Raw genomic sequence first — 84,425 nt, 5'->3', positions numbered from 1 at the left:
GTGCGCATCCTCGCCCGCGCCTGGCTACGCGTCCTCTGGCGCTGCTGGACCAACCACGACACCTACCGGCCCGACCTCCACCGAGGGCTGCAACAACAGCTCGCAGCAGCGGCGGCTTGACACAGGGCTCTCAGCCGGCCGACCACTCGAGATCGCGCCGCACCGCCGTGCGGATGGCCTCCTCGAGCTCGTCCCGCTCGGCCGCGACCTTCTCGTACCGCTCGCGGAGCGCCACCATCTCGTCGAGGAGGCCGTACCGGTCGGGAGCGCTGGAGTACGCCAGCGCCGAGGTGCGCGAGGCGCACCGGTAGGGCGTGCTCACGTCGTCGGTCAGGCCCACCGCCACCGTCCGGCACACGAGGTCCGGTGACGTCGTGCTCGGCGGAGTACTGGAACCCGCACGACGTGATGAGGTCGACGATCGCACCGGGCAGCGCGAGCTCGGGGTTCTCGACCCGTCGCCGCTGATCGGCCGACTGAAGAGCGCGGATCTCCTCCCCGACAGCCCGGCGGTTGTTCACAGCGCCCATCGTGCACACACGCCGTCCAGTCGTCCGCGGGCGTCGTGTCGAACGCCTCCACCGCCTCGCGGGCGTCCTGCAGGAACGCATTGTCCGGCCGACGTGCACAGGCGATCGCGATGAGACGACGCACGTTGTCGGCGGCCCGCGTGATCTGTTCCTGGAGCGGTGCGCCGTCCATCGGCACGATCTCGCCGCCGAAGCGACGCTCGGCCATGAGCACCCAGGTGGCGACGCCCTCGGCCGAAACCGCCGTCAGCGGGCAACGGGCGTGCAGGAGGTCCGGGTCGTCCCGATCCGCCACGCGCCGATCGTGACGGCCCAGCCAGGCATCGAGCGCCGTGACACGCTGGACGTCATGGACGAAGCGGTGGCTCGCGTCGCGTCACTCACCGTCTTCCCGATCAAGGGCTGCGCCGGGATGGCGGTCGACCGCCGAGAGGTCACGACGACGGGGCTCGCCGGCGACCGGCGGTTCATGGTCGTCGCGCCCGACGGGCGGTTCAAGACGCAGCGGCGCCATCCCCTCCTGGCGACGGTCCGGCCGCACCTCGACGGCTCCTCCCTGACGCTGTCAGCGGACGGCCGCTCGACCTGCGCGTTCGACGTGCTCGACGACGGGCCGCGGCGTCAGGTCGAAATCTTCAGCAGGCCGCACCCGGCGGTGGACCAGGGCGACGAGGCCGCCGCCTGGTTCTCCGATGTGCTCGGCGCGGAGAGCCGGCTCGTCGGCGTCACCCCCGAGCACCATCGCCCGACCGACGGCCTCGTGCCCGGCCTGTCGGACTGGGCCGACAGCGGCTCGCTCCTGCTGCTCTCCCGCGCCGCGGCGGAGGACCTCTCCGACCGCGCCGCGGAACGCACTGGCGAGCCCGTCCCGCTCGAGCGCTTCCGCGCCAACGTCGTGCTCACCGGCTGCGCGGCCCACGCCGAGGACGACTTGGACCGCGTGGTGCTCGGCACCGCCGGGTTGGCCTTCTCGAAGCAGGCGGTGCGCTGCGCCGTCGTCACCGTCGACCAGCGGACCGGCGCGCGGGTCGGCCCCGAACCGCTGGAGACCCTCGCGACCTACCGCCTCACCGACAAGGGCGTCGTCTTCGGGGCGAAGTACACCGTCCTGACGCCCGGCGAGGTCGCGGTGGGCGACGAGTTGCGGGTGGTACGCAGGGCCGAGCTCGTGCCCTGACTTTCGTCGTTCGCCTGCGCAACCGCGCGCTGGATTGCCACGCTTCCGGGATGAGCGACGGCTACCAGGTCGACCTGACCGCGCTGCGTGCTGCGGCCGACGGCATCACTCGCACGGTCGGCCAGGTCGGCGCGCACCCGGTCACGTCGCTGTCCACCGGCGCCGGCGCGATGGGACATCCACGGCTCGCCGCGAGCCTCGTCGGGTTCTGCGAGCGCTGGCAGGCGGGCGTCACGCACCTCGTCGAGGACGGTCGTGCCGCCGGGGATCACCTCGGCGTGGCGGCCGCGGCCTATCAGCGAGCGGAGGACGCGACGGCCGGCGACCTCGAGGAGACGCTCCACCGGCCCGGACCGGACCCGGCGCCACGCTGATGGCCGAGCTGGGCGAGACCGCCGATCCGCGCCTCCTCGTGCCCGGCGACCCGGAGGCGGCCCGCGCGGTGGCCCGCTCGATGATCGCGTTCGCCGGCAACCTCACCCAGGCCGGCGACGGGCTCGCGCGCATCAGCACTCCGGACGGCTGGAGCGGCGAGGCCGCCGCCGCCTTCCGCGACCGGTTCGCGCTCCAACCGCCCGCGTGGCAGGGCGCGGGCGACGCGTTCACCGTCGCGAGCCGGGCGCTCGACATCTACGCCGAGACCCTCGAGTGGGCGCAGCGCCAGGCCTCCGAGGCCGCTCGAGTGTTCGGCGAAGCGCAGACGGCCGCTCTCCACGATGCCGTGCAGGTGCAGGCCCGTGGTCTGCTCGACCACGCCCGCATGCAGCTCGCCGCAGCCGGGGACGACGCCGCCCGCGCGCTCGACGAGGCGGCAGCAGGCGCCCCCACGAGCCGCGGCTTCTGGGACGACGTCGGCGACCTCCTCGGCGACGTCGGCCGGGACCTCGTCAACACGTCGGCATCGCTCGGGAACGCCGCGCTCAACAACCCCGCCGATGTGGCGGCGATGGCCGGCGGCGCGGGCCTGATGCTGCTGGGCGGGACGGGTGCGATCGGTGGCGGCGCGCTCACGGTGACCGGCGCCGGCGCCCCGGCCGGCGTCCCTCTGACCGTCGCCTCGGCCGGCCTCGTCGCCACGGGGGCCGGCATCGCCGGGGCGGGTGCGATCTCGCTGGCTATCAACGCGTCGGGCGACGACCAGGTCCAGCCGCTCGGTGGCGGACGCCCGCCGCCAGGGCCACCGGTCAAGCCAGCGGCGCAACAACCCCCTACACAAGCGCGGACGCTCACGAACATGATGGACGACCTCTACCGGGGCGCGCGGTCGTCGAACCGCATCGGCGACGGACACACCGCGGATGCCGCGCTCCTGGAGCGAACGTCGGGCGGGCTGGTGAAGGGGAAAGACCACATCAAGAAGGCGAACATCTACATCCGAGGCCTGCGGAATTGGCTTCGCCGTAACCCGGACGCATCCCCCACTGATCGCGCCATCGCCACCAACGAGATGAATCGCCTTCTCCACGCAGTCGGAAGGACCCCACCACCGTGAACGACGACGAGGACCCTCCGGTCGATCAGAAGGTGGCGAGCACGATCGCCGATTCGCTGATCAGGTCATCTGCTCGCGGAGCTGCCCTCGTGGGTCAGCACATTGCCGACTACGGCGAGGTGTTACCCCACATCCTCGCTGCCGACGTGGCTCGCTGGTACTCGGACGTCGGGCGTCGAACGGATCGCAGCGAGGTGAGCGACGCAGCAGCGGCCGTCGAGGCGCTCGCTGATCTCTTCGGCCAGGAGAACGATGACATCGACAACGTCGTTGCGACTGGCTTCCTCGAGGCTCTACCGCAGCCGGGAGAGGACGGCCGGGAGGTCGTCGAACGTCTGCCGGCAGCGCTGCGCGAGGAGCTAGGGCGGATCGAGAACTGGACGCCGGGTTGACGCGCAGCGAGCGGTGGCCTGGTCCAGGTAACTCACCGTCGTTGCGACGTTCGGAGTTGCGCGGCGAGCGCGTCACCGGTCTCGCGAACGAATTGCTAGATCATCGCCGGCGGCGTGGGACGTCGAGGCAAGGAGCCGCGCGCTGCGGCGAACGGTGCGTACCGCTCCGACATCGCACTTCCTTAGGAGCCCGGGCCGTACTTGACGTCGTACCGCACCGTTGGTGGCTGCGGTGTGCACTCGCCACTACCTGCTGCTGCCCGCGCACGCGGACGAGCTGGCCGACCTCCGGGCGTCAGCCGGTCTCGAGGCCGTCATCGTCCCCGCTGTTCCGTTGCGACCTACGATCATGCCTGATCGAGATGTCCACGGGCGGTCGGGGGCACGCTGGTCGAAGCTTTCTCACATGATCAGGTGCACCTCCCGCGCTTCGGCTCCGCACGGCAGGTCACGATCAGCCACAGCCTCGCCGCCTCACCAGCTCGCGGGACGCGAAGCAGACTGTTGTGGCCCATCAGCCCGCAGAGAGGAACTCCTCGTAGCGCTCCTCCACCCGCTCACGGTCCGGATGCTGCGCCCGCTGCTTCGGCAGGGTCAGTGACACGCCGGCCATGGCCTGTAACCCGTGCTCAAGCATCGGGCCGTCGATCTCGTCGAGGATGTCGCGGCGAACCGCGACCGTGTAGTCCGGGCGCACGCCGAGGACGTTGGCGTCGAACGCGCGGTGGTGGATCGAGCATAGAGACAGCCCGTTGGGCACGATCGGCGTCCCGCGCTCCTTGCCGTCCGGGATGATGTGCGCGGCGTCGAGGAGCTCGACATGCCGGAGTCGGCACATAGCGCACGAGCGCTCGTAGGCCCCGAGAACCTGAGCTCGGAACACCGGCTGGTGCAGGCGGAGCTTGGTCAGTCGCTCCACCGTGCGGCGGCGATCCGTCTCCTCCGGCCTCGGGACACCGAGCCAGCGTTGCTGGTTCCCGAGGGCCAGGGCCACCCGGAGGTTCTCCGGCTCGTCGGCGACGACGTAGACGGGGTACTGAGCCAGGTACACGCCCTGCGCGACGGCCACGAACCAGATCAGCGGCAGCTGCTGCTCGAACGCTCGGCGCAGCGCCCGGTTGTCGGGGAAGTCCGGGTCGGTACCACGGTAGGCGTAGCGCACCAACCCGTCCGGACCCTCGACGTCCTCGTACGGCGGCTTCCCGCCCGGCGGCGTCCAGGTCGTGCGGATCGCCAGCGCAGCGTCGAGCTGGCGTGGCTTGCAGATTCCCTGCTGCCGCAGGAGGAGCGCGACCGACTCGCCATGGAACGGAAAGCTGGCGACCTCCGGCTGCGTGACTGTCTGCGTGCCGAGCTGTGTCCGCTCGTCAAGCCATGCCATCGCCGCTTCGCGCGCCGCCAACTCGTCGAGGAGCGCCACGGTCAGAGATCGTGCCACGCCGACATCGCCTCGGACGGCACTGCACGCTTGGCGTGCTGGACATCGGACTCGGACGGCCGTTGATCGATGAGGAATGCCTCGGCAACGGCGGCCGCGGCGTTCGACGATCTCGTCCCGCTCGGCCGGCACGCCACGCCGGAAGAGATCGCGAAGACGGTCGTCTACCTGGCGTCGGACGACAGTGCCTGCATGACCGGCGCGACGGTCCCGGGCGGCGAGGTCGCCGGATCGCGACCGCGATGTCGGACGGGCTCGCTACCGTCGTCGTCATGACCGCTCCGACGCCGAGAGAGCACCCGGATGACCGCTCGCTCGCGCCCGGGGCCTCGCCGGCCGCGATCCGTGCCGCCCTCTTCCCCGAGGACCGCGAGGCGTTCCTCGCGGCCTACGACATCGCACTCGAGCATGCGCGGCCGACGTTGCACCTCGCCCCGGTGCGCGACCTCCTCGACGAGTGGCGACGACGCGCCGTCCTCCAGGCCGATCCCGAGGCGTTCCGACGCCCCCTGCGCCATGCCGCCGAGGTCTTCACCGGCGACGCCGTGCTCCACGGCGAGCCCTTCGAGGCCACCCGCGCGCACGCGGGCATGGAGGCCGGTGTACCGGGTCGAGACCCGTCGGGGACGACGTCGAGGCCGGCGATGCTCGCGAACCGCCGAACGCTGTCGGCCCATACCGCTCGTCGGTCCATGAGTAGCGCGAGGCCGGAGGTACCGCCGCGAGAGGAGCTCCCGCCGCCCCCCGTGCCGACGCCACGCCGCGCGCGGTGCACGACGCGCTTCATCCTGAGCACCGGGAGGACTTCGACCGGGCGTTTCGGGCCGCCCTCGACGATGCAGCGCGCGACCTCAATCTGACAGTCGTGCACCAGACCGTCGAGTTCTGGCGACGTCGGGCGTGGATCACCCGCGACCGCGAGGCGCACCGCCGCGTCGTGCGCGAGGCCGTCACGGAGCTGACCGGCGAGGCACCGCCGGACGACGAACCGACCGACGTGTCCGAGCGCCGGCTCTGAGCCGGAATCACCAGCGGGTGGACCTGCTCCTCGTCCAGTGGGCCTGACCGACGCGTGACGCGGGCCCTCACCGGGGTACTGGCGCGACGAGAGGACACGTCCATCAAGGAGGCCACGACCGTGTCGCACCAGCCGCCCGACCCCTACGAGTTCCTGCCCGACGTCGCCACGTTCACCGTCACCAGCACCGACGTCGCCGACGGGCAGACACTCCCGAATGCGCAGGTCAGCGGGATCATGGGCGCCGGGGGTGAGGACGTCACCCCGCAGCTGTCGTGGTCGGGCGCCCCCGAGGGCACCAAGAGCTACGCCGTCACCTGCTTCGACCCCGACGCCCCCACCGCCAGCGGTTTCTGGCACTGGGCGGTCACCGGCATCCCCGCCTCCACCACCAGCCTGCCCGCCGACGCGGGCGACCCCGACAAGGGTCTCCTGCCGGAACAAGCGATCACCCTCGCCAACGATGCCGGCGCCAAGCGCTACATCGGTGCCGCGCCGCCGCCCGGGCACGGCGCGCACCGCTACTTCTTCGTCGTCCATGCCGTCGACGTCGAGGACCTCGGGGTCGGCGCCGACGCCACGCCGGCGTTCCTCGGGTTCAACCTGTTCTTCCACTCGATCGGCCGTGCCACGATCACGCCGACCTACGAGATCAGGGGCTGAGCACGACCGGGGGGCGCGGTGGAGGGTGACGACGGCCGGCCGCTGCCCTCCCTCGAGCGCGTCTCGGCGTTCAGCGACGGCATCTTCGCCATCGCGATCACGATCCTGATCCTGCCCCTGACCGACGTGCAGGTCCGGGACGGGCAGGTCGTGACCGACCTGCTCGCCCTGGGCCACCAGTTCCTCGCCCTCGTGCTGAGCTTCGCGGTCATCGGGGGCTTATGGGTCCTGCACCACGACGACCTCAAGGCCCTGCGCGGCGCGAGCCGTCGGCTGCTGGTCGCGAACCTCGTGTTCCTGTTCTTCGTCGTGATGCTCCCGTTCCCCACGGCGCTGCTGGGCGACGGCGACAGTGTGGCCGCGACGATCATCTACGCCGGCTCGATCATGGCGACGTCGCTGAGCTCGCTGGCGCTGTGGCGGATCGCGGAGCAGGACGGCCTGGTCGGCGAGGGATGGGCCCGCCGCTGGGGGCACGGGAAGTACTGGGGCACCGCCGCCGTCGTCGCCGGGTTCCTGCCGTCCATCCCGATCGCGTTCGTGTCGCCGACGTGGGCCCGGATCAGCTGGGCACTGGCGATCCCGCTGAGCATGATCGCCGACCGGCTCGAGGCACGGACGGCCTCCGCATGAGCGACCAGGTCCACCCCGACGACGTCGACGCCTGGCGGGCGTGGCTCGCCGAGCACCACGACCGCGGCACCGGCGTGTGGCTCGTGACCTGGAAGGCCCGCACCGGGCGTCCGACCGTCGGCTACGAGGAGTCCGTCGAGCAGGCGCTGTGCTTCGGCTGGATCGACAGCACCACCCGCTCGCTCGACGACGAGCGCACCGCGATGTGGTTCAGCCCGCGGCAGCGGCTGGGCCCGGTCGCCGAGCGCGCGGCGGCCGGCGAGAAGGCCCACCCGAAGACCTGAACGCGCCAGGATGGCAGGGTGTCCGCACCCTGGGTCCTCGACGAGGACGACGCGCTCGCACTGCTCGCCTACCTCGTCACATCGGCGCGCACGCAGGTCGACGAGGCCGCCGAGTACGGCCCGATGCGCCTGCTCACCGCCGCCCACCGGCTCGCCGAGGCGATGGGCCCGCGCGCGAGCGAGCACACCGCCGAGGCGCTCACCGGCCCGCTGGCCGACATGCCCCTGCTCGCCGTCCCCCGCGGTGACCGCGAGCAGTACGTCGAGCAGCTCGACGAGGTCTGCCGGTCCCTGGCCGCGCACCTGAAGACCAGGTACACGCCATGACCGACCCCGTCCTCGACGCCATCCACCGCCGCCGGGTCACGCGGGCGATGACCGACGAGCCCGTCCGGCGCGAGCAGGTCGAGACGATCCTCGACGCCGCGCGGTGGGCGCCGACCGCGGGCAACCGGCACCTCCAGCGCTTCGTCGCCACCACCGACCCGGGCACGCTGCGGGTGCTGCGCATGGTCTCCCCCGGGATGATCGCCCGGCCGTCCGCGGCGATCGCCATCTGCATCGACCACGACCTCGTCGCGCAGTACGGCTTCCCGCCGGAGAACCGCGGCCCGTGGATCGACGTCGGCACCGCGACGGCGACGATCCTGCTCGCCGCTCAGGCGGTCGGGGTCGGCGCGGGCCCGGTGAGCTCGCTCAGCCGCGCCGCCGTGGGCGTCGTCCTCGACCTGCCCGCGGGCTGGACCGCCGAGCTGATCATCTGCCTCGGCCACCCGGCGCCCGACCAGCCGCGACCCATCAAGCCCGCGCGCCTGACCTGGCGCGACCTCACCCAGTGGGTGCCGGCGGAGAAGCCTCAGAGCTCGGAGTGACGCGACGCGATGGTCGTCGCGACGTCGCGGAGCTTCACGTTGAGGTCCTGCGAGGCGCGCCGCAGGACGTCGAAGGCCTCCTCGGCGGTGGCGTTGCGCCGCTGCATGAGGATGCCCTTGGCCTGGCCGATGACGTCACGGGACTCGAGCGCCTCGGTGAGCTGGGCGCTGCGCAGCTGCTCGAACTCCAGGTTCCGGGCGGACTGCAGCGCGACGGCGGCGTAGGACGCGAGGATCAGCATGGAATCGCGGTCGACGTCGTCCAGGCCGGCGGCGTCGCGGAAGTAGTAGTTCAGGGCGCCGAGCCGGGGCGGGTCGCCGCCGGGGAACATGCCGGAGGCGCACAGGGCCGTCACGCCCAGCTCGACGACCCGGGGTCCGAAGGTCCGGTAGTGCGGGTCCTGGCCGAGGTCCCGGCTGTGCGTGAACCCCGAGCTCGAGGTCGCCGTGGCCTCGACGCACGGCCCCTCGCCGGTCTCGTACTGGATGTGGTCGGCGCGGGTGGCCAGCGGATCGGTCTCGACCGGGGTGTGGAAGCCGCCGTCGTTCTCGCGCAGTGTCACCGAGATCATGTCCGCGGACGGCACGAGGGCATGGGCGCGCTGCACCACCCGCTCGAGCACGCCGATCACCCCGGACTCGGACGCGACGTTCAGCTCCTGGCCCAGCGTCACGAACTGCTCGGCCAGCGGCCCGAGGTCGGCATCCCCCGTGGCCGGCGTCGGCCCGCCCTCGCGGTCGATGAACCGCTGACGCGCCGCCTGCCAGTCCCGCTCCGATGCCATCACCCGGTTCTACCGGTCGTGGCCTGCACGTTCCACATCGCGGTCGGGTGTCAGGTGTGAGGCCTCGGTGCTGACGGTTACCCGTCGGCCAGCATCGTTCGGCGGCCCGGGCCACCGGTCGGTGTGAGGTCCTGACCGGTGCAGACGTGGTTGCCGCCAGGGCCGCCGGACCCTCATCCGACCTCGACCCGTCGCGACACGATCACCCGGTCGCTCTCGTTGCCCCGTGCCTGCCGCAGGTCGGGCGGCCGCGGGCGGAAGTCCGGGACGGTCGTGAGCCCCAGGCTCTGGTCGTCGACGCGCAGGGTCACGGGGCCCTCGATCTGCAGGTCCACGAGGGCGCCCTCGCGCGGGACGTCGTCGAGCTGGAGCCGCACCGGCCCGCCGGCGAGCGGCACCGTGACCGGCGGGCGGCCGGGATACGACACGGTGACCGACGAGGCGGGAACCTCCGACCGCACCGTGATCGTCGGCGCCCCGCGCGGCGACGACACCTGCAGGCGCACACCGTCGGGACCGCGGCCGAGGACGTCGGCGACGGGACCCGGTGCCGGGAGAGACGGCGCCGGTCCGCTGCCGACGGGCTCCTCGCCGGGCCAGGACTCGACGACGGCCGCCGGAGCCGACGCGTACCCCCGCGTCCAGTCCGCCGGCGCCGTGTCGCTCGTGACCCACCGCGCGACGCCCGTGTCGGCGTCGAGCACGTAGTCGAGGCTCGCGCCCTGCGGGGTCCGGGCGTCGGGGCGGTCGAGGAACAGCCCGCCGGCCGCGAGGATCAGCACCCAGACGAACGCCATGATCGGCAGCGCGTAGCCCCGTACCTGACCGGGACGCGGCAGCGCCGACAGCCCGGCGGCGATCGGTATTCCGACCAGCGTGAACAGCGCCACCGGCAGCCCGTCGGACACCCCGGCGACGTCGTACGAGGCCACCGCGAACGGGATGAGCAGCGCCACCGCGGGCACGGCGCCGAGCACGAAGAACGGCACCGCGAGCCACGGCCGCTCCCCGGCGACAGCCACCACCAGAAGGCCGACAGCCAGCCCCACCACCGGCCACGCCAGCAGGAACACCGAGCCGGGCGCGACGACCGCCAGCCCGATCGCGAGCAGCGCGAGCACCAGCAGCGACCCGGCCGCGAACGCCATCCCGCCCGGCCGGCGTCGCAGCAGGCTCACCATCAGCGTCACGACGACGAACGCCGCGAGCCCGGCCGCGATCTCGTACATCAGCGGGCGCCCGACGAAGGGTCCGGTGTCGGCGTACGACGGGCGGATCGCGACGAGCGCCCGCCAGAACCCGATACCGACGACGCCGGCGAGCACCAGCGCGAGCAGGTAGCCGAGGAAGCCGGCCACGACTCCCCCCACCGTGGCCTGACGGCGGGCCCGCGCCACCACCGCCAGCACGACCGCGAGCAGCAGCGCGACCCCGGCGAGCGGCCCGGCCCACCAGCTGTCGTAGGTCACGGTGCGCCCGAGGACCGTGAAGTAGGTCGCGTCGCCGGTCGGGGGCAGGCCGGACGCGATCGGGTCGAGCGGCGCCAGATCCGCGGCGCCGAGGGTGCGCGTCAGCGCCAGCGCGTTCCCGCCGTGGTTCTGCACCGAGGCCCGGCTGAGGTTCGGCGGGACGTCGCCGGGCGTGTGGTACTGCTCCGCGCCGCCGATGAACGCCGAGTTCATCCCGGGCCGCCCGGCGTCGAGCACGGGCGAGAGGTCGGTGTCGTTGGGCAGGAACCGGTAGATCTCGACCATCGTCGAGTCACCCCGGGGGTACGGGACCGAGCGTGCCCAGGCGTCGACCAGCCCGGCGTTTCCCGGCGAGGTCTCGAACAGCATCGAGGGCCCGTCGACGCCGCGGGCCTCCCAGTTGAGGACGACGGTCGGGCGGTCGCGCGGGAGCTGCTCGCGCACCCAGGCCCGCGCCCCGTGCAGGCCGGCCTCCTCGCCGTCGGTGAGGACCACGGTGACGTCGTTGCGCAGCGGCGGGCCGGCGCGCAGGGCCCGGACGGTCTCGAGGATCGTCGCGACGCCGGACATGTCGTCGGCGGCGCCGGGTCCGGCGGTCACCGAGTCGTAGTGCGCCATGAGCACGACCGAGCCGGTGGAGTCGGTGCCCGGCAGGGTGGCGACGACGTTCTCGACGCGGGCCGCCCGCGCCTGCCCCTCCTCGGCGGCGATCGACGCGCTCGCCCCCACCCGCGGCGCCAGGCCCTCCGCCGCCAACCGCCCGACCAGCGCGTCGCGCGCGGCGTCGGACGCAGGCGACCCGACCGGCCGCGGTTCGCGGGCGAGCTGGTCGACGACCGTCGCCGCCCGGTCGGCGCTGAACTCGGCCGGCGGGGCGGAGGCGGGCACGGGGTCGGGCGGCTCCTCGAGGATCACGGCGTAGACGCCGACCACCGCGAGCATCACCACCGCCACCAGACGCCCGATCACGGCGAGCACGGTGCCGCACGCGCCACCCCGTCGCCAGCCGTGACGGTTTCGTGTCCGAACTACGTGTCCGATTGGGCCGTCCGGGCGTTACGTGATCGACACCCTGTGCGCCAGCGTGAGGCCGGGCTCTGACAACGATGTCGATGGGGAGGACGCGCGCATGGGACAGCTCGACGGGAAGGTCGCCTTCATCACCGGCGCGGCACGCGGCCAGGGCCGCAGCCACGCCCTGCGCCTCGCGCAGGAGGGCGCCGACATCATCGGCGTCGACCTGGTCCAGCAGGTCGACACCGTGCAGTACGCGATGTCGACGCCCGAGGACCTCGCCGAGACCGCCAAGCTGGTCGAGAACCTCGACCGCCGGATCGTCACCCGCCAGGCCGACGTGCGCGACCGCGGCGCCCTGCAGGCGGCGTTCGACGCCGGGATCGCCGAGCTCGGCCGGGTCGACATCGTGCTGGCCAACGCCGGCATCGCGAACCAGATCGGCGGCGAGCCCGACGACGAGGAGCGCGGCTGGCAGGACGTCATCGACATCAACCTGACCGGCGTCTACCACACCGTGCGGGTCGCGGCCCCGACGATGATCGAGCAGGGCGACGGCGGCGCCATCGTGCTGACGAGCTCCACGCAGGGACTGTCCGGCCGCGGCGGTGACGGCGGTGGCGCCATGAGCGGCTACGCGGCGGCGAAGCACGGCGTCGTCGGGCTGATGCGCACGTTCGCGCACTGGCTCGCCCCGCACAGCATCCGCGTCAACACCGTCCACCCGACCGGCGTGAACACGCCCATGGTGGTCAACCCGCAGCTCGAGGCGTGGATGAACGAGAACCCGGAGAAGGGCGACGCCCTCGCCAACCTCATGCCGGTCGAGATCGTGGAGGCCGTCGACATCTCCAACGCGATCCTCTACCTGGTCAGCGACGCCGGGCGCTACGTCAGCGGGGTGACGCTGCCGGTCGACGCGGGGTTCACCGTCAAGTGACCGCCCCCGACGACCTCGCCGACGTCCGCGAGAAGGTCGCCGCGCGGGTCGTCGGCCGGGAGCGCGAGCTCGACCTGCTCCTCGCGGCCGTCGCGGCCGGGCGCGACGTCCTGCTCGAGGGCCCGCCGGGGACGTCGAAGTCGACGATCCTCGCCGCGATCACCGCGGAGTGGGGCGTCCCGATGGTGTTCGTCGAGGGCAACGCCGACCTGACCCCGACACGGCTCGTGGGTCACCACAGCCCGGCGCGGGTGCTGCGCGAGGACTACTCGGCCGAGACGTTCGTCCCCGGGCCGCTGCTCGAGGCGATGCGCTCCGGCGGCTTCCTCTACGTCGAGGAGTTCAACCGAGCGCCCGAGGACACGCTGAACACACTGCTCACGGCGATGGCGGAGCGGCGGATCGCCGTGCCGCGCGTGGGCAGCGTGGAGGCGGCGCCGTCGTTCCGGGTGGTCGCGACGATGAACCCGTACGACACGATCGGCACGACGCGGCTGTCGACGTCGGTGAGCGACCGGCTGTGCCGGCTCGCCGTCGACTACCAGGACGCGGACGCCGAGCGGGCGATCGTCGCGGCACGCACCGACCTCGAGTCGACGCGCCTGGTCACCGACGCCGTCGCCCTCACCCGCGCGACCCGCGGGCACGAGGCGATCCGGCAGGGCAGCAGCGTGCGCGGGGCGATCGACCTCGCGCTGGTGGTCGACCGGCTGGCGCGCTTGCGGGGTGTCGAGGTCCCGGACGACACGGCGCTGCGGGACCTGCCCGACGACTACACCGGCCTCGTCCTCGACGGGATGCTGCTCGCGCTCTCGGGGCGCATCCACCTCGACGAGGTCGTGGAGGCGACGCCGGAGGCCGTGCTGCGGTCGGTGTGGGAGTCGTACTTCGTGCTCGACCCGGCGCGCGCGGAGCCGGGTTGAAAGCAGGTCCAGGCCGAGAGCCCGGTGACCCGCCGGTCGACCCGGCCGCTGCGCAGGACGCCCAAGCAGCTCACCGACGAGCCGGCGCTCTACGAGCGGGGCGGGGTCGGCGGCGGGCTCGTGCTCTCCGGCGGGACGCGGCGCCGCCGGCGCGGGGACCGGTCGGTCGGCGGGCCGACGGCCCCCGGGGGGTCGGACGAGCCCGCCGAGGTCGTGGCGCTGGAGGAGCTGGGTGACCGGACGGTCGACGAGGTCGCCCGCGAGCGGTCCCGACGGATCGCCCGCCGGCTGAGCCTGCGGCCGGCCAGCGCGGAGGACCGCCACACCGGCGTCGCGGGCGAGCTGGTCAGCACGCGCTGGCACGGCGCCGGCGACGACCTCGACCTGGACGCGACCGTCGAGGTCCTCGCCGTCGACCCGCTGCCCGCGGACGAGGATCTGGTCGTCCGCGAGCGCCGGCGCACCGCCCGCACGGTGGTGCTCGTCGTCGACGTCTCGGGCTCGATGACCGGCGAGCGCGCACTGACCGCCGCCGCGACCGTCGGCGCGCTGGCCGGCGAGCTCGGCCGCGACCGGCTCGCAGTGATCGCGTTCTGGTCGGACGCCGCGGTGCTCGTCCGGCCCGGCGAGCGCGTGGCCCCGCTCGCGCTGCTGGACCTGCTGCTGCGCGTGCCCACGCGCGGGCTGACCAACGTGGCGTTCGCGCTGACCACCGCGGCGCGGCTGATCGGCGAGGGCGGGTCGGGCGACGCGCGAGTGCTGCTGCTGTCCGACGCCGTGCACAACGCGGGCCCCGACCCGCGCGGTGTCGCCGCCCGGCTGCCGCGCCTCGACGTGCTGCTCGACGTCTCCGGCGAGCGTGACGTCGAGCTGGGCCGAGAGCTCGCCCGCGCCGGGCGGGGCCGGTGCCGCCTCGTCCGCGACCACCGGGACGTCGCGCCGGCGCTGTCAGCGATCTTCGCGCGGTGACGCCGTCACGGCGACGACCACCGGCCACACCGCCTGCGCCAGGATCACGATCCGCTGCGACAGGCCGTACCAGGTGCCGTTGGTGACCAGCTGGACGGCGAACCACGCGACCAGGACCGCGAGGACCACCGTCACGGCGGCCGAGGCGATCCGCAGCGGCCGGTCCACCGTCGGCGAGGTCGCGAGGCCCAACGGCCAGAGCGTGTAGCCGGCCCAGGCGAGGGCGCCCGCGACCATGTGCACCGCCGAGTAGCCACCGCCCGCGGGCTGCGGGCTCAGGCCGGTGACCACGAGGAACGCGCCGCCCGCGGCGAGCAGCTGCCACGCCGCCGGCGGGACACGGTGGCGCAGGCCCAGCGCGGTGAGCACCGTGAGGACGCCCACGAGCACGAGCGTGCCGGTCATGATCCAGCGGCTGGTCGCGGCGAGCCCGGCGAGGGCGCTCGCGGACTGGTTCCACGGGTCGTGGAGCGGCTGGGCGGCCTGCGCCGTGAGCAGTCCGGTGACGTACAGCATCGGGCCGACGGCGGCGAGGACCACGGTCGAGCGGCGCAGGCGCCGCACGGGCCATCCGGCCACGACGATCGGCCACACGGTCTGGCCGAGGATCAGCGCGCGCTCGGCCACGCCGATCCAGGTGCCGTCGGTCCAGGCCTGGACGGCCAGCCAGACCAGCAGGGCGAGCATGCCGAGGACGGCGAGAGCCGAGCCCTGGCGCAGCGCGGGGTCGAGGCTGCGGTCGGCGATCAGGGGGACCGGCCAGAGCACGAACGCGACGGCGGCGGCCACCGTCGCGACCATGTGGATCGCCGAGCTGCCGTGCGCCGGCTGGGCGGCGAGCGCCGCGACGATCACGCAGATCGCACCCCCGGCCAGGATCGCCCGCGCGAGCGGCGGGATCGCGCGCAGGCCGGACGCCACGAGCAGGTACAGCACGCCGATGAGCGCCAGGGACGCCGCCATGATCCAGCGGTCGGTGGCGCCCCGGCCGGCGAGCGTGCTGATCGTCTGCCCGACCGGGTCGTACTCGCCCGGCGGCTGCACGGTCTGCGCGACGAGCGCCCCGACGACCAGCACGACCGGGGCCGCGAGGGCCAGGGCGAGCAGCGTCGGGCGGCGCAGGCGACCGAGCGCGTCGGGCATCAGCGTCACGGTCGGTCCCCCCTTCGTCGGAGATCCTGTCAGGCCGGCTCGCGGAGCATCAGCCACCTCCGTGGGCCGGCCCTGTCCGGGACGGCGCAGGCGACGGTGGCCTCGCCGGTGGTCTCGAGGGAGGCGGGGAGACCGCGGCGGTCGGCGCCGGCGAGCGTCGAGGCCATCAGCGTGGTGCCCACCCCGCGGCGCCGACACACGGGATCGACGCCGAGGGCGAGCAGGAACGACATGCCGCCGGCACCTCAGCGACCCAACGTCGTGCTCGGGGTCTCCCCGAACCGGGTCCGGTACTCGGCGGCGAAACGTCCCGCGTGCGCGAACCCGTGCCGGTGGGCGACGTCGGCGACGGTCGTCGCACCCGCCGGGTCGAGGTCGGCGAGCTCCCGGTGGACGGCGTCGAGGCGCCGGCGGCGCAGGTAGGTCACCGGTCCCACACCGAACTCCGCGTGGAAGACCGTCCGCAGGGTGCGCTCGCTGACACCGGTCAGGCGCGCGAGCTCGGGGGCGGTCGGGGGGCGGGCGGGATCCGCGGCCGCGCGATCGAGCACCCGGCGCACGACCGTCGACGACGCGGGCGGCACCGGGGCGCGCAGGGCGTCGGTGAACGAGTGCGGATGCCCGAGCAGCAGCGCCGTCGCGGCCGCGTTCTTCAGCGCCGCCCACACCCGCGGCGGCGGACCCTCGGGACCGGCCGCCGCGCACGTGCTGCGCACCAGCTCCGCGGCCCCGCTCACGGTGCCCCCGGCACGGGGCATCTCGAGGTCGAAGGTGAGCGGGCCGTCGGGTGCCCGGCCGAGCAGCGCGCCGAGCTCCCGTTCGAGGTCGGCACGGTCGATCTTGAGGACCAGCAGGTCGAGGCCCGCGTCCCACCGCATCGTCAGCGGCCCGGACGACGAGAACACCGCCCCGTACGCGGTGTCGGCGCGCACGCGCATGCCGCGGTGCTCGGCGCGGAAGCCGCCGCGCACCGGCAGGTGCACGGTGGCGAAGGCGTCGAGGGGGTGGGAGCGGATCTCGACGGCGGCGCCGTAGGAGAACCGCAGCAGACCCAGGCCCTCACCCCCGACCCACCGGACGTCGGCCCCGAACGCGGCGCCGTCGCGGCTCACGGCCATGCGGTGGCCGGTCATGAGCGGCTCGGTGCGCTCGTGGGCCTCGTCGGGGTCGGCCGTGCGGAAGCCGCCACGCAGCACTGCGTCACCTCCTCGGGCCGCCCTCGACGCTGGCCGGACGGTCCGGAGGTGTCAAGGGCCACATCCGGCCCGCCGGAACCGGACAGCGTCGCCGGAAGCGGCTACCGGGTGGCGACGGCCCGCTCCTAGCGTCCGTCGCACCGCACCCCTGGGCACGAGGACGTGAGCCGGTGACAGAAACAGAGACAGGGACCGAGCCGCAGTCGACGACGTTCATCCCCCTCGGCGAGTACGCCGACGGCGACTTCTATCCCGGGTACGAGCCGCGGCTGGAGTCCCGGCCGTTCCTCGCCGAGCCGCTGGCGCCGTTCACGCGCGCCGACGAGGGCCGCTTCTGGATGCGCGACTCGCAGCACTTCGCCGAGGGCATCACCCCGGCGAGCATGGCGCTGCTCGAGGACGCGCAGACCTGGGGCACGCAGTACGGCGCCGAGATCGTCGGGATCCCGCCGACCGCCGGGATGGTCAACCGGATCGCCGGCGTCCACGTCTACCTCGGCCAGTGCCCGATCACCTCGCTGTGGCAGATGGGCGCGCGCGCCGAGCGCTTCGGGGCGTTCGCCGGCCCGCGGCTGGCCGACTTCGAGAGCTACTGGTCGGGCTACCGCGGCGAGCTCGAGGCCGCCTACACGCACTTCGACGGCCTCGACGTCGACGGGTCGAGCCGCGCGGAGCTGCACGCCGCGCTCGTCGACGCGATCGCCTTCCACCGGCGCGGCTGGGGCGTGCACTTCGAGGTCATGTACCTGCTCGCGGCCAACTACGTCGCGCTGTTCCAGCTGGTCAGCGACCTCGGGCTGGAGACCGGCCAGATCCCGAAATGGCTCGCCGGCGAGGAGACCGCCTACCTGCGGACCGACGAGGGCCTCTGGCGCCTCGCCGGGCGGGCCCGCGAGCTCGGGGTCGCCGAGGCGCTCGCGGCGCCGACCGTCGAGGGCGTCCGGGCGGCGCTGGAGGGGACCCCCGGCGGCACGCAGTGGTGGGGCGAGCTCGAGGAGTTCCTCGCGGTCTGGGGCCAGCGCACCGACGAGACCGCGACGATGGACCGGCCGTCGTGGGCCGAGCACCCGGCGACGCCGCTGGGCACGATCCGCGAGTTCCTCACCCGCCCCGAGGGCCACGACTTCGCCGCCGCCCGGCGCGAGGTGCTCGCCGAGCGCGACCGTCTCGTCGACGAGGCCCGCGCCGCGCTGGCCGAGGACGACCGTCAGCGGTTCGACGAGGCCCTCGCGTCCAACCGGTCCGCCAACTTCGTCTGGTGGAACGAGGAGCACAACTTCCTCATCGACCGCCGTATCCACCTGCCGATCCGGCGCCTGACGCTCGCGGCGGCCGACCGGCTCGTCGCCGACGGCGTGCTCGACGCCCGCGAGGACGCCTTCTTCCTCTTCCGCCACGAGCTGCTCGACCTGCTCACCGGCGGCGGCCCGGCCGACTGCCGCTCCCTGGTCGTCGCCCGCCGCGACTACTACGACCACTGGTCGGCGCGCGGGAGCGAGCTGCCGCCGGTGGTCGGGACCGTGCCGGACGCCGTCAACGACCCGATCATGACCGAGCTGTTCGGCCTCACCCCCGACTACTTCGCGACGATCAAGGGGCAGCGGGCCACGGCGACGCTGTCGGGGTTCGCGGCGTCGCGCGGCACGGTCGTCGGCACCGCGCGGGTCGTCCGCGCGGCGCAGGACATCGACCAGGTCCGCGACGGCGACATCCTCGTCTGCGGCGGCACGACCACCGAGTGGACCCCGGTGTTCGGGCTGGTCCGAGGGTGCGTCACCGACACCGGCGGCACGCTGTCACACACCGCGATCATCGCCCGCGAGTACGGCCTGCCCTGCGTGGTCGGCACCGGCGTGGCGACGTCGACCATCACCACCGGGGACCGCGTGCGCATCGACGGCGACCGCGGCGTGGTGGAGGTGCTGGGGTGATCGACCTGGCCGATCTCGCGGGTGTCGCCGAACGCGCCGCCCGCGCCGGCGGCGCCGTCCTGCTCGACCACCAGGACACGATCCTCGAGGTCACGCTCAAGGACGCCCGCGTCGACGTCAGCTCCTCGGCCGACCTGGCCGCGCAGGAGGCCGTGATCGCGGCCATCCAGGCCGAGCGCCCCGACGACGTCGTGCTCGGCGAGGAGGACGCGCCCGAGGCTGGTCCGGACGGGTCGAGCTCCGCTGCGCTGCGTCTCCTGCCGCCCCGCGAGGGACTGTGCTGGTGGGTCGACCCGCTCGACGGCACCCGCGCGTTCATCGACGGCTTCCCGTGGTTCGCGACGGCGGTGTCGGTGACGCTCGACGGCGACCCGGTCGTCGCCGCGGTCTACGACCCGCTGCGCGACGAGCTGTTCAGCGCCACCCGCGGCGGCGGAGCGACGTGCAACGGGCGTCCGCTGCAGGTGTCCCCGGCGGCACGGGCGGCCGAGGTCGTCGTGGTCGTGCAGGCGCAGTCGTCCGACCCGGTCGTGATCGCCGAGTTCGCCCGGCTCATGCGGGCGATGCTCACGGTGTCCGGCGGCGTGCGCTTCCCCGGGGCGCCGGCCCTGGTCATGGCGCACATCGCGGCCGGTCACCTCGGCGGCTACGTCGAGCGCGACATGCCGCCGTGGGACGTCGCCGGCGGCCGGCTGCTCGTCGAGGAGGCCGGCGGGCGCGTCACCGACTTCGGCGGCGAGGTCCGCGACGCCTCCACCCGCTACGACGTCGTGGCCAGCACCGGCGGCGGTGTCCACGACGAGCTCCTCGCCGCCACCGGCATGCGCTTCGAGGAGGGCTGATGACCGTCAACACCGAGATCGCCGTGACGACCACCGGCGGCTGGGCGCGCCCAGGCTGGTGGGAGGTCGTCGAACCGGCCGAGGCCGCGGGCCGCTTCGGGCCGGACGACGAGCGCGAGCTCTACGACGACTACTGCCGCCTCGCGATCGACGACCAGGAGCGCTGCGGGCTCGACATCGTCACCGACGGCGAGCACCGCCGCCGCGGCTGGATCGAGAACATCACCGCCGCGCTGCCCGGCCTCGAGCTGCAGCCGGCGCCGCGGCGTCTCGGCGCGCTGGGCTACGACATGCTCGACGTCTGGAAGGTCACCCAGCCGCTCGACGAGCTGAGCTGGATGTGGGACTTCGTCGGCGAGTACCGCTTCCTGCGCGCCGCCACCGACCGCCGCCCGCGCGTCGGCATGCCCGGCCCGTACGGGATGACGACCGAGCTGGACTTCCGCGACGTCTATCCCTCGCGCAAGGCGTGCGCGGAGGCGCTCGTGCCGGCACTGCGCGGGCACATCCAGGAGCTGCTCGACGCCGGCTGCGACTACATCCAGCTCGAGGAGCCGATCACCCCAGCGGTCGCCGACGACGACCGCAGCCCGGCCTCGATGGTCGAGATCATCAACAGGGTGGTCGACGGGTTCGACGGCTGCACCTTCACCGTGCACATCTGCTTCGGCTCGTTCCGCCGCCTGCCCTACGCCAAGCGGACCTACCGCTGGCTCTTCCCGACGCTGCTGAGCGCGAACGTCCACGGGTTCAGCCTGGAGTTCGGTGGGCGGGAGATGGCCGAGATCGACCTCGTCGGGCAGTGGGACCCGGCGCGAATCCTCTCGGCGGGCCTGGTCGACATCAAGACCCACTACGCCGAGACCCCGGACGACCTGGTCGAGCGCCTGCGCACGTGCCTCACGTACCGGAACCCCGAGGCCCTGGAGATCTCGACCGACTGTGGGCTGCGCCGCGTGCCGCGCAATCTCGCGATCGCCAAGATGACGGCCGCCGCCCAGGCCGCGGAGAGGGTGCGCCGGGATGGCTGAGCCCTCGACCGGGGTCGAGCCCCGCGAGCTCCGTCTCCCCACGATCCGCGCGGAGACGGTGGGGTCGTTCCTGCGGCCTCCTGCGTTGCGCGAGGCGATGGAATCCGGGGTGTCCGACCTGCGGTCGCTCCAAGACCAGGCGGTGCTCGACGTCCTGGAGCTGCAGCGATCGGTCGGCCTGCCCGTCGTCGGGGACGGCGAGATGCGCCGACGCATCTGGCACGGCCCGGTTCTCGACGTCACCGACGGCTTCGACCCCGAAGGCTTCACGCGGACGTGGACCGCCCCCGACGGCCGGACCGCCTCGCACACCTCGCCGGTGGTGGCGTCCCGCCTCACCCCGCGCGGGAGCCTCGTCGACGTCGAGGCAGGCTTCGTGCTCGCCCACGCCGACCGCCCGGTGAAGGTGACGCTGCCCGTCCCGACGAACTTCCTGAGCTACTGGACCGCCGGGGTCTCCGACCAGGCCTACCCCGACCCGCAGGAGTTCCTCGACGACCTCGTCGCGATCATGAACCGGCAGGCGCGGGCGCTCGCCGACGCCGGCGTGCGGTACCTGCAGCTCGACGCGCCGAAGTACACGTTCCTCGACGACCGGCGCCTCTTCGGAGACCCCGACCGGTGGCAGGAGCAGCTCGCGTCCTACATGCGGACCGACCGGCGCGTGTTCGACGGGCTGGGAGACGACGTCGTCACCGGCATCCACATCTGCCGCGGCAACTACCGCAGCATGTACGAGAGCTCGGTGCCCTACGACGAGATGGGCGAGGTCCTCTTCTCCGAGGCGCACTACGACCGGCTGCTGCTGGAGTACGACGACGCCCGCGCCGGCGGGTTCACCGCGCTGCGCCATGTGCGGCCAGAGACCACGGTCGTGCTCGGGCTCGTCACCACCAAGCACCCCGAGCTGGAGTCGGTGGACGACCTGCGACGGCGGGTGGACGAGGCGACGGCGGAGCTGCCCCTCGAGCGCCTCGCCCTGAGCCCGCAGTGCGGGTTCGCCAGCACGTGGGAGGGCAACGAGCTCTCCGAGGACGACCAGCGGCGCAAGCTCGAGATCGTCGTGCGGACCGCGGAGCTGGTCTGGTCGTAACGCCTTGATCGCGTCCACCCGATCGGGGAGGGTCACCGGTCGGGGACACACCGTGACCGGCGGGGGGGCGCGATGGCGACCGAGGCGGAAGCCGAACCGGAGCGCCTGCGGGGGTTCCTCGGGTTCGTGGAGCGGGTCGGCAACAAGCTGCCCGACCCGGTGCTGCTGTTCGTGCTGCTCGCGGGCGTGCTGGCGGTGCTCTCGGCGATCCTGTCCGCGGTCGGCTTGTCGGCGCAGGTACCGGGTGCTCCGGCGCCGACGCCGGTGCGCAGCCTGCTCTCCGGCGAGGGTCTGCGGTTCGCGCTCGGGTCGGCGATCGAGAACTTCGTCGAGTTCCCGCCGCTCGGGACGATCATCGCGGTGCTGCTCGGCATCGCCGTCGCCGACCGCTCGGGACTGCTGCCGACGCTGCTGCGGGTGACGGTGCTGCGGGCGCCGCGCCGGCTGGTGACGCCGGCGCTGATGCTCACCGGGGTCAGCGGGTCGGTGGCGTCCGACGCGGCGTACATGGTGCTGATCCCGCTCGGCGCGATGATCTTCCGGACGCTGGGGCGCAGCCCCGCCGTCGGCGCGGTGGCGGCGTTCGTCGCGGTCGGCGCGGGCTACGACGCGAGCATCTTCCTGACCGCCACCGACGTCCTGCTCGCCGGCATCACGAACCGTGCCGCGGCGATCGTCGACCCCACCGTCGAGCTGACGGCGCTGTCGAACTACTGGTTCTCGATCGCCTCGGCGATCGTCGTCGCGCTCGCCGCGGCGGTCGTGGTCGACAAGGTCGTGGAGCCGAAGCTGGGGGCGGTGGACGAGGCCCCGTCCACGTCGGGTGACGACGCCGACCTCACCGTCTCGGCCGTCGAGGTGCGCGGGCTCAAGGTCGCGGCCGTGACGTTCGTCGTCTTCCTCGCCGTGTGCGCGCTGGCGTGGCTGCCGCCGGGCGCCCCACTGCGCGACCCCGAGGGCGGCGGGATCATCCAGTCGCCGTTCATCTCGTCCATCGCGGTGGTCCTGCTGGTCGGCTTCACCGCGGTCGGGATCGCCTACGGAGCGGCGACGGGCAGCATCACGCGCGCCGGCGACGTGCCGGCGATGATGCGCGACGGGATGGGCGAGGTCGCGCCGCTGCTCGTGCTGTTCTTCGTGATCGCGCAGTTCCTGGCGTGGTTCTCCTGGACCGGCATCGGTCAGTGGCTCGCGGTGACCGGCTCCGACGGGCTGCGGGCGATCGGCGCGCCCGCGCCCGTGCTGCTCGTCCTGAGCATCCTGCTGATCTTCCTGCTCGGTCTGGTGATCACGAGCGGGTCGGCGCAGTGGTCGCTGCTCGCGCCGGTGATCGTGCCGATGCTGCTGCTCGTCGGGATCGACGCCGCCGCCAGCCAGGCCGCGTTCCGCATCGGCGACTCGATCGCCAACGTCCTGACCCCGATGAGCCCGTACTTCGCGGTGACGCTGGGCTTCCTGCAGCAGTACCGGCGGTCGGCGGGGATCGGCACGCTGGTCTCGATGACGTTGCCGATCGCGATGACGATGTTCGCGGTCTGGGTGGTGCTGTTCGTGGTGTGGATCGTGTTGCGCATTCCGTTGGGGGTCTGATGTCCGCGGTGCGGTCGCTGGTCGCGGGGCGCCTCGACGTCGTCGTCGGCGACCTGGCCGTGCTGGTGAACGCCGAGACGCCGAGCACGGACCCGCTGCTGCTCTCGCGGGGTGCGGCCGAGCTGGTGCCGTGGGTGAAGGAGCGGTGGCGGGCGGAACGGGCGCGCACGCTCGGCGACGGGCCCGGTGCGGTGATCCAGGTGGACGCGCCGGGGTCGCTGCCCGGGACGGTCGTGCTGCTCGGGCACCTCGACACGGTCTTCGACGCCGGGACGCTCGCACACCGGCCGTTCTCCGTGGCGGGCGGGATCTCGCGCGGGCCCGGGGTGTTCGACATGAAGGCCGGCCTCGTGCAAGCGGTGCACGCCGTCGCGGCGCTCGACGAGCTCGGGGTGCCGCGGCCCTCGGTGCGGCTGCTGGTCAACGCCGACGAGGAGGTCGGGAGCCTGGGGTCGCGGTCGTTCCTGGTCGACGCGGCGGCCGGCGCCTCGGCGGTGCTCGTGCTCGAGCCCGGCGGCGTCGCGGGCACGGTGAAGACCGCGCGCAAGGGCGTCGGGCTCTGGACGGTGACCGCGACCGGGGTGGCGGCCCACGCCGGGCTGGACCCGGAGGTGGGCGCCTCGGCGGTGCACGCGCTGGCCGCGCTGACGACGCATCTGGTCGGCCTCGCGTCCCCCGCCGACGGCACCACCGTGAACGTCGGCGTGCTCACCGGCGGCACCCGGCCGAACGTCGTCGCCGAGCACGCGCGCCTCGAGCTCGACGTGCGCGCCCGGACGATGGCGGAGGCGTCGCGCGTGAGCGACGCGCTGGCGGCGTGGCGACCGGACGACGACCGGGTGCGTGTGGAGGTCGCGGGCGGGTGGAACCGACCGCCGTGGTCCGAGCCGGCGCCCGACCTCGTCGAGCGGGCGCGCGCGGTGCTGTCGTCGCTCGGGGTCGCATGCGATCCGCGCGAGGTCGGCGGCGGCAGCGACGGCAACATCCTCGCGGCCGCGGGGCTGCCGGTGCTGGACGGCCTCGGGGCGAGCGGCGGCGGCGCGCACGCCGAGCACGAGTACGTCGTGGTGGACGACCTCCCGGTGCGGATCGCCCTGCTCGCGGGACTGATCGCGGGGTCTCCGTCGGCGCCCTGACCCCGGTACCGGCGGTCTCCCCCGATCGGACGTCCACCGAACCGGCGATGAACTGCACTGGTGTGGTTCAGATTCATCACGATCAGGTCACCGAAGAGTTTCGAATGGGGGGTGATAACGCGCGAAAGGGTGAGTTAGGGTCCGCTCTGTGAGCCAGTCGGGTGATGCCACTCAGACCAACGTGTTCGACCTGACCAAGCGGGGTTACAACCCGAACCAGGTCGACGGGCACGTCCAGGCGCTGCTGTCCCGCGTCGAGATGCTCGAGCACGCCCACCGGCAGGAACAGCAGCGGGCCGAGGAGGCCGAGGCCGAGCTGGCCCGTGTCCGGAACCGTGCCGAGCGCCCGTCCGAGGGCGAGGGTCAGGGCGACGCGGCGGTGCAGAACGGCTTCGGGCACCGGGTCGAACGCGTGCTGCGGGTCGCCGAGCAGGAGGCCGCGAACGCTCGCGCCACCGCGGCGCGCGAAGCCTCGGCGCTGATGGAGCGCACGCGCAAGGAGGCGGACGCACACCGTCAGGAGATCGAGCAGAACCTCGCCGCGCGGCGGGCCTCGCTCGACGAGGAGGCGTCGCGCCGGCGCGCCGACCTCGACGAGCGCGAGCGTGAGCTCGACGAGCAGGCGTCCGCGTCCCGCGAGGAGGCCGAGCAGACCCTCGCCGAGGCCCGCATGGGCGCCGAGCAGATCACCCGCGAGGCCGAGGCCGAGGCCCAGCGCAGGCGCGACGACACCGAGGCGATCATCCGCCGCCGCCACACCGAGGCCGAGAACGAGCTCCAGCGCCTCAAGGGCCTGCACGACGGCGTGCGCACCGACCTCGGCCGGCTGCTCGAGTCGCTCTCCGGCCAGCTCCCGAACCGCGACGGCCAGCGCCACCTCGCCGTCGCCGCCGCGGCGCCGGACGCGAACACCGCGGTCCACCCGGTGCACGGCGATCAGGGCGCACGGATCGACGACACCGGGCAGTCGTGACCGCGGGGCGGGCGGCGCCCCCGGGATACGGCGCGCTGATCGTGCCGGGACGGGCGGACGGGTTCACCCGCGCTCGCACGACCGATCAGACCGACGTCATGGCGCCGGTCGCCGCCGCTACCGCGGCGACCTCCTCCCCTGCCCAGCAGGCCCTCGACGGGCTGCCGTCGGTGCAGCGCCGGGCGCTCGTCCTGCGCTGGTCGCGCGGCATGGCGCCCCACGAGATCGCCGCACTCGACAGCGCCCCGGTCGACGTCGTCGAGCGCCGCCTGGTCCACGGCGCGCTCGCCTTCGCCCACCTCCTCGGTGTCCCCGCCAGTGTCACGAGCCCCGGTGTCGTCGCGGCTCGTGAGATCGCCGCGCTGGGTCCGCGGGCGGAGCTGCCGCCCGCGACGGGGAAGTCGCGGGTCGTGCCCGTCGCGGCGACCAACGCGGCGACCGGTGCCGAGCCCACGGCCGCGACCACGGCCGCGCCCGTCGCCTCCCCGGGTCCCTCGGCTGGTCCTTCCCTCGCTCCTTCCCCCGTACCGGGGTCCGGAGCCGCCACGACTCCGCCGCTCGGGGAGCCGCGGGATCGTCGCCTCCCGATCGCGGCCGCCTGCCTCGTCGCCGCCTCCGCGGCCGCCCTCGGCGTGGCCGCCGCGACCGCCAACGGCCTCGACATCGGCGACATCGGCGACATCACCGGCTTCTCCGGCGACTCGGTCGGCCCGTCGGCTCGACCGGCTCCCGGTCTCGGCGCGGTGATCCCCGGACCCGGCGTCGCCCCGCAGGGTCCGGCCGCCCCCGCCCCCGACGCCGGCAGGACCGTCGATCTCGGACTGCCCGGCGCAGCGACGGCCTCGTCCGACGGCTCGGCGGCTCCTCCCTCCCTCGCCGCCGCGAGCGCACCGGCACCGGCGGGCGCACTCGGCGTCGCTCCGGACGTCGGCGGTGGTCCTGCCGGCGGGGGCGTTTCCGGCGGCGGGAGCGGTGGCGGTTCCGGTGGCGGTACGCACGGCGGTGGCGCGACGTCACCAGCCTCGTCGAGCACCTCCGCGCCGCCGCCCTCGACCTCGCCGCCCTCGACCTCGCCGCCCTCGTCGTCCGCACCCCCGAGTTCGTCGACGGGCGCGCCGTCTTCCGAGCCGACCCGCAACGACCCGTCGCCGCGCGCCAACGCCTCGAGCGGGGGCCGAGGTGGCGGCGATCGCGACCGTGCCGAGGCGGGCCCCGGCGGTGGTCGCGAAGGTGGTCGCGAAGGTGACCGCGGTGAGGGCCGCGGCGACCGCGGTGGCGATCGGAGCGGTGACCGGGGTGGCGATCGGGGTGGCGATCGGGGTGGCGATCGGGGTGGCGATCGCGGCAACGGTGGTGGCGGCCCGCGGGGCGGCGGTCGCTGAACCCGCTAACCCGGATGCCGGTCGACCACCTCCTCACCCACCAGGGGCGGCGACGTGACGTCGTCGGCGAGCCGGAGATCGGCCACGTAGACGGCTTCCTCGGTGACCTCCCCCGGCGCCGGCACCGCGTCGAGGCGTACCGGATCGGTCGGCTGGTAGGTGGTGCGCCGATAGCGGCGGATCTCCCGCACCCGGTAGTGCCGCCGGCACAGCGCCACGGCCTCGCCGTGCTCGGTCCCGGCCGCGAGCTCCGGATCGAGGTAGAGAGCACCCTCCACCCAGAGCCGTCCCTCGCCAGGCTCCGCCGCGGCCCAGTTGAGGGGGAAGAGCCGCCCGTCGACGTCGAGGACGTCCACCCGGCAGCTGCACAGGTCGTTCTGGAGAGGCGCCGTGATCAGCGAGCCGCGGCCGTCGAAGCACCCGAACTCGTCGACCTTCCACCTCTCGCGCTGCGAGTGCGCCGGCAGGAAACCGGCGGCGTAGATCGCCGGCGCCACCTCGATCTCACGCCCGACGACGATCATCGACAGCTCCCCGGACGCGAGATGGTGCGGGAGCAGCTGGACGGTCACCTCGCCGTCCCACCGCTCCTCACGCACCGCCCGGCGACCGAGCGTGCGGCGTACGAAGTCGCCGCTGTCCTCGTGGTGACGCCCGGCCACCGTCCGTTCCCTGCTCCGCCGCGCCCGTGTGGGTTTCGCCATGTCTGCCTCCTCGGGTCTCCGTGGGGTTGGAGAGCGGGGAGGTCCGATCGGTTCCCTCGAGGTACGTGCCTGTGGACAACTCGGCGGCAGAATGCGTCCCGATGACCCGCGCGGCGCGCACCGAGGACTACACGCGCGCGGTCCTGCGCGTCCCCGACCTCGCGCTGATCCTCCGCCCGCGACCGGCGGGGCAGGTCTCCGGCACCTTTCCCTTCGACGCGCCCGTCCACGTCGTCACCGCGCACAACCCGGGCGCCGAGCGCCCGAGCGCGGCCGAGAACGCGGCACGGCAGGCCCGTCTCGAGGCGCAGCTCGACGCCCGGGGCCTGCGGTACTGGCGGAGCGTGGCCGGCGGTGAGGACGGCGCACACGCCGAGGAGGGCGCGCTCGTCGCCGGGCTCGACGATGCCGCCGCCTGCGCGCTCGGTGCCGCGTGGGGCCAGGACGCCGTGTTCCGGTGGAGCAGCACCGCCTGGACGGTGCTCGCCTGCGACTGCTCCCCGTCGGTCGATCTGGGCTGGGAGACCGGATCCTCGAGCCGAGCCCGGGGCAGGATGGAAGGCGTGAGCGACTGGAATCAACAGATCATCGAGGAGTTCCGCGCCAACGAGGGCCGCGTCGGCGGCCCGTTCGAGGGCGCGCCGTTACTGCTTCTGCACCATATCGGGCGCAAGTCGGGCACCGAGCGCGTCACCCCGATGATGTACCAGGCCGTGGGCGACGGGTACGCGGTCTTCGCGTCGAAGGCCGGCGCCGACACCCACCCCGACTGGTACCGCAACATCGTCGAGCACCCGGACGTCAGTGCGGAGATCGGCACCGACACCGTGACCCTCCGCGCCCGCGAGCTGTCTGCCGACGAGCGCGAGCCGATCTGGGAGAAGCAGAAGCAGGACTACCCCGGGTTCGCCGGGTACGAGGAGAAGACCGACCGCGTCATCCCGGTCGTGATGCTCGACAAGCGCTGATGACGCGCCCGGTGTGGAACAAGCTCGCCGACAAGCGCGGCGAGCTGCTCAGCCGCGATCTCGCCCCCGACGTGCACGCCGAGCGCTGGGCGCAGCGCTACGACGGCATGGTGGGCGAGCTCAACCGCTGGGTCGACCACGTCCGGGACACGACCTACGAGAACCTCCCCTACGTCGACCCGGCGAGCGCCGGTCGGGGAGCGCGCGTGCTCGTGCTGCTCCAGGACCCATCGGGCGAGGCGGAGGAGGGGTCGGGGTTCATCAGCAGGCACAACAACGACCCCACCGCGCACAACACCTACGTCGCCGCGGACCGCGCCAAGCTCGAGTACGACATCTCGCTGCACTGGAACGTCGTGCCGTGGTGGGTCGCCAACCCGGCGAAACCCGTGCGCTCCTTGGAGAAGGAGGCCACGCGGGCCCAGCCGTATCTCGTCGCACTGCTCGAGATGCTGGACCCGGCGCCCTCCGAGGTGGTGCTGCTCGGGAGGCCGGCGTCGCGGGCGTGGGATCGGCCGGCGGCGGGCGGTCCGGCCGGGCGGAGGCGGCCGTTCTGAGGCAGAGAGTCTCGCCTCCTGAAGCGTTCTTCCTGGAGGTCGACCGGTCTCCCCGACTCGCACCTACGGCGGCGGGGATCTCGCTACCGTCGCCGCGAGACGGTCCAGCGAGCGGAAGGACGGCGCGATGACCGAACCCCAGCCTCCTCCACTGCAGGCGGACTCACCGATCACGCTCCCCGACGGACGCGTCGTGCCACGCCACCGTCCGCCGGAGATCGGCGGCGGCGAGTTCACCATCGACCTCGACCAGGCTCCGCAGGCGATTCGGGAGTTGCGGGAGGCAGAGGCGGAGCTTCGCTCCATCAAGGAGGAGGCGATGTCCCTCGGCCGGGTCCAGCCTCCGACAGCAGATCTCGTCAGCCAGGACGCGACGAGTGTCCTCGCTGCGATGGCGGTGGGCGGGCCGGGCTCGTTCGTTCAGGCACTCGACCTAGGGCTTCAGCAACTCGGCGCGATGATCGAGGCCGTCGAGACGGCGTTGCGCGACTACGAGGCTTCGGACGATCAGGCGCGCGTGGGTCTCACTTGAGTCCGAAGCCTGTTTGGGCGCTGGCGATCGCGGTCGTGTTGTTTATCGGCGGATGTGCTGCGCCACCTGGCGCACCCACTCCGCCACCTGGTCCCAACAGATACGGCGCTCCGCCCGTCTCCGATCCTCGCGACGTTCAGCCCTACGACGCCGCCCCGTGTCGAGGGCCCGTGAGCTCCGACGAGATGCGCACTCTCGGCTTCAGCGAGCCAGGTAGGGAGAATCGCCTCGGCACCGGCGCCAACTCGTGCACATGGGAGGACCACGGAAGCGAGCAATCAGTCAGCTTCGTCGTGTATCCGGCGAGAGACATCCTGGTGGACACCTACCGGACACGGCTCTTCCCGCTCTTCGTTCCGATCTCGGTTCAAGGGCTGCCTGCTGTGCGAGAGCAATCGTCGAGCGACGCGACCGCTTGCACGATCACGGTGGGCACCGCGGAGGGCCAGGGCTTCGTCTCCACGTACACACAGCTCGAGGTCGCGGCCGGCGAGCAGCCCGATGATCCGTGCGGTCGAGGTCAGCGGATCGTCGAGCGGATCGTCTCCAACCTCCAACCCCTCCAGAAGTGACATCACTCGACTCGTTCACGCGGCATCTCATCACCCTCCGACCCTCGGTCGGCACGACCGTGCTCATCGGCATCGACGGCTTCTCGGGTGCGGGCAAGACAGCACTGGCCGCGGACCTCGGCCGGCACGACGACATCACCACCGTCTCGATCGAGGAGTTCTATCTCGGGTGGGCGGGGCTCGCGGTCGGTCCGGCGCGGGCCGTGGCGGGTCTCGTCGAACCGCTGCGTCGCGGCCGGACCCCACGATGGCCGGCGTGGGACTGGGAGAACGACGCCGAGGGCCCGGAACGCGAGCGGCCGCTGACCACGCGGGTCGTCGTGCTGGAGGGGTGCGGCGCCGGGGCCCGCGTGCTGCGGGAGCACGAGGCGCTCACGGTGTGGGTCGACGCGGATCCGCAGGAGCGGGAGGACCGGCTCCGGCACCGCGAGGACTGGCCGCTCTACGCGCCGCACCGGGGCGCGTGGCGGCGCACGGAGCAGGCGCTCGCCGAGCGGGAGGGGCTTCCGGGCGCCGCGGACGTCGTCGTTCGGCGTCACGCCGACGGGTCGATGGAAACGCCGTCTTCTCGTCGTGGATGAGACTGCGTGTGGTCCTGGTGGGTACCGTCCGTTCGTGAGCACGACGACGGACGATCCCGCAGTCCCGACGCCGGACGTCTCCCCCAGCGACGCGGAGCGCTGGCGCGAGGTCGTTCAGTGGAAGGACCGGTCGATCCAGAGCTCGTCCGGGGTCTTCAGCCCGGTCCTCAACGGCATCGCCGGGGTCCGCGAGGAGGTCTCCTCGTTCCTCCGGCGCGTGCCCGGGGTCTCGCAGGTCGATGACGGCGTGCAGACCGCGCTCCACCAGCTGGCGGCGGCCGGCGCCGGGGCGGGCGCCGCGACCCTGCGCCGCGACGCGGTGTTCGCCGACTTCCGCGCGCGGGGCCACGACGTCACCGACTTCAAGGACATCCGGGACCTCGACATCGCCCAGATCGAGGCGGCGATGCCGCGGCTCGACCTCGGCTACACGGTCTTCGCCGGCGTCCAGGGCGGCGTCACGGGGGTCCTGACCACGACGGGCGTGACGGCCGCCGCCGGCGGGACGGGCGGCGCCGGTCTCGGCAGCCTGCCGGGGATCGCGGTGCTGGTCGCGGCGCTCACCGGCGACACGCTGCTCACCGTGGCGTCGTGCACCCGCGCCGTGGCGCACGTCGCTGCCTATCACGGGTACGACGTCACCAAGCGGTCCGAGCAGATCATCGCGCTCGCGGTCCTCGCCGTCGGGCTCTCGTCGGACGACGCCGCGCCGCAGGCCTACCAGGACCTGTCCGAGCTGATCACGGCGAAGACCGAGGAGAACCAGAAGCGCAAGCAGCAGCAGGTGCAGATCAAGCGCCTCGGCCAGGCGGTCTACCAGCGCCTGCTCAGCCAGATCGGCCAGCGGGAGCTCGCGCAGCTCGTGCCGGTGCTCGGCGTGGGTGTGGGCGCGGTGCTGTCGGCGCGGTTGCTCGCGAAGGTGGTCGACACCGCCGAGCACCTCTACCGCGAGCGCTTCCTGCACGACAAGTACGAGCTGCCGTTCGGCGTCGAGCTGCCCTTCGACCCGGCGCGCTACGCGCCCTATGTCGATGGCGAGCCCGACGACGGCGGCGACGACATGGACGACGAAGGCGACGAGATCTTCGCTGGCGCCTGACCCGCCGACACTCGAACGGCGCGGCGCCCACTCGGCGTTCATCGGGCGGTCACCGACCGGGAAGGTCACCGATCCCCGGTCCCCGTCCGGCCGACCTGGCGTCGGCCCGGCCGGCGACTGGCTGCGGACGTGAGCGGTCTCCTCGGCGTCGGGCGGGTGGGCGTCCGTGGTTGGCCTGCTCGGTGCCCTGGGTGTCGACGGCCTGCTGACGACCGCGACCTGCGTCCGCGCGGTCTCGCACATCGGGGCGAGCCACGGCTTCGCGGCGCGTTCCTCGGGACGCGCCTGCTGGCCCGGCTCGTCGACGACGCGAAGCGGCACCTACCGGACGCGCTACCTCTCAGAACGCGAGGAGTCGGCGTGTCGCGTCAGCGACGATGTGGCGATCCTGGCGTGAGACGCCAGCAATGCCGCATCGCTGGCACTCCCCTACGAGCACCTCAGCCCTCCGAGGACTCCGCAAGGTGGGCACGGACGTCGGCGACCGACGTGAGCACCTGGTAACCGAGCTCACGGAGGCGGGCGCGGGCCGGGTCGGTGACGTCGGGGGCGAGCACGACGGGCGGGGCGAGGGCCCGGCGGCTGATCCCGGTGGGCCAGAGCGCGGCGGCGTCGGACAGCACGCCGCCGCCACGGGGGTCGTGCACGCGCGCGTCGCGGCGCGGGGGCGGGAAGCCCTGGGCGGCGAGGTCGGCCACGAGGTCGTCGAGGGTCTCGGTCGCGGCGGCACCGAGGACCGTGCGCCCGGTGCGTCCGCGGCGCGGGCGATACTCGGTGTGGTCACCGGGCGCGGACTCGACGATCGCGAGCGGGCCGGTCGGTGCCTGCGGCGTGATGCCGGCACCCGACGCCGCGTCGAGCGCCGGGGCCAGGGCGCCCTCGGGGTCGTCGACGTAGCGGGACTCGGCGATCCGCACGACCGGCCAGCCGCAGCGGCGCAGGTCGTGCTCGGCCTCGACGTCGGCGCGGGTCACCGCGCGGCGCCGCTCGTCGCCGTCGCAGAGCACGGCGAGCCGGCCCGAGGCGCCGGTGACGACGAGGTCGAGCGTGCGTCCGTGCACCTCGACCTGCGGGACGACCGCGAACCCCAGGTCGGAGAGGTCGGCGAACACCCGCTGCGCGAACAGGCTCCCGAACGCCGGGTGGCGGTGCTCGCGGTCGACCTCGGCGGGCGCGGGGCGGTTCTCCGGAGCGCCGGCGGAGCCGACCGGTTCGACGGCGGTGACGTGCTCGAGGAGCTTGCGGCGCAGGTCGGACTCGGTGAGGTCGTCGACGCCCACCGAGTGGAAGAGCCACATCTGGTCGCGGGCGCGCGAGGCGGCCACGTTGAACGCCTGCCGGTAGCGCTCGGCGGTCAGCGCCACGAGCCGGTGTCCCGGCGCCACGACCATCGAGAGCCACACGATGTCGCGCTCGTCGCCCTGGAAGTCCGCGGCGACACCGACCCGCAGCCGGCGGGCCTCCCACTGGTCGACGCCGAGCCGGTCGCGCAGCAGGCCCGCGATCAGCTCGACCTGCCCGTGGCCCTGCAGCACGACCACCCCGAACGTCGCGCCCGCGTAGGCCGGGTCGTCGGCGCAGCGCGCCACGGCGTCGACGAGCGCAGCCGCCTCCGCGTCGTTGGCGAGCGACGACGCCGACCCACGGACCTGCGCGTCCGGCACGAACGTCGCGCGCAGCGGCGGGAGCCGGTCGGCGCCGAACTGCCGCAGCGGGACGAGGGGGTGATCGGCCTCGCCCGGACCGGAGTAGAACTCCCGCGACGACCAGCCGACGATCTCGGGCATCGAGCGGAAGTGCTCGCGCAGCCGGATCGGCGGCCCGAACGTCGCACGGAACACCGAGAACACGCTGGCCCGCGGGGTGAACTGGCTGCGCAGGTAGAACGGCACCTCGGGCAGGTCGGTCTCCAGCCGCGCGAACGCCGGCTCGAGCGAGCCGACGCCGACGTCGGCGGGAGTGCATTGCCGGTCGTCGCCGACGACGATCACCCGCGGCGCCAGCCAGAGCAGGAACAGGCTGGTCAGGTCGGCCTGGCTGGCCTCGTCGACGATCACCACGTCGAACGCGTCGGGGCGGGGTTCGACGGCGGCGAGCACCTCGCGGATCGGCATCACCCAGGCCGGCACGGCGTCGCGGGCGACCTCGACGGCCTCGCGGGCCGCGGCCCGGTAGCGATCGGCGTGGCGGCCGGTGCCCCGTCCGATCGCCGAGACCGAGGCGCGGTGGCTCTGCAGCGCGCGCATCTGCTCGGCGGTGATCCGGGTCAGCGACGCCCGCCACGCCTTCGCCGCCGCGAGGCGAGCCGTGGCGCCGGCGAGCTCGACGTCGAGGTCGGCGAGCCGGTCGGGCGCGTCCTCGGCGGCCGCCCACTGGCGCACCCGCGCCGAGGCCCGCGCGTACGCCCACGCCTGCTCGAAGCGCTCCTCGCGGTCCGGCCACGGCTCGGACGCGTGCGCCCGGAGCAGGGCGACGGCGCCGGGCGCGGCCGTGTCCAGGCGGTTCGCGAGGGCGTCGGCGCGCCGCTGGTCGCGGGACTCGGCGTGCGCGGCCTCGACCGCGAGCACGGCGTCGGCGTAGGCGTCGGGGTCGCGGCGGTGCAGGGCGTCGAGCACCGCGACCAGCTCCGGGGCCTGGCGTGCGGGCGGCACCCCGGCCTGGACTCGCTCGACGACCTCGTCGAGCTCGCCCCGCGCGAGCTCGGCCGCGCGGGTGTCGTCGACGTCCAGCGTCAGCGTGGTGAGCACGCGCAGGCGGGAGAGTGAATCGATCCGCGGGCGGTCGGCGGGCGGGAGCGCGGCGAGCAGCCGGCGCACCCCCGTCGCCGCGGTCAGCACCCGGCCCACCGCCAGGCACGTCGCCCGCAGCGCCAGGACCTGCTCGACGAGCAGCGCGCGGTGCTCGGCGCGGCGCAGCGGGTGTCCGAGCGGGCCGAAGGCCTCGGAGAGGCGGTCGGTGATCTCGAGGATGCGCAGGTGGTGGGCGATCGCGGACGCCCCGTTGACGGTGGCCGGCTCGGCGCCGTGCACGTGGATGCCCGCGAGGAAGGGCTCGACGGCCTTCTGCTCCTCGGGCTTGAACATCCGCCGGGTCGTGCCGCCGTCGGCGAGGAACGTCGCGAAGCGCTCGAAGGCCGGTGCGGCGGCGGCGACGTCCACGGTGTCCTCGACGCGGACCTGCGCCGAGCCGGCGCGGCGGTCGTGCTCGAGCACCGCGTCGACGGCGCGCAGCCCGTCGGTCGCCCGGGCCCACAGGTGCCCGGCGCGTCCCGAGAGCACGGCATCGGTGACCCCGTGCGCCCACTCGGCCTCGTCCCCGGTCTCCCCCAGCTCGGCCAGCGCGTCGGCGACCCGGCGGCTCACCCCGGGCAGGTGGGCGGCGGCGTCGGGAGGCAGGCCGCCCAGCGCGGCGACGATGTCGCCGACGTCGCCGGAGGTGGCGTCGAGCCCGCGCAGGACGGCGGCGGCGAGCTCGGCGACGTGGTCCTCGGGCGGCAGCTCGACCGGCTGCGGCAGCACCAGTCGGGACCGCTCGCGGCGTTCCGGGGTCTCGCTCGCGAGCAGGGTGCGCAGCGCGCGGAACTCGGCGGTCGAGAGCGGCGGGGACGCGGGGAGGTCGACGTCGGGACCGACGACGTCGGCGAGCCACCCGTCGCGCTCGTGGGCGGCCTGCAGCCGGCGGACGATCTCCGCGCGCGTCCCGGTCATGCCCGGGCCGAGGTCGCGCTGGACGGTGGTCTCGGCGGCGCGCTCGGCGACCAGGGCGTCGAGCGCCGCCTCGCGCTCGGCGAGCAGCCCGTCACGGCGCTCGGTCAGCTCGGCGACGGCCTGCTCGGCCTCGTCGGGGTCGAACTCGGTGCTGCGCGCGGCGAGCCCGGCGATGCCCGCCCCGAGGCTGGGCTCCTCGTCACCCGCGTCGGCCAACGAGATGCACAGGTCGCGCATCTCCGAGGGCAGCTTGTCGCGCAGCACGCGCAGGGCCTGCGCCTTCTCGCTGGTGACGAGCACGCGGCGGCCCTCGGCGAGCAGGGCGCAGAGCAGGTTGGCGATCGTGTGGGTCTTGCCGGTGCCCGGCGGACCCTCGACGACGACGCCGGAGTCCCGGCCCAGCCGCCCGAGGATGCGGCCCTGCGCGGCGCCGACGGGCAGCGGGAACAGCGGGTCGCCGACGGGCGGCTCGTCGTGGCCGGTCCGCGCGAGCCACGCCGCGCGGTCGGCGGGTTCGATGGCCGCGACGAGCTGGGCGAGGCCGACCGGCAGGGGCCTGCTGTCGTCCGCCAGGTCCTCGACCATCGCGTCGTAGAACGTGCGCAGCGCGGCAGCCCCGCGGCGGCGTGCGACGAGGGTGGGTGCGGGCACGAGGACGGTGTCGGGTCCGGTCGGGCCGATCCAGTCGTCGCCACGGGTGTGCTCGACCCGCAGGCGGCGGTCGGCCCAGCCGGCGAGGACGCCGAGGAGGTCGGGGGCGAGGGGCGAGGCGGGTGCGGGGACCTCGGCGTGGACGGTGTCGTCGACGAGGCCGGTGCCCGCGAGGAGCTCGTCGTCCTCCCACGCGGCGGCGTCGCCGGCGAGGGTCACGACCATGTCGTCCCCGTCGTGCTCGATGCGCACCGGGCGGGCGAGCAGGTGCACACGGACGTCCTGGTCGGGGGCGTGCAGCAGTCCGCCGGCGAGGACCAGCTCGACCGCCTCGGGCTGGTCGGCGGCGGCGCGCATGAGGTCGAACAGCGCGTCGAACGTCGCCCGCATCGGACCCTCGGCGGGCGCGCGGAGGATCTCGTCACCGGCCTCCTGGGGGCGGCGGATCGCGGACTGGTCGGCGACCTCGACCAGGGGCAGCTCGCCGACGTGGTGGCGGGTGTGACGCACCGGGCGCGCGCGGGCCAGGGCCACGCGCCGCAGGACGCCGACGAACCGCTGGACCCGGTCGCGGAGGGCGGGGTCGTGCTCGGGTGCCTCGGGCTCCTGGAGGTGTCCGACACCGTTCTCCGAGGTGCCGTTCGCGCGGGTCGCGGCGTCCGGGTGCGCGGTCGGGCTCCCGACCGGCTCCTGCGGCACCACGACCACGCTCCTTCCCTGTGCGTCGGCCCCCGGCTCCGACGGACCACAATCGCATCCCGTCCCCGGGCCGACCACGCGTGCCCGGGTCCGACGGGCTCTCGTCCGGGGGAACCGTCCGGGGAACCCGGTGGAACCGTGCGGGGCCCGGGGCCGTCGAACCCCGTGACGGACGCGGGCAGGGAGGGCGGATGGTGACGAGCACGGGGTCGGGCGACCCGCAGGAGGCCGCGCGCTTCCTGGCCGGTCTGGCCGCGGCCGGCGGGCGCGGCGAGCAGGTCACGGCCGTCCTGCGGGCGCGCTACGGCTCGGCACGGACGCTGCTGGCGGGCGCCGAGCTGGCGCTGCTCGACGCGGCGGACGCGCTGCACGCCCGCGGGTGGGGTCCGCGCGACGTCACCGAGGTGGTGCGCCGACGGCTGTCCGGCGGACGGGTGGTGCTCGCGGTCGACGTCCTGAGCGCGGCGGCAGCCCGCCGCCCGCGGGGTGACGCGTCGCTCGAGGCCGACCTCGCCTCGCTGGGCGCCGAGCCACCGGCGCGCGACGTACCGCTGGTGGCGCAGTGGAGCTCGGTGCGCGGGCTCGATCCCGACGACGCGCTCGCCGCGAGCGTCGCCCTGGTGGGCCTGTGGCACACGCTGCCGACGCTGCCTTGGCTCGGCGAGGAGCAGCGGGCGCCCGAGGGGGTCGACGCCCGCGTGCTCGCGCGGGTGCGGGGGCTGCTGGCGAAGGCCGAGTCCACCGAGTACCCCGAGGAGGCCGAGGCGCTCTCCGCCAAGGCCCAGGAGCTGATGGGTCGGCACGCTCTCGAGCAGGCGTTGGTGGCCGGTCCCGCCGAGTCCGCGCCGCGGGCGGCCGCCCGGCGGCTGTGGCTCGACGCGCCCTACGCGAGCGCCAAGTCCAGCCTCGTGCACCAGGTGGCGAGCGCCAACCGGTGCCGGGCGGTGAGCCTCGCCGCGCTCGACATGGTCACGGTGATCGGGCACGCCGCCGACCTCGCGACCGTCGAGCTGCTGGTCACGTCCCTGCTGGTCCAGGCCGACCGGGCGATGCTGGCCGCCGACGACGGATCGGTGCCCCGGTCGCGGACGCGATCGTTCCGCCACGCCTTCCTGCTCGCGTACGCGACGCGCATCGGCGAGCGCCTCACCGCCGCCGCGCACGAGGCCCAGGCGCACGCGCGCGCCGAGCTGGGCGAGGGCTTGCTGCCGGTGCTCGCCGCGCGGGCCGAGATCGTGGAGCGCACGGTCGGCGAGCTGTTCCCCCGTCTGACGCGCCGTCGGTTCAGCGTCGGCAACGGCGAAGGGTGGGCCGCCGGGCGCGCCGCGGCCGACGCCGCCAGCCTCACCCCGGGCCGCGACGCGCTCGCCGACCGGTAGGGGCGAGGATGTCGGCATGGCCGGCCACCGCGATCGTCGCGCCGAGAAGCAGCGACGACGCGACGCCAAGCGGGGTCGATCGCAGCCCGAGCGGCCCGAGCGGCCCGAGCGGCCCGACGCCCCGGGGTTGCCGCCCGAGACGCTGCAGGCCCTGCTGCGACGCGCCGCGGCCGACCTCGCCGGTGGCGAGGAGGGCGCGCTCACCGAGCTGCGCCGCGTCCTCGCCGAGCACCTCGCGCGGCGCCGGGAGCGGGTCCTGGCGGCCTGCGACGTGGTGACGGCCGAGGTTCGGGTCGGCGACTCGGACACCGATCTCGGCGTCGCCCTGGTCGGCGGCGAGACCGTGTCGGCCTGGGCGGAGCGCAGCGGTGTGCGCACCGAGGAGGCGGCGGTCGCGACGGTCCGCCTGCTCGCATCCTTGATGCGAACGCCTTGACCTGAACTATGGTCGAGGTTTTACGGTCGCTGTCATGACCGAGTCAGCAGACCCGATCCGACTCGCGGTGGTCACCGGCAGCGTCCGTGACGGGCGCTTCGGTCCGGTCGTCACGGCGTGGTTCGCCGGGCAGGCCCGCCGGCGGCCCGAGTTCTCCGTGGACGTCGTCGACCTGCTCGAGACCGGCCTGGACGCCGGATTCGCCGAGCGGATCGGCGCCGCGGACGCCGTCGTGATCGTGACCCCCGAGTACAACCACAGCTTCCCCGGCCCGCTGAAGACCGCCCTCGACGCGAGCGGGGGCCGGTGGCGCGACAAGCCGGTCGGCTTCGTCGCCTACGGCGGGCTCTCCGGCGGGCTGCGCGCGGTCGAGCACCTGCGCCCGGTCCTCGCCGAGCTGCACGCCGTCGGGCTGCGCGACACCGTCAGCTTCCACGGCGCCGCCGCGGCCTTCGACGAGACCGGACACCCGCGCGAGGAGGTCGCCGACGACGCCGCCGCCGTGCTGCTCGACGCGCTGGCGTGGTGGGCCCGGACCCTGCGGCGCGCCCGGCTCGAGCACGCGACGGGGAGCCCGGCATGACCGACCGCGACCACCCGCGTCCCTACCCCGGCCAGGAACTGTCGGTCGGCGAGGTCGCCGAGCGCAGCGGCGTCGCGATCTCCGCCCTGCACTTCTACGAGCGTGAGGGCCTCATCCACAGCCGCCGCACCTCCGGCAACCAGCGGCGCTTCCGCCGCGAGGTGCTCCGCCGGCTGTCGTTCATCCGCGTCGCCCAGCGCGTCGGGATCCCGCTCGCGGAGATCCGCGCCGCGCTCGACGGCCTGCCCGACGGGCGCACGCCGAACCGCAAGGACTGGGAGCGGCTCTCCGCGCAGTGGCGCGAGGAGCTCGACGACCGCATCCGCCGGCTCCAGCAGCTGCGCGACGACTTCACCGGCTGCATCGGTTGCGGGTGCCTCTCGCTGGACCGCTGCGGCCTCGCCAACCCCCACGACCGTCTCGCCGCCGACGGTCCGGGTCCGCGCAAGCTGGTCAGCTGAGTGCGGCGATGCGCCCGGGCGGTGGCGCCGGGACCGCGTCGGGGTGCAGGGCGTGCGCGATCGCCTCGATGCCGTCGACCAGCCGCGGGCCGGCGCGCACCACGTAGGACGCGGAGTCGACGGCGAGCAGGGGGACGCCCGGCAGGCGCGCGCGCACCGCCTCGGCCTGGGCCACGGCGTCGCCGAGCCCGAACCCGCACGGGGCGACGAGCACCACGTCGGGCCCCTCGGCGGCGGCGTCGTCCCAGGTGGTGGCGACACTGCGGCCGCCGTCGATCCCGGCGAGCGGCTCCCCGCCCGCGCGCCGGACCATCGCGGGCACCCAGTGTCCGGGCAGGAACGGCGGGTCGACCCACTCGAGCGCGAGGACGCGGGGGCGGGGTCTTGTCTTCACGGCGCGGTCGATGCTCGCCAGCCGCTCGTGCAGGTCGGCGACCACCGCGGCCCCGGCGTCCAGTGCCCCGGCGGCCCTCGCGACGCCGGCGATGGCGTCGAGGACCTCGTCGAGGGTGTGGGGGTCGACGGTCAGGACGGTGGCGTCGAGGTCGAGCGTCTCCAGGGCGTCGGCGACCGTCGAGGCCGGCAGCGCGCACACCCGGCACAGGTCCTGGGTGAGCACCAGGTCCGGCGCGGCGTCGCGCAGGGCGTCGCGGTCGAGGTCGTACTGGGGGAGGTTCTGTGCAGCGCGCTCGCGGACGATCCGGTCGATCTCTCCGGGCGCCAGACCCGCCGGCAACACGGTGTCGACGACCACCGGCCGCGTGGCCCGGATGCCCTCGGGCCGGTCGCACTCGAAGGTGACGGCCACGAGGTCGTCGGCGAGCCCCAGCGCGCCGACGATCTCCGTGGCCGCGGGCAGCAGCGACGCGATCCGCACCTGCCCGACCCTATGTGAGTACTTTCCGGGCCTATAGGCCCGGAAAGTACTCACGAGGCGAGGAGCGGGCGCGGGTCGAAGATCGCGCGGATGGTGCGGGCGCGGCCGTCGACGACGTGCGCCCAGTTGACCGTCAGCATCGGAGCGTCGGTCTCGGTGGTGTGCAGGTCGTAGACGGTGCAGACGTCGGGGCCGTCGGCGAAGACGTGCTTGACGTCCACGTCGGCGACGATGCCCAGCAGCCCGTGCAGGGACGTCACGTTGTCGTCGACGCCCTCGACGTGGCCCATCGGGCCGTCGAAGACGACATCGTCGGCGAGGACGTCGCGCAGCGACTCGGCGTCGTGTCGGCGCCAGGCGTCGAAGTAGGCGGTCATGGTCTCGGTGGGAGTGCGCATGCGTCCAGCCTGGGCGCCACCACGTCAGAAGTCGAAGAGCTGATAGCGCTCATTGCGATAACCTCGGCTGATGGAGCTGCACCAGCTGCGCTACCTCGTCGCGGTCGCCGAGGAGGGCGGGTTCACACGGGCCGCGGTCCGGGAGCACGTCGCCCAGCCCGGCATCAGCGCGCAGATCGCCCGGCTGGAGCGCGAGCTCGGGCAGGTGCTCTTCGACCGGTCGGCCCGTGGAGTGCGCCTGACCCCGGCGGGCGAGGCGGTGCTGCCGCACGCGCGCGCGGCGCTCGCCGCCGTCACCGGCATCCGCGACACCGCCGACGAGCTCGCCGGACTCGTCCGCGGCCGGGTGTCGGTCGGGATGGTGCGCGGCGGCGGGGTGATCGACCTCCCCGGCCTGCTCGGCGACTTCCACCGCGACCACCCCGGCGTCGAGATCCGGCTGGTCGAGGCCGCGACCGACGCGCTGCTCGACGGCCTGCGCAACCACGATCTCGACCTCGCATGGGTCGGCCGCGACGGCGACCCGCCCGCGGATCTCGAGGTCGATGTGGTCCTCGACGTCCCCCTCGTCGCCGCGACCCCGCCGGGCGGGCCGCTCGGCGACACGGTCACCGTCGTCGAGCTCACCGAGCACACGCTGATCGCGCTGCCGGTCGGCGCCGGCGTGCGGGCGGCGCTCGACCGGGCCGCGGCCGAGGGCGGGGTCACCCTGCATCCGGCGCTGGAGGCGGGCTCGCCGCCGGTGCTCGTCGACCTCGCGCGCCACGGCCTCGGGATCGCCGTCGTCCCGTCACCGGCGGTGGCCGACCGTGACGACGTCCGCGCCGTGCCGATCACCCCCGAGGTCCGCGCGCAGATCGACCTCGCCCGGCGCCGCGACGCCCCGCTGAGCCCCGCCGCCCGCGCCCTGCTCGACCGAGCCCGGGCCTGGATCGCCTGACTCGCCCGTCCGGGACAATCGCGACCGTGGACCTGGTGCTGGGGCTCCGGCTGTTCGTGCGCGGCGCGGTCACGGTGCTGCACACCCCGCGCCTGCTGCTGCTCGGCGCGATCCCCGCGCTGATCGTCTCGGTGCTCTACCTCGGGGCGCTGGGCACGCTGGTCGCGTGGCTGCCCGATATCGCGGCGGCGCTGACGCCCTTCGCCGACGGGTGGTCCGAGGCGCTGCGGACCGGCGCCCGGATCGCCGCGGGCGCGGCCGTCGTGGCGGCCGGCGCGGCCGTCGCCGTGGTCACCTTCGTCGCCGTGACGCTCGCGGTCGGCGGCCCGTTCTACGACAAGCTCGCCGAGATCGTCGACGAGGGCGTCGGCCCGGTGCCGGGCGTGGTGGAGCCGTCCTGGGTGCGCTCGGTGGGCCGGGGGGTGCGGGACGGCCTGCTGCTCGTCGGGCTCTCGGTGCTCGCCGCGATCCCGTTGTTCGTGCTGGGCTTCGTGCCCGTCGTCGGGCCGGTGCTCGCGCCCGTGGCCGCGGCGCTGGTCGGCGGGCGGCTGCTGATGATCGAGCTCACCGCCCCGGCCCTGCAACGCCGCGGCCTGAACTTCGGTGCCCGGCGCCGGCTCCTGCGCACCCGCCGTCTGGCGACGTGGGGCGTCGGCGTGCCCACTTATCTGCTCGCGGCGATCCCCTTCGTCGCGGTCCTCGCGATCCCCGCGGCCTCGGCCGCCGCCACGCTGCTCGCCCGCGAGCTGCGCGGGGAGCCGACCGATCAGGAGCGCCCGGCCTCCCTGGCGTGAGCGGCGAGGACCTCGCCCACCACGCGCTCCTGCTCGACCGCGCGGCCGACCAGCGAGACCTCGGCCTGGAGCGCCGGGTCCCAGGGGGTCGGGGGGGACGGCCGCAGGAACGATCGACGGCAGATCGGCCTCGGTCGCCTCGGCGACTGCGGCTCGTTCGTCCAGCGCACCCGTCCGCCAGGGGACACGCCCCGGCGGCGTCGCCGAGACGTGATTCCGAGCCCTCCGGGGCCGACGTCGCCGTGGTGTCGGGCGGACGCTCCGGCCGCCGTCAGCGCGTCGAGGAGGAGCACCGCACCGAGGCCTCGACGGTCGAGGGTGTCGGAGACCTTCTGCCAGAGCGGGTCGAACGCCGGCTCGAGGAGCACGGGCGGGACGGTCACCGGCTCAGTGGAGCACGGCGCACGGAGTCCCCGCCGTCATGATCGACGGGCGATTTCGGACGTTCAGTGTCAGCGACGCCACGTCGCTGACACTTACGCCGGCTCGTACGCGGCCCAGTCGGGCATCGGGGTGCCGGCGAGGCTCGCGCCGAGGCGGTCGAGGTACCAGCGCCAGCCGGCGTCCATGTCCTCGCGCCGGAAGCCCTCGAGCAGGGTCTGAGCGAAGACGAGGACGGCGCCGGAGCCGTGGGGTTCGACGGTGAGGTCGAGCTCCCAGGCCTGCCCGTCGGACTCGGGCAGCCGGACGACGAGATGGCGCGGCGGGTCGCAGGCGAGGATCCGCACGTCCATCGGCTCGGTGACCTCGCCGCCCGCGTCGGCCTCGCCGGTCATGGTGAACGCGACGGTGCGCCCGACGCCGGGCTCGCCGCTCCAGGTGCCGATCCAGCGCCCGAGCCGCCCGGAGTCGGTGATCGCGGCCCACACGTCGTCGACGGGGTCGGGGTACTCGCGGCGCCACACCAGCGTGGTCGTGCCGTCGGGTTCGGTGCGGGTCTCAGCCGGCGGCGTGATCATCGTCTGCTCCTTGCTCGGTGAGTCGGCGGGCGCGCCGGCCGCGGTGCATCTCGGTGTCGAGGGCGTCGAGTCGGCTCGCGGGGCCCGGTGGTGCGAGGGGCCGGAATCGCCCCAGCCAGGCGTCGAGCTCGGCCAGCGGGCGGCGGTCGAGGGCGTAGATGCGGTGCTGGCCCGCGACCCGGGACGTCACGAGCCCCGCCTCGCGCAGCACCCGGAGGTGACGGCTGATCGCGGGGCGGCTGATTGGGAAGTCGGCGGCGAGCTCGCCCGCCCCGACCTCGCCGTCCGCGAGGCGCTCGACGATGGCCCGGCGGACCGGGTCGGCGAGCGCCTCGGCGGGGAACACGGTAAGATATGTAACCAATGCTTTCATTAACCGTCAAGTTACTCATGCGCGGCGAGCGCGTGGCGATACGGACGCTCACCGTCAGCGACGCCACGCCGCTGACGGTCAGAGCAGCGTCGGCTGCTCGTCCTCGTGGTCACCCTCGGCCACGGTGACCGCCGGGGCGTAGCGCGCGGCGGCGGGCAGGACGCGCAGGGAGCCCTCGGCCTCGCGCGCCACGAGGCGCATCGCCTCGAGCAGCCCCACCACGTCGGCGGCGAAGCGCTCGGCGTCGGCGATCGCGGCCTTCGACCAGTACCGCCCGTACTCGCCGACCAGCTCCGTGAGCACCTCGCGCACCGACGGCCACGGGATCGGGTCCGGGTCCTCGGCCGGCCGGAACTGGTAGATCAGCTCGCTGACCAGCAACAACGCCGCGTGCGCCACGGTGCCGCTGCCGGGGAACGCGATGTCGGAGCAGCCGCCGTCGACGTCGAGCGCGGCAAAGCCCTCCTCGCGCGCCTCCACTACGAGCCCGGTGCGCGCCTCGACCCGCCGCGCCTCGTCGCCGGCGTGACGGCGGAGCTCGGCGAACCGCGCGGGGTCGAGGTCGCCGGCGAGCACCACGGGGTCCTCGACGAGCCGGCGCCGGGCCGCCGTGGACGCCGACCCCCGCTCGCGCGCCCGGACGAGCAGGTCGTCGGCCGACTCGGCGCCCGCGACCGCGCCGGTCGGCAGCAGCGCCATCCGGTCGTTGCGGACCTCGAGCAGCGCGTCCGCGTCGGCGTCGTGCTCGTAGAGGCCGACCCCGCGGTCGAGCTCGCGGATCATCCCGTGCGCGATCAGCCAGCGCAGGGCGGTGACCAGCGCCCGGCGCGACGCCGTGTCGGTGTCCATGACGATCCCGGCCTCGGCGGCCGCGGAGTGCACGCCGTTGACGAGGTCGCGCAGGCTCGTGCGGTCGGGTCCCGACGTCGTGGCCGCCAGCACCAGGGCGAGCGCCGTGTACTCGGCGGGCGTGAACGCGCGCGGCGTCGTCGAGATCGTGCGCAGCGGCCGGTCGGCGGGCACGTGCCCCACCTTGACCAGGCGCGCCGTGTCCGCCGTGACGACCAGGCGGTAGTTCAGCTCCTGGGTGAACCACGCGTCCAGGGCGTCGGCGTACCGCCGGACCAGCGCGACGATCTCGGGGTCCTGCTCGGCGGTGCGCCAGGGCCGCGCCAGCAGCGCCCGCGTCGCGGTGACGAGCTCGCCGTCGCGCTGCGGATCGCTCCGTGCGGCGGTCACCGGGATCCCACCCGAGTGATCAACGGGGAGTTCGAGCGCCTAGAAGCAGCGAACAGCGCGTTCGCTGCAACAAGCCGGGCCCTCACGGCGCCGACTCCACGGTCAGAGTGAGGTCGCGGACGCGCAGGGCGCCGGCGTGGGTCGGGACGGTCGTCGACGTCCCGGGCGCGCGGGCGACGGTGCAGCGCACGCCGTCGAGCGCCACGGTGCCCGAGGCCGCCGCCGGACCGAGATCGGCGACCGCGCGGGTCAGCACGCGCTGCAGCTCGCGCAGGGCGGGCTCGGACAGGCGCGCGGTGAAGCCCTCGGCTCCGATCTCGAGCAGTTCCGCGCGGGCCGCCGCTGCCCGCTTCTCGGCCTCGGCGCGCCGGGCCAGCAGGTGGCGACGCTCCTGGCTGCGGTCCTGCACGCGGCCGGTGCGCCCACGGCTGGTGGCGTCGCCGCGCTCGCGCAGGCTGATCGGCACCTGGGCGGTCGGCGCGTCCCACCACGACATCGACGCGTCGACGGGGTCGGTGTCGTCGCCGCCCGCGCCTCCGAGGTGCCGGGCGCCCGCGAGCCCGAACGCGGCGGCCGCGAGCTCGTGCGCCGACGAGGGGTCGCCCCGGTCGAAGAACAGCGCCAGCCGCAGGTAGTCGGCGCGCCGCGAGGCGCCCGCCGTGCCCGTGCGGGAGAGGCGCGTGAGGTTCTGGGTCAGGGTGCGGACGGCGTCGACGGCGTCACGCTCGAGGACCTGGATGCGGCTCGGGCGCCCCACGCCGCCGACGAACCAGGATGCGAGGTTCTCCCAGTCGGCGGTCGACGCGCCCGGTTCCCGACGCACACGCACCGACGTCAGCCCCGCCGCCGCCACGCGCGCCGCCAGCCCGTCGGCCGCCCGCTCCACGATCACCGGCACCCGCGGCAGCACCGTCTCCAGCAGCGACGCGAGCGGGCGAGCACGGCGGCGCAGGGCCTCGAGGCGCTCGCCGACGTAGCCGACGAGCACCTCGGAGAAGAACGCGAACTCGTCCTCGTCGAGGTCGAACCGCGACTGCCACTGGTTGATCGCCGCGAAGAACTGGGTGATCTCCGCCGAGAACGCGACGTGCGGGTCGAACACCGCCCGCACGGCCTCGGCGAGCCTGGTGGGTGGTGCCGTCGCAGGATCCAGTTCGACGAGGAGATCCAGCCCCGCCCGCACCTGGTCGAGACGCCCCAGCGACACGTCGCGCACGTCGTCGACCTGCGCGAGCACACCCTCGACGAGGTCGTGCACCTCCTGGCCGACCCGGGTGATCAGGTAGCGGTTGCGGCGCCGGTAGTAGTCCTCGACGGTGCCGACCTGGCCCACCGACGCCGACACCTCGAGGTTGCCCCAGCCCCGCAGCGCCTCGAGCCGCGCGGTCACCGTCTGCTCGTCGAGCTCGGTGCCCGCCTCCGCGAGCCGCGCGGTGACCTCGGTCGGCGTCAGCTCCGCGAAGAACGTCCCGGCGAACACCGCGAGGATCGCCCGGTACTCCGGCGACTCGGTGACGTAGGCGAAGACGCTCGTGCGGATCCCCGCGCGGAGGGTCGAGCTCCGCTCCCCTATCGGCGTGCCGAGTTCGACGTCTCCCGGCGACGTCATGCGTGTACCTCCAGCGCGGTCCCGTCCCACCGGTAGTGCACGAGGGCGATCGCGCGCAGCTCCGGGTCGCGCAGCACCTCGGTGATCGCCAGCGCCGGGACCGTCGGGTGCGTGCCCCACAGCCGTTCCGAGGTGACGACGAAGTCGACGTCGAGATCCACGAGCAGCCCGAAGAGCTTGGCGTGGTTGTCCTCGGACACCTTGGCGAAGGCGTCGTCGAGCAGCACCAGCCGTGGCGCGCCGACGCCGTGGGGATCATGTGCCGCGGCGCTCGCGGCCGCCGCCGCGGCCATCGGCAGCACCGTGACCAGCTTCTTCTCGCCCTCCGAGAGCGTCGTGCGCCGGGTGAGCAGCTCGTCGCTGCGACCCGGGCGGCGCAGGTAGAGCCGCATCTCGTGCCACGTGCGGTAGTCGAGGACCTCGCCGATGACCGTCCGGTACGACGCCTCGGGGTCGCGGACCCGGGCCGCCTCGACGAGCGACTTCACCGCCTCGCGGACCTGGTCGTCCTCCTCGGGCGAGCGCAGGTCGGGGTGCTTGCCGAGCAGCTCCAGCGCGGTCGCCGTCTCCGGGTCGAGGTCGCCGCGGGGCCGCCAGTCGAGCCGCACGCCGATGCCCTGGCTCGACGTGACGCCCTTGAGGATGCGGTTCATCCGGTCGACGAGCTCGCGCGCGGAGAACAGGGCGTCGGCGACCTCCCGGGCGATCCGGCCGTGCAGCAGGTTGCGCAGCGCCTGGTCCTGCTGCACCGAGAGCAGGCTCGTCGCGCGGCGGCGCTGCACCGCGACCCGGTGCACCATCTGCGCAAGCACTGCCCGCGACGGCCCGCTGACGTGCACGCCGAGCGGCATCCCGTCGGCACCCCGGCGACTCTCGATGTCCCAGCCGCTGGCGAGATCGTCACGCGCGCTGCGCAGCGCCTTCTCCAGGGCGTCCTCGCTGACCGCGCGCCGCGGGGCGGGCAGCCGGTCGCGCAGGGCGGCGACGAGCTCCTCGGCGCCCTCGACGGTGTCGGCGACCGAGGGCAGGGGCTCGAGGGCCGCCTCCTCGTCGTCCTCGGCGGGCTCGGCGGGCTCGGGGGGCTCGGGGGGCTCGGCGTCGACGGCCCGCTCCGCCGCCTGCAGCAGACCCGGCACCGTGGCGGCCTCGGCCAGCCGGCCCCGCGCCGACCGGGCCGCGTGCTGCTTCTCGTCGAGGGCCCGGCGGGTCTCCTCGAGCGTCATCTCGGCCTTCGACAGCGCCACCGCCGCGGCGGTCTGCTCCTCGCGAGCGCTCTCGAGACCGGTGGCGATCCCCCGCAGCCGCTCGTCGAGCTCCCCGACACGCGCGGCGACCTTGGCCGGCTCCTCGCCGAGGGACTCCTCGATCGTCGTCAGCTCGGTGCGCACCGAGGCCGCCCGGGAGCTCGCGTCGCGGTGCTCGCCGACGGCGGTCGCGTGGTCGGCGGCGTCGCGCTCCCAGGCGGTGATCGCCTCGCGCCACGCGCGGGCCGTGCGGGCGACGCGGTCGCGGGCCGAGTCGACCGCGGCGAGTGCCCGCTCCGCGTCGACCACCGCCTCGAGCAGGCCGTCGAGCCGGTCGGGGTCGGTGGGGACGCCGGCCTCGCCCGCGCCGCGCGACAACGACGCCCACGCCTCGTCGGCCCGGCGGCGGGCGTCGGTCGCGGCGGTCGCGAGCTCGCGGTGCCGGGCCTCGGCGCCCTCGGCGTAGCGGACGGCGCCGGTCGCGGCGGCCACCGCGTCGTCGACCCCGCGGGTGCCCGGCAGCTCGGCGACCAGCCGGCGCAGGGCCTCGGCGTGCGCGTCGAGGTCGTCGGCGACGGCCCCGGCGGCGTCCCGGCGGGTCTGCGCGTCCGCGATCGCCGCGGCCAGCTCCGCGAGCCGGCGTGTGCGCGCCTGCGCCCGCGCCCCCGCGCCGACATGTTCGGCGGCGGCCTTCGCGTGACGACCCCGCACGGGGCCGGCGGCGAACGTGCCGTCGGTCGCCACGCGCACCGCCCCCGACGACGTGCCGACCGCGGCCAGGACCCCGGCGACCGCGTCGACGGCCACCGCCCCCGTGTCCACCGGCGCGAGCAGGGTGTCCAGCGCGGCGCCCTCGGCCGGCGTCGCGGCGCTGACCACGAGATCGCCGGCCCGCAGGCTCCCGTTCCCGTCGACGCGCGCGGTGAGCAGGCCCGACGCCTCCAGCGCCGCCTCGAGCCCGGCGCGCTCGGTGTCGTCGAGGTGCTCGCGGAAGTCGACGAGCGCGGCCAGCAGCACGCCGTCGGCGACGTCCCCGTCGGCCCGCCACGACGCCCTCGACAGCGGCAGCTCGCCGGCCGCCTCGACCCGCTCGTGGTCGGCGCGCAGGCCCGCCAGTTCCTGGTCGATCTCCTCGACGCGTGCGGCGGCGCGGCGGCGTGCTCCGTCGAGGGTGCTCGTGACGTCGTCGGCGGAGCGCCGGGCACGGGTGCGCCGGGTGTCGGCGGCGTGGCGCAGGTCGTCGTCGGCGGCCTCGGGCTCCGCCGCCGGCACCGTGAGCCAGCCCGTCGAGCCGCCGGGCTCGGCGGCCGGCGCGTCGGCGGCGTGCTCACCCAGGCGTCGGGTCCACCCGGCGACCGCCTCGGCGTGCTCGTCGGCGGCGGCCCGCGCGGCCCGGCGGGCGGCGGCGGCCTGCTCGGCGGCGGCCTCGTGCGCGGCCTGCGCCTCGCTGGCGGCGGACTCCGCGGCGTCGGCGGCCTCGGTCGCCCGGCGCGCGTCACGGGCGTGCTCGGCGACCTCGCGGACGGTCGTGCGGTGGGCGCGCAGGGCATCACCGACGGTGGTGAGGTCGAGGGCGCCGGTGAGGTCGTGCTCCTCGTCCGGCACCTCGACCGTGGTCTCGCCGACCTCGTCGCGGTGGGGTTCGGTGACCGGCGCCGGCGGGTCCGGCAGCTGCGCGACGACGCCGGGCGCGGACGCGGCGCGGGCGGCGTCGGCGACCGCGCGGAGGTGCTCGGCGACCCCGGCGAGGTCGGAGTCGAGCTGCCCGCGCGCCGCGGTGACCGTCGCGGCCGCCGCGACGACGCGCTCGCGGGCCCGGGTGCGGTGGCCGTCGAGGGTGGCGGCGTGGGCGTCGGCGCGGGCGACCTCGTCGCGGCGACGGACGAGGTCGGCGTGCGCGGTGTACTCGGGCAGCGCCGCGAGCCCGGCGCGCTCGGCGGTGGCCTCGGCGTGCTCGTCGGCGAGGTCGCCGGTCGCGCTCGCCGCCGCCTCCTTCGCCGCCGTGGCCTTGTCGACGCCGGTGCGGTCGCGGTCGACGCGCTTCGCCGCGGTGCGGGCGGCGTCGACCGCGGCGGCCGTGTCGTCGACCGCGGCGGTGAGCACGCGACGGGCGTAGTCGGTGTAGGTCTCGACCGCCCCGTCGAGCGCCTCGGCGGTGCGGGCGAGGTCGGTGACGTTGCGGCGGTGGTCCTCGAGGTCCTCGAGCGGCTGGGCCGCGTCGTGCACCGCGTCCTCGGGCACCGGCGGCAGCGCCTCGCGCAGCGTGCGGGGCAGGTCGGTGTCGATGCGGTCGCCGACGCGGGGGTTGCGGACCTGGTGCAGCAGCCGGAAGTACGCGGTCGGGTCGACGCCGCCGAAGAACCGGCGGGCGATCTCGGCCCGGTACTCGGCGGTCGAGGTGAACACCTGGCCGCGCGTGCCCAGCTCGGAGCGCAGGACGTCGATGGAGAACGGGACGTCGGCCTCGGTGAGGCGCAGGTCGATCCGGACCCGGCGGTCGGTGGAGAACCACCAGGTGGCGACGCGGTCGGTGCTGCGGTTGGCGCGGATGCCACAACCGACCGTCCGGTACTCGCTCGGCCCACCCTCCTGGCTGCGTTCGAACTCGATCCACAGGTAGCCGGTGCGCTGGGTGTCGTCGTGGTCGGAGAGCATCCAGCTGCGCAGCACCCCACGCTGCTCGCCCGCGGCGTCGATCTTGCGGACGTCCGCCTCGAGCAGGAACGGCAGCAGCATGTTCATCGCCGTCGACTTGCCCGACCCGTTGACCCCCCGCAGGAGCAGGCGTCCGTCGGCGAAGTCCAGCACCTCGTCCTGGTACTGGTAGACGTTCAGGATGCCGGCGCGGGAGGGCTTCCAGCGCAGCCGGTCGTCTCCCTGATCCTCTCCTGGCACCCGGACGAGGGTACGGAGCCGGGTTCAGGTGCCCGCCAACCAGTCGGGGTCGCCGACGAGATCCAGCACCTCGCGAGGTGTGTCGCCGAACCGCGGGTCGCCGGCGGCGCCCCGCTGCCAGGTCAGGGCGCGGGCGATGACGCCGGCCCGGCAGGCGGTCTCGGTGAGCCTTCGGAGCTCTGTGAGTGTCCCGAGGTCGCTGTAGACCTCGAGGTAGGCGTCGCGGGGGCGGGTGACGGCGGGATCGTCGGCGTCGACCTGCAGGGTCCGCCGCAGGGAGCCCAGGGCCACGAGCAGGCTCGCGAACGGGTGGGCGAGCACCGCGTCGCCCCAGTCGGCGAAGCGGCCGTCGCGCAGGACGTTGCCGACGTGCAGATCCTGGTGGTCGACGGTCCCGGGGGCTGTGCCGTCGAGCTCCTCGGACCACTGTCGGACGAGGTCGCGGTCGTCGTGACCGCCGATCCTGGCCAGGGCCTCCTCGTACCGCGCGGGGAGCACGGCCGGGGTGGCGTCGGGCACGCCGAGGGCGCGCATCGCATCGAGGTGGGGCGCCACCCGGCGCTGGAGGTCGGCGTAGCGGGGCAGGGCGGCGGTCATCGCGGTGGAGGGGTCGTCGCCCTCGTCGCGGACGCTCGGGCCGGTGTCGGGCAGGAGCAGGCGGTGGTGCGGGGCGTCGACGGCGAGCGGGGTGGCGACGGCGTCCGGGGCGACGTGGGCGAGCAGGGCGTGCAGCCCGACCTCGGGCGCCATGCCGGGCGCCGGTTCCTTGAGCCAGACGGGCCCGTCGGCGGTGGGCACGCGCAGGACCGTCGACCAGGCGCGGTGGCGCTGGGTGACCTCGCCGGTCGGGTGCCGTCCGGTGACCGTCGCGATCCACGCGAGCACCTCGTCGCGCCAGGCCTCGGTGCCGCGCTCGCTCACCCGCTCATGGTGGCCGACTACCGTGCCGGGCGTGCTCGTCGTCCTGCCCCCGTCGGAGACCAAGGCGCCCGGAGGCCGCGGGCGCCCGCTCGACCTGGACGCGCTGTCGTTCCCGTCGCTGAACCCGACGCGCAAGGTGCTCGTCGACGAGGTCGTCGCGCTCGCCGCCGACCTGCCCGCGTCGCGGGCGGCGCTGGACATCTCCGAGCGCCAGGACGACGAGATCGCCCGCAACGCCGCGCTGTGGACCTCGCGCACCGCGCCCGCACTGCGCCGCTACACCGGCGTGCTCTACGACGCGCTCGACCCCGCGTCGCTGACCACGGCGGCCCGGCGACGCCTGGTGGTGTGCTCGGCGCTGTTCGGGCTCGTCGGAGGCACCGACCCGATCCCGGCGTACCGGCTCTCGGGGGACAGCGCGCTGCCCGGCCGTGCGGGAGATGGAGCGGGGCGGAACTCGACCGGCAGGAAGAGCCTGCGCACCCTGTGGCGCCCGGAGCTGATGCCGCTGCTCGCCGAGCACGACGACCTGGTCGTGGACCTGCGCTCCGGTCCGTACATGGCGCTCGGCCCGGCCCGCGGAGCCGTCACCCTCGACGTCCACAGCGAGGCCGCCGACGGCTCGCGGACCGTGGTGAGCCACGCGAACAAGTCGCACAAGGGCCACGCGGCCCGGCTCCTCGCGTCCTCCCGGCGGCGGCCGAAGGACGCGGGCGGGGTGCTGGCGCTCCTGCGCGACGCGGGTCTGCGCGTCGAGCAGGCGTCCGACGACGCGCTCGTCCTCGTCGTCCCGCGCTGACCGGTTCGAACGCCTCGTCGGCGTGTCGCGCTTGCGAGCATGTGGCGATCCTGGCGTCACATGCCAGCGATGCCGCATCGCTCGCACAGCCGCCCGGACCTCAGAGCTCCGCGAGAACGGCGTCGGCGAGGGGCGGCCAGGCGGCCTTGGCCCAGTCGCCGAAGGCGCGGTCGGCGAGGGCGACGCAGGCCACGCCGGCGTCCGGATCCACCCACAGGAAGGTCCCCGACTGGCCGAAGTGCCCGAAGGTGCGCGCCGAGTTGGTGGCGCCCGTCCAGTGCGGCGACTTGCCGTCGCGCAGCTCGAAGCCCAGCCCCCAGTCGTTGGGCTTCTGGTGCCCGAAGCCGGGGATCGTGCCGTTCAGCCCCGGGAACTGCACCGTCGTCGCCTCGGCCAACGTCGACGCGTGCAGCAGCGTCGGCGCCTGGAGCTCGGCGGCCAGGCGCAGGAGGTCCTCGACGGTCGAGGTCGCGCCGTGCCCCGGCGAGCCGTCGAGCGTCGTCGCCGTCATCCCGAGCGGCGCCAGGACCGCCTCGTGGAGGTAGTCGGCGAACCCGATGCCGGTCGCCTCCTCGATCGTCGTCGCGAGCACCTCGAAGCCCGCCGACGAGTAGAGCCGCCGGGTACCCGGCTCGGCGACGACGCGGTGCTCGTCGAACGCCAGGCCGGAGGTGTGCGCGAGCAGGTGGCGCACGGTCGCGCCCTCGGGCCCGGCGGGCCGGTCGAGGGTGACCGCCTCCTCCTCGATCGCCACCAGCGCCGCGATCGCCACGAGCGGCTTGGTCACCGACGCGAGCGGGAACCGGCGGTCGGTCGGCCCGTGGGTGCCGCGCACCGTGCCGTCGGCGCCGACCACCCCGGCGGCGGCGTGGTCGACGGGCCAGTCGTCGATCTGCGCGAGGCTCTGCACCCCCGCGACCCTATGGGTCAGCCGGCGAGGGCATCGCGAGCCGCCGACGCCGCGTCGTCGAGCAGCGTGCGCGCGGCGTCGTAACCGCGTGGCTGGTTCGACAGGAGCACCACGACGTAGCGCCCGTCCGCGTCCGGGAAGCCCGCCGAGTGCAGGTCGACGCTCGACCCGATGCAGCACAGCCAGCCCTGCTTCGCCACCGCGCTGCCGCGCCGACCGGGGTCGAGCAGGCCGAAGCCCTGGTCGAACCCGTCCGCGGCCGTGGACGGGGCCGCCGCGAGCGCCTGCAGGACGACGTCCCGGTCGGCCGGGGCCAGCCGGGTCGTGACGAACGCGTAGAGCGCCGCCACGTCACGCGCCGACGTCTCGACCTGACCCCACTGCCCCGACTCGTCCGGCGGGCTCGTCCGGGTCAGCCCGAGCGCCGAGGACACCCGGCGGATGCCCTCCGGGCCGCCGTAGCTCGACCAGAGCGCGTTCATCGCCTCGTCGTCGCTGAGACTGAGCGCGCGGCGGATCCGCTGCTCGTCGGCCGGCGACGTCTGCACCTGGCCGGCCTCGCGGCGGGTCAGGATGTCGACGACCGTGAACAGCTTGGCCACCGAGGCCGCCCGCAGCGGGGCACCGCCCTGGTCGTTGGCGACGGTCTGGCCCGTCGTGCGGTCCAGGATCGCCACCCCGAGCGTCACGCCGCTGCGCTCCTGCGCCGCCGACGCGGTCGCGTCCACCGCGGCCTGGGCCCGCGACGGCGGCGGTGCCGGCGTCGTGGTCGGTGCCTGACTCAACGGAGTAGCCGGCGCCGGCGTGGGTGCGGGCGCCGGAGCCGGGGCGGACCCGCCCGTGGAGCATCCGGCCACCAGCGCCACGGCGACGAGCGCGGTGGCGCAGCGGCTGCGGCGGAGCCGGCGGCGGGGGAGCACGGGAGGATCCTCCGCCCGCCGGGGTGAGGTGCGCGAGACGGGACGCCCGTGGTCGGGCGACGTCACAGCGGCGGTCACGCCGCCAGCATCACCTCGTCGGCGCGCAGCGCCGCCACGACCCGCTCTGTCATGGCGCGCTGGACGGCCCACTGGCGACCGGGCTTCGTACGAGCCGTCAGTCGGAGGGTCATACCGGACGCCGAGAGCTCCTGGACGCCGAGCACCTGCGGCTTCTCGAGGACGTCACCGCCGTGCCCGTTGTCGTCGATCGCCGCGACCGCGGCCTGCTCGGCGATCGCGGCGGCGCGGGTGACGTCCGTGTCGAGCGCCAGTGGGATGTCGAGGACGGCGACGGCGTGGTCCTGCGAGCCGTTGCCGACGCGCTCGATCGTGCCGTTGCGGACGTACCAGACCATGCCGGTGACGTCACGGACCGTGGTCGTGCGCAGGCCCACGCGCTCGATGGTGCCGACGGCGTCGCCGAGGTCGACGTGGTCACCGACGCCGTACTGGTCCTCGAGGAGCATGAAGATCCCGGACAGGAAGTCCTTGACGAGGTTCTGCGCACCGAAACCGATGGCGAGCCCGACCACACCGGCCGAGGCGAGCACCGGCGCCAGGTTCACGCCGAACTGGCCCAGGACCATCATGAACGCCGTCCCGAAGATCAGGATGCTGGCCGCGTTGCGGATCACCGAGCTGACGGTCCGAGCGCGCTGGGCGCGGCGGGCGGAGCCGAACGCCTGGATACGGTCGGCGTCGGTGACCCCGCGCTTGCGGCGCAGGAGCGAGAGCAGACCCGGCACACCCGCACCGTTGGCCACGTGGCCGATGACGCGGTTGATCACGAAGCGCAGGACCACCGCCACGGCGACGATCACGGCCACGGCGATACCCGTGTGGATCAGGCTCTCGAGGGTCAGGGCAGACGGGGAGAACGGCACGGCAACCACCTCGGGGAGCGGGGAGCGTCGGTCTGGGATGCCGATCGACCACCGTGCCGGAAGATCGGCCGCGCTCGCAAACCGGCTGGGTACGGGACCGGCGGTGAGATGAGCGGGGTCGGGCGGATGTGAAACCGGGATGAGGGGTAGACAACCGGACATGGCGACGACGAGCGCGGGCAGGACCCGGCGCGGTGACCGTTCCCCCCTGCTCGTCGCGCTCGCGGTGGCCGTGGCGGCGCCGGGCCTCGTCCTGCGCGTCGGTGGGCTGCACATCTCGCCGCCGCTCGACGCGCTGCTCTTCGGCCTCGCGATCGTCGGGGCGGCGTTCCTGCTCTCGTGGGCCGCCGAAGCCGCCCAGGTCGACATCTCGGCCGGGCTGGCGATCGCGCTGCTCGCACTCGTCGCGGTGCTGCCCGAGTACGCCGTCGACTTCGTCTTCACCATCCAGGGCGGCGAGGCCTACGCGCAGTACGGCCCGACCTGTCTGCCGCCGGGCTCCACCGAGCAGTCACCCTGCGGACTCGCGCTCGCCAACATGACCGGCGCCAACCGGATCCTCGTCGGCGTCGGGTGGGCGCTGGTGGTGCTGCTCGCCGCCGTCCGCCTGCGCCGAGGGGGTGCCGACGCGGGGCGGCCGGGCGGCGCCGGCACGTCGCGCCGACCGGGTCACCCGACGCGCGTCACCCTGCTGCGCACCGACTCGGTGCCGCTGGTGTTCCTGCTCATCGCCACGCTCTACTCGTTGACGCTGCCCCTGCGCACGAGCATCACGATGGTCGACTTCGTCGTCCTCGTCGGGATCTTCGTCGCGTACAGCATCCGCGTCGCCAAGGCGCCGGCCGAGGACCCCGACCTCATCGGCCCCTCCGCCTGGGTCGGGCGCATGGACGCCCCGCGCCGGCGCACCGGCTACATCGGGTTGTTCGTCGTGGCCGCCGTGATCATCGTGCTCTGCGCCGAGCCGTTCGCGGAGTCGCTGGTGGAGACGGGCACCGAGCTCGGCATCAGCCAGTTCTTCCTCGTGCAGTGGCTCGCCCCGCTGGCCTCCGAGGCGCCCGAGCTGCTCGTGGCCGGTCTCTACGCCTGGCGGCTCAAGACCACCGACGCGCTCGCCACGCTCGTGTCGTCCAAGGTCAACCAGTGGTCGCTGCTCGTCGGTACGCTGCCGCTCGTGTTCGCGCTGTCCGCGGGCTCCCTCAACGGGCTGCCGGTCGACGCCCTGCAGCGCGAGGAGCTGCTGATCACCGCGGCGCAGTCGCTGTTCGCGGTCTCCCTGCTGGTCACCCTGTCGATCAACGTCGTCGGGGCGCTGAGCCTGCTCCTGCTCTTCGTGGCCCAGTTCGTCCTCGCCGCGACGCTACCGGCGGCGCTGCAGGAGACCGAGCTGCTGATCCTCTCGGGGGTCTACCTCGGCGCCGCGATCGTGATGTTCGTCCGCCGCCGCCACGACCTCGTGCGGCTCGTGCGCGACGGGCTGCGCACCCCCTACGCCGATCTCGCTGTCGAGGCTCGATGACGACCGGGGTGACCCACCGCAAGCTCGCCGTGATGCTCGTGCACGGCGTCGAGAGCGCCGGCGACCAGTACGCCGTCCGCGCCATGACGCTGCTGCGCGAGGAGTTCACCCGCATCGCCGGAGTGCCCGCCGACGACGCGCTGGTGATCAAACCTGCCTACTGGGCGCCGGTGTTCGAGCACGGCCAGCAGGAGCTCAGCGACCGGATCACCGGGTCCGGTTCCCGCTGGCTGGTCGAGATCCTCGACATGCTCGCCGCGCGGGCCAGCCAGGGGTCGACTCCGGCGCTGCTCGCCGCGGCCTCGACCGCCGGCCTGCGCTGGCTGCCCGGGCTCGACGACGCCCACTTCCCGACGCTGCGCTGGCTGATCGTCCACTACCTCGGTGACGCGGTGGCCTACCAGTCGGGCACCGACGGCACCGGGCACTACGAGCGAGTCCAGGCCGTCCTCGCGCAGACCCTGCACGACCTCGTCGTCGAGGCCGGCGACGAGGCGCCGCTCGCGGTGGTCGGCCACAGCCTCGGCAGCGTCGTCGCCAGCGACTTCCTCTACGACCTGCAGACCGACGCCCCGCTCTCGCCGGACGCGGCCCGCGCGCTGGGCGACACCCCGACCGAACGCGGCGAGACGTTCGGGTGGTTCTACACGCTCGGCAGCCCGCTGGCCCTGTGGGCGCAGCGCCACCCGGACTTCGGCAAGCCGCTGTCCGTGCCGCACCCCGGGTTCGCCGCCCGCTGTCCGGGCCAGCGCGGGGAGTGGGTCAACGTCTACGACCCCGACGACGTCATCGCCTCACCCCTGCGGCCGCTGAGCGAGGCCTGGGCCGACGCGGTCGACGAGGACCGGCGCGTCGCCGTCGGCCCGTGGTGGCTGGGCTGGACGCCGCTGGTCCACCCGTACTACTGGAACGACCGCCGCGTCGTCACCCCGATCGCGTCCCAGCTCGCCCAGGCCTGGCACCGCCTGGAGATCCTTCGCCCCGACCGCCCGCGTCGGCGGGGGGCGACGAGCACCTCGGGGGAGGCTCCGAGGTCCGTGACGCACTCCTGATCATCCAGAGCGGGCCGCGTCAGACCTTCGCCCGCTCCACCTGCTCGATGCGGTCCTCCACGGCCATCTCGGTGAGCTTGCGGCCGGCCTCGGCGTCGCGCGTGAGGTTCTCGCCGGTCTTCGGGTCGAAGACGTGGATCTTGCGGGTGTCGAGCCAGAACTGCGCCTCGCGGCCCTCGCGGATGCGGCTGGTGGAGTCGATCGACACCACGGCCTGGGTCCGCAGCTGGTCCGAGTCGAGCTCGCGGGATAGCTCCTTGAGCTGCTCGGCCACCTCGGCCGGCGCCTCGTACGGGATGTAGGCGTACTGGGCGTCGCCGAGCCACTCGGTGACGTCGACCTTCGCGGTGAACGTCGACCCGTGCGGCTTCTTGGCCTCGTCGACGAGGCTCGCGTCCTCGAAGTACTCGGGCCGGATGCCGACGAGCAGGAGGTCGTGGCCGCGGACCTTCTCGGCACGCTCCGAGCCGAGCTCGACGCCGCCGAACGGCGTCGAGAGGCTGGTGCCCTCGACCGTCGCGGGCAGGAAGTTCATCGGCGGCGAGCCGATGAACCCGGCGACGAAGAGGTTGACCGGCTGCTCGTAGAGCTCGCGCGGCGACGCGACCTGCTGGATCACGCCCTTGCGCAGCACGCAGACGCGGTCGCCGAGGGTCATGGCCTCGGTCTGGTCGTGGGTGACGTAGACCGTGGTGATGCCCAGCCGCCGCTGCAGGCGGGCGATCTCGGTGCGCATCTGCCCGCGCAGCTTGGCGTCCAGGTTGGACAGCGGCTCGTCGAAGAGGAACGCGTCCGCGGCCCGGACGATCGCCCGGCCCATCGCCACGCGCTGGCGCTGACCCCCGGAGAGGTTGGCGGGCTTGCGCTCGAGGTGCTCCTTGAGCTCCAGGACACCGGCGGCCTCCTCGACGCGCTTGCGCACCTCACCGTCGGGCACCTTGGCCAGGCGCAGCGGGAAGGCGATGTTCTCGAACACGCTCAGATGTGGGTAGAGCGCGTAGTTCTGGAACACCATCGACAGGTTGCGGTCGCGCGGGGCCTTGTCGTTGACGCGGTTTCCGGCGATGACCATGTCGCCCGAGGTGATGTCCTCGAGCCCCACGATCATCCGCAGCAGCGTCGACTTCCCGCAGCCCGACGGCCCGACGAGGATCATGAACTCGCCGTCGGCGATGTCGAGGCTGACGTCGTTCACCGCGGGGTAGCCGTCGCCGTACTGCTTGACGATGTGGCTCATCTCGATGGAAGCCATGGGTCATCCCTTCACGGCGCCGTTGGTGAGACCGGCGACGATGCGCCGCTGGAAGAGCAGGACGAGGAGAACGACCGGGATCGTGACGATCACCGCGGCGGCCGCGATCGGGCCGTTCGGCGACTCGAACTGCGATGCGCCCGAGAACAGACCGAGCGCCGCGGGCACCGGACGCGCCGCTTCGGTCGAGGTCAGCGAGATGCCGTAGACGAAGTCGTTCCAGGCGAGGAAGAACGCGATGATCGCGGTCGTGAACACGCCGGGCGCGGCGAGCGGCACGATCACCTTGCGGAACGCCTGCCACGGCGTCGCCCCGTCGACCTGGGCGGCCTGCTCCATCTCCCACGGGATCTCGCGGAAGAAGGCGGACAGGGTCCAGATCGAGATGGGCAGTGTCAGCGACAGGTAGGGGATGATCAGGCCGGGCCAGGTGTTGTAGAGGCCGATCTGCCGCCAGAGGTTGAACAGCGGTGTGACGATCGAGATCACCGGGAAGATCGCCACCGCGAGCGCGGTGGACAGGATGATCTTCTTGCCGGGGAAGTCCAGCCGGGCGATCGCGTACGCGGCGAACATCGACAGCAAGCACGAGATGAACGTCGCGATGAGGCAGATACCGAACGAGTTGACCAGCGCGGGCAGGAAGAGCCCCGCCGCGTCACCGACGAGGATCTGCTCGTAGTTGGCGCCGGAGAACACCGTGGGCAGGAACCGCCCGTTCGCGATGTCGTCGGAGGACTTGAACGACAGCGAGACGATCCACGCCACCGGGAAGAGGCAGTAGACGACGATGAGCAGGCCGCCGATACCCCAGCCGACCTTTTCGCGGGTGGACACCGGCTACTCCCCTCGCGCCTGGGACAGGTCGACCTTGAAGCCCTTGATGAACAGGACGCTGATCAGCACCACCGACAGGAACAGCAGCACCGACACCGCCGACCCCAGCCCGATCTCGACCCGCTCGATCGTCTGGCGGTACGCCAGGAACGACACCGTCTCGGTGCTGTTCGCGCCCGCGGTCATGACGAACACCGAGTCGAAGACGCGGAACGCGTCCAGCGTGCGGAAGAGCACGGCGACCATGATCGCCGCCTTCATGTTCGGCAGGGTGACCCGGCGCAGCCGCTGCCACCACGTCGCGCCGTCGACCTTGGCGGCCTCCTGCAGCACGTCGGGCACCTGCGCGAGCCCCGCGAGCAGCAACAACGAGATGAACGGCGTGGTCTTCCAGATCTCGGCGAGGCAGATGACGAACAGGGAGAGACCCTGCGTGCCGAACCAGTCGGTCTCGGGGGTGGTGCCCAGGAACGAGAACCACGAGTTCACGAAGCCCGAGTCGACGCTGAACGCGAACTGCCACGCGAACGCGGAGACCACGGTGATCACCGCGTAGGGGATGAGGATGACCGTGCGCAGCACCGGCCGCAGCCCCCTGAGCGCGTTGAGCATCACGAGCGCGAGCCCGAAGCCCAGGACCAGCTCGACCGCCACCGTCACGACGGTGATGAACGCGGTGACGCCGAACGACGTCCACCACACCGAGTCGGTGAGGATCACGCCGTAGTTGCCGAGCCCGACGAACGAGGAGTTCTCCGGGTCGGTGAGGCGGTAGTCGAACAGCGAGTCGAAGACCGCCTGCACGATCGGGTAGGCCGTGACCAGCAGCATCACGACGAACGCGGGGCCCGCCAGGTACCAGCCGAGCCGACGCTCGGCCCGCACCTTCTCGTTGAGACCGGACGCCGGGGCCACGGTCGCCGGTCGCTCCAGGGTGGCGCTCACAGGCCACCCCCGTCCGACGGCGCCATGGGCGCGACGAAGGAGCGACCGTGGTGGCGTTCGTTGCGGGGGATCACAGGCCACCCCCGTCCGACGGCGCCATGGGCGCGACGAAGGAGCGACCGTGGTGGCGTTCGTTGCGGGGGATCACAGTAGCGCCTCCTTCCGCAGCACCGCGGTGATCAGCGCCGTGGCGGCCTCGTTGGTGGGGCCGGGCACGACCGCGTCCGGCGGGTGGAACGTGCGCTGGATGCCGCCGGAGACCTCGGCGTAGTACGCGGTCTGCGGTCGCGGCGCGGCCTGGGTGAGCGAGTCACGGATGGCCGGGGCCATCGGGAACTCGGCGAGTACCTCCGGGTCGCTGAACACCGAGATCCGCGACGACGGGTTGCCGTTGGAGACGAAGTAGTAGGCGGAGTTCTCGGGGTTCGAGATGCAGGTCGTCGCCTCGTACGCGAGGTCCGGGTGATTGCTGAACGCGCCCACCCCGAGGTTGATGCCGCCGAGCGGCGGGGCGCTCGGCCGGTCCGGGGTGACGCGCGGGTAGAGCGCCCAGCCGTAGTCGTCGGGCACGGACTGTTGGAGCGTGCCCTCCTCGACCGCGGACTTCGCCTTCCCCCAGACGAACGGGTAGTTGACCATGAACGCGGCGCTGCCGGACTGGAACGACTCGGCGTTCGTGTCCTCGTCGGAGGTCGGGAAGCCCGGCGGGGCGACACCGGCGTCGCCGTAGGTCTGCAGGACCCGCGCCGCCTCGATCCCGGGAGGCGCGTTGAGCCCGAGCTGGACGAGCTCCGGGTTCTCCTCGCCGACGTTGGTGATGATCGAGCCGCCCGCGGACTCCACGAGGGCGTTGACCCACACCGTGAGCGACTCGCCGCGGACACCCTGCGCGGCGATCTGGGCCCGGTTCTGCGACGCGGCCTGGATGATCTGGTCCCAGGTCACCGGTTGGTTCATGTCCAGCCCCATCGCCGCGACCGCGGACTTGCGGTACCAGAGCAGCTGGGTGTTGGCCCAGAACGGGACGACGACGAGGCGGCCCTGCCAGGTCGAGGCCTCGATCGAGCTCGGCACGCGGTCGTCACGCGCGGCAGCCTCGACGGCCGGCGGCATCGGGGCCAGGAAGCCCGCCTGTGCGAACTCCGGCACGTACGGCGGGTCGATGCTCATGATGTCGATCGACGAGTCGTTGGCCGCGAGGCGCCGCACGAGCTGCTGGCGCTGCTCGGAGGCCTGACGCGGCAGCGTCGACGTCGCGATCGTGTAGCGGCCGTTCGCCGCGGCGGTGCAGCGCGCCGCGATCTCGGTCTGCCCCCCGTCGTCGGGGTTGATGTACCAGGTGAGTACCGGCGGGCCGGCCGGCCCCGAGCTGCACGCGGCGGCCAGCGCCGCGATCACCGCGACGGCGACGGCCACGGCGGTGAGCCGCCGTCGTTGGTGGCGCATCGGTCTCCCTCCCGGCACCCACACTCGTTGGAAGCGCTTGCGGTGGCAGCGTGGTGATGGACGTCTCACAAGTCAAGCGAAGCACGTGACTGTGCGAGTGCTCTAGGGCGTTCGGGGCAGTCCGGTGGGGCGCCGAAGGGCATGACCGTCGGAGCGCTCTGGAAGCGCTTGCGGACCGGTGCCATGCTGGTCGGTTGTGACCGAGGACACGACACCAGGGACCGCGGCGACGCCCCGTCCGGCGTCGCCGCAGGTCACCCTCGACGACGTGGCACGGCGCGCCGGCGTCTCGTCGGCCACGGCCTCCCGCGCGCTCGGCGACCACCCGCACGTCGCGGCAGCCACCCGCGCCCGCGTCCGGGAGGCCGCCGAGGAGCTCGACTACGTCGCGTCCCCGGAGGCGACACGCCTGGCGGGCGGGCCGACCGGCCGGGTCGCGGTGCTCGTACCGCACCCGTCGCGGTGGTTCTTCGGCGAGCTCATCGAGGGTCTCGAGGAGTCGCTGCGCGCCGTCGACCTCGACCTCGTGCTGTTCCGCGTCGGGGGTCCCGAGGAGCGGGCGGCGTTCTTCGCCCGCCTGCCGGCCCGGCGCAAGGTCGACGCCGTCGTCGTGCTCGCGTTCGCCGTCGACGAGGCCGAGCACGCCCGGCTGGCGTCCCTGGGTGTCGACGTGGTGGCCGCCGGCGGGCGCGTCGCGTCGTACCCGTCGGTCGGCATCGACGACCACCTCGCGGGCCGCCAGGCGATGGACCACCTCATCCACCTCGGGCACCGGCGGATCGGGGTGATCGCCGTGACCAACGACGGCGAGCTCGCCCCCGATCCCGACGGGCGGACCTCGGCCTGGCGCGCGGCCCTGGCCGACGCCGGGATCGAGCCCGACGAGGACCTCGTCGTGACCGTGCCGTGGGGCGGCGAGGGCGGCGCCGACGGGATGGCGCGCCTGCTCGGGCTGCGCACGCCCCCGACCGCGGTCTTCGCCCACGACGACGAGACCGCCCTCGGCGCGGTGCGCACGCTGCGGCGCGCCGGCCTGCGCGTGCCCGAGGATCTCTCCGTGATCGGGATCGACGACCACCCCGTGGCCGCGCTCGCCGACCTCAGCACCGTCGCCCAGCCCGTCCGGGCGCAGGGCCGCCGCGCCGGCGAGCTGGTGGCGGCCGCCCTGCGCGGGGAGCTGCGGGAGCGGGTGCCGCCCGCCGAGCTCCTGCCGACCCGGCTCGTGCTGCGCGGCACCACGTCACCCCCGGGAGCCCCCCGATGACCCCACCGGATCTGCGCCTGCGTGTCCCCACCCCCGACCTGATCGCCCTGCCCTGGGACCGGCCGCTCGCCGAGTGGGACCCCGCCACCGTGCCGCTGCGCGAGCTGCCCGTCGGCCCGAGCCGGCACCTCGTGCGGTTCGTCGAGGTCGACGGGACGCTGTGGGCGCTCAAGGAGCTGCCGCCGCGCATCGCCGGCAAGGAGTTCGAGAACCTGCGCCACCTCGAGTCGGCGAGCCTGCCCGCCGTGCGCCCGGCCGGGCTCGTCACCCAGCCCGACCACGACTGCTCGATCCTGCTGACGCGCTACCTCACGGGCTCGTGGCAGTTCCGGCGCCTCATCGCGCGGCTGCCCCCGAACCGACCGGCCCAGCGCGCGCGGCTGTTCGACGCGATGGTCGGCCTGCTGGTCGAGCTGCACCGCCACGGCGTGTTCTGGGGCGACTGTTCGCTGGCCAACACGCTGTTCTCCCGCGACGGCCAGCTCTTCCAGGCCTGGCTCGTCGACGCCGAGACCAGCGAGGTGCACCCGTCGCTGTCCGACGGCCAGCGCCGGATGGATCTGGAGATCCTCGTCGAGAACGTCGCCGCCGGGATGACCGACCTCGCCGCGAGCCTCGGCCGTCCACCGGAGATCGAGCCGCAGCTCATCGCCGAGGCGATGGAGCTGCCCGACCGTTACGAGGCGCTGTGGAGCGCGCTGCACAGGCAGGCGCAGTTCGCGTTCGGCGACCGGTACCGCGTCGAGGCCACCGTGCGCGAGCTCAACGACCTCGGGTACGTCGTCGACGAGGTGAGCCTGGCGCCCGCGGAGGACGGCGGGGACGGGGTGGTGCGGCTGCGCGTCGCCGTCGGCGAACGCAACCACCACGCCCGCTACCTGCGCGAGCTCACCGGCCTGGAGGTCGGCGAGGGCCAGGCGCGGGTCCTGCTCGGTGACCTGCGCGCCCACCAGCGGGCCATCGCCCGCGAGCACCCGGAGCGCCGGATCACCGAGGACCAGGCCATCGCCAGCTGGATGCACGACGTGCTCATGCCGGGGATGCGCCGCGCCCACGCCGCGGTGCGCCACGTGGGCACGGCCGTGCAGGCGTACTGCGACCTGCTCGAGGTCCGGTGGCTGCTCTCCGAGCAGGCCGGGGCCGACGTGGGCACCGAGCGCGCGCTGGAGGCGCTCGCCGAACGCGCCCCGGCCGACTCCGCGGCGCGCTCGGTGGTCGTCGACACCGACTCGGACATCCCCGTCATCGAGGCGGACCCGGCGGTGCCGAACGTGCCGCCGGAATGGTGACGAGCGTGGTGGTCAGCTCACGGCCAACCAGACCGCCGCGTCGGCACCCAGCCGCCCGTCCTCGAGCGGCGCGCTCGTCAGCAGCACCTCGTCGTGCGGCGGCAGGTCGACGGACTCGGACCCGAGGTTGACCACGCACGCGAACCCGGGCTCGCGCCGCAGGTGCAGCACCGTGTCGCCGGGCTCCGACACCCAGGTCATGTCCCCGTCGCCGAGCGCCGGGTGCGCGCGGCGGCGGCGCAGCACGGCCCGGTACAGCTCGAGCACCGAGTCGGGGTCGCCGCTCTGGCGGTCCGCCGCGTACGACGTCCACCCCGCCGGCTGCGGCAGCCAGGGCGCCGACGCGCCGTCCGGGCTGAAGCCGCCCGAGCTGCCCTCGCTCGCCGACCACGGCAGGGGCACACGACATCCGTCACGGCCGCGGACGGTGTGCCCGGAGCGCTCCCACGTGGGGTCCTGCCGCGCGTCGTCCGGGATGTCCTCGACCTCGGGCAAACCCAGCTCCTCGCCCTGGTAGACGTACATGCCGCCCGGCAGCGCGGCCTCGAGCAGCAGCGCGGCCCGGGCCCGCCGGATGCCCAGCGCGAGGTCCGGAGGCTCGTCGGACGCATGCGGGACCGCGGACGTCGGGACCTCCTCGGGGGCCGGCGACGGGCGGCCGTAGCGGCTGGGGTGGCGCACGACGTCGTGGTTGGACAGCACCCACGTCGCCGGTGCGCCGGCGGCCCGGAGCTGCCCGGTGGTGACGTCGATGGCCTCGCGCAGCGCGGCCGGGTCCCACGGAGCGACCAGGTAGTCGAAGTTGAACGCCGTGTGCAGCCGGCCCGGGGCGACGTAGCGGGCGAGGCGCTCCGGGGCCGGGGTCCACGCCTCGGCCACGAACATCCGCTCGCCGGGGTACTCGTCGGCCACCCGGCGCCAGGCCTCGTAGACCTCCTGGACGCCGTCGCGGTCGACGAACGGGTGCGTGCCCGGCGCGTAGGTGCTCCCGATGAGGTCCCGCGCGTCGGCGAGGTCGGGCAGCGCGGGGTCCTTGACCAGGCCATGGGCGACGTCGATGCGGAACCCGTCGACGCCCCGGTCGAACCAGAAGCGCAGGACCGCCTCGAACTCGGCGGCGACCTCGGGATTCGCCCAGTTCAGGTCGGGCTGGCCGGGGTCGAACAGGTGCAGGTACCACTGTGCCGTCTCTCCCGGCCTGTCCGCCACGCGCGTCCACGCCGGCCCGCCGAAGTGCGACCGCCAGTTGTTCGGAGGCTCGGCGCCGTCGGGACCCGACCCCGGCCGGAAGACGTAGCGCTCGCGTGCACCCGGCTCGTCGGCCAGGGCCGCGCGGAACCACACGTGCTGGTCGGAGGTGTGGTTGGGGACGATGTCGGGGATCAGCCGCAGGCCGTGCTCATGGGCGTCGACGACGAGCTTCTCCGCGTCGCTGACGGTGCCGTAGGCGGGCTCGATCGTCCGGTAGTCGGCGACGTCGTACCCGGCGTCGGCCTGCGGGGACGCGTACCAGGGATTGATCCACAGCGCGTCGACCCCGAGCTCGGCGAGGTAGGGCAGCTTCTCGCGGATCCCGGCGATGTCCCCGATCCCGTCGCCGTCCGCGTCGGCGAAGCTGCGGATGTAGACCTGGTAGATGACGGCCTCGCGCCACCAGGGGGTCTCGGCGTTCTCGGGCGTATCGGTCACGCCTCCACGATGCCCGACGGGCTCCGGCTCAGGCGTCGGCCGTGGCGCGTTCCTCCCCGGCGGTGCGCCGCGCGAGGATCCCGTCGGGCTCGGGGGCGTCGTCGATGCGCTCGGGCGCGCATCCGGTGGCATCCTGGCGCGGATGCGACAGCCGGGGCGCCGGGAGCGGCTCGACGCCGCGCGCGAGCGCGACGGCGACACCTGCCTGTGGTGTGCGCGGCCGCTCGTCGGCACCGTCGCGGCGACCACCGACCACGTCGTGCCCAAGGTCAAGGGCGGGCCGTCGTGGCTGGAGAACGAGGTGGCCGCGTGCCGCCGCTGCAACGGCGAGCGAGGTCACCGCGGGGCGGTCGAGTGGCTGGAGGAGTGCGAACGGCGCGGGTGGTCGCCCGACGCCGAGCGCCTCGAGCGGGTGCTGGTGTCGCTGACCGCGGCGATCGCCGAACGCGGCGGGCAACGGCGGGCGCGTCCGCACCTGGACGCGCAGCTGCGGCGGCTGCGCAAGCGCGGCCTAGCTTCCGCCGTATGACGCGTCGAAGAAGGCCAGCTCGAGGTCGACGGCGCGGGTGAAGAGGTCGGTCATGCGCTCGCGCGTGGCGGCGTCGGCGTCGGCGGCCACACGGTCGGTCTCGGTGCGCAGCAGGTCGACCCAGCTCTCGAAGGCCGGCCCGCGGTGGAGGTCGATCCACTCGCGGTGGAGCCAGTCGTCGGGTTCTGGTGCGGGCCGCGACGCCCAGTCGAGGTAGAGCCACTCGGCGACCAGGAGCACGGTGAGGGCGTCGGCGTAGGAGCCTCGCGCCTCGTCCATGAGGTCGAGGAAGCCCTGCGTGGCCGGCTGCGGGTCGACGGGAGCGCCGGCGCCGAGGCGGGCGAGCGCGCGGCTGAAGTAGTCGTCCTCGTCGCCGGCGACGAGACCGAGCTGGCGGGCGATCGCGAGACGCGGTTCGGTGCGATCGGCGGACGCGACGGCGGCACCGAGGAGGGCGACGAAGCGGTCGAGGAACAGCGCGTCCTGCGCGAGGTAGCGGGCCATCACCGCGTCGTCGACCGTGCCCGCCCAGAGCTCGTCGACGAACCGGTGCCCGATGGCAGCGGCCCACGTCGGGGCGGTGGCGGCGCGCAGATCCTCGGCGAAGCTCACGGTGCTCCTCACGGCGTGTCGCGCAGCGAGCATGTGGCGATCCTGGCATCAGACGCCAGCGATGCCGCATCGCTGGTACTTCCCATGCGCGTGGCGGCGCGACGACCGGGAGAAGCCGTCTAGCGGGCGAACGTGTCGGGGTCGGGCCCCAGACGCTCCGCTTCCTCCATGCCGTCGATCCTCTGCATCTCCTCGTGGGTCAGATCGAAGTCGAAGATGTCCTTGTTCTCCCGGATGCGGTCGGGCGTGACCGACTTCGGGAAGATGATGTTGCCGAGCTGGACGTGCCAGCGCAACACCACCTGAGCGGCGCTCTTGCCCTTCGCCTGCGCGATCTCCGCCAGCTCCGGGGCGTCGAGCAGGCCCTTGCCCTGGCCGATCGGGCTCCACGCCTCGGTGCGGATGCCGTGACGCTCGTGGTACGAGCGCAGCGCCGCCTGCTGCATGCGCGGGTGCAGCTCGATCTGGTTGATCGCCGGCACCGTCTCGGTCTCGGAGAGAAGGCGGTCGAGGTGGTGCGGCTGGAAGTTCGAGACGCCGATGGTGCGCACCTTGCCGTCCTCGTGCGCCTTCTCCAGGCCCTTCCACGTCTCGACGTAGAGGTCCTTGCCGGGCAGCGGCCAGTGGATGAGGTAGAGGTCGACGGCATCCAGACCCAGCTTCTGCAGGCTCTCGTCGAGGGCACGCTGCGCGTCGTCGTAGCCGTGGTTGCCGTTGTTGCACTTCGTCGTGATCCACAGCTCGTCGCGCTCGAGGCCCGACTTGGCGATCGCCTCGCCGACCTCGGCCTCGTTGCCGTACATCTGCGCGGTGTCGATGTGCCGGTAGCCGGCCTCGAAGGCCGTCAGGACCGTCTCCGCCGTGTCCGACGGGTCGATCTGGAACACACCGAATCCCAGCTGCGGGATCACCGTGCCGTTGTTCAGCTCGATACCGGGGACGTCACTCATGTCCGGCGGATACCCCTGGTGGTCCGCCGCTCAACCATCGGCGGACGGCCCGGTGGGTGCTTCCCCGCACCGGAGCACGGGGAAGCACTCACCGGTCACGCCGTGGCGAACGCGCCGAGGGTGCGATCGGGGCGCACACCGGCGAACGAGCGGTGCCAGGTGCGGTAGTACGCGATCTCCTCGTCGCTGCGCAGGTCCCAGCCGTGCTCCACCGTCGGGGGCTCGGCGCCCTGCGCGCCCTCCTTGGCCTTCTCCTTCTCGACGAGCGCCGAGAGCACGTCCTTGGCCCCGGAGCCGTCGCCGAACTGCTCCTTGCCGCGCCAGATGATGTCGTAGGGCACCATCCCGTCGAAGGCCTCGCGCAGCAGCTGCTTCTCCACGCGGTCGTGGATCTTCAGCTTCCACTCGGCGGGCAGGGCGAGCAGCTCGCGCATGACGGTCGCGTCGAGGAACGGGACGCGGGCCTCGAGGCCGTAGTTCATCGTCGTGCGGTCGCAGCGCTGCAGGTTGAGCTCGTGCAGGCTCTCGATCGACCGGACGAGCTCGGCCTGCAGGGCGTCCGGGGTCGAGAACTCCTCGGTGTGCACGTACTCGTAGCCCGCGAACAGCTCGTCGGCGCCCTCGCCGGTGAGCACCACCTTGACGTGCTTCACCGCCTCGCGGGCCAGGAGCAGGTTCGGCACCGCGGAGCGCACGAGCGCCGGGTCGAAGTGCTCGATCACCGTGACGGCCTCGTCGAGCGCCTCCTCGAGGTCGTCCGCGGTCGGGACGATCTCGTGGTGGTCGGTGCCGAGGAAGTCGGCGACGGCCCGGGCCGCGAGCAGGTCGGCGGACCCCTCGGTGCCGACGGCGAAGGTCGGCAGGCGCTCGCCCTTCTCGTCGGCCACCTTGGCGGCGACGGCCGCGACGATCGCCGAGTCGAGCCCGCCGGAGAGGAACACGCCGACCGGCACGTCGCTCATCATGTGCCGGCGGATCGAGTCGGAGAGCACGTCCCGGATGGCGCCGAGGTCCTCCTCGGTCCACTGCTTGTCCGGGGCGTAGCGCGCGGGGCGCACCTCGACCGGCACGGCGTCGGCGAAGCGGACGATGGCGCCCTCGGCGATGTCGTGGCCGGCCCCACCCCCCAGGCCCGGCGTCCACACGTGCCCGGGCGGGAAGGCTTCGACGAAGGGCTGGTCCTCCTCGTCGAAGGCCCGCAGCTCGCTGGCGAAGATCGTCACGCCGTCGAGGCGCGCCCAGTAGAGCGGCTTGATGCCGATCGGGTCGCGTGCGACCGCGCCGCGCCCGTCGGTGTGCGCCATCGCGAGCGCGAACATGCCGCGCACCTCGTACAGCGCGGCCGAGCCGTCGCGCAGGACCAGGCGGAAGGCGGACTCGGTGTCCGAGTCGGTGGCGAACCTGACCTCGGAGAGGACGTCACGGATGTCCTCGTGGTTGTAGATCTCGCCGTTGCCGACGACGTAGGCCGAGTCGGTGTCGTCGGCGATCGGCTGCTTGCCACCGCTGACATCCATGATCGACAGGCGCTGGTGGCCGAGCCACGCGTTCTCCAGCTGCACCCGTCCCGTGTCATCCGGTCCGCGGTGGTGGATCCGGGCGAGCATCCGCTCACACTTCTCGGGGTCGATGACGCCATAGGCGGCGACGATTCCGCACACGTGTGTTCACGTTCCTCGTATCGGGGTCGCTCTCCAGCGAACCACGATGTTCGGAAGCCACGCATCGTAACGGGGTCAGCGTCACGTCGCCTTAACGGTCAAGGGCCCGGATCTCCACGCGGCGTGTTCGACCCGTCACCGCCAGGCGAAGACCGGCTGCTCGAGCTCGTCGACGCGTGTGGTGCGGCCGTGCAGCGCGACCTCGCGGAACTGGAGCAGGACCGCCGCGGTCGGGGCGTGGATGAAGTGGCCGACCAGGGGCAGCTGCACGACGGGCCGCGGCGACTCCTCGATCGCGTGGAAGAGCGGCTCGACGTCGAGCTCGTCGAGCGCGATGTGGAAGAGCTGCGAGACCTCGTCGGGCGAGGGCGTCAGGTCGGCCACCGCGCCGGACGCTGCCATCACCACCGGCGTGATCACGAAGCCGGACCGGGTCGGGTAGTCGTCGAGGAGCCCCAGCACGGTGTCGTCGCCGAGGCGCAGGCCGAGCTCCTCGTCGAGCTCGCGGCGCGCGGCGGTGACGGTGCCCTCGCCGGGGTCGACCGACCCGCCGGGCAGGGCGAACTGTCCGGGGTGGTCGCGCAGCCGTGAGGTCCGCCGGGTGAGCAGCACGCCGGGGCCGCGTTCGACGTCGTCGAGCACGACGACGGCGACGGCGGCGGCGCGCAGGTCGGGGCGGTCGGCGACGCGGCGCTCGTCACGGTCGTGGTTCCGGACGCGCGCGGCCACGTCGGCCGCGGTGGCGGAGGTCATCCCCAGAAGATGCCCGTCGGGTCGGCGTCGATGATGTCGAGCAGGGGCGCGGGGGAACTGGCCTTGGTCTCGTCGGGGTAGCGGTGCCACCGTCCGCTGGAGTCCGGCCAGAGCAGGATCCAGCGCTCCTCGTCGGACGCCAGGCGCAGCTGCGCGATGGGCTCGGTGGTCCAGCCGCTACCGAGCTCGGGGAACACCGGTGCGCGGCGTGCGGAGATGGTGATGCGCCCGGCCCGCTCGGTGTAGGAGATGCGGGCCTGGTCGCGCTGCCCCTCGGGCACGCGGCGCGCGCACCACTGGCGCACCAGCGCGCGGTGTTCCTCGGCGACCTCCACGCCGCTCACTCTGACACGAGCGCCCCGCGGGCCGGGAGTGCCCCGCACCACGAAAGTCCGGTGGCGTCCCATCGCCACCCGGTCCGGACCCCGAGGCGGACCCCTGCCAGCATGCTCGTGCGTCAGGCGGCGAAAGGGGCTCTCGGTGACCGCAGGACTCGGCCGGGCGGGCCGTGCGCTGGCCGTGACGATCGCGGGGATCGGGCTCGTCACGGGCGTCGCGGCGTGCGGCGGTGGGGCGTCCGAGGCCCCGCCCCCGTCGGGGGTGTCCGCGCCGGGCGCGTCGGCCGCGCCCGCCACACCGGACCCGGCCGTGAAGCCCTACTGCGACGCGATCACGCGAGTGCAGGCGGAGCAGGCGGCGCCGGGAGCAGGCGGCAGCGGCGTCCTGCCGTCGTCGGACGAGGCGCGGCGCCAGGTCGCCGACCTCGTCGCCACCGCCCCGCCCGAGATCGCCGCCCAGTGGCGCACCGTGCAGGACCTCACCGAGCAGGCGCTGTCGTCGCTCGCGGAGACCGGCGGCGACCCCTCACGCATCGACCGCGCCGAGCTCGAGCGACTGCAGCGCGAGGCCCAGCCCGCGGTGACCCGCATCCAGGAGGTCACCCAGCAGCGCTGCGGCATCACCTTCCGCCCGCCGGGCTGAGCGTGGGGGGACCAGCGAGGGACCCCCTCGCTGCGTCCCAGGCACCCAGGGAGTCCCTCGCTCCACGGCGGCTCGCGACCGGGTGTGGCGCGAGGGACGCCCTCGCTGCGTCCCACGCACCCGAGGAGTCCCTCGCTCCACCCCCGGGGCTCACGCTGGCCGCGCCGACGTCGCGGACCTACCGTCCGGGGCGTGACCGACTCCGTGAGCCGCTTCCCCGTCGTCGAGCTCGACGACCTCCCCGACGACCTGCGCGAGCGCGTCGGCGCCATCGCCGAGCGTTCGGGGTTCGTGCCCAACATCTTCCGGGCGCTCGGGCACCGGACGGCGGAGCTGCGGGCGTTCCTCGACTACCACGACGCGCTCATGGAGCGGGAGTCGCCGCTGTCGAAGGCCGAGCGCGAGCTGGTGATCGTGGCGACGTCGGGGGCCAACCACTGCACCTACTGCGTGGTCGCCCACGGCGCGATCCTGCGCATCCGCAGCAAGGAGCCCGAGATCGCCGACCACGTCGGCATCAACCCCTACGGCGCCACCCTCGACCCGCGCCGGCGCGCGATCGTCGACCTCGCGCTCGCCCTCGCGCTGGACTCCGCGTCGCTGTCCGACGACGACCTCGACACCGCCCGCGACGCCGGCCTGTCCGACGAGGAGATCTGGGACGTCGGCGCGATCACTGCGCTCTTCGCGATGTCGAACCGCCTCGCTCACCTCACCGCGCTGCGCCCCAACCCCGAGTTCTTCGGCATGGGCCGCGAGCCGCGGGGGTAGGCCGCGCGCATGACGGTCGCAATCCTCGGTACCGGGATCATGGGCGCAGGGATGGCCCGCAGCCTCCTGCGCGAGGACCTCGACGTGACGGTGTGGAACCGCAGCGTCGAGAAGGCGAAGCCCCTCGCGGAGGACGGTGCCCGGGTGGCCGACAGCGCCGCCGACGCGGTCGCCGGCGCCGACGTCGTGATCACCATGCTGTTCGACACCGACGCCGTGGCGCAGACGGTCGAGCCGCTGCTCGGGCGGTTCCCCGACGGCGCGGTCTGGGTGCAGGCCAGCACAGTCGGCATCGCGGGCACCGACCGGCTGGCCGCGCTGGCGCGCGACGCGGGTGTCGCCTACCTCGACGTCCCGATGCTGGGCACCAAGGCGCCGGCCGAGAACGGCCAGCTGGTGGTGCTCGCGTCCGGCCCGTCCTCGCTGCGCGAGCGCGTGCAGCCGGTGTTCGGCGCGATCGGCTCGCGGACCCAGTGGGTGAGCGAGACGATCGGCGACGCGAGCCGCCTCAAGCTCGCCATCAACGCCTGGATCGGCGTGATGGTCAACGGGATCGCCCAGTCCGTCGCGCTCGCACGCGGGCTGGGGCTCGACCCCCAGCAGTTCCTCGACGCCGTCGACGGCGGGGCGGTGAACGCGCCGTACGTGCAGCTCAAGGGCAAGGCGATGATCGCCGGCGACTACACGCCCTCGTTCGAGCTCGACGGCGTCATCAAGGACACCGACCTCATCACCGCGGCCCTGCGCGAGGCCGGCGTCGACACCACGCTCGCCACCGCGGTCCGCGACCGCCTCGCCGCCGCGTCCTCCGGCGGCCACGGCCGCGAGGACATGGCCGCCGTCCTCCACGCCTACTGACGTCCGATGTGAGCACTTTCCGGGCCTATGGGCCCGGAAAGTGCTCACATGCCGTCAGGCACCCGGCGTGTTGTTGGCGAGGTCGAGGGCGTACTGCGGCCAGAAGTCGCCGGCCGCCGGGGCGCCGCGGCAGTCGCCGTCCGAGTCGCCCGGCTCCTTGACCCACAGGTACGCGGCGACCTGCTGCGAGCCGGTGTCGCGGGTCGGCGGGGTGCCCAGCGCGCGGCCGGGCGGGTTGCACCACGACGGCTGCTCGGGCCCGTCGTAGCTGCCGTTGCCGTTGCGGCTGGTGTCGATGACGAAGCGGGCGCCCCCGAGCTGGTCGGACACGCGCTCGCCGTACGCCTGCACCTGCTGGGTGTTCATGAAGTTCGAGACGTTGAGCGCGAAGCCCGCCGCCTGCTCCACGCCGGACTTGCGCAGCCCGTCCACGAGGGTGCCGGTGTCGGTGACGAAGCCGGGGTTGCCGGCGTCGATGTAGACCTCGCCGCCGGCGCGCGTCAGCTTCCCGACGGCCTCGGAGAGCAGCTCCTCGCGGCCCTCCTGCTGGCCCTCGCCCTCGCAGTTGGTGAGCGTCTGCGGCAGTGCGTCGGGCTCGAGGACGACCACCGAGCGGGTGCCGCCCATGCCGCGGGCGAACGAATCGAGCCACTCGCGGTACTGGTCCTCGTTCTCCGCGCCGCCGCTGGAGTAGAGACCGCAGTCGCGGTTGGGGATGTTGTAGGCGGTCAGCACGGGAGTGCGCCCGGCCGCGCGGGCCTGCGACACCACGCCGGCCACCTCGCCCTCGACGCCGCCGAGCTCACCGGTCGGCCAGATCGCGACGGGCTGGCGCGCGATCTTCTCGAGCGCGGCCGCGTCCTCGGTGCGTCCCTCGGCGCGCCACTGCTCGACCTGGCGGGCCGCCGAGGACGCCGGGTCCACCCAGAACTCGGAGGCGACCGGGGCGACCGGCGCGCCGCCCTCGCCCGAGCCGCCGCCCTCGCCCGAGCCGCCGGAGCACGCCGACAGTCCGAGCGCGGCGATCGCGATCAGTGCGCCCGCCGCGAGCCGTGTCCTCGTCAACCGTCCGGCCCCGCCGTGCGTGTCCTGCGTCATCGATCCCGTCCTGCTCCGGTGTCTCGTGCGGCCGCGTATGGCTCGGCCCTGTCACGTGCCCAGGTCCCCGACTCTCGTCCGTACGGAGTCAGGCTCCCAGGCCACCCCGTGGAGCCCGTGTGGGGGTCACGACCGCCCGTCGCCGCCCGGCGTCCGCTCGGCGGCACACCCCCGTCCCCCGGCCCGGCGCCGGCCGGGCGACCGGGTGCGAACGCGACCGAGGTCACGCCGCCTCCGCGGGCCCCGGCTCGGGGACTTCGATCCAGCGTCCCACCGACGGCACCCCGCGGTCGTCGTTGAGGAAGAGCATGTAGCGCCCGGGCGGGACGATCGTGCGGTCGTCGGGCAGCGTGACCGACACCCCGTCGCCGCGGACGGTCATGTCCAGGGCGATCGAGCGCTGGTGAGTGTCGGTGACGTGCGTGGACGCCATCGGCGCCATCAGGCGGGCGGTCGTGATGCGCGCCGCGTCCGGGCTCGCGACCGTGATCGTGTCGCCGAGGGCGGCCGTCGGCGGCGCGTCGGTGACCCGCGGCTGCGGGCCCCGGAACAGGTACGGCGGCGTGTAGATCTCGATGCGCTGCTCGAACGTGCCCGGGATGGTGTTCGCCAGGTCGTTGAACAGCGGGTCCGAGCCGACGACCATCACGCGCCCGTCGGGCAGCAGCATGCTCGCGGAGTGGTAGTTGCGGCCGACCGCGGGGTCGGCGGCGTAATCCAGGGTGTTGGTCTGCGGCCGGTAGATGCGGGCGTTGTGGTTGTTGCTGTCGCCCTTGCCGCGGTAGTCCCGGGACCCGTTGCTGATCAGCATCGAGTCGTCGGGCAGCGTCGTGAGGTTCGGGTAGCGGGTGCCCTCGGGCAGCATCGGCCCCGGCTGCCACGTCGGGTTGGGGCTGTCGAGGTCGATGGTGTCGATCCGCGCGGTCGACCGTGGGCTCTCCCCGACACCGCCGCCGCCGACCACGGCGATCCGCTGGTCCTGCACCGGCCCCGCCCACGCCGAGCCGGCCGTCTCGAGCAGATCGGGGTCGCGGATCCCCGGGATCGGCGTGAGGACGTTGTTGCGCAGGTTCCAGAACCCCGGCACGCGGCCGGCCTCGGCGGGCCCGTAGCCGGAGTTCGCCCCGGAGTAGAACAGCACGTCCTCGCGCTCGGTCTGGAACAGCGCGGGGTAGGTCGGGAAGTACTGCGTGAGGTCCTTGCGCTCGGTCCAGGTGCGCGTGACCGGGTTGTAGATCTCGTTCTGCCCGTTGAGCACCTCGCCGGTGCCGTCGAGGCCTGACACCGCGATGACGCCGCCGTCGGAGAGCCCCGTCAGCGTCGGGTACCAGCGCTTGAACACCATGTCGCCGACGCGCTCGTAGGCCTCGGTGTACGGGTTGAACTCGTAGGTCTCCTCGATGCCCTGGTAGTTCTGCTTGCGCAGGGTCATCGCCTGGCCGAGCGCATAGATGTTCTGCGCGTCGGCCTGCGGGATCCCACCCACGGAGTACTGGCGTGGGCCCTCGAAGACGTAGCCCGGGCCGGGCTCGACGGCCTCGGCGAACACGGTCGTCTCGCTGGCGGTGACCGTCGCGCCGCGACGGGTCGCGACCTTGGTGGCCGGCTCGATGACGAACGGGTGCGTGGCGCGGTAGACCAGGCCCTCGGGCGAGCGGAACTCCGTGCCGGCCGGCAGGGGCAGCGGTGCCGCGTCCGGGTCCTCGTTCTTGACCGTCAGGCCGCCGCCGGCGTTGGTGACCGCGCCGTCGAGGCGCTCGTAACGCTGGGTGCCGCCGGCGACGAGCAGGTTGCCCGACGCGAGGAACGTGTGCCCGGAGCAGAACATGTCGTCCGGGGTGGGGACGATGCGGCTACGCCCGGTCGCCGGGTCGTACACGAGGCTCTTGAACGTCCCCGCGTTGAACATGTCCTCCTTGTTGCCGGATCCGGCGATGAGGAGGATGCGCCCGGTCGGCAGGACCGCCGCGTGGATCGCGTTGACCTTCTGGTCGTCCGGCAGCTCGAACGCGTCCCACTTGCCGAACTGCTCCTTGTACTCCTGGCTGTTGATCAGCCGCTGGTGCCGGATCTCCGAGAACCACGCCCACGCGGGCGGGACGTTCACGCCGAGCATCACGGCCGGGACGATGACGAGGAGCAGGAAACGCTTGACCCGTCTGGTCAGTCCCTGCCCGATCAACTCGCCTCCGTCCGTCGCCCTTCGATGTCCGGCGGTACCCCGGCACCGGGATACTGGGGGGTTCCGGCCACCGCGGCCAGCGCCACCACGCGTACCGCAACCGTCGGGGCGTTCACCGAGACAGCGTCGGACGTGCGGGTCCCACCGTCTCGTCCGTCGTGTCGCTTTGCTGTTTCGTTACCGATGCTAGACCCAGCCGAGACCTGGATCACCGGCTGGACCCCGTCGGCGTCCAGTTCCGCCGCGGTCGACAGCAGCATCGGCGGCCGCTCGCGGCGGGGACCGGGCCGGGGTGTCGGCGAGGGGCTGGGGCTCGGCGGGGTCGGGCGGCCGGTCGGCCCGTCGGCAACACCGCCGTGGCCGCCGGCGCGCACGTCCGGTCGTGCGTCCGGTCGTGGGTCCGGTCGTGGGTCCGGTCGTGGGTCCGGTCGTGGGTCCGGTCGTGGGTCCGGTCGTGGTGCAACGGGCCGCGCCGGGCCCGGCTGACCCGGCAGGCCCGGCTGGCCCTGGTGCTCCGCCGCGGGCGCCACGTACCGACCACCCTGCTCGGCGGCCGCGGGCCGGTCGGCGGGACGGTCCCCGGGGCGCTCGCCGGGACGCTGACCCGGCGCCGCGAACGGGCTGGGCCCGGGGCGCGGCGTGGGCGTCGGGCGGGGCCGCGGCCCCGGCGGGGCCGCGTGCGGAGCCGGCGGCGGCACCGCAACCGGGGCCGGCATCGGCGGGCGTCCGGCGGGGTGCTGACCGGGCTGCTGCTGGCCCGGCTGGCCCGGCTGGCTCGGCGGGACCGGCGGGACCGGCGGGACCGGCGGGACCGGCTGACCCGGCTGGCTCGGCGGGCCCGGCTGGCCGTGCTGCGCCGCGGCCGGCTGCGGGTGCGGGGCCGGCCGGGGCGGCTGGCCATGCTGACCCGGCTGCTGACCCGGCTGCTGACCCGGCTGCTGACCCGGCTGGCCCGGCGCGCCGGCCGCCGGCACGACCGGGCGTCGCCGATCGCGCGGCACCGGCGACGGCGCCGGGTCGATGCCCCGGCCGTCCTCCAGCGCACGCCGGTGCCCGGGCGTGGGCCGGGCATCCGGCCGCTCGTCGGGGTGGGCGGGGCGCGGCGACGGCGACGGCGACGGCACAGGAGCGGGCGCGCCGTCGCGTTGGCGGTTGGCCAGCGACGACGTCCGCACCCAGCCCGCGGGCAGGTCGCCCTCGAGCGCCGCGCCCCCGGAGGCCGGCACGGGTTCGGACTCCGGACGGGGCGAGCGGCGGGTCGCGCTGCCCGCGGCGAGCAACGCATCGAGGGCCGCTCGCTCGAGCGACTCGGTAGTGACCCCGGACCGCCCGTCGGCCAGCACCGGCGCCGGATCGATCGCGGGCTGGCGCCCGACGATGCGCTCGACGAGGCAGAGGATCGGCGGCGCGAGGCAGGACGCGAGCGCCACGGCGGGCCAGAGCAGCACCGCCGGGGACGCGTAGCCCTGGATGATCGCGAGCACGATCGCCCCGATCAGCAGCGCCGCCCACTGCAGGTGGCGCCGGAAGGTCAGGATGTGGTCGGCGCTGGACGACAGGCCCTTGGGCGTGACGACGAACCGCGCCGGCAGCCGCAGGACCGTGGCGATCAGGGACGCCGCGAAGATCGGCGCCGCGAAGATCGACATCAGCATGCCCTTGACGCCCGAGCTGCCCTCGGCCTCGTAGGGGCTGACGTTGTAGCGGCGGTTGCGCAGGTAGACCCACAGCTGGAAGGCCGTGGCGTCGATGTACAGCGCCAGCCAGAGCTGCACCGGAACGACGACGCCCTGGACGCCCAGGGCCAGGAAGAGGCAGGCGTTCACCGCTCCGAGGACCCACCCGATCGCCATCGACGGGTAGAAGGTCGTGATCAGGATGTAGTGCAGCGCGCGACCCGGCGACAGGCGGGGCAGGCGCAGCCACATCTCCTTGAGCAGGACCTCGAAGGTGCCACGCGACCAGCGCATCTGCTGGCTGAAGAAGTCGCCCCAGGACGACGGGCCCTCGCCGACGGCGAGCACGTCGGGCGTGTAGACCGACTTCCACCGGCGCCCCGAGCGCGGGTTCTTGCGGGTGTGGAACTTCAACCCGGTGGCCATGTCCTCGGTGATCGAGTCGGACAGGCCGCCGATGCTCTGCAGGGCGCTGATGCGGACGGCGTTGTTGGTCCCGACCAGCATCGCCGCGTTGTAGCGGTTGGCCGCGCGCTGGATCAGGGAGTGGAAGGGGAACTGCTGCGACTCGGCGGCCCGGGTCACGAACGTCTCGTCGTTCGCGTAGCACTGCGGGCCGACGACGTAGGCGACGTCGGGGTCGCGGAAGTACCCGAGGATGCGCTCGGCGTAGTTGGGCAGCGGCACGTGGTCGGGGTCGACCGACAGGAACACCTCGTAGGAGTCGCCGTGCTCGGCGACCCAGGCGTTGTAGTTGCCGTGCTTGGTCTTCGCCTTGAAGGCGCCCTTGCGGCGGTTGTACTTGTCGATGCCCTTGCGGGTGAAGTGGTTGACGCCGAGCTCGCGGCACATGGCCTTCACGTCGTCGTCGTCACCCTCGTCGAGGATCCAGACGTCGAGGATGCCGTCGTACTGGATGCGCAGCGCGGCCTGCAGCGTCCCGCGCACGACGTCGATCGGTTCCTTGCTGGGAACGATCGTCGTGAGGAAGGCGATGCGCCGGTCCGGTTCGGGCGGCACGGGGACGGGGTCGCGCGCGATGACCGAGGCCAGCGACAGCGACAGCACGTTGATCAGGCGCAGCAGCTCCATGAGCCCGATCGACCCGATCACGACCCAGTTGGCGTAGATCGCGAAGTCGGACCCGATCACCGGGGGCCGGTGCGAGGGGTGCAGGAGCCAGAGGAAGAACAGGGCCTCGAAGGCGAAGTTCAGGCCGGCGACGAGCAGGGAACGCGCGACGCGACCACGCCCGTGGACCGCGTCGACGCCGCGATAGGCGACACGGTAGGGGCCGTCGGCGGGGTCCGGTTCACGGATCGGCCCCGCCAGCTGGGAGAACTCCTGGATACGACGGCCGACGACGAGTTCCGACTCGTCGACCTCGTCCGGGGGTCGCTCGGCAAGAAGGGTCATCGGCCGTTTCGTCTCGATCCTCGCGACTGCACCGACAACACCGCACCGGCGATCGTCACGAGCCTCCCGTCGTCGTCCTACCCCTCGCGGGCCCGCGAGGGCGGTACCGCCGACGTGCCGTCCTCCTGTCCGGTCATCGGTCGTCCTGGACGCCTGGTGGTGTTCCAACCGCCCGGGAAACGGTAAGGGCATCACCCACCGTGCTCACCGAGGGGGACGGTTGTTGCTCCACCTCGTTGCCCACGACCAGCAGCATCGCTGAATATTCGCCCGGCCGGGGGAGCCAGGACCACCTTCACACCCAGACTCACCCTTCCGGGAACGATGACACACGGTAGTAGGTCACGGACGGAGCGCCGCGCCGGGTGGCAGGTCGTGTCGTCGCACGATCGTGAGCGCGCCGTCCTCGACGTCGGCGGTCATGTAGGTGCAGGCCGGCTGGCGACGGCGCTCGGTCGGTGACCCCGGATTGAGCAGCCGCACACCGCCGGGCGTCGTCGAGTCCCACGGGATGTGGCTGTGCCCGAAGACGAGGACGTCGACCGGGGTCTCGGCGCCGGGCCCGAACCGGGCGTCGCAGCGGCGCTCGCGCCCGGCCGCCGCCCCGGTCTCGTGCGTCACGGCGAGGCGTAGGCCGCCGACCTCGGCGACGGCGGTCTCGGGCAGGCGGGCGCGCAGCGCGTCGCCGTCGTTGTTCCCCCAGCACGCGACCAGCCGCGCGGCCCGCTCCTCGAAGGCGTCGAGCAGCGCTGGGTCCATCCAGTCGCCGGCGTGCACGACGACGTCGGCGGCGTCGATCTCCGCCCAGAGCTCGGCCGGGAGCTCGCGGTTCGGGTAGCGGGGCGTGAGGTGGGTGTCGGTGGTCAGCAGGAGGCGCACCGGTCACCGCTCCAGCAGCAGGGAGTGCAACGCGATCAGCGCGAGTGGGGCGTAGGCCACGACGAGGGGTGCGGGGCCGGTGGTGCGCAGCCAGGTCCGGGCGCCCACGCACGGCCCGTCGTCGGCGCCCGGGTCCTCGACGCCGTGCTCGAGGTACAGCGTGATCGGCCCGACCCGCACACGCCACGACCACGTGCGCGCCGCCTCGTCGACCGCGAGGACCTCGAACGGCACGTGCACCAGCCCGGCCGCCCGCACGGTGCCCTCGAGGCCGGGATGCAGCCGGCGTGGGTCTCCGCCGGTCACCGAGACGCCCGACATCTGCGGTGCCCAGTGGCTCCAGCGGTCGAGGTCGGCGTAGCGCTCCCACGCCGCGGCGGCGGGCAGCGGGCCGGAGGCCCGCAGGGTCGTCTGCACGGGCGGGACGTACCCGCGAGAGGCCTGGACGACGAACACATACTCCGAGTATGGTTTCGTTCAGCTGCCGGTACGACGTCGTACCAATCGACCGCAGGAGGCCGCTGTGACCCCGATCCCCCTGTCCTCAGTCGGCACCACGCTGCGCTGGGGCGCCACCCACGGCCTGATGCGCGCGGCGATCCGCCGTCAGGTGCGCGCGGGCAATCCGGACGCCCGCCTGCTGCTCGACCCGGCGATGCAGGCCGATCCTTTCCCGCACTACGAGGCGCTGCGCCCGTCGTACCCGTTCGCCCTCGGTGCCTTCGCCCGGCTGACCGTCCACCACGACGTGGCGACGGCGGTGCTGCGCAGCGACGACTTCGGGGTCACGCACCCCACCGAGGTCGTGCCCGCCCCGGCCAAGGCTGCGCTCGCGCTCGCCGGCCCGCCGCGCAACCCCGGCCCGATCGAGCCGCCCTCGATGCTTGCGGTCGACGCGCCCGACCACCCCCGCTACCGCAAGCTCGTCAGCCGCGCCTTCACCGCGAAGCGCGTCGCCGCCCTGCGCGAGCGCACCACCGAGGTGGCCCAGGAGCTCCTCGACGAGATGGAGCGCGCCGCGCACGACCGCGCCGACGAGAACGGCGACCTCACCGTCGACCTCGTCGAGCGCTACGCGAGCCTGCTGCCCGTCACCGTGATCAGCGAGATGCTCGGGGTGCCGACCTCGATGCGCGACCAGTTCCTTGCGTGGGGCGATGGCGCCGCCACCTCGCTGGACATGGGGCTCACCCGCAAGGCGCACGCTTCGATGGAGCAGAACCTCGCCGCCCTCAACGACTGGATGCGCGGGCACCTGCGCCGGCTGCGCCAGGAGCCCGGTGACGACCTCCTGTCGAGCCTGGTCGGCCTGGTCGACGACGACGGCGCAGGCCTCTCGGAGCAGGAGCTCGTCTCCACGGCGCTGCTGGTGCTCGCGGCCGGGTTCGAGACCACGGTCAACCTCATCGGCAACGGCACCAGCCAGCTGTTCGCCCACCCCGAGCAGCGCGAGCGCCTGGCCGCCGAGCCGGAGCTGTGGCCGACCGCGATCGACGAGATGCTGCGCTTCGACCCGCCGGTCGAGCGCACCGCGCGCCGGGCGAAGGTCGACACCGAGGTGGCGGGCAAGCCCGTCGCGGCCGGCGACCTCGTGGTCACCGTGCTGGCCGCCGCCAACCGCGACCCGCGGGTCTTCACCGACCCCGGCACCTTCGACGTCGGGCGGGCGAACGCCAAGGACCATCTCGCGTTCTCCAGCGGCGCGCACTTCTGCCTGGGGGCGCAGCTCGCCCGGATGGAGGGCGAGGTCGCGCTGCGGGCTCTGTTCGAGCGGCACCCGCGGCTCGCCCCGGCGGGGCCGTCACGCCGGCGGCCCACCCGCATCCTGCGCGGCTACGCCGAGCTGCCGGTGCGGTTGGAGCCGGCGGTGGCCGCCGTCTAGATCATTCAGGTGAACGCGCTGTGCCCGGTGATCTGCCGGCCCACGATGAGGGTCTGGATGGTCTCGGTGCCCTCGAAGGTGTGGATCGACTCGATGTCGGCCATGTGCCGCATGACGTGGTTGTCGAGCAGGATCCCGTTGCCCCCGAGCAGGTCGCGGGCGTGGGAGAGTACCCAGCGAGCCTTGCGCGTGTTGTTCATCTTCGCGAGCCCGGCGATCGTCGGCGCGAGGTCCCTGTTCTCCGGCAAGTCCTCGGCGAGCTGGGCGATCTGCATGCAGTAGAGCTGCATGCCGGTCAGCTCCGCGAGCATCTGCACGAGGCGCTCCTGGACGATCTGCATCCCGGCGAGCGGCTTGCCGAACTGCCGGCGATCGAGCGCGTAGCGCAGCGCGGCGTCGTAGCCCGCGGTCGCGTGGCCGAGCGCCATCCACGCGCAGGTGCCGCGCGTGGTAGCCAGCACGCGCCCGGTGTCGGAGAAGCTCTCCGCACCGGGCAGGCGGTCGCGCTCGGGCACCCGCACGCCGTCGAGACGGATGTCGGCCTGCCACACCGAGCGCATCGAGCCCTTGCGCGGGATGACCTCCGCGTCGTAGCCGGGCGCGCTGGTGTCGACGAGGAAGCCGAGCACGGCCCGGGTCTCGACGTCGCGCGCCCAGATCACGGTGCGCCCGGCGATGCTGCCGTTCCCGATCCAGCGCTTGCGGCCGTCGAGGACCCAGTCGTCCCCGGCGCGGCGTGCGGTCGACTCGAGCGACACGGAGTCCGAGCCGTGATCGGGCTCGGTGAGCCCGAAGGCGCCGACGAGGTCGAGGCGCGCCATCGCCGGGAGGAACTCCTGCTTCTGCTCCGCGGAACCGAGCATGGCGATCGACTTCATCGCGAGCCCGGACTGCACGGCGTGGAACGTCGCGAGGCTGCCGTCGCCGCGCGCGAGCTCCATGGCGACGAGCCCGCAGGTCAGGGGGTCGTGGCCCGGACAGCCGTAGCCGGTGATGTCGTCGCCGACGATCCCCAGGTCGGGCAGCCCGCGGATGACCTCCCACGGCATCTCGGCGGCGTCCCAGGCGGCGGGCGCGGCCGGGGACACGACGCGGTCGACGTAGCGCCGGACCGCCATGAACGTGTCCCACTGCGCCTCGGTGAAGCGGCGGCGCACCGAGAAGAAGTCGGTGCCCAGGGCCTCGGTGAGCGGGCCCTCGCTCTCGGC

General features: G+C 73.9%; 83 protein-coding genes (1 of these 83 running past the window's edge). 46 read left to right on the top strand and 37 right to left on the bottom strand.

Annotated features, from left to right (window positions below; genetic code table 11):
- Positions 1-130 precede the first annotated feature (130 nt).
- Positions 131-340, bottom strand: coding sequence for a hypothetical protein (locus tag AC2A1K_RS12090; RefSeq protein WP_483896539.1), 210 nt, complete (start codon positions 338-340; stop codon positions 131-133).
- Between the two features lie 539 nt (positions 341-879).
- Between AC2A1K_RS12090 and AC2A1K_RS12085 the strand changes: the two genes are divergently transcribed.
- The 4 genes from AC2A1K_RS12085 to AC2A1K_RS12070 are packed head-to-tail and all read left to right on the top strand — an operon-like array spanning position 880 to position 3,591.
- Complete coding sequence (locus AC2A1K_RS12085; RefSeq protein ID WP_483896538.1) at positions 880-1,707, top strand: MOSC domain-containing protein; 828 nt, start codon at positions 880-882, stop codon at positions 1,705-1,707.
- A gap of 50 nt (positions 1,708-1,757) precedes the next feature.
- The gene (locus tag AC2A1K_RS12080) at positions 1,758-2,081 is read left to right on the top strand and encodes a hypothetical protein (protein ID WP_483896537.1); all 324 of its coding nucleotides are present in this window, start codon (positions 1,758-1,760) and stop codon (positions 2,079-2,081) included.
- The gene (locus AC2A1K_RS12075; protein ID WP_483896536.1) at positions 2,081-3,199 is read left to right on the top strand and encodes a putative T7SS-secreted protein; all 1,119 of its coding nucleotides are present in this window, start codon (positions 2,081-2,083) and stop codon (positions 3,197-3,199) included. The genes AC2A1K_RS12080 and AC2A1K_RS12075 overlap by 1 nt, the downstream gene beginning before the upstream one ends.
- Positions 3,196-3,591 (top strand): DUF7674 family protein, encoded by a 396-nt coding sequence (locus AC2A1K_RS12070; protein WP_483896535.1) that lies wholly within the window; start codon positions 3,196-3,198, stop codon positions 3,589-3,591. The genes AC2A1K_RS12075 and AC2A1K_RS12070 overlap by 4 nt, the downstream gene beginning before the upstream one ends.
- 514 nt (positions 3,592-4,105) lie before the next feature.
- Here the strand turns inward: AC2A1K_RS12070 and AC2A1K_RS12065 are convergent.
- On the bottom strand, positions 4,106-5,011 hold the full coding sequence (locus tag AC2A1K_RS12065; protein WP_483896534.1) for an HNH endonuclease: 906 nt from the start codon (positions 5,009-5,011) through the stop codon (positions 4,106-4,108).
- An 87-nt stretch (positions 5,012-5,098) separates the two neighbouring features.
- Here AC2A1K_RS12065 and AC2A1K_RS12060 point away from each other — a divergent pair, with 87 nt between their 5' ends.
- The 8 genes from AC2A1K_RS12060 to AC2A1K_RS12025 all read left to right on the top strand — a co-directional run bounded on the left by AC2A1K_RS12060 (position 5,099) and on the right by AC2A1K_RS12025 (position 8,499).
- On the top strand, positions 5,099-5,305 hold the full coding sequence (locus AC2A1K_RS12060) for an SDR family oxidoreductase (protein WP_483896533.1): 207 nt from the start codon (positions 5,099-5,101) through the stop codon (positions 5,303-5,305).
- Positions 5,302-5,889 (top strand): DUF6247 family protein, encoded by a 588-nt coding sequence (locus AC2A1K_RS12055; protein WP_483896532.1) that lies wholly within the window; start codon positions 5,302-5,304, stop codon positions 5,887-5,889. Before AC2A1K_RS12060 ends, AC2A1K_RS12055 begins: the two co-directional genes overlap by 4 nt.
- Positions 5,799-6,047 (top strand): DUF6247 family protein, encoded by a 249-nt coding sequence (locus AC2A1K_RS12050; protein ID WP_483896531.1) that lies wholly within the window; start codon positions 5,799-5,801, stop codon positions 6,045-6,047. The genes AC2A1K_RS12055 and AC2A1K_RS12050 overlap by 91 nt, the downstream gene beginning before the upstream one ends.
- Positions 6,048-6,167: 120 nt before the next feature.
- Positions 6,168-6,710, top strand: coding sequence for a YbhB/YbcL family Raf kinase inhibitor-like protein (locus AC2A1K_RS12045; RefSeq protein WP_483896530.1), 543 nt, complete (start codon positions 6,168-6,170; stop codon positions 6,708-6,710).
- A gap of 18 nt (positions 6,711-6,728) precedes the next feature.
- The gene (locus AC2A1K_RS12040; RefSeq protein WP_483896529.1) at positions 6,729-7,343 is read left to right on the top strand and encodes a TMEM175 family protein; all 615 of its coding nucleotides are present in this window, start codon (positions 6,729-6,731) and stop codon (positions 7,341-7,343) included.
- Positions 7,340-7,627 (top strand): YdeI/OmpD-associated family protein, encoded by a 288-nt coding sequence (locus AC2A1K_RS12035; RefSeq protein WP_483896528.1) that lies wholly within the window; start codon positions 7,340-7,342, stop codon positions 7,625-7,627. Before AC2A1K_RS12040 ends, AC2A1K_RS12035 begins: the two co-directional genes overlap by 4 nt.
- 18 nt (positions 7,628-7,645) lie before the next feature.
- Entirely contained in the window at positions 7,646-7,954 is a 309-nt protein-coding gene (locus AC2A1K_RS12030; RefSeq protein WP_483896527.1) for a DUF6092 family protein, read from the top strand.
- Complete coding sequence (locus AC2A1K_RS12025) at positions 7,951-8,499, top strand: nitroreductase family protein (RefSeq protein WP_483896526.1); 549 nt, start codon at positions 7,951-7,953, stop codon at positions 8,497-8,499. The genes AC2A1K_RS12030 and AC2A1K_RS12025 overlap by 4 nt, the downstream gene beginning before the upstream one ends.
- On the opposite strand, the gene AC2A1K_RS12020 is transcribed toward AC2A1K_RS12025, so the two are convergent.
- Positions 8,484-9,284 (bottom strand): ANTAR domain-containing protein, encoded by an 801-nt coding sequence (locus AC2A1K_RS12020; protein ID WP_483896525.1) that lies wholly within the window; start codon positions 9,282-9,284, stop codon positions 8,484-8,486. The two genes, AC2A1K_RS12025 and AC2A1K_RS12020, sit on opposite strands and share 16 nt — an antisense overlap.
- A 173-nt stretch (positions 9,285-9,457) precedes the next feature.
- Positions 9,458-11,722, bottom strand: a complete 2,265-nt coding sequence (locus AC2A1K_RS12015; RefSeq protein WP_483896524.1) for a M20/M25/M40 family metallo-hydrolase — start codon at positions 11,720-11,722, stop codon at positions 9,458-9,460.
- Positions 11,723-11,882: 160 nt separating this feature from the next.
- Between AC2A1K_RS12015 and AC2A1K_RS12010 the strand changes: the two genes are divergently transcribed.
- The 3 genes from AC2A1K_RS12010 to AC2A1K_RS12000 are packed head-to-tail and all read left to right on the top strand — an operon-like array spanning position 11,883 to position 14,599.
- Complete coding sequence (locus AC2A1K_RS12010; RefSeq protein WP_483896523.1) at positions 11,883-12,707, top strand: mycofactocin-coupled SDR family oxidoreductase; 825 nt, start codon at positions 11,883-11,885, stop codon at positions 12,705-12,707.
- Positions 12,704-13,630: an AAA family ATPase gene (locus tag AC2A1K_RS12005; RefSeq protein WP_483896522.1), complete on the top strand. Its 927-nt coding sequence runs from the start codon at positions 12,704-12,706 to the stop codon at positions 13,628-13,630. The genes AC2A1K_RS12010 and AC2A1K_RS12005 overlap by 4 nt, the downstream gene beginning before the upstream one ends.
- Before the next feature lie 24 nt (positions 13,631-13,654).
- Positions 13,655-14,599, top strand: a complete 945-nt coding sequence (locus tag AC2A1K_RS12000) for a vWA domain-containing protein (protein WP_483896521.1) — start codon at positions 13,655-13,657, stop codon at positions 14,597-14,599.
- On the opposite strand, the gene AC2A1K_RS11995 is transcribed toward AC2A1K_RS12000, so the two are convergent.
- From AC2A1K_RS11995 to AC2A1K_RS11985, 3 genes are read right to left on the bottom strand one after another with little or no spacing between them, the layout of a single operon-like run.
- The gene (locus AC2A1K_RS11995; RefSeq protein ID WP_483896551.1) at positions 14,579-15,742 is read right to left on the bottom strand and encodes a DUF998 domain-containing protein; all 1,164 of its coding nucleotides are present in this window, start codon (positions 15,740-15,742) and stop codon (positions 14,579-14,581) included. The genes AC2A1K_RS12000 and AC2A1K_RS11995 overlap by 21 nt on opposite strands.
- 38 nt (positions 15,743-15,780) lie before the next feature.
- Positions 15,781-15,984, bottom strand: a complete 204-nt coding sequence (locus AC2A1K_RS11990) for a GNAT family N-acetyltransferase (protein WP_483896520.1) — start codon at positions 15,982-15,984, stop codon at positions 15,781-15,783.
- Positions 15,985-15,996: 12 nt separating this feature from the next.
- Positions 15,997-16,947 carry an AraC family transcriptional regulator gene (locus AC2A1K_RS11985; RefSeq protein WP_483896519.1) on the bottom strand — a complete coding sequence of 317 codons (951 nt, stop codon included), beginning with the start codon at positions 16,945-16,947 and terminating at the stop codon, positions 15,997-15,999.
- Positions 16,948-17,117: 170 nt separating this feature from the next.
- On the opposite strand from AC2A1K_RS11985, the gene AC2A1K_RS11980 reads away from it, so the two are divergent.
- The 8 genes from AC2A1K_RS11980 (at position 17,118) to AC2A1K_RS11945 (ending at position 26,925) form a co-directional block, all read left to right on the top strand.
- Complete coding sequence (locus AC2A1K_RS11980) at positions 17,118-18,878, top strand: PEP-utilizing enzyme (protein WP_483896518.1); 1,761 nt, start codon at positions 17,118-17,120, stop codon at positions 18,876-18,878.
- On the top strand, positions 18,875-19,720 hold the full coding sequence (locus AC2A1K_RS11975; RefSeq protein WP_483896517.1) for an inositol monophosphatase family protein: 846 nt from the start codon (positions 18,875-18,877) through the stop codon (positions 19,718-19,720). The genes AC2A1K_RS11980 and AC2A1K_RS11975 overlap by 4 nt, the downstream gene beginning before the upstream one ends.
- Positions 19,720-20,751 carry a hypothetical protein gene (locus tag AC2A1K_RS11970; protein ID WP_483896516.1) on the top strand — a complete coding sequence of 344 codons (1,032 nt, stop codon included), beginning with the start codon at positions 19,720-19,722 and terminating at the stop codon, positions 20,749-20,751. Before AC2A1K_RS11975 ends, AC2A1K_RS11970 begins: the two co-directional genes overlap by 1 nt.
- Positions 20,744-21,844: a cobalamin-independent methionine synthase II family protein gene (locus AC2A1K_RS11965; RefSeq protein WP_483896515.1), complete on the top strand. Its 1,101-nt coding sequence runs from the start codon at positions 20,744-20,746 to the stop codon at positions 21,842-21,844. Before AC2A1K_RS11970 ends, AC2A1K_RS11965 begins: the two co-directional genes overlap by 8 nt.
- Before the next feature lie 72 nt (positions 21,845-21,916).
- A complete protein-coding gene (locus AC2A1K_RS11960; RefSeq protein WP_483896514.1) occupies positions 21,917-23,434 on the top strand; it encodes an AbgT family transporter in 1,518 nt (505 codons plus the stop codon).
- A complete protein-coding gene (locus AC2A1K_RS11955; RefSeq protein ID WP_483896513.1) occupies positions 23,434-24,570 on the top strand; it encodes a M20/M25/M40 family metallo-hydrolase in 1,137 nt (378 codons plus the stop codon). Before AC2A1K_RS11960 ends, AC2A1K_RS11955 begins: the two co-directional genes overlap by 1 nt.
- 148 nt (positions 24,571-24,718) lie before the next feature.
- Positions 24,719-25,543 carry a hypothetical protein gene (locus AC2A1K_RS11950; RefSeq protein WP_483896512.1) on the top strand — a complete coding sequence of 275 codons (825 nt, stop codon included), beginning with the start codon at positions 24,719-24,721 and terminating at the stop codon, positions 25,541-25,543.
- Positions 25,540-26,925 carry a hypothetical protein gene (locus tag AC2A1K_RS11945; RefSeq protein WP_483896511.1) on the top strand — a complete coding sequence of 462 codons (1,386 nt, stop codon included), beginning with the start codon at positions 25,540-25,542 and terminating at the stop codon, positions 26,923-26,925. Before AC2A1K_RS11950 ends, AC2A1K_RS11945 begins: the two co-directional genes overlap by 4 nt.
- A 5-nt stretch (positions 26,926-26,930) precedes the next feature.
- Here the strand turns inward: AC2A1K_RS11945 and AC2A1K_RS11940 are convergent, their stop codons facing one another.
- Positions 26,931-27,629, bottom strand: coding sequence for a hypothetical protein (locus tag AC2A1K_RS11940; protein ID WP_483896510.1), 699 nt, complete (start codon positions 27,627-27,629; stop codon positions 26,931-26,933).
- A gap of 101 nt (positions 27,630-27,730) precedes the next feature.
- Here AC2A1K_RS11940 and AC2A1K_RS11935 point away from each other — a divergent pair, with 101 nt between their 5' ends.
- The 7 genes from AC2A1K_RS11935 to AC2A1K_RS11905 all read left to right on the top strand — a co-directional run bounded on the left by AC2A1K_RS11935 (position 27,731) and on the right by AC2A1K_RS11905 (position 32,335).
- Entirely contained in the window at positions 27,731-28,597 is an 867-nt protein-coding gene (locus tag AC2A1K_RS11935) for a nitroreductase/quinone reductase family protein (protein ID WP_483896509.1), read from the top strand.
- Positions 28,597-29,154 (top strand): uracil-DNA glycosylase family protein, encoded by a 558-nt coding sequence (locus AC2A1K_RS11930; protein ID WP_483896508.1) that lies wholly within the window; start codon positions 28,597-28,599, stop codon positions 29,152-29,154. The genes AC2A1K_RS11935 and AC2A1K_RS11930 overlap by 1 nt, the downstream gene beginning before the upstream one ends.
- A 127-nt stretch (positions 29,155-29,281) precedes the next feature.
- A complete protein-coding gene (locus tag AC2A1K_RS11925) occupies positions 29,282-29,686 on the top strand; it encodes a hypothetical protein (RefSeq protein WP_483896507.1) in 405 nt (134 codons plus the stop codon).
- Positions 29,687-29,721: 35 nt separating this feature from the next.
- On the top strand, positions 29,722-30,258 hold the full coding sequence (locus AC2A1K_RS11920) for a DUF3558 domain-containing protein (RefSeq protein WP_483896550.1): 537 nt from the start codon (positions 29,722-29,724) through the stop codon (positions 30,256-30,258).
- The gene (locus AC2A1K_RS11915) at positions 30,255-30,839 is read left to right on the top strand and encodes a nucleoside/nucleotide kinase family protein (RefSeq protein ID WP_483896506.1); all 585 of its coding nucleotides are present in this window, start codon (positions 30,255-30,257) and stop codon (positions 30,837-30,839) included. The genes AC2A1K_RS11920 and AC2A1K_RS11915 overlap by 4 nt, the downstream gene beginning before the upstream one ends.
- A 34-nt stretch (positions 30,840-30,873) precedes the next feature.
- Positions 30,874-31,938 carry an EcsC family protein gene (locus tag AC2A1K_RS11910; RefSeq protein ID WP_483896505.1) on the top strand — a complete coding sequence of 355 codons (1,065 nt, stop codon included), beginning with the start codon at positions 30,874-30,876 and terminating at the stop codon, positions 31,936-31,938.
- 166 nt (positions 31,939-32,104) lie between these two features.
- Complete coding sequence (locus AC2A1K_RS11905; protein ID WP_483896504.1) at positions 32,105-32,335, top strand: hypothetical protein; 231 nt, start codon at positions 32,105-32,107, stop codon at positions 32,333-32,335.
- 43 nt (positions 32,336-32,378) lie between these two features.
- Here the strand turns inward: AC2A1K_RS11905 and AC2A1K_RS11900 are convergent, their stop codons facing one another.
- Positions 32,379-36,998, bottom strand: coding sequence for an AAA domain-containing protein (locus tag AC2A1K_RS11900; protein ID WP_483896503.1), 4,620 nt, complete (start codon positions 36,996-36,998; stop codon positions 32,379-32,381).
- Positions 36,999-37,186: 188 nt separating this feature from the next.
- On the opposite strand from AC2A1K_RS11900, the gene AC2A1K_RS11895 reads away from it, so the two are divergent.
- Genes AC2A1K_RS11895 through soxR form a run of 4 tightly spaced genes read left to right on the top strand, consistent with a single transcriptional unit; the run spans position 37,187 to position 39,854 of the window.
- Positions 37,187-38,374 carry a DUF2786 domain-containing protein gene (locus AC2A1K_RS11895; protein ID WP_483896502.1) on the top strand — a complete coding sequence of 396 codons (1,188 nt, stop codon included), beginning with the start codon at positions 37,187-37,189 and terminating at the stop codon, positions 38,372-38,374.
- A gap of 16 nt (positions 38,375-38,390) precedes the next feature.
- Positions 38,391-38,810, top strand: coding sequence for a hypothetical protein (locus tag AC2A1K_RS11890; protein ID WP_483896501.1), 420 nt, complete (start codon positions 38,391-38,393; stop codon positions 38,808-38,810).
- 34 nt (positions 38,811-38,844) lie between these two features.
- Positions 38,845-39,393 (top strand): NADPH-dependent FMN reductase, encoded by a 549-nt coding sequence (locus AC2A1K_RS11885; RefSeq protein WP_483896500.1) that lies wholly within the window; start codon positions 38,845-38,847, stop codon positions 39,391-39,393.
- Positions 39,390-39,854 (top strand): redox-sensitive transcriptional activator SoxR, encoded by a 465-nt coding sequence (soxR, locus tag AC2A1K_RS11880; RefSeq protein ID WP_483896499.1) that lies wholly within the window; start codon positions 39,390-39,392, stop codon positions 39,852-39,854. The genes AC2A1K_RS11885 and soxR overlap by 4 nt, the downstream gene beginning before the upstream one ends.
- Here the strand turns inward: soxR and AC2A1K_RS11875 are convergent.
- Together AC2A1K_RS11875 and AC2A1K_RS11870 are read right to left on the bottom strand one after the other, a co-directional pair.
- Positions 39,847-40,731 carry an ABC transporter substrate-binding protein gene (locus AC2A1K_RS11875; RefSeq protein ID WP_483896498.1) on the bottom strand — a complete coding sequence of 295 codons (885 nt, stop codon included), beginning with the start codon at positions 40,729-40,731 and terminating at the stop codon, positions 39,847-39,849. The two genes, soxR and AC2A1K_RS11875, sit on opposite strands and share 8 nt — an antisense overlap.
- Before the next feature lie 50 nt (positions 40,732-40,781).
- Complete coding sequence (locus AC2A1K_RS11870) at positions 40,782-41,129, bottom strand: nuclear transport factor 2 family protein (RefSeq protein WP_483896497.1); 348 nt, start codon at positions 41,127-41,129, stop codon at positions 40,782-40,784.
- Positions 41,130-41,199: 70 nt separating this feature from the next.
- On the opposite strand from AC2A1K_RS11870, the gene AC2A1K_RS11865 reads away from it, so the two are divergent.
- Positions 41,200-42,069: a LysR family transcriptional regulator gene (locus tag AC2A1K_RS11865; protein ID WP_483896496.1), complete on the top strand. Its 870-nt coding sequence runs from the start codon at positions 41,200-41,202 to the stop codon at positions 42,067-42,069.
- 26 nt (positions 42,070-42,095) lie between these two features.
- Complete coding sequence (locus tag AC2A1K_RS11860; RefSeq protein ID WP_483896495.1) at positions 42,096-42,863, top strand: EI24 domain-containing protein; 768 nt, start codon at positions 42,096-42,098, stop codon at positions 42,861-42,863.
- On the opposite strand, the gene AC2A1K_RS11855 is transcribed toward AC2A1K_RS11860, so the two are convergent.
- From AC2A1K_RS11855 to AC2A1K_RS11825, 7 genes are all read right to left on the bottom strand, one after another.
- Positions 42,836-43,246 carry a DUF2399 domain-containing protein gene (locus AC2A1K_RS11855; protein WP_483896494.1) on the bottom strand — a complete coding sequence of 137 codons (411 nt, stop codon included), beginning with the start codon at positions 43,244-43,246 and terminating at the stop codon, positions 42,836-42,838. The genes AC2A1K_RS11860 and AC2A1K_RS11855 overlap by 28 nt on opposite strands.
- Positions 43,247-43,339: 93 nt before the next feature.
- Positions 43,340-43,822, bottom strand: coding sequence for an SRPBCC domain-containing protein (locus tag AC2A1K_RS11850; protein ID WP_483896493.1), 483 nt, complete (start codon positions 43,820-43,822; stop codon positions 43,340-43,342).
- A complete protein-coding gene (locus AC2A1K_RS11845; protein WP_483896492.1) occupies positions 43,803-44,168 on the bottom strand; it encodes an ArsR/SmtB family transcription factor in 366 nt (121 codons plus the stop codon). Before AC2A1K_RS11845 ends, AC2A1K_RS11850 begins: the two co-directional genes overlap by 20 nt.
- A gap of 105 nt (positions 44,169-44,273) precedes the next feature.
- Positions 44,274-45,434: a TIGR02678 family protein gene (locus tag AC2A1K_RS11840; RefSeq protein ID WP_483896491.1), complete on the bottom strand. Its 1,161-nt coding sequence runs from the start codon at positions 45,432-45,434 to the stop codon at positions 44,274-44,276.
- 82 nt (positions 45,435-45,516) lie between these two features.
- Positions 45,517-47,043, bottom strand: a complete 1,527-nt coding sequence (locus AC2A1K_RS11835; protein ID WP_483896490.1) for a TIGR02677 family protein — start codon at positions 47,041-47,043, stop codon at positions 45,517-45,519.
- The gene (locus AC2A1K_RS11830) at positions 47,040-51,182 is read right to left on the bottom strand and encodes a TIGR02680 family protein (RefSeq protein ID WP_483896489.1); all 4,143 of its coding nucleotides are present in this window, start codon (positions 51,180-51,182) and stop codon (positions 47,040-47,042) included. The genes AC2A1K_RS11835 and AC2A1K_RS11830 overlap by 4 nt, the downstream gene beginning before the upstream one ends.
- Positions 51,183-51,206: 24 nt before the next feature.
- On the bottom strand, positions 51,207-52,103 hold the full coding sequence (locus AC2A1K_RS11825) for a phosphotransferase family protein (RefSeq protein ID WP_483896488.1): 897 nt from the start codon (positions 52,101-52,103) through the stop codon (positions 51,207-51,209).
- Between the two features lie 31 nt (positions 52,104-52,134).
- Here AC2A1K_RS11825 and AC2A1K_RS11820 point away from each other — a divergent pair, with 31 nt between their 5' ends.
- Complete coding sequence (locus AC2A1K_RS11820; RefSeq protein WP_483896487.1) at positions 52,135-52,902, top strand: YaaA family protein; 768 nt, start codon at positions 52,135-52,137, stop codon at positions 52,900-52,902.
- 100 nt (positions 52,903-53,002) lie between these two features.
- Here AC2A1K_RS11820 and AC2A1K_RS11815 read toward each other — a convergent pair whose 3' ends face one another.
- From AC2A1K_RS11815 to AC2A1K_RS11805, 3 genes are read right to left on the bottom strand one after another with little or no spacing between them, the layout of a single operon-like run.
- Positions 53,003-53,833, bottom strand: a complete 831-nt coding sequence (locus tag AC2A1K_RS11815; protein ID WP_483896549.1) for a serine hydrolase domain-containing protein — start codon at positions 53,831-53,833, stop codon at positions 53,003-53,005.
- Positions 53,830-54,810, bottom strand: coding sequence for a serine hydrolase (locus tag AC2A1K_RS11810; protein ID WP_483896486.1), 981 nt, complete (start codon positions 54,808-54,810; stop codon positions 53,830-53,832). The genes AC2A1K_RS11815 and AC2A1K_RS11810 overlap by 4 nt, the downstream gene beginning before the upstream one ends.
- Positions 54,807-55,676, bottom strand: coding sequence for a mechanosensitive ion channel family protein (locus AC2A1K_RS11805; protein WP_483896485.1), 870 nt, complete (start codon positions 55,674-55,676; stop codon positions 54,807-54,809). The genes AC2A1K_RS11810 and AC2A1K_RS11805 overlap by 4 nt, the downstream gene beginning before the upstream one ends.
- A 160-nt stretch (positions 55,677-55,836) precedes the next feature.
- Between AC2A1K_RS11805 and AC2A1K_RS11800 the strand changes: the two genes are divergently transcribed.
- Both AC2A1K_RS11800 and AC2A1K_RS11795 read left to right on the top strand, forming a co-directional pair.
- Complete coding sequence (locus tag AC2A1K_RS11800; RefSeq protein ID WP_483896484.1) at positions 55,837-57,195, top strand: sodium:proton exchanger; 1,359 nt, start codon at positions 55,837-55,839, stop codon at positions 57,193-57,195.
- Positions 57,192-58,247, top strand: a complete 1,056-nt coding sequence (locus AC2A1K_RS11795; RefSeq protein WP_483896483.1) for a hypothetical protein — start codon at positions 57,192-57,194, stop codon at positions 58,245-58,247. The genes AC2A1K_RS11800 and AC2A1K_RS11795 overlap by 4 nt, the downstream gene beginning before the upstream one ends.
- A 19-nt stretch (positions 58,248-58,266) precedes the next feature.
- Here AC2A1K_RS11795 and AC2A1K_RS11790 read toward each other — a convergent pair whose 3' ends face one another.
- The 4 genes from AC2A1K_RS11790 to AC2A1K_RS11775 form a co-directional block, all read right to left on the bottom strand.
- A complete protein-coding gene (locus AC2A1K_RS11790; protein ID WP_483896482.1) occupies positions 58,267-59,499 on the bottom strand; it encodes an ABC transporter ATP-binding protein in 1,233 nt (410 codons plus the stop codon).
- Between the two features lie 3 nt (positions 59,500-59,502).
- Positions 59,503-60,336 (bottom strand): carbohydrate ABC transporter permease, encoded by an 834-nt coding sequence (locus tag AC2A1K_RS11785; RefSeq protein ID WP_483896481.1) that lies wholly within the window; start codon positions 60,334-60,336, stop codon positions 59,503-59,505.
- A gap of 3 nt (positions 60,337-60,339) precedes the next feature.
- Positions 60,340-61,281, bottom strand: coding sequence for a carbohydrate ABC transporter permease (locus AC2A1K_RS11780; protein ID WP_483896480.1), 942 nt, complete (start codon positions 61,279-61,281; stop codon positions 60,340-60,342).
- A 144-nt stretch (positions 61,282-61,425) separates the two neighbouring features.
- The gene (locus AC2A1K_RS11775; protein ID WP_483896479.1) at positions 61,426-62,727 is read right to left on the bottom strand and encodes an extracellular solute-binding protein; all 1,302 of its coding nucleotides are present in this window, start codon (positions 62,725-62,727) and stop codon (positions 61,426-61,428) included.
- 196 nt (positions 62,728-62,923) lie between these two features.
- Here AC2A1K_RS11775 and AC2A1K_RS11770 point away from each other — a divergent pair, with 196 nt between their 5' ends.
- A complete protein-coding gene (locus AC2A1K_RS11770) occupies positions 62,924-63,991 on the top strand; it encodes a LacI family DNA-binding transcriptional regulator (protein WP_483896478.1) in 1,068 nt (355 codons plus the stop codon).
- The gene (locus AC2A1K_RS11765; protein ID WP_483896477.1) at positions 63,988-65,280 is read left to right on the top strand and encodes a DUF4032 domain-containing protein; all 1,293 of its coding nucleotides are present in this window, start codon (positions 63,988-63,990) and stop codon (positions 65,278-65,280) included. Before AC2A1K_RS11770 ends, AC2A1K_RS11765 begins: the two co-directional genes overlap by 4 nt.
- Positions 65,281-65,292: 12 nt before the next feature.
- Here the strand turns inward: AC2A1K_RS11765 and AC2A1K_RS11760 are convergent, their stop codons facing one another.
- Positions 65,293-66,969: a glycoside hydrolase family 13 protein gene (locus tag AC2A1K_RS11760; RefSeq protein ID WP_483896476.1), complete on the bottom strand. Its 1,677-nt coding sequence runs from the start codon at positions 66,967-66,969 to the stop codon at positions 65,293-65,295.
- 142 nt (positions 66,970-67,111) lie between these two features.
- On the opposite strand from AC2A1K_RS11760, the gene AC2A1K_RS11755 reads away from it, so the two are divergent.
- The gene (locus AC2A1K_RS11755; RefSeq protein WP_483896475.1) at positions 67,112-67,498 is read left to right on the top strand and encodes an HNH endonuclease; all 387 of its coding nucleotides are present in this window, start codon (positions 67,112-67,114) and stop codon (positions 67,496-67,498) included.
- Here AC2A1K_RS11755 and AC2A1K_RS11750 read toward each other — a convergent pair.
- The 5 genes from AC2A1K_RS11750 to AC2A1K_RS11730 form a co-directional block, all read right to left on the bottom strand.
- Positions 67,481-68,110, bottom strand: a complete 630-nt coding sequence (locus AC2A1K_RS11750; protein WP_483896474.1) for a TenA family protein — start codon at positions 68,108-68,110, stop codon at positions 67,481-67,483. The genes AC2A1K_RS11755 and AC2A1K_RS11750 overlap by 18 nt on opposite strands.
- A 119-nt stretch (positions 68,111-68,229) precedes the next feature.
- Complete coding sequence (locus tag AC2A1K_RS11745) at positions 68,230-69,060, bottom strand: aldo/keto reductase (protein WP_483896473.1); 831 nt, start codon at positions 69,058-69,060, stop codon at positions 68,230-68,232.
- Between the two features lie 95 nt (positions 69,061-69,155).
- Entirely contained in the window at positions 69,156-70,721 is a 1,566-nt protein-coding gene (gene asnB, locus AC2A1K_RS11740; protein WP_483896472.1) for an asparagine synthase (glutamine-hydrolyzing), read from the bottom strand.
- Positions 70,722-70,856: 135 nt separating this feature from the next.
- The gene (locus AC2A1K_RS11735) at positions 70,857-71,474 is read right to left on the bottom strand and encodes an NUDIX hydrolase (RefSeq protein ID WP_483896471.1); all 618 of its coding nucleotides are present in this window, start codon (positions 71,472-71,474) and stop codon (positions 70,857-70,859) included.
- Positions 71,471-71,809: a DUF3024 domain-containing protein gene (locus AC2A1K_RS11730; protein WP_483896470.1), complete on the bottom strand. Its 339-nt coding sequence runs from the start codon at positions 71,807-71,809 to the stop codon at positions 71,471-71,473. The genes AC2A1K_RS11735 and AC2A1K_RS11730 overlap by 4 nt, the downstream gene beginning before the upstream one ends.
- Before the next feature lie 145 nt (positions 71,810-71,954).
- Here AC2A1K_RS11730 and AC2A1K_RS11725 point away from each other — a divergent pair, with 145 nt between their 5' ends.
- From AC2A1K_RS11725 to AC2A1K_RS11715, 3 genes are all read left to right on the top strand, one after another.
- A complete protein-coding gene (locus AC2A1K_RS11725; protein ID WP_483896469.1) occupies positions 71,955-72,455 on the top strand; it encodes a hypothetical protein in 501 nt (166 codons plus the stop codon).
- A 192-nt stretch (positions 72,456-72,647) separates the two neighbouring features.
- Positions 72,648-73,226 (top strand): peroxidase-related enzyme, encoded by a 579-nt coding sequence (locus AC2A1K_RS11720; RefSeq protein WP_483896468.1) that lies wholly within the window; start codon positions 72,648-72,650, stop codon positions 73,224-73,226.
- A gap of 9 nt (positions 73,227-73,235) precedes the next feature.
- Entirely contained in the window at positions 73,236-74,084 is an 849-nt protein-coding gene (locus AC2A1K_RS11715; RefSeq protein ID WP_483896467.1) for an NAD(P)-dependent oxidoreductase, read from the top strand.
- Positions 74,085-74,138: 54 nt separating this feature from the next.
- Here the strand turns inward: AC2A1K_RS11715 and AC2A1K_RS11710 are convergent, their stop codons facing one another.
- From AC2A1K_RS11710 to AC2A1K_RS11690, 5 genes are all read right to left on the bottom strand, one after another.
- Complete coding sequence (locus tag AC2A1K_RS11710; protein ID WP_483896466.1) at positions 74,139-75,182, bottom strand: glycoside hydrolase family 6 protein; 1,044 nt, start codon at positions 75,180-75,182, stop codon at positions 74,139-74,141.
- Between the two features lie 223 nt (positions 75,183-75,405).
- Positions 75,406-77,364: a radical copper oxidase GlxA gene (glxA, locus tag AC2A1K_RS11705; protein WP_483896465.1), complete on the bottom strand. Its 1,959-nt coding sequence runs from the start codon at positions 77,362-77,364 to the stop codon at positions 75,406-75,408.
- Complete coding sequence (locus AC2A1K_RS11700; protein WP_483896464.1) at positions 77,361-80,456, bottom strand: glycosyltransferase family 2 protein; 3,096 nt, start codon at positions 80,454-80,456, stop codon at positions 77,361-77,363. Before AC2A1K_RS11700 ends, glxA begins: the two co-directional genes overlap by 4 nt.
- A gap of 342 nt (positions 80,457-80,798) precedes the next feature.
- Positions 80,799-81,335 carry a metallophosphoesterase family protein gene (locus tag AC2A1K_RS11695; protein WP_483896463.1) on the bottom strand — a complete coding sequence of 179 codons (537 nt, stop codon included), beginning with the start codon at positions 81,333-81,335 and terminating at the stop codon, positions 80,799-80,801.
- Between the two features lie 3 nt (positions 81,336-81,338).
- Positions 81,339-81,791 carry an SRPBCC family protein gene (locus tag AC2A1K_RS11690; protein ID WP_483896462.1) on the bottom strand — a complete coding sequence of 151 codons (453 nt, stop codon included), beginning with the start codon at positions 81,789-81,791 and terminating at the stop codon, positions 81,339-81,341.
- Between the two features lie 67 nt (positions 81,792-81,858).
- Between AC2A1K_RS11690 and AC2A1K_RS11685 the strand changes: the two genes are divergently transcribed.
- Positions 81,859-83,217: a cytochrome P450 gene (locus tag AC2A1K_RS11685; RefSeq protein ID WP_483896461.1), complete on the top strand. Its 1,359-nt coding sequence runs from the start codon at positions 81,859-81,861 to the stop codon at positions 83,215-83,217.
- Between the two features lie 5 nt (positions 83,218-83,222).
- Here the strand turns inward: AC2A1K_RS11685 and AC2A1K_RS11680 are convergent, their stop codons facing one another.
- On the bottom strand, positions 83,223-84,425 hold the 3' portion of the coding sequence (locus AC2A1K_RS11680) for an acyl-CoA dehydrogenase family protein (RefSeq protein WP_483896460.1). It continues 6 nt past the right edge of the window; only the last 1,203 of its 1,209 coding nucleotides appear in the window; the start codon falls outside the window, past its right edge; it ends in the stop codon at positions 83,223-83,225.

This window comes from Actinomycetospora sp. 2LY8.5 (assembly GCF_057180585.1).
The sequence above is the reverse complement of the archived record's forward strand: the minus strand, read 5'-3'. Positions and strand labels throughout refer to the sequence as shown.

Bases quoted from the DNA above. Each gene is read 5' to 3' on its own strand.
- AC2A1K_RS12085 (WP_483896538.1), top strand. From the start codon at position 880: ATGGACGAAGCGGTGGCTCGCGTCGCGTCACTCACCGTCTTCCCGATC.
- AC2A1K_RS12080 (WP_483896537.1), top strand. From the start codon at position 1,758: ATGAGCGACGGCTACCAGGTCGACCTGACCGCGCTGCGTGCTGCGGCC.
- AC2A1K_RS12075 (WP_483896536.1), top strand. From the start codon at position 2,081: ATGGCCGAGCTGGGCGAGACCGCCGATCCGCGCCTCCTCGTGCCCGGC.
- AC2A1K_RS12060 (WP_483896533.1), top strand. From the start codon at position 5,099: ATGAGGAATGCCTCGGCAACGGCGGCCGCGGCGTTCGACGATCTCGTC.
- AC2A1K_RS12055 (WP_483896532.1), top strand. From the start codon at position 5,302: ATGACCGCTCCGACGCCGAGAGAGCACCCGGATGACCGCTCGCTCGCG.
- AC2A1K_RS12035 (WP_483896528.1), top strand. From the start codon at position 7,340: ATGAGCGACCAGGTCCACCCCGACGACGTCGACGCCTGGCGGGCGTGG.
- AC2A1K_RS12025 (WP_483896526.1), top strand. From the start codon at position 7,951: ATGACCGACCCCGTCCTCGACGCCATCCACCGCCGCCGGGTCACGCGG.
- AC2A1K_RS12020 (WP_483896525.1), bottom strand. From the start codon at position 9,284: ATGGCATCGGAGCGGGACTGGCAGGCGGCGCGTCAGCGGTTCATCGAC.
- AC2A1K_RS12010 (WP_483896523.1), top strand. From the start codon at position 11,883: ATGGGACAGCTCGACGGGAAGGTCGCCTTCATCACCGGCGCGGCACGC.
- AC2A1K_RS11995 (WP_483896551.1), bottom strand. From the start codon at position 15,742: ATGCCCGACGCGCTCGGTCGCCTGCGCCGCCCGACGCTGCTCGCCCTG.
- AC2A1K_RS11990 (WP_483896520.1), bottom strand. From the start codon at position 15,984: ATGTCGTTCCTGCTCGCCCTCGGCGTCGATCCCGTGTGTCGGCGCCGC.
- AC2A1K_RS11970 (WP_483896516.1), top strand. From the start codon at position 19,720: ATGACCGTCAACACCGAGATCGCCGTGACGACCACCGGCGGCTGGGCG.
- AC2A1K_RS11965 (WP_483896515.1), top strand. From the start codon at position 20,744: ATGGCTGAGCCCTCGACCGGGGTCGAGCCCCGCGAGCTCCGTCTCCCC.
- AC2A1K_RS11960 (WP_483896514.1), top strand. From the start codon at position 21,917: ATGGCGACCGAGGCGGAAGCCGAACCGGAGCGCCTGCGGGGGTTCCTC.
- AC2A1K_RS11955 (WP_483896513.1), top strand. From the start codon at position 23,434: ATGTCCGCGGTGCGGTCGCTGGTCGCGGGGCGCCTCGACGTCGTCGTC.
- AC2A1K_RS11940 (WP_483896510.1), bottom strand. From the start codon at position 27,629: ATGGCGAAACCCACACGGGCGCGGCGGAGCAGGGAACGGACGGTGGCC.
- AC2A1K_RS11935 (WP_483896509.1), top strand. From the start codon at position 27,731: ATGACCCGCGCGGCGCGCACCGAGGACTACACGCGCGCGGTCCTGCGC.
- AC2A1K_RS11930 (WP_483896508.1), top strand. From the start codon at position 28,597: ATGACGCGCCCGGTGTGGAACAAGCTCGCCGACAAGCGCGGCGAGCTG.
- AC2A1K_RS11925 (WP_483896507.1), top strand. From the start codon at position 29,282: ATGACCGAACCCCAGCCTCCTCCACTGCAGGCGGACTCACCGATCACG.
- AC2A1K_RS11895 (WP_483896502.1), top strand. From the start codon at position 37,187: ATGGTGACGAGCACGGGGTCGGGCGACCCGCAGGAGGCCGCGCGCTTC.
- AC2A1K_RS11890 (WP_483896501.1), top strand. From the start codon at position 38,391: ATGGCCGGCCACCGCGATCGTCGCGCCGAGAAGCAGCGACGACGCGAC.
- AC2A1K_RS11885 (WP_483896500.1), top strand. From the start codon at position 38,845: ATGACCGAGTCAGCAGACCCGATCCGACTCGCGGTGGTCACCGGCAGC.
- soxR (WP_483896499.1), top strand. From the start codon at position 39,390: ATGACCGACCGCGACCACCCGCGTCCCTACCCCGGCCAGGAACTGTCG.
- AC2A1K_RS11870 (WP_483896497.1), bottom strand. From the start codon at position 41,129: ATGCGCACTCCCACCGAGACCATGACCGCCTACTTCGACGCCTGGCGC.
- AC2A1K_RS11865 (WP_483896496.1), top strand. From the start codon at position 41,200: ATGGAGCTGCACCAGCTGCGCTACCTCGTCGCGGTCGCCGAGGAGGGC.
- AC2A1K_RS11850 (WP_483896493.1), bottom strand. From the start codon at position 43,822: ATGATCACGCCGCCGGCTGAGACCCGCACCGAACCCGACGGCACGACC.
- AC2A1K_RS11835 (WP_483896490.1), bottom strand. From the start codon at position 47,043: ATGACGTCGCCGGGAGACGTCGAACTCGGCACGCCGATAGGGGAGCGG.
- AC2A1K_RS11800 (WP_483896484.1), top strand. From the start codon at position 55,837: ATGGCGACGACGAGCGCGGGCAGGACCCGGCGCGGTGACCGTTCCCCC.
- AC2A1K_RS11795 (WP_483896483.1), top strand. From the start codon at position 57,192: ATGACGACCGGGGTGACCCACCGCAAGCTCGCCGTGATGCTCGTGCAC.
- AC2A1K_RS11790 (WP_483896482.1), bottom strand. From the start codon at position 59,499: ATGGCTTCCATCGAGATGAGCCACATCGTCAAGCAGTACGGCGACGGC.
- AC2A1K_RS11775 (WP_483896479.1), bottom strand. From the start codon at position 62,727: ATGCGCCACCAACGACGGCGGCTCACCGCCGTGGCCGTCGCCGTCGCG.
- AC2A1K_RS11765 (WP_483896477.1), top strand. From the start codon at position 63,988: ATGACCCCACCGGATCTGCGCCTGCGTGTCCCCACCCCCGACCTGATC.
- AC2A1K_RS11755 (WP_483896475.1), top strand. From the start codon at position 67,112: ATGCGACAGCCGGGGCGCCGGGAGCGGCTCGACGCCGCGCGCGAGCGC.
- AC2A1K_RS11745 (WP_483896473.1), bottom strand. From the start codon at position 69,060: ATGAGTGACGTCCCCGGTATCGAGCTGAACAACGGCACGGTGATCCCG.
- AC2A1K_RS11735 (WP_483896471.1), bottom strand. From the start codon at position 71,474: ATGACCTCCGCCACCGCGGCCGACGTGGCCGCGCGCGTCCGGAACCAC.
- AC2A1K_RS11715 (WP_483896467.1), top strand. From the start codon at position 73,236: ATGACGGTCGCAATCCTCGGTACCGGGATCATGGGCGCAGGGATGGCC.
- AC2A1K_RS11710 (WP_483896466.1), bottom strand. From the start codon at position 75,182: ATGACGCAGGACACGCACGGCGGGGCCGGACGGTTGACGAGGACACGG.
- AC2A1K_RS11700 (WP_483896464.1), bottom strand. From the start codon at position 80,456: ATGACCCTTCTTGCCGAGCGACCCCCGGACGAGGTCGACGAGTCGGAA.